Genomic DNA, 115,069 nt, shown 5'->3' with positions numbered 1-115,069 from the left:
CGGCCGCGTCCAGCGGGTGCATGTCCAGTTCGGCGATCCGCATGAGGAAGCGCGGGCCCGCGAACGCCGTCTTGTTCTCCTCGTGGTCACGGACGACATGGCAGGTGTCCTGGCACAGGAAGCACTCGATGCACTTGCGGAACTCCTGCGACCGGTCCACGTCCTCCTGGAACATCCGGTACTCGCCGGGACCGACCCCCTCGGGCGGTACGAACGCCGGGACCTCACGTGCCTTGCGGTAGTTGAAGCCGACGTCCGTGACGAGATCGCGGATGACCGGGAAGGCACGCAGCGGTGTGACGGTGATCGTCTCCTCGCGGCCGAACACCGACATGCGGGTCATGCACAGCAGCCGGGGCCGCCCGTTGATCTCCGCGGAACACGAACCGCACTTGCCCGCCTTGCAGTTCCAGCGGACGGCGAGGTCGGGCGCCTGGGTGGCCTGGAGCCGGTGGATGATGTCCAGGACCACCTCGCCGTCGTTGACCTCGACCTCGAAGTCCTTCAGGCCGCCGCCCTCGATGTCGCCCCGCCACACCCGGAAGCGGGCCTCGTAGCTGCTCACTCGTACAGCTCCTCTTCGGTGAGGTACTTGACCAGCTCCTCTTTCTCGAAGAGGGCGAGCAGGTCGGGGCGGATGGGCTCGGTGGTCTCGCGGGTGAGGGTGATCCGGTCGCGGGCGGGGTCCGTCGCCGCCAGGTCGCCGACGGGCTCGGCCGGCGCGCACAGCAGGTTGACGTTGCGCCACGCGCGGTCCATCGACGGGTGGTCCTCGCGGGTGTGCCCGCCGCGCGACTCGGTGCGCTCCAGGGCGGCCCGCGCCACGCACTCGCTGACCAGCAGCATGTTCCGCAGGTCGAGCGCGAGGTGCCACCCGGGGTTGAACTGCCGGTGTCCCTCGACCCCGGCGCGCCACGCCCGCACGCGCAGTTCGGCCAGCTTCTCCAGGGCGTGCTCCATCTCGCCCTCCCGGCGGATGATGCCGACCAGGTCGTTCATGGTCTGCTGGAGTTCCTGGTGGAGGGTGTACGGGTTCTCCGGCGCGCGCCCCTGCGGTTCTCCGGGGCCCTCGGCGGAGAACGGCCGCAGCGCCTCGGCGGCCGCCGCGTCGATCTGCTCCTCGTCCACCGCCGGGCGTCCCTGGGCGAGGTCCGCCGTGTAGCGGGCCGCGTGCAGTCCCGCCCGGCGGCCGAACACCAGGAGGTCGGAGAGGGAGTTGCCGCCGAGCCGGTTGGAGCCGTGCATGCCGCCGGCCACCTCGCCGGCCGCGAACAGCCCCGGCACCCCGCGGGCGGCGGCCGTTTCGGAGTCGACCGCGATGCCGCCCATCACGTAGTGACAGGTCGGTCCGACCTCCATGGCCTCCGCCGTGATGTCGACGTCGGCCAGCTCCTTGAACTGGTGGTACATGGAGGGCAGCCGGCGCTTGATGACCTCGGCGGGCATCCGCGTCGACACGTCCAGGAAGACCCCGCCGTGCGGGGAGCCGCGGCCCGCCTTCACCTCCGAGTTGATCGCGCGGGCCACCTCGTCACGGGGGAGCAGCTCCGGTGGTCGCCGGTTGTGGTCCGGGTCCTCGTACCAGCGGTCGCCCTCCTCCTCCGACTCGGCGTACTTCTCCTTGAAGACGTCGGGCACGTAGTCGAACATGAAGCGTTTTCCGTCGGAGTTCCTGAGCACCCCGCCGTCGCCGCGGACGGATTCCGTGACGAGGATGCCCTTCACCGACGGCGGCCAGACCATGCCCGTCGGGTGGAACTGCACGAACTCCATGTTGAGCAGCGGAGCACCGGCGAGCAGGGCCAGCGCGTGGCCGTCGCCCGTGTACTCCCACGAGTTCGACGTCACCTTGAAGGACTTGCCGATGCCGCCCGTCGCGATCACCACGGCGGGCGCCTGGAGGACGAAGAAGCGGCCGGTCTCGCGCTCGTAGGCGAAGACCCCGCTCACCCTCCCCCGGCCTTCGGCCGGGGAGGCCCCCATCTCGCTTCGCCCGCCGTCCTTGAGGACCCGGGTGACCGTGCACTCCTGGAAGACCTTCAGCCGGGACTCGTAGTCCCCGGTCTCGCGGTGGTCCTCCTGCTGGAGCGAGACGATCTTCTGCTGGAGCGTGCGGATCAGCTCCAGGCCCGTACGGTCGCCGACGTGCGCGAGACGTGGGTACTCGTGACCGCCGAAGTTGCGCTGGGAGATCCGGCCGTCCTTGGTGCGGTCGAAGAGGGCGCCCCAGGTCTCCAGCTCCCACACCCGGTCCGGGGCCTCCTGTGCGTGCAGCTCGGCCATCCGCCACTGGTTGAGGAACTTGCCGCCGCGCAGGGTGTCGCGGAAGTGGACCTGCCAGTTGTCGTGCTCGTTGGCGTTGGCCATCGCCGCCGCGATGCCGCCCTCGGCCATCACCGTGTGCGCCTTGCCGAACAGCGATTTGCAGATGACGGCGGTGCGGGCGCCGCGCTCGCGGGCCTCGATGGCGGCACGCAGCCCGGCGCCTCCCGCGCCGACCACGACTACGTCCCACTCCTGGCGGTCGACCACGGACATCAGCAGGCCCCACTCATCTAGAAAAACCTCGGATCGTCGAAGACACCGGACGCGACGAGATAGACGTAGAAGTCGGCGAGCGCGACGCTCACCAGCGACGCCCACGCCAGCAGCATGTGACGGGCGTTCAGTTTCCCCACGAACCGCCAGGCCCGGTAGCGCACGGGGTGCTTGGAGAAGTGCTTCAGCTGGCCGCCCACGATGTGCCGGCAGGAGTGGCAGGAGATCGTGTATGCCCAGATCAGCGCGATGTTGAGCAGGAAGACCAGGGTCCCGAGGCCCATGTGGCCCCACGCGTAGTGCTCGTCGCGGAAGGCGAGCACGGTGTCGTACGTCAGGATCCCGGCGACGACGAGCGCCGCGTAGAAGAAGTACCGGTGGATGTTCTGGAGGATCAGCGGGAAGCGGGTCTCGCCGGTGTACTTCCGGTGCGGCTCGGCCACCGCGCAGGCCGGCGGCGACGCCCAGAAGCCGCGGTAGTAGGCCTTGCGGTAGTAGTAGCAGGTCAGGCGGAAGCCGAGCGGGAAGATCAGGATGAGGATCGCGGGGGAGAGGCCCCACCAGGCGCCGAAGATCTCCGCGTTGGGGCCGTGCCGCATCGGGGCGCAGTTCTCCGCCAGGCACGGGGAGTAGAACGGCGAGACGTACGGCGCCGCGTAGTAGTCCGCGTTCGCGAAGGCCCGCCAGGTCGAGTAGGCGATGAACGCGAGCAGGCCGGCGGCGGTGGCGGCGGGGGCCAGCCACCAGCGGTCGGTCCGCAGATGGGGAGCGGCGATGGCGGCGCGTCCGGCGCCGCGTACGCCGCTCGGGGGTTGGTGGTCCGTAGGTGAGGTTTCCGTACCAGTGGCCAAGTCAGGACTCCGGTCGGGTCAGGGGGCGTGCCGGCCCCGGGCGCCGAGTCCCTCGTCGTCCGTGTCGATCCACAGGGAGTCGTCGTACGGGGTGTCGGGGATGGTGACGAGCTCGGGCCCGCGCGACGAGCCGGGGTGGGAGGCGGCCTCGCGCAGCAGCGCGACGCTCTCCCTCAGGTGATCGGCGTCGGTACGGACCCGGCGCATCTCCAGGCCTGAGCTGCCGAGCTGCTGCTCCAGGCGGGCGACGGACCGGGAGAGGTCGTCGAGACAGCGCTGGGCCGTTGTCAGGTCGTCGTGCACGGACATGAGAAGTCCTCGCTTCCGTGGGGGCTGAGCCCTGGACGGCAACGTTCATGCGCCTGCGAGTGTTGCGCGTCACACCGGTGGATGTGAAGGCGTGTGCAGCGATTGGCGGGTGCGTTGCTCCGCACGAGTGGCCTTGGGCGGCCCCGCCGCCGTGTCGCCCACGGCAGGCGAACCCTTTCCTCTTCAGTGAGCCATAGATCTGATCAACACCAAAATACCGCCAAACGTGATCAAAACGCACCCGAGTCGGCGCATTCGCGTCCCGGTGCCCGGATCACCGGCGGCAGCGGCTCACCGGAGGTACCAGAGATGTCACACGACGGCGTCGGCCCGCGCGCGGTGATGCGCTCGGTCGCCTTCCTCACCGCGGGCGCGCTCGCGGTGCCCCTGCTCTCCGGCTGCGGGTCCGCGGACGAGGCGGGCAAGCCCCTGGCCCGCCAGGACATCGCCCCGGCCGCCCGCGCCCGGGTCGCCGAGGGCGGCACGCTGCGCTGGGCCGTCGACACGGTGCCGGACACCTTCAACGCCTTCCAGTCGGACGCCGACGCCACCACCACCCGGGTCGCCCAGGCCGTTCTGCCCTCGATGTACCGGCTCGACGCGACCGGGCGTCCGCAGCGCGACGCCGACTACCTGGAGTCCGCGAAGGTCGTCGACACCGAGCCCAGGCAGGTCGTCCTGTACAAGCTGAACCAGCAGGCCGTGTGGAGCGACGGCCGGGAGATCGGCGCCGCCGACTTCGCGGCCCAGTGGCGTGCGCTGTCGGGCAAGGACAGCGCCTACTGGACGGCCCGCAACGCCGGCTACGACCGCATCGAGAAGATCGAGCGCGGGGCCAACGACCTGGAGGTCCGGGTCACCTTCAAGCGGACCTACGCCGACTGGCGGTCGCTGTTCTCCCCGCTGTACCCGAAGGACGTCATGGGCACGCCCGACGCCTTCAACGACGCGGCCCGCCGCAAGCTGAAGGTGACCGCCGGGCCGTTCGTGGTGAAGAAGGTCGACCGCAAGAAGAACCAGGTACGCCTCACCCGCAACGCTCGCTGGTGGGGCCGGACGGCCAAGCTCTCCGAGATCGTTCTGACGGCCGTCCCGAGGAAGGAGCGGGCGTCCGCACTGGCCGCCGGGAAGATCGATCTGGCCGAGGTCGACCCGGCCGCCGCGCAGCGCGTCGACGGTGCGGCGAACGGCACGGCCGGACCGCTCGCCGGCCCCGGCTCCGGACGCACCGCCGCCGAGGCGCTGCGTTCCTGGGCCCTCGCCCACGGCTCGGACGACGACACGGCCGAGGACGAGGTCGAGGCCCGCTCGAAGCTGCGCAAGGCGATCGCGAAGTGGGAACAGCAGCAGAAGGCGTTGCGCGACTTCGAGGTCCGCAGATCGCTGGAGCCGGCGTACACCCAGCTCGCGCTGAACGGCGCGGACGGGCCGCTGGCGGACGAGCGGGTGCGCCGGGCCGTGGCCCGGGCGCTGGACCGCAGGGAACTGGCCAAGGTCGTGCTGAAGCCGCTGGGTCTGCCCGCGGAGCCCGTGGGCAGCCACCTGGCCCTGGCCGGGCAGGACGCGTACGCGGACAACAGCGGGGCGCTGGGCGGCCAGGACACCGCCGAGGCGCAGGCGCTGCTCGCGGACGCCGGGTGGGTGCCCGGAGGGCCGGTCAAGAAGCAGGAGAAGGGCGAGAAGGCGGCCGGGTCGGCGGGGAAGAAGGCCGGCAAGGACGACGACTCCGCGGACGGCGACGGCACCTACGTCGTGGGCGAGGACGACAAGGCGCCGGCCGCGACGAGCCGCGAGGAGAAGCTGCAGGTCACCCAGGGCGAGAGCGCGCGCGGGAGCGGCGAGGGCGGACAGCAGCTCGCCCAGGACGGCAAGCAGTACAAGCAGATGCACCAGGGCGGCGCCCCCGGCGCCTACGCCCCCGAGGGCACCGCCGCGCCGAAGGGCACCGCCGCCCCGGCCGGTGTCGCCGCCAAGGCGCTGGCCAAGGACGGCAAGGCGCTCACCCTGCGGTTCGTGCTGCCGTCCGGCCCGGGGTCCGAGCCGCTGGCGGCGGTCGCCGAGCGGATCACCAGGATGCTGGCGAAGGTCGGCATCGGCACGGACATCACCAAGGTCTCGGACGAGAGCTACTTCAAGGACCACATCGCCTCCGGCCAGTACGACCTCGCCCTGTACTCCTGGCCGGCGTCCGCCTTCCCCGCCACCGACGCCCGGCCGATCTACGCGAAGCCGGTGCCGGCCGCCGACGGCTCGCTGAGCGTCCAGCAGAACTACACCCGGATCGGGACCGACCAGGTCGATCAGTTGTTCGAACGGGCCGTCTCGACCCTCGACGAGGACGAGCAGCGGTCCCTGATCCGCAAGGCCGATTCCCGGATCTGGGCAGCTGCCGGATCGATTCCTCTCTATCAGCGCCCGCAGCTCACCGCGGTACGGAAGACCGTGGTCAACGCGGGTGCCTTCGGCTTCCAGACCCCCGTCTACGAGGACATGGGCTTCCTGAAGAAGGGCGCGAAGGCCTCCGCGAGCCCGTCCGAGAAGTGAGCGCGGGGCACGTGTGAAGTGAGCCGAGTGGCCCTGCGGGGGCCGTCCCCCGCCGGGCCACGTACCATGGGGTGAGGCCGTGGCGTGTCAAGCCCGGCAGGGCCCGCGTAACACAGACGTACGCAGCAGGGTCGCCCTCACACTCCGGGAGAACGCCGCTTTATGGCCACGCGCCACGACATTCGCAACGTAGCCATCGTCGCCCACGTCGACCACGGCAAGACGACCCTGGTCGATGCCATGCTCAAGCAGGCCGGTGCCTTCGCCGCGCACGCTGCCGAGTCGCTCGACGACCGCATGATGGACTCGAACGACCTGGAGCGTGAGAAGGGCATCACGATCCTCGCCAAGAACACGGCGGTGAAGTACCACCCCAAGGACGGGGGGGACGTCATCACCATCAACATCATCGACACCCCCGGTCACGCCGACTTCGGTGGCGAGGTGGAGCGCGGCCTGTCCATGGTCGACGCCGTCGTGCTGCTGGTGGACGCCTCCGAGGGCCCGCTGCCGCAGACCCGCTTCGTGCTCCGCAAGGCGCTCCAGGCCCGCCTGCCCGTCATCCTGTGCATCAACAAGACGGACCGGCCGGACTCGCGCATCGACGAGGTCGTGAACGAGGCGTACGACCTCTTCCTCGACCTCGACGCCGACGAGGAGCAGATCGAGTTCCCGATCGTCTACGCGTGTGCGCGTGACGGTGTCGCCTCGCTGACCAAGCCGGAGAACGGCACGGTCCCGCAGGACAGCGACAGCCTGGAGCCGTTCTTTTCCACGATCCTGTCCCACGTCCCTGCTCCGGAGTTCGACACCGAGGCCCCGCTCCAGGCGCACGTCACCAACCTGGACGCCGACAACTTCCTCGGTCGTATCGCGTTGCTGCGCGTCGAGCAGGGCGAGCTGCGCAAGGGCCAGACCGTCACGTGGATCAAGCGCGACGGCACGATGTCCAACGTGCGCATCACCGAGCTGCTGATGACCGAGGCGCTCACCCGCAAGCCCGCCGAGATGGCCGGCCCCGGTGACATCTGCGCCGTCGCCGGTATCCCGGACATCATGATCGGCGAGACCCTCGCCGACCCCGAGAACCCGATCGCGCTGCCGCTCATCACGGTCGACGAGCCGGCGATCTCGATGACCATCGGCACGAACACCTCGCCGATGGTCGGCCGCGGCGCCACCGGCAAGGGCGCGGACAACAAGGCCGCGGTCAAGGACCGCAAGGTGACGGCCCGTCAGGTCAAGGACCGCCTCGACCGCGAGCTGGTCGGTAACGTCTCGCTGCGCGTCCTGGACACCGAGCGTCCCGACGCCTGGGAGGTGCAGGGCCGCGGTGAGCTGGCGCTGGCCATCCTGGTCGAACAGATGCGCCGTGAGGGCTTCGAGCTGACGATCGGCAAGCCGCAGGTCGTCACGAAGGACGTCGACGGCAAGGTCTACGAGCCGGTCGAGCGCATGACGATCGACGTGCCCGAGGAGCACATGGGCCCGGTGACGCAGCTCATGGGCGTCCGCAAGGGCCGCATGGACAACATGTCCAACCACGGTTCGGGCTGGGTCCGCATGGAGTTCGTCGTTCCGTCCCGCGGTCTCATCGGCTTCCGTACCGAGTTCCTGACCGGTACGCGCGGCACGGGCATCGCCCACTCCATCCACGAGGGCCACGAGCCGTGGTTCGGCACGCTGACGACCCGTAACAACGGTTCGCTGGTCGCCGACCGCTCCGGCGCCGTCACCGCGTTCGCGATGACGAACCTCCAGGAACGCGGTGTGCTGTTCACCGACCCCGGCACCGAGGTGTACGAGGGCATGATCGTCGGCGAGAACTCGCGCTCCGACGACATGGACGTGAACATCACCAAGGAGAAGAAGCTCACGAACATGCGGTCGTCCTCGGCCGACTCGTTCGAGGCGATCGTGCCGCCGCGCAAGCTGTCGCTCGAGCAGTCGCTGGAGTTCTGCCGCGACGACGAGTGCGTCGAGGTGACCCCGGAAGCGGTTCGCATCCGCAAGGTCGTGCTCGACCAGCGCGACCGCGCCCGCACCGCCAGCCGCGCCAAGCACGGCTGATCCGCGGGTAGTTCACCGCCGCAGCACACTCCGGAGCCCGGGTGTCCCCATCGTGGGGGCGCCCGGGCTTTTCGCAACCCGTTTTTCGGTACCCGCACAGCAGCATCTGTCCGAAATACGGAGATCCTCGCCCGATAGCCATGTAACAAGTCCGTTTCGCGGCCTTCTCGCGCCAGAGACTTTGTCCGGATTTTGGAAGATCTAGGCATCAGCTGTGACTGAATTGAGATTTAAAGACGGTGGTCGGCACCTGACGCATGCCAGATAGTTAGCCGCGTAACGCTCGGGTCAATGGGTCTCGCGCTGTGGGGACAGCGCCGACTCGCGAGCACCAGGGGGTGTCTGACCCTCCGTCAGGGGTGTCGGAGGTCGGACGAGCGCCCCCTCCTGTCGGTGAGCACGTGGAGTCACAAGGAGGATCCCCATGCCACTCAAGCGGCCCAAGCGGTCCCTCGCCGGTATGCCCGCCCCCGCCCGCGGCGAGTGTCACTGACCTAGGGCCTCCTGTTTTCCGGCCGCCTTCCGCGGCCGTCCGGCTACGCGCGTCCGGCTGCGGGTTCTTCCGTGCTGTCCGTCCGGCGCACTCCGGCGTCCCTTCATGAACCGACCGGCGACCGCGCGCAGTTCGCGCCCGCCGCCGGCTCGGCACACCCACATCCGTGAAGTGAAATGGGCGAACTGTGACAAGTCCTACCGACATCGAGGACGGCGGCACGGCGGTCGTGGTCGACGGCGACCACGAGCCGGCGGCGTCGACCGAGGCCAAGGTGCCCGTGGGCCGGTCTCCCGGTCAGCTCATGTGGCTCCGCTTCAAGCGCGACCGCACGGGGGTGATCTCGGCCTACGTCGTGTTGTTCTTCTTCCTGATCGGCATTCTCGCCCCGCTGATCTCGAAGCTCTACGGCCACAACCCGTACACCGTGTACGCGGACGAACGGCCGGAGTTGTTCGACAGCGCGGGTGTGCCGGTGCAGCCGAACGGCGGGATCAGCGGCGAGTTCTGGTTCGGCCTCGAACCCGGCAACGGCTACGACGTCTTCACCAAGCTGCTCTACGGCATCCGCAACTCCCTGGGCATCTCCCTCGCGGTCACCGTGGCCACCGTGCTGACCGGCATCGTCCTCGGGGTCGCGGCCGGCTATCTCGGCGGCCGCACGGACTTCCTGATCAGCCGGGTGATCGACTTCCTGCTCGCCATTCCGGCCCAGCTGTTCTTCATCGCGAGCATGCCGGTCGTGGTCTCCCTGTTCGTCAGCCCACGCGACGAGACACCCGTCTACGTCCGGGTCGTCGCGCTGATCTCGGTGCAGTGGGTCCTCGGTTGGATGAGCCTCGGCCGCATCCTGCGCGGCACCAGCCTCGCCCTGAGGGAACGGGAGTTCATCGAGGCCGCCAAGGTGAGCGGGGCGCCACCGGGGCGGATCATCCGCAAGGAGATCCTGCCCAACGTGGTCACGCCGATCCTGGTGCAGGCCACCTACATGCTGCCCAACTTCGTGACCGCCGAGGCCGGTCTGTCCTTCCTCGGCGTGGGACTGGTCGAACCGACGCCGGACTGGGGCCAGATGTTCTCCAAGGCGGCGACCGAACTCGTGATGCAGAACGACATCACCTACATGTTCTTCCCCGGTGTCTCGATGATCATCTTCATCGTGGCGTTCAACCTGCTCGGGGACTCGGTCAGGGACGCCTTCGACCCCAAGACGGCGCGCTGATCCGCACATCACGTCCTTTGGAATCACAGACTGCTGGACTCGAAGAGATGGGTGGGAAACGAGTGATGGGTAAGGGTGGACGCCGCGCGTACGCCGCGCTCTCGCTGGTCGCCGCGGGAGCGCTCGTGCTCTCCGGCTGCAGCGAGGGCGGCAGCAAGGAAGGCAGCAACAAGGACGACAAGGAGAACGCCCAACGGCAGCAGTCCTCCATCGACTTCGGAGACGCGAAGGCCTCGACCGGCCCGGCCGCCGAGGTTCCCGGAGCGAAGCCCGGAGGCGCGGTCTCCGTTCTCCAGAGAGACAGCTACGCGCACCTCGACCCCGCACAGATCTACGTCTCCGACGAGATGGCGCTGTCGCAGCTCATCCACCGCGGTCTGACCGGCTACAAGGCGACCTCCGAGGACGGCAAGAAGCACGAGGTCGTCGGCGACCTGGCCACCGACAGCGGAACCACCACCGACGGCGGCAAGACCTGGAAGTACACGCTGAAGGACGGGGTCAAGTGGGCCGACGGCTCCGCGATCACCGCCACCGACGTGCGGCACACCTTCGAGCGGCTGTTCGCGCCGTTCGTCGCCAACGGCCCGACCTTCATCCAGCAGTGGCTCGCCGACACACCGGGCACCGGGTACCGCGACCTGCTGAAGGGCGGCCCGTACGGCGGCAAGCACCTGCCGGACACCGTCCTGGAGACGCCGGACGCGAAGACGGTCGTCTTCAAGTTCAAGAAGGCCAAGCCGGACCTGCCGTACGCGCTGGCCATGGCCGGCTACTCGCTCGTCTCGAAGGCGAAGGACACCAAGGAGAAGTACGACAAGGCCCCGATGACCTCGGGCCCGTACAAGATCCAGGACTTCAAGTCCGGCAAGTCGATGGTCCTGGTCAAGAACACCGACTGGGACCCGAAGACCGACCCGATCCGGCACCAGTACATCGACCGGTTCACCTTCGCGTTCAACAAGCAGTTCGAGGACTCCACCAAGGCCATCCTCGACGACTCCGGGGCCAACGCCACCGCGGTCAGTTTCAACAACGAGGTCGACGCGGGCAACCTGTCCAAGGTCCTCGCCGACGCGACGCTGAAGCCCCGCACCGTCTCCGGCTACCAGCCGTACGTGGGCCAGATCGACATCAACCTGTCCCAGAAGGAGATGCAGGACAAGACGGTCCGCGAGGCCATCGCCTACGCCCTGCCGATCACCCCGTTCGTGCGCGCCTTCGGCGGCGCCGCGGCCCGCGAGGTCGCCGGCGGTCTGATCAGCCCGACCGTCTCCGGCTACAACCCGAACTTCGACCCGTTCGGCAAGAAGAAGAAGCCGGCCGGTGACCCGGTCAAGGCCAAGGAGCTCCTGGAGAAGGCCGGCAAGGTGGGCCTGAAGCTGACCTTCGGCTACATCAACACCCCCGAGGGCCAGCAGTACTCCACCGCCATGGCGGCCGGTCTGGAGAAGGCCGGCTTCGACGTCCAGCGCCAGGAGATCCCGGCCGAGACGTACTACGACCAGGTCGGCAAGGTCAGCAACAACTTCGACATCTACCACACCGCCTGGGGCGCCGACTGGCCGAGCGCCTCCACGGTCATCCCGCCGCTCTACGACGGACGCCAGATCCAGGACGGCGCCGCGAACTACTCGCACGTCAACGACCCGAAGGTCAACGCCGACATCGACAAGGCGAGCACCATCACCGACCCGATCAAGGCCGCGGAGGCCTGGAACAAGATCAACGAGTACATCGTGAAGGACGTCGTCTCCAACATCCCGACGGCGTACTACAAGCAGACCCAGATCGCCGGTTCGAAGATCGGTGGCCTCGTGTACGACGACGTCATCGGCGGCATCGACCCGCGCAGGCTGTTCGTGAAGTAACCCCTTCCCGAGCACGGCGCCCGGTGCGTCCCGTCCCGCTTCCGCGACGGGGCGCACCGGCCCGCACGGCCCTCCGAGACGGCCCTCCGAGCCGGCCTTACGAGCCCGAAAGCTGCCACTGAGATGCTGCGCTTCCTTCTTCGCCGGACCCTCGGCTCGCTGGTGATCCTGGTCCTGCTGACCGTCGTCGCCTTCCTGCTGTTCTTCGGCATGCCCCGGGATCCGGCGCTGCTGATGTGCGGCAAGACGTGCACCCCCGACGCGCTGGAGAACATCCACCGCACGCTCGGCATCGACAAGTCGATCCCCGAGCAGTTCTGGATCTTTCTGCACGGGCTGATCGCGGGCCGGGACGACTTCGCCCAAGGTCCCTGCCCCGCCCCCTGTTTCGGCTACTCGTACCACACCAACGAGCAGGTCTGGTCGACCCTGATGGACCGGCTGCCGCTCACCGTCTCACTCGCGCTCGGCGCCACCGTCGTCTTCCTGTTCGTCGGACTCGGTACCGGCATGCTGGCCGCCTGGCGGCGCGGCACGCTCATCGACAAGTCGTTCACCGCGGGCTCCATGGTGCTCAGTTCGATGCAGATCTACTTCCTGGGACCGCTCGCACTGGCCGTGCTGGTGTACCAGACCCACCTCTTCGACGAGCCCCGGTACACCGAGTTCACCCAGGACCCCGTCGCCTGGTTCTCCGGGCTGATGATCCCCTGGGTGGTGCTGTCCACGATCTTCGCCGCGCAGTACACCCGTATGGCGCGCTCGTCGATGATCGAACAGCTCCAGGAGGAACACATCCGCACCGCGCGGGCCAAGGGGATGAGTCAGCGGTACGTCTTCTTCCGGTACGCCTGGCGCGGCTCCCTCATCCCGATCGTCACCATCCTCGGCATCGACCTCTCCTCGATGCTCGGCGGCGCGATCATCACCGAGTACACCTTCGGACTGCCCGGACTGGGGCATCTCGCGGTGGAGTCCGTGCAGTTCAGCGACCTTCCGCTGCTGCTGGGCGTGATGCTCTTCGCCGCCGCGGTGATCCTGCTGTGCAACATCGTCGTAGACGCCTGCTACGCCTTCATCGACCCGCGCGTGCGGCTGTCCTAGGCCGTTTCCCGGACTGTCGTCAGGAGCTTTGTCGTGACCACTGTGACCAAGAAGGCCGGGGCGCCCGTCCCGGCCGGCGCGGGCGCGTTCCTCTCGGTGCGGGACCTGCACGTCAGTTTCGCCACGGAGGACGGTGTCGTCCGGGCCGTCGACGGGCTCTCCTTCGACCTCGAACGCGGCCGCACCCTCGGCATCGTCGGCGAGTCGGGATCGGGGAAGTCCGTCACCAATCTGACCGTCCTCGGGCTGCACAACCCGATGTTCACCACCGTCGAGGGCGAGATCCTGCTGGAGGGTCAGGAGCTGACCACGGCCCGGGAGTCGGAACTGGAGAAACTGCGCGGCAACAAGATCGCGATGATCTTCCAGGACCCGCTCACCGCGCTCTCCCCGTACTACACCGTCGGCCGGCAGATCGCCGAGCCGTACATGAAGCACCGGGGCGCCTCCAAGAAGGCGGCCTGGGAGCGCACGGTGGAGATGCTGGGCAAGGTGGGCATCCCCAACCCCGGGGAACGGGCGAAGGACTACCCCCACCAGTTCTCCGGCGGTATGCGGCAGCGGGCGATGATCGCGATGGCGCTGGTCTGCGACCCCGACCTGCTGATCGCCGACGAGCCGACCACCGCGCTGGACGTCACCGTGCAGGCGCAGATCCTCGACCTGCTCAAGGACCTTCAGCGGGAGTTCGGCACGGCGATCATCTTCATCACGCACGACCTCGGGGTCATCGCCGACATGGCCGACGACATCATGGTGATGTACGCGGGCGGCGCGGTCGAGCGCGGGACCACCGAGCAGGTGCTGCGCTCACCACAACACCCGTACACCTGGGGCCTGTTGAACTCCATGCCCCGGCTGGACTCGGACCTGGGCACCCCGCTCGCCCCCATTCCCGGCACCCCGCCCTCGCTGCTGAACCCGCCCTCCGGCTGCCGTTTCCACCCCCGCTGCACCTTCCAGGACCGGGTGGGCGGCAACCGCTGTGTCACCGAACGTCCCCTGCTGGCCCCGGACCGCGCCTCCGCCTGTCACCTCACGGCGGAGCGGAAGCGGACCATCTTCGTGGACGAGATCAAGCCCCGACTGGGGTAGGGGCAGGCCGTAAGGAGCAAATCCGTGAAGAAGGCAAGGAGGAGCACGTGAAGAAAGAGGAACTCGTTCTCCCCGCCCCGCGCGAGGCGGGCGCCGACGGCGAGGGGGAGCAGCTGCTGGTCGTGGAGGGGCTCACCAAGCACTTCCCGGTCAAGGGCGGCTTCCCGATCCGGCGTACGGTCGGTCAGGTGCAGGCCGTGGACGGCATCGACCTGAGCGTGCGGGCCGGCGAGAGCTTCGGCCTGGTGGGGGAGTCGGGCTGCGGCAAGTCCACGACCGGCCGGCTGATCACCCGGCTCATGGAACCCACGGCCGGGACGATCACGTACCGCGGGCAGGACATCTCGCACGCCTCGCGACGGCAGCTGGCGCCGGTCCGGTCCGAGATCCAGATGATCTTCCAGGACCCCTACTCCTCCCTGAACCCCCGTCAGACGGTCGGCAAGATCATCTCCGGGCCGATGGAGGTCAACGGGATCGAGCCCGAGGGCGGTCGCGAGGCGCGGGTGCGCGAGCTGCTGGAGATCGTGGGTCTCAACCCCGAGCACTACAACCGCTTCCCGCACGAGTTCTCCGGCGGCCAGCGCCAGCGCATCGGCGTCGCCCGGGCGCTGGCCCTGGAACCGAAGCTGATCGTGGCCGACGAGCCGGTCTCCGCGCTCGACGTGTCGATCCAGGCCCAGGTCGTCAACCTGCTCCAGAAGGTCCAGCAGGAGCTCGGTATCGCGTTCCTCTTCATCGCCCACGACCTGGCCGTCGTACGGCACTTCTCGCAGCGGGTGGCCGTCATGTACCTCGGGAAGATCATCGAGGTCGGCGACCGCGACTCCATCTACACGCGGCCGCGCCATCCGTACACCCACGCGCTGCTCTCCGCGGTCCCCGAGGTGAACGTGGCCGGCGGGGAGACGGCCACCCGTGAGCGGATCCGGCTCGCCGGTGACGTGCCGTCGCCCATCGCCCCGCCCTCGGGCTGCCGGTTCCGGACCCGGTGCTGGAAGGCGCAGGACAAGTGCGCGGCCGAGGAGCCACCGCTGATCCGGATCGCCGACAACCACGAGGGCCACCTGACGGCCTGCCACTTCCCGGAGGAGCCGACGATCGAGGCCCGCGAGGAGGACATCGTGCTGGACCCGGCGCTGGCGGCGCTGGAGGAGGGGAGCGGGTGACTCCGGCGGGCCGGCGCCTGATTTCCGGTGCGGGCCCGCCGGGTACGTGTTTTCCGGTGTCGTCCCGCCGGGTGCGGGTGCGGGTGCGGGTGCGCATTCGGGTGCGTCGTGGCTGGTCGCGCAGTTCCCCGCGCCCCTGATGGGCCCTGCGGGCCCCCGGGTTTCCGCTCGGCGTCACCTCGCAGTTCCCCGTGCTTCTGGTGGGGCCTGCGGGTCCGTGGGTTTCCGCTCGGCGTCACCCCGCAGTTCCCCGCGCCCCTGATGGGCCCTGCGGGCCCCCGGGTTTCCGCTCGGCGTCACCTCGCAGTTCCCCGTGCTTCTGGTGGGGCCTGCGGGTCCGTGGGCTTCCGCTCGGCGTCACCCCGCAGTTCCCCGTGTTCCTGGTGGGGCCTGCGGGTCCGCAGGGTCCCGCTCCGTGTCACCTGGCCGGTGTCGCCACCGTGATGATCTCCGGGCTCGTCCGGGTCAGTGGGCCCCGGTCCCAGTTCCCGTACTGTTCCTCCACCTGCAGCCCCGCCTCCGTGAGGAAACCGGTGAGGTGGCTCGGGGTGAGGAAGCGGAGGGTGGCGCGGCTGGTGTGGCGGTGGGGCCAGTCGGGGCAGTCGAAGGTCTCGGTGAACGTGACGCGGTCGCCGGACGGTTCGCCCTCGACCTCGTGCCAGACGCGTACGGCCCGGCCGTCGGCGTCGGTGACCTCGCGGACGTGGTCCGGGGTCCATGCGTCCCAGGCCCGCGCGGCCGGGTTGCGGGTCTCGAACACGAACCGTCCGCCGTCGCGCAGGGCCGAGCGTACGGCCCGCAGCGCGGTGCGCAGTTCCTCGTCGCCGAGGAGCACCTGGAAGGCGTGGCCCGTCATCACGACGAGGTCGAAGTCGCCGTGCCACAGGCGGGCGTTGAGGTCTCCCAGCAGCCACTCCACGCCGGGCGCCCGGTGCCGGGCCTGGACGAGCATGGCGGCCGCCGGGTCGAGTCCCACGAGCCGCCCCGGGTGGGCGTCCCTCGCGGCCCGTGCGAGGAGCCGGCCCGTGCCGCAGCCGACGTCGAGCACCGAGTCCGCGGATCTCGCCAGGTTCAGGTAGAAGTCGTCGTCCGGCCCCCACGGATTGATGCTGTCGTACAGCGCGGCGAGTGTCAGATCCGCGAACGAATGATCGACCACCGCGGCAGTCTGCCACACGCCGGAGCGGCACAGGACAAGATCCACAACATCCGTATTCCCCTCGACAAGCGGGCCGGCGGCCGGACATGCTCGTCCGCGATGACGAGAACAGACGACATGCCCTCCACGTGGGACGAACGCACTCAGCTCACCACCTTCCTCGACTACGCCCGCGACACCGCGCGCGCCAAGTGCGAGGACCTCACCGACGAGGACGCCCGCAAGGCACCCCTGCCGGGTTCGCCGCTGATGACCCCGAGCGGTCTGGTCAACCATCTGCGCTGGGTCGAGTACTACTGGTTCCGGGTCGTGTTCCTCGGCGAGGAGGACGAGGGACCCTGGACCGACGAGGACCCCGACCGCGAGATGCGCATCGCCGTCGACCTCCCGCTCGCGCAGGTGCTCGACGAGTACGCCGAACACGCCGCGCTCCACCGCGAGCTGGTGGCCGGGCGGGATCTCGACACCGAGGCACAGCGGGCGACCCGCGACGGCCGTCATGTGGACCTGCGCTGGATCCTGCTGCACCTGATCGAGGAGACGGCCCGGCACAACGGCCACCTCGACATCCTGCGCGAACTGATCGACGGCCGCACCGGCGTCTGACCGCGCGTTCTCCCTCCGCGTGAAGAGTGTTTCCGCTGGTGGGCGCGGATGAAAGACCAATGAAAGATCGCCGAAAGGGTCCGGAAAGGCGGCTCGGCGAGACTCTTGTACGGGGCGGGCGACCGACGGGGGACACGCGGCGCCCGCCCCGCCCCGGCCGCCCTGCCTCGTACGGCACCCGGCCGCGGCGCACCGCCACGGGGTTGGCCGGATCTCTGCGTCCGGGCCTCGGGCGGTTGCCGTTCGTTCAGGTCGGCGTTGCCCGGCCGTCGGCCCTGGACTACGTTCTGTGAATGCTCACCCCACGGCCCCGGTTCCGCCTGCTCGGACCGCTGGACGTCGAGATCGACGGACGGGCCGTCGTACTCACCGGCCGGCAACGCGCGCTGTGTGCCGTGCTCCTGCTGCACGCCAACCACGTCGTCTCCGTCGACCGGCTGATTCAGTGCCTCTGGGACGACCGGCCACCGAGCGCGGGCGCGGCACGTGTACGGGCCCTGGTCGCGGAGGTGCGTCGCGCGCTCGGCCCGGCGGGGACGGAACTACTGACCACCCGGCGGCCCGGCTACGTGATGCACGCCGGTCCGGAGGAACTCGACCTGCTGGCCTTCGAGAACCTCATCAGGGACGCCTCGCGGGCCGCCGCCGACGGCGCCTGGCGTACGGCCCGGCGCTGCGGCGAACAGGCCCTCGCGCTGTGGCGGGACGAGCCGCTGGCCGACCTGTCGGACGTCGCGGCGCGCGAGGCCGAGCGCCAACGCCTCGCCGAACTGCACCTGGTGGCCCGGGAGGGCCTGGCCGAGGCGGGGATCGAGACCGGCCGGCACCGGGAGGCCATCGCGGAACTCCTCAGGGTGGCCGCCACCCACCCGCTGCGCGAACGCCCGCACGGCCTGCTGATGCGCGCCCTGCACCAGGACGGCCGCAGCGCCGAGGCCCTGGAGCTGTACACCGCGCTGCGCAGGCGCATGGTGGACGAACTCGGCATGGAGCCCTCGGCCGACCTCAGGGATCTGCACCGGCGGCTGCTGGGAGGCGGCGGCCCATCCGGCGGCGCCCCGCCCGGGCGGCCGACGCCCGCGGCCGTGCCCGAGCGCCCCGTGCCGCGCCAACTCCCGCCCACTCCACGCCGTTTCGTCGGCCGGGAACGTGACCTCGACCGTCTCGACTCCTGTCTGCGCACCGGCGAACCGCTCGCCCTGATCGTGGGACCGGCGGGCGTGGGCAAGAGCGCCCTGGCGCTGAACTGGGCCCACCGGGTGGCCGACCGCTTCCCCGACGGCCAGCTCTTCCTCGACATGCGGGGTTTCGACAACGCCGAGCCGATGACCCCCGGGGAGGCCCTGCCGCTGCTCCTCCAGGGACTGGGCTGCGCCCCGCGCGACATCCCGCTGGGCGCCGAGGCGCAGACCGCGCTGTACCGGACGCTACTCGCGGACCGCAGGGTGCTGGTCGTCCTCGACGACGTGGCCGACGCCTCGTACGTACGGCGGCTGCTGCCCGCCTCGGCGGGCTCGCTGACGCTGGTGACGAGCCGCGACAAGCTCAGCGGCCTGGTCACCCTGGACGGCGCCCACCGGGTGTCCTGCGACGTCCTCGACAGCGCCGCCGCTCTGGAGCTGATCAGCGGCGCGGTCGGCGCGGAGGCCGTCGCCGCCGATCCGGAGGCCGCGGCACGGCTCGTCGAACTCTGCGACCACCTGCCGCTCGCCCTGTGCGTCGCGGGCTCCTGGATCGGCGACCGGCCAGGCAGTATCCGGGCATACATCCGTGACCTCGCGGACCGGGGGCGACTGGCCCGGCTGCATGTCGAGGGCGAAGAGTCCGTCGCCGTACGGGCCGCGCTCGACCTGTCGTACGGGGTGCTGCCCGAGGAGGCCCGGCACGCGTTCCGGTCGCTGGGCGTACTGCCGGGCACCGGCCGGTCGGTCCCGGCGGCCGCCGCTGCCGCCGGGACCGACGAACGCCGGCTGGCCGACCTGCTGCGGCTGGCCCAGCGGGTCCATCTGCTGCGCGACGTCGAGCACGGCCGCCCGGCCTGGCACGACCTCGTGCACGAGTACGCCCGCGACCGGACGGCCACCGAGGACGCCCCCGAGGAGCGGGCCGCCGCCGTCACCCGCGTCCTCGACCACTACCTCCAGAGCGTCGTCAACGCGGCCGCCACGGCCGGCCTGTACGTCATGCGCACCCGCCCCGGAGCCGTCGAGGGATCCCTGCCGCGGGAGTTCGCCACCACCGAGGAGGCGTACGCCTGGTTCGACGGCGAGTGGGACGACATCGCGGCCGCGATCGGGCATGCCGCCGAGCACGGACCGGCGCCGTACGTGTGGTGGCTGGTGGACGCGCTCCAGGACCTCTTCCACCACCGCCGTCCGCTCTCCGACTGGATGCGGCTGGCCACCCTCGCCCGGGAGGTGGCCGCACGCGACGGGGACGCGGTCGGCCAGGCCTCCATGAGCCTGTCCCTGGGCAGTGCCCGCTGGCGCAACGGGGACCTGCGGGGCGCCCTGGCGGAGTACGAGGAGGCGGAGGAGCTGGCGCGCCGGGCGGGCTGGACGTACGGCGAGGCCGGCAGCCTCCAGGGCAAGGGCGTCACCCTCAAGCTCCTGGGCGAGCTGCGTCGCGCACTGCCCTGCTACGACCGCGCCCTCGCGCTCTATCGCACCCTGGACAATGTCAAGAACGTCGAGATCATGCTGATCAACACGGCGTCCCTGAACCTCGCCCTGGGCCGCCTGGACGCGGCCGAGGAGGCGGCGTGCACGGCCCTCGAACTGATCGGTGACACGGTCCACCACAATCGCGCGATGGCCCTCGTCAACCTCGCCCTGGTCCGGCAGAAGCAGGCCCGGTTCGACGAGGCGACGGCCGCGCTGCGCACCTGCTTCCTGGTCTCCCGCGACTCCGGCTCCCCCTACACGGAGGCCGTGGCCCTGGAGGCGCTGGGCCGGGTCCGCGCCGACGCCGGCCAGGACGACCGCGCGCTCCTTGCCTACGAGGACGCCCTCGCCGTGTCCCGACGCGTGGAGAACCGCAACTGCCAGGTCGACAGCCTGGTCGGGGTCGCCTCGGTGAAGCTGCGCGCGGGCCGCGCCGACGAGACGGCCGAACACCTGGACGCCGCCTTCGAGATCGCCGAGCGCACCGGCCACCGGGCGGGCCTCGTCGAGGTGCTGCTGGCCCGCGCCGACCTGGCCCGCGGCCGGGGCCGCCCGGCCGACGCCCTGGACCACCTGGAGCGCGCCGAACGCCTCGCGGCCGACGGCAACCCCCTCACCCTCCCGCGCGTTCACCTGACCACCGCCCTGACGCTCCTCGACGCCGGTGCCGACGCCAGTGCCAGCACCGACGCCGCCCCCACCCGGGCCCGCGACGCGGCGACCCTGGCCGCCGCCCTCGCCCGGGACTCCGGCCAGCGCCTCCTGCACGCCCGTGCCACGGCGGCCCTCGCCTCCGCCCACGAGGCGCACGGTGACACCGGCCCGGCGCACGAGACCAGGACGGAGGCGACCGCCCTGTACGCGGCGCTGGGCGTCCGGCATCCCCCCGCGACGCCCTCCCCGTCCCGCCCGCTGCCCCACCACCGTCACCGTGAGCTCCCTCCGGACGCCGAGTCCCGCCTCACCCTCTACCTGACCGAGCACTTCGACGGCTGAGCCGGGCTAGACGGACGTGGCGTACGCGTTCCCGAGCCGCAGCCGCGGGTCGCGGGCGAGGATGCGTTCGTGCAGGGACCGCAGATCCGGGCCGGGTTCGCAGCCCAGGAGGTCGGTCATCCGCAGACGCAGCGTCCGGAAGCAGTGCAGCGCGTCCGCCTGCCGTCCCCCGCGGTGCAGGGCGAGCATCAGCAGGCCCGTGACCTTCTCGTCGAAGGGATGCATCTCGGCCAGCCAGTGCAGCTGCGGCAGGCACTCCTCGTGCCGCCCCGCGCGCAGATACAGCTCGGTGCTGCCGATCAGCGCCTCCCGGTGCTCGCGCCGCAGCGTCACCCGCGCCGTCTCCGCCCAGGCCGTGCGCACGTCGGACAACGGCTCGCCCCGCCAGAGCTCCAGGGCCCGCCCGTAGAGGCCGAGAGCCGTCTCGGTGTCGCCGGCGCGGGCCTCCTGCTGCGCCTGCCGGACCAGGGCGCGGAACCGCGCGGTGTCGACACAGCGCTCGTCGATCGCGAGGACGTACCCGCCCCGCTTGCGGACCAGTTCGAATCCCTCGGTCCGCTGTCCGTCGGCCCGCAGCGCCTTCCGCAGCCGGGTGGCCTGGATGTACAGGGCGTCGCGCGGATGCTGGGGCCGGCGCTCCTGCCAGACCCGCTCGATCAGGACCTCGTCGGCCACGAAGGCGCCGGGGGTCCAGGCCAGCGCCGCCAGCAGCAGCTTGGTGCCGTGCGGGAGCGGCAGTTTGTCGCCGGAGCGGGCGCGTGCCTCGACGCATCCCAGCAGCTGAATCTCCATGTGCCCCCCGTACCTCGAACCACTCGAGTCACCACTGTGCAGGCCGGGTGTTCGGCTGGCGCATGGATGCTGCACGGCTGCCGCCGGCTGGGCGGGGAGCGGGGGTGCGGGGGTGCGGGGGAGCGGGGTTGCGGGGGTGCGGGGGTGCGGGCGGGTTGCGGTCCGTCTTGTCAGGTGCGGGTTCGTCGTGGCTGGTCGCGCAGTTCCCCGCGCCCCTGAGGGGGTGGGCGCCGTCCGTGTTCTCAGGTGCGGGTTCGTCGTGGCTGGTCGCGTGGTTTTCCGTGGTCCTGGAAGAGCTGGTCCCGGAACGAGTGAAGGCCCGCGCCGGGTGAGCGCGGGCCTTCGTCCCCTGGACCGGACGTTCATGGGCTCGGGTCAATGGGCCGAGAAAGTCCGCTCCGGAAGGGGGCGGCTGACGAAAAGGGGTGTGTCAGGCCGCCGCCTCGGGGTCCTTGGCGAGACGCGGAGCCGGCACGGTGGCCGGGGCTTCCGCGGTCTCGGGGTAGTGGCACGCCGTCAGGTGGCCGGGCTTGTTGCCCTCGACCTGCACCAGCGGCGGAGCCTCGCTCGCGCACTTCTCCGTCGCCTTCCAGCAGCGGGTGCGGAAGCGGCAGCCGGAGGGCGGGTTGATGGGCGAGGGCACGTCACCGACGAGGCGGATGCGCTCGCGAGCCGCGGTTCCCTCGTCCTGCACGGTGGCCTCGGGTACGGCGGACAGCAGCGCCCGGGTGTAGGGGTGGCGCGGGTTGCCGTACAGGTCCTCGCGGTCGGCGATCTCGACGATGCGGCCGAGGTACATGACGGCCACCCGCTGCGAGAAGTGCCGTACGACGGCCAGGTCGTGGGCGATGAAGAGGAACGCGATACCGAGCTCCTGCTGGACCTTCTGGAGCAGGTTGACGACCTGGGCCTGGATCGACACGTCGAGCGCGGAGACCGGCTCGTCGGCCACGATCAGCTTCGGTTCCAGGGCCAGCGCCCGGGCGACGCCGATGCGCTGGCGCTGGCCGCCGGAGAACTCGTGCGGGAAGCGGTTGTAGTGCTCGGGGTTGAGACCCACGATCTCCAGCAGCTCGCGCACCCGCGCCTCGCGACCGCCGGCCGGGTGGATGTCGTTGATCTCCATCGGTCCGGAGATGATCTTGCCGACCGTCTGACGCGGGTTCAGCGACGCGTACGGGTCCTGGAAGATCATCTGGATCTCGGAGCGGATCGGCGCCAGCTGCTTACGGCCCGCGTGCGTGATGTCCTCGCCGCGGTAGGAGATCCGGCCGCCCGTCGGCTCCAGCAGCCGGGTGATCAGCCGGCCCGTCGTCGACTTGCCGCAGCCGGACTCGCCGACCAGGCCCAGGCTCTCGCCCTCGGCGACCTGGAAGTCCAGCCCGTCGACGGCCTGCACGGCGCCGACCGTACGCCGGATCGGGAAGCCGCCCTTGATCGGAAAGTGCTTGGTGAGCCCGGAGACGTCCAGGAGGGGAGTGGTGCTGCTCATGGTGGTGAAATCCCGTCTCTTGTACGTCAGTTCGCGGCGCTGCCGGCGAGGTCTGTGAAGAACTCGGCGCGCTGGTCGGCGGTCAGGTGGCAGGCGGAACCCCGGCCGTTCGTGACCTCCAGCGGCGGCTGTTCCTTGGAGCACAGGCCCCCTTCGACCTTCTCGGCGAAGGTGCACCGGGGGTGGAAGCGGCAGCCCGTGGGCGGGTTCAGCAGCGAGGGCGGCGAACCGGGGATCGGGTTGAGCGGGATGTCCACCGGGTGTTCCAGGTTCGGCATCGAGCTCAGCAGGCCCAGCGTGTAGGGGTGCTGCGGACTCCGCAGGACCTCCCTCTTGGTGCCGCGCTCCACACACCGGCCGCCGTACATCACCAGTACGTCGTCGGCGATGTCGGCGATGACGCCCAGGTCGTGCGTGATGAAGACGATCGAGGTGCCGAACTCCTGCTGGAGGTCCTTGAGCAGGTCCATGATCTGCGCCTGCACGGTCACGTCGAGAGCCGTGGTCGGCTCGTCGGCGATCAGCAGCTCCGGGTCGCACACCAGCGCCATGGCGATCATCGCGCGCTGGCGCATACCGCCGGAGAAGAGGTGCGGGTAGTCGTCCACCCGGACCTCCGCCTGCGGGATCCCGACCCGCTTCAGCATCTCGATCGCCCGGGCCCGCGACTCCCTCTTGGAGGCGCCGGTGTGCTTGCGGTACACCTCACTGATCTGCTTGCCGACCGTGTGGTACGGCGACAGCGAGGCCAGCGCGTCCTGGAAGATCATCGACATCTTGTTGCCGCGCAGCCGCTCGAGCTCCTTCTCGGAGGCGGTCAGCAGCTCCTTGCCGTCCAGCAGGATTTCGCCCTCGATCGCCGTGCGGTCGCGGTCGTGCAGACCCAGGACGGCCAGGTTGGTGACCGACTTGCCGGAGCCCGACTCGCCCACGATGCCGAGCGTCTTGCCCTTCAACAGGTCGAAGGAGAGCCCGTCGACGGCCTTGACGATGCCGTCCTCGGTGGAGAAATGGACTTTCAGGTCCCTGACGGAGAGGAAGGGCTGCTGATCGGTGCTCGTCACGGGGACGCTCCTGGGGGGTGATGCGAGAGGTCGGGGGCGGGGCGGAGGTCAGGCGAGCCGGATCCGCGGGTCGATGAGGGCGTAGACGGCGTCCACGATGATGTTGAAGAAGACGATCGCGCCGGCCGCCAGGAGGGTCACGCCGAGCAGCATCGGCAGGTCGCTCTGGTCCACGGACTTCACCGCGAGCCGGCCGATGCCCGGGAGGCTGAAGGTCTGCTCGGTGATGATGGCGCCGCCGATCAGCGTGCCGAGGTCGATGCCGAACACCGTGACGATGGGGCCCATCGCGCCGCGCCAGGCGAACCGGAAGAACACGTTCGCCCGGGACAGGCCCTTGGCGCGGGCGGTACGGACGTAGTCCTCGGTCAGTTGCTCCACGAGCTGCGAGCGGGTCATACGGGTGTAGTTGGCGGTGAAGATGATCGCCAGGACCAGCCAGGGCAGCAGCAGTCCGGAGAACCAGGAGACCGGGTCGTCGCTGAAGGGGGTCCACGACGGCTGGTCGAGCCATCCCAGCTTTGCGACGAAGTAGTACATCGCGATGTAGCCGACGAAGTAGATCTGCAGCGACGAGCCGAGCAGCGACGCCGAACTGGCGAACTTGTCCAGGAACCTGCCCTGCTTGAGGGCCGCGAGCATGCCCGCGCCGACACCGAGGACCAGGAAGACGACGGCCGCGCCGAAGGCGAGCGAGAGGGTCGTCGGCAGGCGGTCCATGATCGTGTCGAAGACCGGCACGTTGTTGGCGAAGGAGTAACCGAAGCAGGGCGCGTCGCAGTACCCGTAACCGGCGTAGTCGCGACCGGCGAAGACGCCCTTCAGCCAGTACCAGTACTGCACCGGGATGGAGTGGTCGATGCCCAGGTTCTTCCGGATCTGCGCGAGGTTCTCAGGCGTGCAGTTCTTGCCGCAGGACATCATGGCGGGGTCACGCGGCACGGCGTAGAAGAGCCAGAAGGTGATGGCGCTGATGATCAACAGAATGACCATCGCGCCGATGACTCGGCGGACAAGGAAGCGGAACATGAGGCGTGACTTTCCGGACGGGGCGCCGTCGCCGCGGTAAGGAGAGGGGGGTGGGCCGCAGGGGGGGTGGCCATGGTGACGGCCACCCCCGGGGGGCGTGCGCTTACTTCTTGGCGTAGAGCTTGGAGAGCGCGACGCAGGTGTTGGCGCTGTCCCAGATGACGTTGCCGACCTTGGAGCCGTACAGGTAGTTGCGGATCTTGTGGTAGTCCGGCACCACCGCGGCCAGCTCCATGATCATCTTGTCGATGTTGCCCCAGGCCTTGTTGGCAGCCTTCGGGTCCGCGATCTGAGAAGCCGCGTCGATGGCCTTGTTGACGCTCGGGTCGTTCAGCTGGGCGTAGTTGCTGCGGCCGTCGCCGATGTTCTTGCCGCTCCAGCAGGGGTAGAACTGCGAGTAACCGCCCGGCCAGTCCGGGCTCCAGCCGGCCGCGAACAGGTCGAAGTCGTTGTCGATCTTTCCGATCTGGGTGTAGAAGGTCGACTTGTCGACCTGCTTGTTGACGACCGTGAAGCCGGCCGCTTCCAGCGCGTTCTTGATGGCGACGGCGGTCTTCACCGCGGTGTCCGACTGCTGGTAGGCGATGACCAGCTTCTGGCCGACCTTGCCGGCCTCCTTCAGCAGGGCCTTGGCCTTCGCCGGGTCGCCGCCCGGCTTCTTGTCCACGCCGTACAGGTCGAACTTGGTGTAGCCGGGCGTCACCGGGGCGAAGATCGTGGTGGCGATCTCCTGGCTGTAGGCGCCGCCGCCGATGGTCTGCAGCTGCTGGTGCGGCCAGGCGTAGTTGATGGCCTGGCGGACCTTGAGGTCCTTGACGCGGGTCATGTTGATCGGCCAGTAGTAGGTGACCGTGTCGACCGCGGTGAGGACACGCTTCTTCAGATCGGCGTTGGTGAGGACCTGGGCGATGCGCTCGGGCGCGACCTCGTTGAAGATCGGCACCGCGTACTGGTCGGTGCCCTTGTCCGCGATCCAGCGGTCGGTGGACGCCACCAGCTCGTAGCCCATCTGGAAGATGTACTTGTCCGGGTAGGCGTTGCGGATCGAGTCCGTCTTCGGGTCCCAGTGCTCGTTGCGCACGAAGGTCATCGACTTGCCGATGTTTCGGTTGTCGACCTTGTACGGGCCGCAGGAGATCGGCTGCTTGTCGTACTTCTCCTTGGTGTCGTGCTTCTTCGGCACCAGGGAGTAAGCGCGCATCGCGAGCGTGAAGTTGAAGTCGGCGCGGGCTTCCTTGAGACGGAAGGTGATGGTCTTGCCGTCGACCTCGATGGAGGCGAGGCTCTTGCCCTCGTACGGGCCCTTGTACTTGTCGCCGCCCACCAGGAAGTCCTGGACGTAGCGCGGACCCTCGGTGACGAAGGTGGCGAAGAGACGCTCGAAGGTGTGGCGGAGGTCGTCCGAGGAGATCTCGGCGCCGTCCTCCCACTTCAGACCGTCCTTCAGCGTGAAGGTCCAGGTCTTGCCGCCGTCCTTCATGGTGCCGGCGTCGGTCGCGGCGTCGCCGACCAGGGTGGCGTTGCCCTTGGCGTCCAGCTTGTAGCCGGTCAGACCGCGCATGATCGGCACGGTGATGGCGCCCTCGGTCGAGACGTAGATCTGCGCCGGGTCCATGTGGTCCATGTCGAACTGCTGGAGCGAGTAGATCGTCCCGCCCGTGACCGCGCCCGTCACCTCGGGGGCCGGACCGGTGGAGTCGGCCTTGGTGCCGACCGGGATCTCGACGGTCTTGGCCCCGGTGACTTTGGGGGCCTTGTCCTGCGAGGAGCCCCCCTCGTCGCCGCTGCTGCAGGCGCTCAGCACCGACGTCGACGCCGCGGCAACGCCGGTGGCGATGAGGAAGTTTCTGCGCGAGAAGGACATGCTGCCTGCCTTGAAGTGGGAGTGATGAGAGAGATCCGGCACCCCGGCGTCCTTGCCGTGGTCCTGAAGAGGGCCGGAGCTAGCGCTTGGACTTGGGGTCGAGTGCGTCACGCACCGAGTCGCCGAGCAGGTTGAACGCGAGGACGAAGATCACCATGGACAGGCCCGGGAAGAGCATGAAGGTGAGGTCCTCGGTGTAGAAACTTGCACCCCGCGCGATCATGACGCCCCAGTCCGGGGTCGGGTCGATCATGCCGACTCCGAGGAAGGCGAGACCCGCCTCAGCGGTGACGTACGCCGGGAGCATCAGCGTGGTCTGGATGATGATCGGCGTCCACAGGTTGGGCAGCAGCTCCTTGAAGACGATACGCCCCGGTGATGCACCCGTGACCTTCGCGGCCTCGACGAACTCCCGTTCACGCAGGCCCAGTACCTGGCCGCGCAGCAGTCGGGCGATGGACGCCCAGCCGAAGGCGGAGAGGACGATGATCAGAGCTGTGGCCCGCAGCCAGGTCGGGATCTCCTCGTCGGGGGCGACGAAGAGCCCGAACACGACCGGCATGAAGGCGATGAAGAAGAGCGTGGACGGGAACGACAGCAGGATGTCGATGACCCGACCCACGAGATAGTCCGTCTTTCCGCCGAGGTAGCCCGCGGTGGTGCCGATGACCACACCGAGGACCACGGTGAGCACGGTGGCGGCGAGCGCGATGCCCAGCGAGTTGCGGATCGCGTAGAGCAGGAAGGTGAAGACGTCGCGCCCCAGCTGGGGCTCGATGCCGAACCAGAACTCGGAGCTCATTCCGCCGTTCGGGCCTGACGGGTAGGCGAAGGGGTTCAGCAGCTCGGGGCGCTGGCTGGCGTACGTGGTGTATGGGTCCTTGCCGTACAGCTTGGCTATCAACGGAGCGGCGATGGCGATCACGAAGAAGAAGCCCACGGTGCACGCGGACATGACGCCCGTGCGGTCCCGCTTGAAGCGGTTCCACGCCAGCCGTCCGGGAGAGCGGCCCTCGCTGCCCTTGTGGGTGGAGGGCGTGGGCGACTTCTCGACGCTCTCGTCGGTCACCTCGAGCGGGGCAGCCGCTGATGGAGTTGGGGGGGTCATGGTGCTCCTGGCCCACGGGAGGGTCTGATGACTCCGCAGGGCACTCCCTACGGGCTACGCCGGACTTTTTCAACGCAATTCGTTCACGGTCAATAAATTCTGGACTCCCTTGGTCTTCTCTTTACTCTCTTTACCTGAGCTTGACCGTATCGTAGCTACGCGTGTAGCGCGCCGTGATCGTTCCGTGTCTGAATTCGGGCCAACTGCGCGAAACGGGCAAGGGGTTCGATATTCGGTCGCCTGGGTGTCGGAATGCGTACATCTCGGGGTCGCAATCCAACGGTTCGGCATCGGATGGTGAAGATCCGTTGCGCACTACACAGAAGATCCATTGTGACCTGCGAAGAAGATCCTTTTCGACCCCCCGGCAGGATCCTGCTGCCGGCGTCCGGCGCACTTGTGCCGTCCCCCGAATAGCCCCCCGATGGCCCCCTGTTGGCCGCGGCCCGTGTGCGTTATGCACCTTTATAAGTTGGTATTGGCCGGTAATGGTTCAGTGCTTCGGTGCTGACGGCACAGCGCTCAGGTAAAGCGCGGTCAATGAGGAGGCATCCCATGCGTGGAGCCACGCACGCCAAGTGGGCCGCATGCGCGGCGGCGGCAGCACTCGCGGCGACGGCCTGCGGGGGCGGGGGGAGCGACAGCGGCCAGGGCGGCGGTGGCGCCGCGCTCAGCTCCTCCTGGGGAGACCCGCAGAACCCGCTGGAGCCCGCCAACACCAACGAGGTGCAGGGCGGCAAGGTCCTCGACATGATCTTCCGGAGCCTGAAGAAGTACAACCCGGAGACCGGCGAGGCCGAGGACATGCTGGCCGAGAAGATCGAGACCACGGACTCCCAGAACTTCACCATCACCGTCAAGGACGGCTGGACGTTCAGCAATGGCGAAAAAGTGACGTCGAAATCATTCGTCGACGCCTGGAACTACGGTGCGAGTCTGAAGAACAACCAGAAGAACGCGTACTTTTTCGAGTACATCGACGGCTACACCGCGGTCCACCCCGCCGACGGCAGCGCGCAGAGCGCAGGTGCCCTCGCCGGGCTCAAGGTCGTCGACGACAAGACCTTCACCGTCAAGCTCAAGCAGAAGTTCTCCACCTTCCCCGACACCCTGGGCTACCCCGCCTACGCCCCGCTGCCCCAGGCCTTCTTCACCGACCACGCGGGCTGGCTGGAGAAACCGATCGGAAACGGGCCGTACACGATCGACTCCTACACCAAGGGCTCCCAGATGGCCCTGAAGAAGTGGGACGACTACCCCGGGGACGACAAGGCGCAGAACGGTGGCGTGACCCTGAAGGTCTACACCGACAACAACACCGCCTACACCGATCTGCTGGCCGGCAACCTCGACCTCGTCGACGACGTGCCCGCGGCCCAACTCAAGAACGTCAAGAACGACCTCGGCGACCGCTATCTGAACACCCCCGCCGGCATCATCCAGACCCTGGCCTTCCCCTTCTACGACAAGAAGTGGAACACCTCCGGCTCGGACAAGGTCCGCACCGGCCTGTCCCGGGCGATCGACCGCAAGCAGATCACGGAGACGATCTTCCAGAACACCCGCACCCCCGCCACCGACTGGACCTCCCCGGTGCTCGGCGAGGAGGGCGGCTTCAAGGAAGGCCTGTGCGGGGACGCCTGCGAGTACGACCCCGACGCGGCGAAGAAGCTCATCCAGGAGGGCGGCGGCCTGCCCGGCGGCCAGGTCAAGATCACATACAACGCGGACACCGGATCGCACAAACAGTGGGTCGACGCGGTCTGCAACTCGATCAACAACGCCCTCGACAACGACAAGGCCTGCGTCGGCAACCCGGTCGGCACGTTCGCGGACTTCCGCACCCAGATCGGCGACCGGAAGATGACCGGACCCTTCCGGGCGGGGTGGCAGATGGACTACCCCCTCATCCAGAACTTCCTCCAGCCGCTCTACTACACGAACGCCTCCTCCAACGACGGCAAGTGGTCCAACAAGGACTTCGACAAGCTCGTCGATGAGGCCAACGCCGAGACCGACACCGCCAAGGCCGTGGAGACCTTCCAGCAGGCCGAGGAGGTCGTCCGCGACAACATGGCCGCCATCCCGCTCTGGTACCAGAACGGCAGCGCCGGTTACTCGGATCGGCTCTCGAACGTCAAGCTCAACCCGTTCTCCGTCCCGGTGTACAACGAGATCAAGGTCAGCTGACCCGCCATGGGCCGGTACGTGATCCGGCGTCTGCTCCAGATGATCCCGGTGTTCATCGGCGCCACGCTGTTGATCTTCTTGATGGTGAACGTGATGGGCGACCCCATCGCGGGCCTGTGCGGTGACCGGCAGTGCGACCCGGCCACCGCCGCCCAGCTGAAGAAGGAGTTCGGTCTCGACAAGCCGGTCTGGCAGCAGTACCTGACCTACATGGGGAACGTCTTCACCGGAGACTTCGGTACGGCGTTCAACGGCCAGCCGGTCACCGAGTTGATGGCCACGGCGTTCCCGGTCACCATCCGGCTGACGATCGTCGCGATCGTCTTCGAGATCGTCATCGGCATCACCCTCGGCGTCGTGACGGGTCTGCGCCGGGGCCGGCCCGTCGACACCGGGGTCCTGCTCCTGACCCTCGTCGTGATCTCCGTCCCCACCTTCGTCACCGGCCTGCTGCTCCAGCTGCTGCTCGGCGTCGAATGGGGCTGGATCAAACCGTCGGTCTCCACCGAGGCCACCTTCGGCGAACTGATCGTGCCGGGCCTGGTGCTGGCCTCCGTCTCGCTGGCGTACGTCACCCGACTGACCCGTACCTCCATCGCGGAGAACCGACGGTCCGACTACGTACGGACGGCCGTCGCCAAGGGGCTGCCCCGCCGCCGGGTCGTCACCCGGCACCTGCTGCGCAACTCCCTCATCCCCGTGGTCACGTTCATCGGCACCGACATCGGCGCCCTGATGGGCGGCGCGATCGTCACCGAGCGCATCTTCAACATCCACGGCGTCGGCTTCCAGCTCTACCAGGGGATCCTCCGCCAGAACACCCAGACCGTCGTCGGCTTCGTGACCGTCCTCGTCCTGGTCTTCCTGGTGGCCAACCTGCTCGTCGACCTCCTGTACGCCGTACTCGACCCGAGGATCCGCTATGCCTGAGCCGACGCCGCCGGAGCACCACCTGCCGGGCGCGGGCCGCACCCCGGAGGACGGCGCCATCGCCGACACCGGCATGGGCGGTGCGATGGACCTGGCCACGGCGGAGGGGGAGACCTTGGAGGAGACGCCGGGCGGACCACCGAACGCGGGACCGTCGGAGCGGGAGGCGGCGGCCGTCTCGGGCGAACGGGCCCGGTCCCTCTGGTCCGACGCCTGGCGGGACCTGCGCCGCAACCCGGTCTTCATCATCGCCGGCCTGGTCATCGTCTTCCTGGTCTTCATCTCCCTGTGGCCCGGGGCCATCACCTGGCTGAGCCCCCTCAAGTGCGACCTCGCCAAGGCCCAGGAGGGCTCCCAGCCAGGCCATCCCTTCGGCTTCGACGGCCAGGGCTGCGACGTCTACACGCGCGTCGTCTACGGCGCCCGTACGTCCGTCACGGTCGGTGTCCTGGCCACCCTCGGCGTCGCCCTGCTCGGCAGCGTGCTGGGCGGGCTGGCCGGGTTCTTCGGCGGGGCGGGGGACTCGATCCTGTCCCGGATCACCGACATCTTCTTCGCCATTCCGGTCGTCCTCGGCGGCCTGGTCCTCCTCTCCGTGGTGACCAGCAACACGGTCTGGCCGGTGATCGGGTTCATGGTGCTGCTCGGCTGGCCCCAGATCTCCCGGATCGCCCGCGGCTCGGTGATCACCGCCAAACAGAACGACTACGTCCAGGCGGCCCGGGCCCTGGGCGCCTCCCCCTCCCGGCTGCTGCTGCGGCACATCGCGCCGAACGCGGTCGCCCCGGTGATCGTCGTGGCGACCATCGCGCTCGGCACGTTCATCGCACTGGAGGCGACCCTGTCCTACCTCGGCGTCGGACTGAAACCGCCGACCGTCTCCTGGGGCATCGACATCTCCGCCGCCTCGCCCTACATCCGCAACGCCCCGCACGCCCTGCTGTGGCCCTCGGGCGCCCTGGCCCTCACGGTCCTGGCGTTCATCATGCTCGGCGACGCGGTGCGCGACGCCCTCGACCCGAAGCTGAGGTGACGGGCGGATGCTGCTCGAAGTACGCGACCTGCACGTGGAGTTCCGCACCCGGGACGGGATCGCCAGGGCCGTCAACGGCGTCAGCTACGGCGTGGACGCGGGCGAGACCCTCGCCGTGCTCGGCGAGTCCGGCTCCGGCAAGTCCGTCACCGCCCAGGCGATCATGGGCATCCTCGACATGCCGCCCGGCCGGATCACCGGCGGCGAGATCCTGTTCCGGGGCGACGACCTGCTGCGGCTCAAGGAGGAGGAGCGCCGGAAGGTCCGCGGCGCCGAGATGGCCATGATCTTCCAGGACGCCCTGTCCTCGCTGAACCCCGTGCTGTCGGTCGGCGACCAGCTCGGCGAGATGTTCGTCGTGCACCGGGGGCTGTCGAGGAAGGACGCGCGGGCCAAGGCCGTGGAGCTGATGGACCGCGTCCGCATCCCGGGCGCCCGGGAACGGGTCAGGGACTACCCGCACCAGTTCTCCGGCGGTATGCGCCAGCGCATCATGATCGCGATGGCGATGGCCCTGGAACCGGCGCTCATCATCGCCGACGAACCCACCACCGCCCTCGACGTCACCGTCCAGGCCCAGGTCATGGACCTGCTGGCGGAGCTCCAGCGCGAGTACCACATGGGCCTGATCCTCATCACCCACGACCTGGGCGTGGTCGCGGACGTGGCCGACCGGATCGCGGTCATGTACGCCGGCCGGATCGTCGAGTCGGCGCCGGTGCACGACATCTACAAGGCGCCGGCCCACCCCTACACCCGCGGCCTGCTCGACTCCATCCCGCGCCTGGACCAGAAGGGCCAGGAGCTCTACGCCATCAAGGGTCTGCCGCCGAACCTCATGCACATCCCGCCCGGCTGCGCCTTCAACCCCCGTTGTCCGATGGCCCAGGACGTGTGCCGTACGGACGTACCCCCGCTGTACGAGGTCGACGAGGGCGACGGGTCCGACGCCGACCGCACGAGCGCGTGTCACTTCTGGAGGGAGTGCCTGCATGGCTAGTTCCTCGTCGGCCGAGCCGATCCTCGAAGTGAACGGGCTGGTCAAGCACTACCCGCTCACGCAGGGCATCCTCTTCAGGAAGCAGGTCGGCGCGGTGAAGGCCGTCGACGGCGTCGACTTCACCCTCCATCGCGGCGAGACCCTGGGCATCGTCGGGGAGTCCGGCTGCGGCAAGTCCACGGTCGCCAAGATGCTGGTCAACCTGGAGAAGCCGACGGCGGGGGAGATCCGCTACAAGGGCGAGAACATCACCGGCCTGTCGGGCAAGGCGATGCGGGCGGTCCGGCGCAACATCCAGATGGTCTTCCAGGACCCGTACACCTCCCTCAACCCGCGCATGACGGTGGGCGACATCATCGGGGAGCCGTATGAGATCCACCCCGAGGTGGCGCCCAAGGGCGACCGGCGCAGACAGGTCCAGGACCTGCTGGACGTCGTCGGGCTCAACCCCGAGTACATCAACCGCTACCCGCACCAGTTCTCCGGCGGCCAGCGGCAGCGCATCGGCATCGCGCGGGGACTGGCGCTGCGCCCGGAGGTGATCGTCGCCGACGAACCGGTGTCCGCGCTGGACGTGTCGGTCCAGGCGCAGGTGATCAACCTGCTGGACCGGTTGCAGAGCGAGTTCGACCTCTCCTACCTCTTCATCGCCCACGACCTCTCGATCGTGCGCCACATCTCGGACCGGGTGGGGGTGATGTACCTCGGCCGGATCGTGGAGATCGGCCGCGACGCCGAGATCTACGACCATCCGACGCACCCGTACACCCAGGCCCTGCTGTCCGCGGTCCCCGTTCCCGACCCGGAGGCGCGGGAGCACCGGGAGCGGATCATCCTGGCGGGCGACGTCCCGTCCCCGACGAACATCCCCTCCGGCTGCCGCTTCCGCACCCGCTGCTGGAAGGCGCGGGAGCGGTGCGCGCTGGAGGTGCCGGTGCTGGCGGTGCCGGCGGAGTTCCGGCTCGCGACCGGCCCCGCGGCCCACGACTCGGCATGTCACTTCGCGGAGGAGAAACAGGTGGTCCCGCCGGAGGAACCACCGGGTGATCACGTCGCCGACGGCGCATAGCGCCGCATATGCGCAGCAACCGCGTTAACACGCAGGCAACTTGACCGACCCGATTCCGATATACGGACGCGTCAGGGTGAACAGCGTACGGCCGTGCGGGTGCCGTAAACGGGCCGGGAGCGCCATGTCTCCCGGCCCGTTTTTTTTCGCCTAGCCGAGGCCCAGGGCGCGCCTGAGGAAGTCCACCTGGAGCAGCAGCAGGTTCTCCGCGACCTGTTCCTGCGGGGTCATGTGGGTGACGCCGGACAGGGGCAGCACCTCGTGCGGGCGGCCGGCGGCCAGCAGGGCCGAGGACAGCCGCAGGGCGTGGGCGACGACCACGTTGTCGTCGGCCAGGCCGTGGACGATCATCAGCGGGCGATGGGGGTCGGCGGGCGAGGAGAGCCCCTCGTCGGTGACGAGCGAGCTCTTCGCGTACGCCTCCGGGGACGTGGCCGGGTCGCCCAGGTACCGCTCGGTGTAGTGGGTGTCGTAGAGCCGCCAGTCGGTCACCGGGGCGCCCGCGATGCCCGCGTGGAAGACGTCGGGCCGGCGCAGCACCGCGAGGGCCGCGAGCCAGCCGCCGTAGGACCAGCCCCGGATGGCCACGCGGGAGAGGTCGAGGGGATGGCGCTCGGCCAGATCCCGCAGTGCCTCGATCTGGTCGTCGAGGCTGACCGTGAGGTCCCGGTGGATCGCCTTCTCCCACCCGGGGGAGCGGCCCGGGGTGCCCCGTCCGTCGGCGACGACCACCGCGAAACCCTGGTCGGCGAACCACTGCGAGGTCAGGTGCGCGTTGTGCGCGGCGAGGACCCGGGGGCCGTGCGGGCCGCCGTAGGGATCCATGAGGACGGGCAGGGGGGTGTCACCGACGTAGTCCGTAGGCATGAGCACGGCGCACGGGATGCGTCGTGCGCCCCCCTGGGTGAGGAGCACGCGGGGGGTCAGGCCGGGATCCGCCGCGTGGGAACGGACGGTCGCCGCGGGCTTCCCGTCGCGCAGTACCCGCGCCACGCCGCCCGGCCGGTCGAGCACCGCCGACACCAGGACGGTCACGTTCCCCGCGCGCACCGCCGAGTGCACCCCCGGCTCCTGCGAAAGGCGCTCGACGCCGAGTTCGTTGACCCGGTAGACGTGCACCTCACCGGTTTCCGGCGCTGCCGCGTCCACCCCCGCCGAGGCGGCGACCAGCACGTCGTCGGCCGTCACGTCCAGCACCGCCCGCACGTGCAACTGGGCTCCCGTCAGCGGGCGTTCGCCGACCGCGAGGACCCGGGCGCCGCCCTCGTCGGCGATCCTGACGAGTTGTCCCGACGGACTCCAGCACGGCACGCCAGGGAAAAGTTCCAGCCAAATCCGATCTTCGTCGGCGTGCACCATCCGGGTCGCCCCCGAGTCGGTGTCCACCGCCAGGAACAGCTGACTGCGCTGGTCGCGCGCCTGTACGAGCAGCAGCGGCGCTCCTGCCCCTGACCAGTGCACTCGCGCCAGATACGGATAGCGCGCCCGGTCCCAGACGACCTCCGTACGCACCCCGTCGAGCCCGAACACGAACAGCCGCACCTCGGCGTTGGCCGTCCCGGCAGCCGGATAGGGCACGTGTTGTGGGTCACGTTTCGGCTGGGCCGGATCGGAGATCCACCACCGCTCCACCGGCGTGTCGTCCACGCGTGTGACCAGCAGCCGGTCCGATTCCGGAGACCACCAGAACCCGCGCGAACGGTCCATCTCCTCGGCCGCGATGAACTCGGCCAATCCATAGGAAACCGTGTCCGATTCCGGCTCCGCGACCGCCCGGTCGTCCTCACCCTCGGCGCCCACCACCCGCAGAGCGCCCCCGACGACATAGGCGACGAGCCGCCCGTCGGGGGACGGCCGGGGGTCGATCACCGGCCCGGGAACCGCGAGTTCGGCCGCCGTCCCGGCCCGCAGTTCCGCCGTGAAAAGCCGCCCTGACAAGGCGAAAGACGCCAGCTCGACCGCGCCGTCGGTGGCATAGCCGACGATCCCGGCACCGCCCTCACGGCTGCGCTCGCGGCGGGCGCGCTCCTCGGGGGAGAGGTCCTCCGAGGTGCCGCCGAGGAGGGCGTGCGGGTCGGCGGCCGGACGCTCCGTACCGTCCGCCGGATCCAGGACCCACAGCGCGCCCGCGCGGTCCGTGCCGGAGCCGGAGCGCAGGAACACGACCCGGGAGCTGTCGGGAGCCACCGTGAACGAACGCGGCGCGCCGAGGGTGAAACGCTGGGTGCGGGCGTGCCTGCGGGGAAAGGAGTCGGACTCGGTCGTCATCCCCCGACCATATTGGCCATGCGACCCCCTTGTGCGGCTGTGCGCCGAGAGATGCGCGCCCACACATAGTTATGATCACTAGCGCTGTGTGGGTATGAACCTGCTGGCTGATGTATGGATTTACGAGTCCCCTTGTTCTGCTTCTGCCCCCATGTTCCCGGGTCCTTGGAGGTGAACCGCCGTGGCACTCTCGATTTCGGCGGTGGTGCTGCTGGCGATCGTCGTCTTCTTGCTGGTCAAGAAGTCGGGACTGAAGGGCGGTCACGCGGTTGTCTGCATCCTGCTCGGCTTCTACCTCGCGTCCTCGACGATCGCGCCGACGATCAGCGACCTGACGACGAGCGTGGCGAGCATGATCGGCAGCATCAAGTTCTGACGCGTGCCGACCCTGCGTCTGCCCCTGCGCGGGAGATGTAATCCCGCCTCGTAGGGTTGGCACCATGACGGAACTCCCCTCCCCCAACCTCCGGCCGGGGGGACCCCCATCTCGCGCCGCCCGGCGTCTGCTGCTGGTGCACGCGCACCCGGACGACGAGTCGATCAACAACGGCGCGACCATGGCCCGGTACGCGGCCGAGGGGGCCCGGGTGACCCTGGTCACCTGCACCCTCGGTGAACGCGGTGAGGTCATCCCGCCCGAGCTGAGGCACCTGACCGGCGCCGCCCTCGGGGAGCACCGGCGGCGTGAACTGGCGGCGGCCATGGCCGAACTCGGCGTCGACGACTTCCGCCAGCTCGGCGGCGTCGGCCGCTACGGCGACTCCGGGATGATGGGCCTCTCCGACAACGACGACCCCACCTGCTTCTGGCAGGCCGACGTCGACGAGGCCGCCGGGTTCCTCGTCCAGGTCATTCTCGAGGTGCGCCCCCAGGTCCTCGTCACCTACGACGACGACGGCGGTTACGGCCACCCCGACCACATCCAGGCCCATCGCGTCGCCATGCGGGCGGCGGAGCTGGCCGAGGGCGCCGGGTGGCGCATCCCCAAGGTGTACTGGAACCGCGTCCCGCGCTCCGTGGCCGAGGTGGCCTTCGCCCGGCTCCAGGAGGAGCTGCCGGGGCTGCCCTTCGCCAAGAGCGCCGGCGTCCCCGACGTGCCGGGTGTGGTGGACGACGACCGGGTCACCGCCGAGATCGACGGCGGCCGCGCGTACGCCGCCGCCAAGGCCGCCGCGATGCGCGCGCACGCCACCCAGGTCGAAGTCGCGCCCGGTGAGCGGTACTTCGCCCTCTCCAACGAGCTCGCGCAGCCCCTGTTCCCGACCGAGTACTACGAACTCGTACGCGGGGAGCCCGCTCAGGAGAGCCAGGGAGGCCGCGGGAGACGGAAGAGGGAGACCGACCTGTTCGCCGGTACCGGCGACGCGGCGGGGGTGGCGTGATGTCCGACCGTGGTTCCATGCTCGCCCAGCCCCTGCGGATGCCTCCCGCCGGACGGATCGCCGCCCATGTGGGGCTCCTGCTGCTCGGCGCGGTCGCCGGTCTCGCCGGGGCGCTCGTCCAGGCCGGCTGGTTCCCGGGCGGACTGCTCCTCGCGCTCGCCGGCGCCGCCGGGCTGTTCCTCGGCGGGGCGCGGGCGCTCGGCAGCCGTGCCGGGGCCGTCGCACCCGCCGCCGGCTGGATGATCTCCGTCATCCTGTGCACCGCGGGCCGTCCCGAAGGTGACTTCCTGTTCGGCGCGGGAGGCGGTTCCTACCTCTTCCTGCTCGGCGGCATGGCACTTGCTGTGATCTGCGCCACCATTGGTTCGGGGCGGCAACCGGTCGGTCGCGACGTCCGACTTGGCAAGTGACGTACCACTTCACCGTGGCGTGCCGGTGGGAGTCCCGTGCGGGTTTCCCCGGCGGTCGTGGGATACGGGCCAGAAGTGGCCAGTATGGTGGTGCGCGCCGCCGAGCTGCCCGTGAGGCCGTGCGGGCGGCGGAGCCAACCTGGAGAACCTGCCTTGAGTCGTGAAACTGACAGTCCGTCCTCCGGGCCCAACGGGCGCGGCGGAGCCGCATACCCCTCGGGCACGCCGCCGTACGGCACCCCCGTGGTGTCCGACGGCGGCGCGGACGCGGGCCGTTCGTCCGCGCAGCCGGAGGAACGCAAGACCGAGACCACGCTGACGACCCGGATCCGCATCAACATCCCCGGTTCGCGGCCCATTCCGCCGGTCGTGATGCGCACGCCCGTCGCGGACGCGGAGGGCAAGGGCGGTGACAGCCCCGAAGGCAACGCCCAGGCCGGTGCCGACGCGCAGTCGGCGCCGTCCGCGCCCGCCGTCGGCCACTCCTCGTCCGACACGGGCTCGTTCGAGCTGCCCGCCGAACCCGCGCCCGCCGCGGAGACGAGCAACTGGTTCGCGCCCCGCAAGTCCGGGCCTGCCAAGGGCGGTCAGGGCGGCGGCGCCAGCAACGGCGCGGGTCTGCCGGGCGGTTCGGCCGCCGGGACCGCCGCACCCGCGGGTCCCTCCGCTCCCCCCGCCGGCGCGGCGGGACCGGGTGCCGGGAGCGGTGCCGGTGCCGGGGCCGGTGCGCCAGGTGGCGCGCGGCCGGGCAACGGGCGTCCCGGCGGTGTGGTCGGTTCCATGAGCGTGCCGGGCGGTGCCCGCCCCGGCGGCACCAACGGCGCCGGTATCCCCGGTGGCGCCACCGGCGGTCCCGTGGCTCCGGGGCACGGCGGTGGAACGGGCTCCTTCGACGTGACCGAGGCGCTCGCCGCTGGCCCGCTCGGCAACACCTCACGACCGAGCCAGGGTCAGGGGCCAGGTCAGGGCCAGGGACCGGCGCAGAACCAGGGACCGGCGCAGGGCGCGGGCGGTGCCGAGCCGCGTCGCGACAACCTGCCGTACTTCTCCGACAACGGCCAGAACGGCTTCGGCGTGCCGAACGGCACGCCCGGCCAGGGTGATCAGGGCGGCCTCCCGGCCGGCCCGGGGGGCCCCGGTGGCTCCTACGACTTCAACGGCCCGGACGGACCCGGTGGTCCCGGCGGCCGGGGCGGCCCGCAGGGCGGCCCCGCGGGCCCGACCGGCGGTCCGGTCACGGGCGACGGCCCGATGGTGCCCCCGGTGGGCGGCAACCCGCACGGCGCGGCCGGTGCCCCCGGCGTGACCCGGCCTCCCGGCGCTCCGGGTGCGACTCGCGCCCCCGGCATCACCGGCGGACCCGGCATCACCGGCGCCCCCGGCATCACCGGCGCCCCCGGCATCACCGGCGCCCCCGGCGCGCCTTCCGGTCCTGGTGGCCCCGGCGGTCCGAACGGCCGTGGCGGTCCGGGTGGTCCGGCAGGTCCCGGCGGTCCGCGTGCCGCCGGCCCCGGTACCGGTCGCCTGCCCGGCGGTGGCCTGAGCGACGACACCGCGATCCTCACCCCGCAGAAGCCCGCCCCCGAACCGGGCGCGGGCGGCTACGGCGGACGTCCCGTCGACAACGTCTCCGGGCACACCGTCACCAGCGGCATCCCCGTCGTGCCCGGCGGCCAGGGCGGTACGCGCACCGACGGGCCGCTGCCGCACACCCCGCCGAAGGGGCCGGAGCCGGCCACGCGGAGCACGCCCGCCGGCGACTCCCGGAACGCCAAGAAGAAAAAGAAGAAGGGCCGCAGCAAGCTGCCGCTGCTCGGCGGACTGGTGGTCGTCGCGGGGATCGGCGTCTACGGCGCCGGCCTGCTGATGAACCACTCCGACGTGCCCAAGGGCACCACCGTGCTCGGCGTCGACATCGGCGGCGGCACCAGCGACGACGCCGTCAAGAAGCTCGACGACGCCTTCGGCAAGCGGGACACCCAGGCGCTGAAGCTGTCCGTGGGCGGCGACACCGTCACCCTCAAGCCGGACCAGGCGGGCCTCCAGTTCGACATGCAGGCCACGGTCGACGACGCGGCCAAGAGCGACTACAACCCGGTCTCCGTCATCGGCTCGCTGTTCGGGCAGCACCGTGAGGTCGAACCCGCGATGCCGGTCGACGAGGAGAAGCTCCAGGCGGCCCTCGCGTCCGCCGCGGGCGGCTCCGGCTCGGCCACCGACGGCACGATCAAGTTCCAGTCCGGCAAGGCCGTCGCCGTCTACGGCAAGGCCGGCAAGGGCGTCGACGCGGCGAAGGCCCAGGATGCCGTCGTCGAGGCCTATCGCACCCAGGTGGAGACCGGCAAGGCCACCGCGGTGAAGGTCCCGACGACCGACAAGCAGCCGACGATCTCCGATGCCGAGGTCGACCGGATGATGAAGGAGTTCGCCGAACCGGCGATGTCCGGCAAGGTCACCGTCATGACCGACGCGGCGCACTCGGTCTCCTTCACCCCGAAGAACACACTGTGGAAGTTCCTCCAGGTCAAGGCGGTCAACGGCAAGCTCGTCGAGAGCTACGACCAGGCCGCGCTGACCGAGCTCTACGGCGGCACCTTCAACGGTGTGCTGATCACCCGCGGCACCGGCCAGAAGACGGCCGTCACGGTCCAGGACGTCATCGGCGCCCTGCGCCCGGCCCTGAAGAGCGAGACGGACCGGACCGGCGTCATCGACACCGACCCGAGCTGACCCCAGGGCAGTACCGCATGACATCTGTCATGCGGTACTGGGGACGGCGGACACTGTCGGCCACCCGGCCTCCGGAGCGACGATCGCTGTCATGACGACGACAGCACCGGTGGTCGGGTTCGACCAGGTGAGCAAGAGTTTCGGCGACGTACGGGCCGTGGACGGCCTGACGCTCGCGCTGCGCCCGGGGGAGACCGTGGCGCTGCTGGGGCCCAACGGGGCGGGCAAGTCGACCACCCTCGACCTGCTCCTCGGCCTCAAGCAGCCCGACAGCGGCACGGTCCGCGTCCTCGGCACCGGCCCGCGCGAGGCGATCGTCGCCGGCCGGGTCGGCGCGATGCTGCAGTCCGGCGGCCTGATGGACGAGGTCACGGTCGCCGAACTGGTCAGGCTGGCCTGCGGACTGCACCCGAAGCCGTACCGGGCCGCCGACGTGCTGGCCCGCGCGGGCATCACGCAGATCGCCGACCGCAAGGTCGACAAGCTCTCCGGCGGCCAGGCCCAGCGGGTCCGGTTCGCCCTCGCCACCGCCGGCGACAGCGACCTCATCGTCCTGGACGAGCCCACCACCGGCATGGACGTCACCACCCGGCAGGCGTTCTGGGCCACCATGCGCGAGCAGGCCGACCAGGGCCGCACCGTCCTGTTCGCCACCCACTACCTCGAAGAGGCGGACGCGATCGCCGACCGGGTGCTGGTCCTGCACCGTGGCCGGCTGCTGGCCGACGGCACGGCGGCCGAGATCAAGGCGAAGGCGGGGGCACGCAGGATCGCCTTCGACCTGGAGGACGGGATCGACGAGGCAGCCCTGCGCGCCCTGCCCTTCCTCACCACCCTGGACGTTTCCGGCCGGACCGTGCGCATCCAGTCCACCGACGCCGACGCCACCGTCCACGCGGTCTACGGCCTCGGCCTCTACCCCCGCAACCTCGAGGTCGCCGGGCTCGGCCTGGAACAGGCCTTCGTCGCCCTCACCACCGCCGAGGAGGCGAAGACCAGGTGAACGGCCTGATCAAGCTGGAACTCACCCGCGCCCTGCGCAACCGCAAGTTCCTGTTCTTCTCGGTGATCTACCCGTCCGTCCTGTTCCTGCTCATCGCGGGCAGCGCCGACAGCACGGAGAAGGTCGACGGCACGGGCCTGACCCTGCCGACCTACATGATGGTCTCGATGGCCTCCTTCGGCGCCCTCACGGCCGTCCTGATGGGCAACAGCGAACGCATCGCCAAGGAGCGCCAGAGCGGCTGGGTACGGCAGCTGCGCCTGACCACGCTCCCGGGCCGTGGCTACGTCCTCGCGAAGACGGCGAGCGCGGCCGTGGTCAGCCTGCCCTCCATCGTCGTCGTCTTCGCCGTGGCCGCGGCCGTGAAGGGCGTACGGCTGGACGCCTGGCAGTGGTGCGCCCTCACCGGAGCGATCTGGGCCGGCAGCCTCGTCTTCGCCGCCCTGGGCGTGGCGATCGGCTACCTCGCGAACGGGGACGCGGTCCGCCCGATCACGATGATCACCTACTTCGGACTGTCGATCCTCGGCGGCCTGTGGATGCCGACGACGACCTTCCCGACCTGGTTGCAGGACATAGCCAAGTGGGTGCCGACGCACGCGTACGCTGCCCTGGGGCAGTCCATCGAACAGAGTCAGGCCCCGCACGCCAAGGACATCGTCATCCTGGCCGTCTTCTTCGCCCTGTTCACGGGCGGCGCGGCCTGGCTGTACCGGAAGGACACGCTGAAGGCGTGAGCGCCATGACGGACGACCTGCTGTCTGAGAAGGCCCGGCGGGAGTCGCCGGTCGCGCTGGGCCGGACCGCCCGCACCACGCGCGAGCTGTGGCGGCGCAAGCTGCTGTGGATCGGCGTCTGGCTGGTCTTCCTCAGCTCGCCGGTGCACGACCTCGTCGCCGGTGACCACAGTACCGGCGGCACGGTGGCCGGCTGGCTGGGCCTGGCGGTCTTCGTCACCGTCTACCTGTCGCTGCTCTTCCGGGACATGGGAGCCGAGCCCTACCCCGACAAGCTCGTCGCCGCCCTGATCGGCTCCATGGCGGTGCTCGCCACCGTCCTCTGTCTCACCCTCGGCTCCGCCTGGCTCGGCCTGTACTGCTATGTCTCCGTGGCGTGCGGGATGGTGCTCCCGCTGCGGGTGGCGTTCTGGACGATCCCGGGCACGGCCGCGGTGATGCTCCTCGTCGGCCTGCGCACCGACGAGGAGGAGGCGCTGAACCTTCTCCTCCTGGTCCTGCTCATCGGCTTCGCGATGACAGGGGTGAGCCAACTGGTCCGCACGACGGTGGAGTTGCGCAAGGCCCGCGCCACGGTCGCCCAGCTCGCCGCCAACGAGGAACGGCTGCGCCTGGCCAGGGACCTGCACGACCTGCTGGGCCACTCGCTCTCCCTGATCACCCTCAAGAGCGAGCTGGCCGGCCGTATGCTCCCCGGCCACCCCGACAAGGCCGCCCAGCAGGTCGCCGACATCGAACAGGTCAGCCGTCAGGCCCTGGTGGACGTCCGCGAGGCCGTCACCGGCTACCGGCGCCCCCGCCTGGCCGCCGAACTGGCGGGCACCCAGGTCGCGTTGACGGCGGCCGGCATCACCGCCGCGATCCCCGCCGAACCCGACCTCGACGGCGTCACCGAGGAGAGCGAGTCCGCTCTCGCCTGGACCCTGCGCGAGGCGGTCACCAACGTCGTACGGCACAGCGGCGGCACCCGCTGCACGGTGGACCTCGTGCGACGCCAGACCCTGGACGGCCCCGTCCTCGAACTCACCGTCGAGGACGACGGATCCGGCGGCTCGGGCAAGGGCCCCGGCAACGGCCTCACCGGCCTCACCGAGCGCCTGACGAAGGCCGGCGGCACCCTTGAGGCGGGGCGCGTCAAGCGCGGCTTCCGACTGACCGCCCGGGTCCCGACGGGGCAGCTGCCGGACGTAGGATCCCGCTCATGACTCGTGGCACGATCAAGGTCCTGCTGGCCGAGGACCAGTCGATGGTCCGCGAGGCCCTGGCGGCCCTGCTCGGCCTGGAGGACGACATCGAGGTGGTCGCCCAGGTGGCGCGCGGCGACGAGGTCCTCGCGGCCGCCCGGGCCCACGACGTCGACGTGGCCCTCCTCGACATCGAGATGCCGGGCGCGACGGGCATCGAGGCCGCGGCGCAACTCCACAAGGAACTCCCGCGGTTGAAGCTGGTCGTCCTCACGACCTTCGGCCGCCCCGGCTATCTGCGCAGCGCGATGGAGGCCGGCGCCGACGCCTTCCTCGTCAAGGACGCCCCCGCGGCCCAACTCGCGGCGGCGGTCCGCAAGGTCCTGGCGGGCGAGCGGGTCATCGACCCCACGCTCGCGGCAGCCGCCCTGGCGGGCGGCGCCAACCCCCTCACCGATCGCGAACGCGAGGTGCTGCGCGCGGCGGCCGACGGTTCGACCAACGCGGAACTGGCAGCGGCCCTGCACCTGTCCCAGGGCACGGTCCGCAACTACCTCTCCACGGCGATACAGAAACTGGCGGTACGCAACAGGGCGGAGGCGGTGCGGACCGCGAGGGACAAGGGCTGGCTGTGAGGGGCGGCCGGACGCGGCGGGTTCCCGCCGACGGTTCGCCACCGAGGGCCGCGCCGAGGCCGCCGGGAGACGGCCCGGGGCAGCGCCCCGAAAGCCTCTGGTGGAACCTCGTCGTCGGACCTCAGTTCAACATGGCCCGCGCGGCGAACGCCTCCTTGCGCACCCGCTCGGCGGCCCCCTCGTCCACGACCTCCACCAGCCCCGCGTACTCCTCCAGTTCGGCCGCCCCGCCGACGAAGTCCCCGCGCTGAACCAGCAACTGCCCCTTCTCGTACCGCAACCGAGCCGGATGCGAGGGCACGGCCAACGCCAACTCCACGGCCCACAGGGCGACATCCGACCGTTCCGGCCGGGCCGTGGCCCACGAGCGGATGTTGTTCAGGATCCGCATCACGACCTCCAACGGCTCCGCCGGGGTCAGCATCGACGGCTCGAGACGCGCCCCCGTCGCCCCGGTGACCAGCGACTCCGCGTCCTCGCCGGACAGGATCCGGCCCCCGTCGAAGGGATCGACGAGCACCTGCCGCCCGAGGTCCGCGGGCGGTCCGAACCCCACCACGAAGTGCCCGGGCAACGCGACCCCGTACACCGGCGCCCCGGCCCGCCGCGCCACCTCCACCCACACCACGGACAGCAGGATCGGCAAGCCCCGCCGTCGTACCAGCACCTGATGCAGCAGCGAGGACTCCAGCCGCTCGTAGTCCGCGGCCGAGCCGCGGAACCCGTACCGTTCGCCGAGCAGCTCCCGCAGCGCCTCCGCCCACGCCCGCGGCCCGCCGGGCCGGTACGGCAGCTGTCCGGCCAGCCGGTCCAGCTCGATCTGCGCGGCGTCCAGCGCGGCCTCGTCCAGCTCCGGGTCCGGCTGCGCGCCGATCAACAGGCACAGCAGCGCCAGATCGGGCCGCTCGGCCCGGGCCTCCTCGGCGAACCGCCTCCGCGCCTCCCCCATACCGAACCCGCTCACGGAAGCTCCGCCGAGGACCCCGCCGATGATTCCGGCGAGGGGCCGGACGAAGGCTCGGACGCGGATTCCGGGGAAGTTCCTGGCGTGAGTCGCGGTGGGGGCTTCGACGCGGATTTCGGGGAAGTTCCTGGCGTGAGTCCCGGTGGGGGTTCGGACGCGGATTCCGGCGAAGCCCCCCGCGCCACTCCCGGCAGGGGCTCCGACGCGGACTCGGGCGAGGTTTCCGGAGTGTCCGGAGTTTCCGGCGACGGCTCTCGATAGTGGTGGTACGCGTGATGCGCGGCGAAGCCCATACCGGCGTACAGCGCCCGTGCCCCGGCGTTGTCCTCCTCCACCTGCAGCCAGGCCGCCGACGCCCCCTCGTCCAGCGCCCGCCGGGCGAGCGCGGTCATCACGACGGTGGCCAGCCCCCGCCGCCGCTGCGCCGGATCGACCTCGACCGCCGCGAACCCGGCCCACCGCCCGTCCACGACACACCTGCCGATGGCGGCGGGAGCCCCGCCGGACACCCCGGGCACGGACGCGAACCACACCGACGGCCCGCCGCCACTCTCGGCTTCGCCCGGGCGGGGGGACCCCCCTCCCAGCACCTTCAGGGCCACCTCGCTCACCCCCTTCCGCTGATACCGGGCCAGCCACGCCTCGTCGGCCTCCCTGGCCAGGACCACACCCTCAGGCTCCGCCCGGTCGGCAAGGGGCGCCAGTGCCCCGACCCACAACTCGGCGGTCACCTCACGCACCCACCCGCGCCGCTCCAGCTCCGCGCACAGCAGCTCCTGGGTGCCCTCGGCTCCCGTCGCGGTCTGCACATAGGCGGGCAGCCCACGCTCGCCGTACCACCGCCGTACGACGTCCAGGGCCTCGTCGAGCGGGACGCCCGGGTCGCCGAGCGGCAGCACCGAGTTGGCCCGGCGAGTGAAACCGGCGGCGGCCCGCAGCTCCCACCCGCCGAGCCGCGCGCTCTCCTGCGGAGGCCAGGCCCGGGCGGCGACCTGGGCGAGCTCCTCGTAGCCGGCGGACGGGCCCCGGCGGCGGGCCGGGGCGGCCGGCACGACCTTCCCGGCGACCAGCGAGGACGCGTCAACGCGGACGCTCTCCCCGCTCTTCCGTGTGATCACCAGCACATCGTCGTTCCATGATGTGAGAACACCGACCGTGTCGGTGAATTTCCCCCCGGGGGGCCCACCGTCGACCAAGCATCGTACGGAGACACGTTTTCCCACGTCAGCAGTGGTGATGCGGACCTCGAGGCGTCCGGCGGCCGAGATTTCCACAGGTCAGTTCACCCCTCCTGTTCGGATCTTGCCCAGGAACGGAGATACTAGAGGCGGGCATCGACGACGCCGCGCTCCCGCGCGCCAGGCGGCGGAGCCTGAGGAGGCCCGCCGGCGCCCTACCGAGGAGGAACGACAGCGTGACTTACGTCATCGCGCAGCCTTGTGTCGACGTCAAGGACAAGGCGTGCATCGAGGAGTGCCCGGTCGACTGCATCTACGAGGGCCAGCGGTCCTTGTACATCCACCCGGACGAATGCGTCGACTGCGGTGCCTGTGAGCCGGTCTGCCCGGTCGAGGCGATCTTCTACGAGGACGACACTCCGGAGGAGTGGAAGGACTACTACAAGGCGAACGTCGAGTTCTTCGACGAGCTCGGCTCGCCCGGCGGTGCAAGCAAGCTGGGTCTGATCGAGCGCGACCACCCCTTCGTCGCCGCGCTCCCGCCGCAGAACCAGTAGAGCGGCCCGCACCCTCCCCCAGTTCTCGGACGCGTTCGGACCGGGGGACCCCCGTCGCCCCGGTCCCGTACGGCCTGATCACCTCAGACCGCCGTGCGGGGCCGAGGCGTTTGCCGGAGGGCCCGCTGCCGTACAGAAAGTGAGCCAGAAGCCGTGTCCGCAGTCTCCGACCGTCTCCCCACCTTCCCCTGGGACAAGCTGGCGCCGTACAAGGCGACGGCCGCCGCCCACCCGGACGGCATCGTCGACCTGTCCGTCGGCACCCCGGTCGACCCGGTCCCCGAGCTGATCCAGAAGGCCCTGATCGACGCGGCCGACTCACCCGGCTACCCGACGGTCTGGGGCACGCCCGAACTGCGCGACGCGATCACCGGCTGGGTGGAGCGCCGGCTCGGCGCCCGTGGCGTGACCCACCGGCACGTACTGCCGATCGTCGGCTCCAAGGAACTGGTCGCGTGGCTCCCCACCCAGCTGGGCCTCGGCCCCGGCGACCGGGTCGCCCACCCGCGCCTGGCCTACCCGACCTACGAGGTCGGCGCCCGGCTGGCCCGCGCCGCGTACGAGGTCTACGACGACCCCACGGACCTGGACCCCGAGGGTCTGAAGCTGCTCTGGCTCAACTCGCCGTCCAACCCCACGGGCCGGGTGCTCTCCAAGGACGAGCTGACCCGGATCGTGGCCTGGGCCCGCGAGCACGGCGTCCTGCTCTTCTCCGACGAGTGCTACCTCGAGCTGGGCTGGGAGGCCGACCCGGTCTCGGTCCTGCACCCGGACGTCAACGGCGGCTCGTACGAAGGCATCGTCTCGGTGCACTCGTTGTCCAAGCGCTCGAACCTGGCGGGCTACCGGGCGGCCTTCCTGGCGGGCGACCCGGCCGTCCTGGCACCGCTGCTGGAGATCCGCAAGCACGGCGGCATGATGACGTCGGCGACCACGCAGGCGGCGGCCGTGGCGGCCCTCGGTGACGACGCCCACGTCCGTGAGCAGCGCGAACGCTACGCGGCCCGCCGTACCGCGCTGCGCGAGGCGCTGCTCTCCCACGGCTTCCGCATCGAACACAGCGAGGCCAGCCTGTACCTCTGGGCCACCCGGAACGAGTCCTGCTGGACCACCGTCGCCCACCTGGCGGACCGGGGCATCCTGGTGGCGCCGGGCGACTTCTACGGCGAGGCGGGCGAGAACTTCGTCCGCGTGGCCCTTACGGCGACGGACGAGCGGATCGCGGCGGCCGTCGCGAGGCTCGCGCGCTAGGACGGTCACCGGGCTGCGGGGTGCCCTGGGCGTCCCGGGCGGCCCGGGCGTGCGCCTGGCTCGAACACAGCGAGACGGGGCCCAGGGAAGACCCTGGACCCCGTCACCGGCTCGAGGGCCGTCCGCGTCAGCCGAGCGGCAGGCTCTTCACCGGCAGGGTCTCGGCGCCGGGCAGCCCGCCCTTGGCGAGCGAGTCGGTCGGCAGTCCGCCCTTCGTGGCGGTCGACGCGGTGTCCCCGAGGAGGGTCCCGGCGGAGCCCGCCGCCTCGCCGGCCGTCTTCTGCGCCGCCGGGGCCGCCTTCTTCACGGCCTTGCCGCCGGTCTTGCCCGCGGCCGGCACCGCCTGCTTGACGGCCTTGCCGCCGGTCTCACCCGCGAGTCCGGTGACGTTCTGCGTCGCGCCGTCGACGGTGTTGCCGACGCCCGCCGCGTCCAGGGCGGTCAGTCCGCCGAGGTTCGGAGCGGCCGGAAGGCCGGTGGCCGCGCCGGCGGAGCCGGCCGCACCGACCCCGGCGGCCGCTCCTGCTGCGACGAGCAGCGCGGCACGGGCGATCCGGCGGGTCAGGGGGAGGGTCATGATGCTCCTTCGACGGGAGAGAACAAGGACTGTCTGTGACTGCTGTGACTGTCTGTCTGTCCGGGCCCGGACGGAGTGACTACCGCTCGAAGCCCGCGAAGGTTGCGCACGGCCGACGTAAAGAGTTGGCAATGCGTCGCATTATCGGCTGCGGATAAAAACGGGCAAAAACCGCCCGATGTGAAAGTCCGTCAAACCCTCGCAGCCCTTTGTTCGCAAGGGTTTCGCCGGTCACGGGGGTGACGGCGCGAAAACCTGAGCACTCGGCCGCCGGAGCGACCCGTACATGACCCGACCGAGTGAGGACCCGTACTACTGCGCGGTGACGATCCGTACGCTGCCGGTGCCGCCGCCGGCCCCTGTGGACCCGGCGGCCTCCGTACTGGTGCCGGTCGCCCGCCACCGGCTGTCGGTGTTCCCGGCGACCCACTCCCGGCCCGCGTACGAGACCCGCTCGATGCGCAGCGCCGAGGCGTTGGCCACCGCCCAGTGCGCCAGCTGCCAGCCGCGCTCGCTCACGCTGCGCCCACCGGCGGTGGTGTCCTGGGTCACGGGCAGCGTCACGGTCCGCCCGCCGCTCCCGACGTCCGGTGCGTCGGTGTCCGTGCCGGTGCCGCCCGAGGGCGGGGAAGAAGGCGAAGCGTCCTCCGTTCGGACCTCCGCGCCCGCCTGCCGGAGCGCGTCCTGCCCGAAGTCGCGGACCAGCGCCGCCCGCACCGCGTCCGGGCCGGTGGCCGTCGTCATGACGGCCGAGCGGCCGTTGCAGGTCAGCGTGGCCGGCGACGTCCCGGTCAACGCGGCGGCCAGCACCGTGGCGTCCGGCTCGTGCTTGGCGTACGCCTCCGGGTAGCCGCTGCGCTGCACCCGCTGCGCGGCGACGGTGAGCGGGAGGTCGGTGTAGTCGCGGACCTTCGCGAGGTGCTCGTAGAAGATGTTCGCCGCGTACGCCGGGTCCGTGACCTGCTTCTCGGTGCCCCAGCCCTGCGAGGGCCGCTGCTGGAACAGACCGAGCGAATCCCGGTCGCCATGGGTGAGGTTGCGCAGCCCCGACTCCTGGAGGGCGGTCGCGAGCGCGATCGCCACGGCCCGCTCGGGCATCGCCCGGTCGGTGCCGACGGCGGCGATCGTGGCCGCGTTCACCGCCTGCTCCGGCGTGAACTCGTACGTCGCCCCGGTCCCGCCGCCGGAGATGACTCTGCACCCCGGATCCCCCGTGCCGCCGGTGACGTACTGCACCACGACATAACCGGCGACACCGGACAGGACCATGCAGGCCGCCCCGAACCGGAGGAGGCGGCCGCGGCGCTTGGGGGAGGGGGACGGCTCTGGCACGGGTACAAGGTACTGGAGAGTACTGAGGAGTAGGAGGCCCGTGCGCTGAGCGCGGAAAAGCTGGACGCTCAGTCGGCGCGTTAGGGTCGACGGCATGGCCGACACCCCGCTTGACCTCACTCTGGACGCCGCCGCACTCACCGCGCGGCTCGTCGACTTCCGTTCGGAGAGCGGCACCGAGAAGCCGCTCGCGGACGCGATCGAGACCGTCCTGCGCGAGCTGCCCCACCTGACGGTGGACCGTTACGGCAACAACGTGATCGCGCGCACGAACCTGGGCCGCGCGGAGCGTGTGGTCCTCGCCGGCCACATCGACACGGTTCCGATCGCCGGCAACGTCCCCTCGCGGCTCGACGAGGACGGGGTCCTGTGGGGCTGCGGCACCTGTGACATGAAGTCTGGGGTGGCGGTCCAGCTGCGCATCGCGGCGACGGTCCCGGCGCCCAACCGCGACCTGACCTTCGTCTTCTACGACAACGAGGAGGTCGCCGCCGACCTCAACGGCCTCAAGCACGTGGCCGAGCAGCGTCCGGAGTGGCTGGCGGGAGACTTCGCGGTGCTGCTCGAGCCCTCCGACGGCCAGGTGGAGGGCGGCTGCCAGGGCACCCTGCGGGTCCTGCTGAGGGCGAAGGGCGAGCGGTCCCACTCGGCGCGCAGCTGGATGGGGTCCAACGCCATCCACGCGGCGGCCCCGATCCTCGCCCGGCTGGCCTCCTACGAGCCGCGCTACCCCGTCATCGACGGCCTGGAGTACCGGGAGGGCCTCAACGCGGTCGGCATCACGGGCGGGGTGGCGGGCAACGTCATCCCTGACGAGTGCGTCGTCACCGTCAACTTCCGCTACGCGCCGGACCGGAGCGAGGAGGAGGCCGTCGCCCACGTCCGTGAGGTGTTCGCCGACTGCGGGGTGGCGGAGTTCGTGGTCGACGACCACAGTCCCGCCGCCCTCCCCGGTCTCTCCCACCCGGCCGCCGCGGCCTTCATCAAGGCGGTCGGCGGCACCCCGATGCCCAAGTACGGCTGGACGGACGTGAGTCGCTTCTCCTCGCTGGGCGTCCCCGCGGTCAACTACGGCCCCGGCAACCCGCACTTGGCGCACAAGCGGGACGAACGCGTGGAGACGGCCAAGGTCCTGGCGGGCGAGGAGCGGCTGAGGACCTGGCTCACCGCCTGAGGGGACGTCCGGACCGGTGGCTCCGCACGGCGGACACGCCGACGTCCCCCGTCCGTAACCCGCGTAGATCTACGCTGAGGTGGAACAACCTTCCCCAGCTCTCGGCTTCGCTCGAGCCGGGGAGACCCAATCTCGGAGGGAGCTCACCATGGCCACAGGGAACCCCGAGGGCAAGAAGCAGCCACCGGACGAACAGCGCCTGGGACCGGTTCTCCGCAGGCGGGATCAGGTGCAGACGAGCACGACGGACCAGCGGCTGCTGGACGAACGGGCACCCTCGGACTGGGTGCACACGGACCCCTGGCGGGTCCTGCGCATCCAGTCGGAGTTCATCGAGGGTTTCGGCACCCTCGCCGAACTCCCCCCGGCGATCAGCGTCTTCGGATCGGCCCGCACACCGGTGGGCTCCCCGGAGTACGAGGCGGGCGTACGGCTGGGCAGCGCGCTCGTCGACGCCGGGTGGGCCGTGATCACGGGCGGGGGCCCGGGCGCGATGGAGGCGGCCAACAAGGGGGCGTCCGACGCGGGCGGTGTCTCGGTGGGGCTGGGTATCGAGCTCCCCTTCGAGCAGGGCCTCAACCCGTACGTCGACATCGGTCTGAACTTCCGCTACTTCTTCGTGCGGAAGATGATGTTCGTGAAGTACGCGCAGGGCTTTGTGGTCCTGCCCGGCGGCCTCGGCACCCTGGACGAACTCTTCGAGGCCCTCACCCTCGTCCAGACCCAGAAGGTGACCCGCTTCCCGATCGTCCTCTTCGGCACGGAGTACTGGGGCGGGCTGATCGACTGGCTGAAGAACACCCTGATCGCCCAGGGCAAGGCCTCCGAGAAGGACCTCCTGCTCTTCCACGTCACGGACGACGTGGAAGAGGCGGTGGCCCTGGTGTCGAAGGAGGCGGGCCGCTAGGGGCGCCTCCTGACGCCGGGCGGGGCAGTCCAGCCCGTCCGGCGTTCGAGGACGAGGCCTCAGGGCCGACCGGTCGGCCAGGGGGGCAGAGCCCCCTGGTACGGCACAGCCCCCTGGTACGGCACCCGCGGCCTACGCGAGCCCCCGCCGCGCTACGGTCGGCGCCCGATGCCCCGCGATGGCGCCGACCATGTCCAGCACCTGCCGGGTCTCCGCCACCTCGTGCACCCGGTACACCTGCGCGCCCAGCCACGCCGACACGGCGGTGGTCGCCAGGGTCCCCACCACCCGTTCCTTCACCGGCCGGTCCAGTGTCTCCCCCACGAAGTCCTTGTTGGACAGGGACACCAGCACCGGCCATCCCGTCCCGACCATCTCCCCGAGCCGCCGGGTCGCCTCCAGACTGTGCCGGGTGTTCTTCCCGAAGTCGTGCCCGGGATCGATCATGATCGACTCCCTCGGCACCCCCAGTCCCGCCGCCCGCTCCGCCAGCCCCACGGTCACCCGCAGGATGTCGGCCATGACGTCGTCGTACGTCACCCGGTGCGGACGCGTCCGCGGCTCCGCACCTCCCGCGTGCGTGCACACCAGCCCGGCCCCGTACCGCGCGGCGACCTCCGCCAGCCGGGGATCCACGCCGCCCCAGGCGTCGTTGAGCACGTCGGCCCCGGCCTCGCAGACCGCCTCCCCGACGTCGGCCCGCCAGGTGTCCACGCTGATGATCACGTCCGGGAAGCGCCGCCGCACCTCGGCCACGAAGCCGACGGTCCGCCGGGCCTCCTCCTGCGCCGTGACCTCTTCACCCGGCCCGGCCTTGACGCCGCCGATGTCGATGATGGCCGCCCCCTCCGCCACCGCCTGCTCCACGCGCGCGAGGGCCGGCTCGTCGCGGAAGGTCGCCCCCTGGTCGTAGAAGGAGTCGGGAGTCCGGTTCACGATCGCCATGATCACCGGCTCGTGCGCGCCGAATTCACGCCTGCCCAGCCTGAGCATGCCCTGTGACCTCTCCTAGTACGTTCCGCACATCCACCGCCTGCGACCCTAACCGTCGGACCCGCATGGCACGATCGGACCCAAGCACATCCACTCCGAGCACACCGAGCGTGGGGACCCACCGATGGTTATGTTCTTGTTCCTGGTCATCGCGCTCGCCGTCGTGGTCGCCGCGGTGACACTCGCCGTGGTGGGCGGCGGTGAAGGCACCGGCCCGCTGCCGGAGGTCGCCCCCGAGCGGCTGCACGACCCGCTGCCCGCGGACCGCCCGGTCGACCGGTCCGACATCGACCACCTCCGCTTCCCGCTGGCCGTCCGCGGCTACCGGATGGCCGACGTGGACGACGCCCTCAACCGCGTCGCCGCCGAACTCGCCGAGCGCGACGCCCGCATCGCCGACCTGGAGTCCGCCCTGGCTGGCGCCCGGACCCCGGCCGGCGGGGGCCACGTCTCCATGGAGAAGCCGGCCCCGGAGGACCACCAGTGAGCGAGGGGACTGCCCTGGCCGGCGCGGACGGCGCGCTGCGGTGCCCCTGGGCCCTGTCCACGCCGGACTACGTGACGTACCACGACGAGGAGTGGGGCCGCCCCGTCCGCGGCGACGACGCGCTGTTCGAACGACTCAGCCTGGAGGCCTTCCAGTCCGGCCTGTCCTGGATCACGATCCTGCGCCGCCGCCCCGGTTTCCGCACCGCCTTCGCCGACTTCGAGATCGCCTCGGTCGCCGACTTCACGGACGAGGACCGCGAACGGCTCCTCGCCGACCCGGGCATCATCCGCAACCGCGCCAAGGTCGACGCCACCCTCGCCAACGCGCGCGTGCTGGCCGGCTGGGCGCCGGGCGACCTGGACGAGCTGATCTGGTCGCACGCCCCCGACCCTGCGGTCCGCCAGGTCCCCAAGACCCTGGCCGACGTCCCGGCCGTGACGGAGGAGTCGACGGCCCTGTCGAAGGCCCTGAAGAAGCGCGGCCTGCGCTTCGTGGGGCCGACGACGGCGTACGCGCTGATGCAGGCGTGCGGACTGGTGGACGATCACCTGGAAGCCTGCGTAAGCAGACTTGCCTGAGGACGCGGGGCCGGGCCCCCGGGCTCACCGGCCCAGGTACTTGGGCGTCCCCTTCTCGACGAACGCCCGCACCGCGATCGTGTGGTCCTGCGACGCCCCCGCCCGGGTCTGCAGCTCGTCCTCCTTCTCCAGCGTCTCGGAGAGCGAGTGCGAGAACCCGTACGCGACGGCCTCCTTGAGCGCCGCGTACGCCACCGTGGGCCCCTCGGCCAGCATCCGCGCCAGCTGCTCGGCCGCGGTGCGCAGCGAGTCCGCCGGGACGATCCGGTTGGCGATGCCCAGCTCGTAGGCCTCCTTGGCCGTGATGCTGCGCGGGAAGAGCAGCAGGTCGGCGGCCCGGCCGGGACCGATCACCCGGGGCAGCGTCCACGAGACGCCGGAGTCGGCGGTGAGCGCCACCCCCGCGAACGAGGTGTTGAAGGACGCCGTGTCGGCCACGAGGCGGTAGTCCGCGGCCAGCGCGAAACCGAAGCCCGCTCCGGCGGCGACCCCGTTCACGGCGGCGACCACGGGCTTCGGCGCCTCGGTCAACGCCCGCACGATCGGGTTGTAGTGCTCCGCGACCGTGCTCATGACCTGCTGCGAGCCTTCGGCCAACAGCCCGATGTGCTCCTTGAGGTCCTGTCCCACGCAGAACGCCCGCTCGCCGGCGGCGGTCAACAGCACGGCCCGTACGGCGTCGTCGGCGGCCGCGGACTGGACCGCGTCCCGCAGGGCGACCTTGGCCGCGACGTTCAGCGCGTTCATCGCCTCGGGGCGGTTCAGCGTGATCGTCGCGAGCCCGTCGCTCACCTCGTAGAGCACGGTGTCGGCCATGGCGTTTCCCCTCCGTGTCGCGGCTCCGACGTACTACTGGTCAGTACGTCCGGTGTACGAGGACAGCATGTCGGAGATCGCCGTCCGAGTACCGGACCCGACGTGTGACCTGCGTCAAAGAATTGGGGAGGGTTTCCGGTGCGCGGAAGTCCGTGCGGCGGTGCAGTATCGCAGTCACATCGCCGAATTGAGTGGTTTTGCTCGCGCGCGTTGCCCAAGCGATGCCGACTGATGTTGGTCATCGGGTCCTGAGATGCGGGATAATGGCCTGGAAGCAATGTGTTCGATGCCGGTGTCGCGTGTCCCACGCTGGATCGCGGCTGCCCTCCACGGGCCGTCGGCTTTGGCGATGAGCTGGTTTCAGGAAGGGGAACGAGCATGGCGGCCATGAAGCCGCGAACGGGTGATGGCCCGCTCGAGGTGACCAAGGAGGGGCGGGGCATCGTCATGCGCGTTCCGCTCGAAGGCGGCGGTCGACTCGTCGTCGAGCTGACCCCCGACGAGGCCGACGCGCTCGGCGACGCCCTCAAGAAGGTCGTCGGCTGACGCGCGAGCGACCCTACTCTTGCAACCGCTCCGGCATCCTCCTGGGTGCCGGAGCGGTTGTTTTGCGGGTACTCCCGGGGTTTGCCGCGGCCGCCTAGCCCGAAAGGCCCAAGGGCCACCCACGGGATGCCCGTACGACAGGTCCTCGACGCGACCTCGGACTCAGCGCTTGACCGCGCACAGCAGTCCGTCGCCCACCGGCAACAGCGACGGCACCAGTTCCTGGCTCTCGCGCACCGCCCGCAGCAGCTCCCGGATTCTTATGACCTCCGTGGGCTGCGGGCCGGAGTCGACCGTGCGCCCGTTGGCGAAGACGCCCTCGAAGACGACGAGGCCACCGTGACGCAACAGGCGCAACGATTCAGCGAGGTACTCCATGAGCTCCAGCCGGTCACCGTCGCAGAAGACCAGGTCGTAGCCGGCGTCCGCGAGGCGGGGCAGGACGTCCAGGGCGCGGCCGGGGATGAACCGGGCCCGGTTGCTGGCGAAGCCGCAGGCACGAAAGGCCTGCCGGGCGAACTGTTGGTGCTCCGGCTCGGGGTCGACGGTCGTCAGGACGCCGTCCGGGCGCATCCCGTGCAGCAGGTGGATCCCGGAGACACCGGTACCGGTACCGATCTCCGCGACCGCCTTCGCGTCCACGGTGGCGGCGAGCATCCGCAGGGCTGCGCCCGTGCTGGGCGACACCGAGCGCAGCCCTGCCTCACGTGCCCGGTCACGGGCCCAGTGCAGCGCTTCGTCCTCGGCGGCATAGGCGTCGGCGAACGCCCAGCTTGCCTGCCGGTTGCCGGTAATGACCCTCTCCTGTCCCCGTGGTTGCCTGGGCGTGACTGTATCCGTTGCCGCCGGGAACCCGCAGATGGGACCGCGCGTTTGAAGGGGTGGGAAAGACAACGGGGGGACACGGTTGGATCACGACGAGGGACCGCGTGCCGAGCAAGTGCTGACGCAGCCGCATGAGCCGTGTCAGCACAGATCAATTTCTCGTAAAACCGCTTATCCGGAGCTAACGGGCGAGGTGGCTATGGTAGGGGCTCCACTGGACATCACCACCAGAGCCGACAGGGGAGGTGCGGCCGCGCCTGTGGATCGGGGAGGAGTGCTGCGGCGCTTTCTCGGGTCGGCGGGCAGGCCGAAATCCGTGAACGACACCGCTGCTGACCACAGCCAGGCCGCCGGCATCGCCGCCGGCCCCGCCCAGACCGCGACCTTCTCCACCGACGCGGACGGGCAGGCGTGGACTCCGCCCACGTGGGAGGAGATCGTCAGCATGCACAGCGGCCGGGTCTACCGGCTCGCCTACCGTCTCACCGGCAACCAGCACGACGCCGAGGACCTCACCCAGGAGGTCTTCGTACGCGTCTTCCGCTCCCTGTCGACCTACACCCCGGGCACCTTCGAGGGCTGGCTGCACCGCATCACCACCAACCTCTTCCTGGACATGGTGCGCCGCAAGCAGCGCATCCGCTTCGACGCGCTCGGCGACGACGCGGCCGAGCGGCTGCCCAGCAAGGAGCCCACCCCGCAGCAGATCTTCAACGACGCCCACTTCGACGCGGACGTCCAGCAGGCCCTCGACACGCTCGCGCCGGAGTTCCGCGCGGCGGTCGTCCTCTGCGACATCGAAGGTCTGTCCTACGAGGAGATCGCCGCGACCCTGGGCGTCAAGCTGGGCACGGTCCGCTCGCGTATCCACCGCGGCCGTTCGCAGCTGCGCAAGGCCCTCGCGCACCGCTCACCCGAAGCCCGTGCCGAGCGCCGCTCCTTCGTACCCCGCGTTCCCGCTCTGGGAGGAGGAAGGGGCGCGACCGCGTGAGTGGATCCCGACACAACGCCGCCGAGAGGCTCCTCGCGGAGCAGCACCTCGGAGACCGGCTCTCCGCCCTGGTGGACGGCGAGCTCGGTCATGACACCCGCGAGCGCGTACTGGCGCACGTGGCGACCTGCCCCAAGTGCAAGTCGGAGGTCGACGCGCAGCGCCGGCTGAAGAACGTCTTCGCGGAGGTCGCCCCGCCCGCCCCCTCCGAGAGTTTCCTGGCCCGCCTCCAGGGGCTCCCCGGAGGAGGTGACCCGGACGGCGGTGGTACGCCGCTGGGCGGGGGAGGCTTCGCCGACGGAGTCTTCGGAGTGAGAGGAACGAGACGGGACGAGCCGTTCGAGTTCGGCTACGTACCCGCCCACGACCACGGCTCCGTCCTGTCACCCGCCTCGGACCGGGGCTTCCGCATCCACCCCGTCGGCCGTGGCGACCGTCATGACACGGAGCGGTCGCGCGGTATGCGGTTCGCGTTCGTCGCCGCCGGCGCCGTGTCGCTGGCCGCGATCGCGCTGGGCGGCATCACGACCGTCGCTCCGATCGACACCACCGCGGACAGCCGCGGGGGCTCGGGCTCCGGGAGCAACGTGACACCGGCCCGCACCCCGGGCACGGGCTCGGCGACGACACCGGAGAACCAGCGTCGCCGGTCCGCCGGCCCCCTGCTCTCCCAGGGCGGCCAGCTCGGCGACACCCCGCTCGCCCCGACCGAGGTGTCGGCACCGCTGCTCCCGGGCGTGCCCTCACCGGCCGGCGGTCCGGTCGAACAGGCCCTGCACCGCCTCGCCTCGCCCATGGTGGTCGGCGCCGCGGTGATGTCCCCGCTGATACGTCCGCTCGGCACGACCCCGCCGATCACCCTGACCGCCCTGACCACCGCCCCGGCGTCCACCGGGGCGGGTCTGCCCGCCGCACCCGTCCCCGCCACCACCACCTCGCCTTCCTCGCAGAGCACCCGCTGACGCGGGCCCTGCGCCGCTCCGCCGCGAACCTGGTTGAATCCTGGGAGGACCGCGCCCGGCCCGGCAGCCGGACGCGACGGCGGAGTTCGCCGGGGCCGGGGGCGGAGTGCCCGTCGCCGGTTCGGCGCTCCGGCCCGGGGTGAGGGGCTCGAGTGGGGGAGAGCATGGACGAGGGGAAGCCCGCGAGGGCGAAGTGGTGGAGCCGGCCTCGACCGCAGGCGTCCCCGGGGCCACAGAGTCCCGCGGACCCGGCGGTGGACGACACCCCGGCGGAGCCGGCCTCCGAAGAGACCACGAGCCGTGCGCCGTCGGCCGGGACCGAAGCCGAGGGCGACTTCGAACTGGCCCGGCCCTCACGTCCGGCGCCCAGCAACACCGCCAACGGCACCGAAGCCGACGCCGAAGCGGCGAGCACCCGCGCCCATGGCGCCGACAGTGCCCACGGCAACGACGGTGTTCACAGCGCTGGGAGCGACGACAGGGCCCGCCGTGCCCACGGCGACGAGGGTGCCGAGACCGCCCACGGCGACGACGACGCCCACATCTCCGAGAGCGCCGACAAGGCCCGCCGTGCCCACGGCGACGAGGGTGCCGAGACCGCCCACGGCGACGACGGCGCCCACATCTCCGGCAGTGCCGACAGTGGCGGCAGCGCCCACAGCGCCCACAGCGCCCACAGCGCCGACAGTTCCGGCAGCGCCCATGGTGCCCACGGCGACGAGGGTGCCGAGACCGCCCACGGCGACGACGACGCCCACATCTCCGGCAGCGCCGGCAGCGACGACGGCGACTACGAGCTGAGCCGACCCGCCGGGGAAGCAGCACCGCTCTCACCTCTGGTGCCCTCGGCGGCGCTGGTGCACCAGGTGGATCAGGCGGACGAGGCGGGTTCGGCGTCTGCGGCTCATGAGGATCCATCGGCCAGTCGGGCCGAGGCGGCCGGCCCCTTCGGCGAGGCGGCTTCCGCAGGGCCGACTTCGGTGGCTGACGAGCGGCCCAGGCCGCTGCACGACCCCGATCCCTACAGCACCCCGCCGTACGGCGAACCGGGCCCCTGGGCGCCCGCGCCACCCGTCCAGCACCCGGCGGCGACGCCCCCGGCCGTCCCGGCCGCACACGGCGCCGCGCCGACCAGGCCCGGGCCCGTCACGGCGCCGCCGACGGTGGAGTCCGCGGGTCCCGGTACGTCAGCAGCGTCTGCCACGTCCGCTCTCTCCGCCTCTGCCCCTGCCTCTGCCGTCGGGCAGGAGTCCGCGGCCGCTCCCGCCCCGGCGCTCCCCGTCGATCCCTGGCACCGCTACGACCCCTGGTCCGCCGCCTCTGTCGCCGGAGACACGGCCCCCCGGGGCCCGGGCCCCGGGGCGCCCGTCGGCGGCCCCCTCCAGTACCCCGGTGCGGGCGTGCTCACCCAGCACCCCGGCACGGCAACGCTCACGCAGGCTCAGCGGCGTCGGCAGGTGCGCAACAGGCTGGTCGGGGGAGCCCTGGCCGTCGCGCTCGTCTCCGGCGGGCTCGGCGGAGCCGTGGGCGCCTATCTGGAGCGCAACGGCGGGCTCGACCCCGTAGAGCTGCCGCAGGCCTCCGCCGAGCCCACCGGGCGGCCCGCGGACAGCGTGGCGGGGATCGCCTCGCGCGCGCTGCCCGGTGTCGTCACGCTGCATGTCAGCGGCAGCGAGGAGTCCGGCACCGGCACCGGCTTCGTGCTCGACTCGCTCGGCTACATCCTCACCAACAACCACGTCGTGGAGCCCGCCGGAGGCGACGGCGGGATAACCGTCGTCTTCAACGGGGGCCAGACCGCCCAGGCCGAGGTCGTCGGCCGGGACAGCGGCTACGACCTCGCCGTGGTGAGGGTGACCGGCGTGAAGGGGCTGAAGCCCCTCCACCTCGGCAACTCCGACAACGTGCGGGTGGGGGACCCGGTCGTCGCCATCGGCGCGCCCTTCGATCTCGAGGGCACCGTCACCTCCGGCATCATCAGCGCCAAGGAACGCCCGATCACCGCCGGCGGCGACAGCGGGGACGGGAGCGACGTGTCGTACGTCGATGCCCTGCAGACCGACGCGCCGATCAACCCGGGGAACTCCGGCGGGCCCCTCCTCGACACGCAGGGACGCGTCATCGGCATCAACTCCGCCATCCGTTCCGCCGACGACGGCGCCGACTCCGGCAGCGCCCGGGCCGGTTCGATCGGCCTGGGTTTCGCCATTCCGATCAACCAGGGCAAGCGCGTCGCCGAGGAGCTGATCAACACCGGCCGGGCGACCCATCCGGTCATCGGGGTCATGCTCGACATGGACTACGCGGGTGACGGCGCCCGGGTCGGTACCGCGGAGGGCGCCGCCGGGGCCCCGGTCACCGCGGGCGGGCCCGCCGCCCGGGCCGGCATCCGGGCGGGGGACGTCATCACGGAGGTCGACGGCCGGCCTGTCCACTCCGGCGAGGAGCTGATCGTCAAGACCCGCGCCCACCGCCCCGGCGACCGACTGGCGCTGACGATCGAGCGGGACGGACGGGAACGTACCCTCACCCTGGTGCTCGGCTCGTCCGGCGGCGGCTGACGCGGCGAGGCCGCGTCGCGTGTCGCGAACGGCGCGCTTCCGCCCCTCCCCGCCCGTTCCCGACGATTGACAGAAACGTCACAGGTCGGACCCCGAAACCCGGTGCCACAAGGCAAACAACGCGGAAAACCGGCCGCATACACCTACTCGGACGCCTCCGGACGGTACCGGTCGGACAGGTGCGACAGGTACCGTGGACCCGGCCCGGACCACGGAAGACCCGAACTTGACCACTGAGGGCCGAGGGCCGAGGGCCGCGGACATCGCAAGGAGCTTCAGGTGTTCAATGACATAGGACCGCTCGAGCTGGTGACGATCGTCGTCCTGGCCGTGCTCGTCTTCGGTCCTGACAAGCTCCCGAAGGTCATCCAGGACGTGATGCGCACCGTCCGGAAGATCCGTGAGTTCTCGGAGAGCGCCAAGGCGGACATCCGCAGCGAACTGGGGCCGGAGTTCAAGGACTTCGAGTTCGAGGACCTCAACCCCAAGACATTCATCCGCAAGCAGCTGGACAACGACGAGCTGGGGCTGAAGGAGATCCGCAACGGCTTCGACCTGAAGAAGGAGATGGCCGAGGTCACCGACGCGGTGCACAGCCGCGACACGGACACCTCCGCCTCGGGCTCCTCCTCGTCGGGCTCGGCAGCGTCTTCGGGGGACGGTCGTATCGACATGACCAAGAAGCCCGAGGAGCCCGGCAAGGACGACCGCCCGCCCTTCGACGCGGACGCCACCTGAGCCACCCGCGCCCCCCGGTGTGAGGGGACGCACGCCGCCCGCGCCGGGCGGCTGCCCGGCAGCCCGGAGCGGGGTGGCTATGCTGCCTGGTTGTTGTGCGGAGCGGACGAGTACGCCCGAAGGGGGGCGGGCCGGTCGTTCCGTCGAGAACGAGGAGGCGTCCGGGCACATGGAGACGACGAGTCGGGCAGTCGCGCAGACGCCGGCCGCGGAGGGCGGACAACAGGTCCCCTCCGTGCGGCGTACGGTCGACGGCTACGTGGAGGCACCCTTCCCCTGGTACGGCCTCGACGAGGCCTTCACGGGGCCGCGCTGGCTGATGCAGGTGGGCACGGCGGCCGACGGGGCCGTCGAGCACGGTTCCATCGGACACGGCGACGAACCCTCCGTACGGCACGAGACGGCCGGTGAGGACCGCGGGAAGTTCGCGGTCGTCGTGACCGTCGCCGGGAACCCCGTACGGCGCAGCCCGGACGGCACGGGCCTGCTGGAGGCCACCTCGGTGTCCTCGGCCGCCTGGCTCGCGGGAGTGGGGCTGCTGTCGTTCACCTGGCCGGGCCAGATGGACCACAGCCTGCGCGACGACTGGCTGGACCAGCAGACCGAGACGGCGTGGGTCCTCGCCGACGACCTCGCGGGGTCGGACTGGTCGACGCTGTCCCTGCCGGTCGACGGCGTGCCGACCCCCTTCCACTACCGCGAGTCCGAGTTCGGCTGGGTACTGGCCGGCTCGACCTCGCAAGGGGTGCACGTGGGGGCGTACGGGAGGGGCATGAGTGCGTACGGCCTCGGGTTCAGCGTGATCAAGGACATCGAGACGTACGCCTGAGCCGTACCCGATCCGTACGACAGCGGGGGGGGGGGGGGGGGGGGGGGGCGGGCCCCCCGGGGGGGGGGGGGGGGGGGGGGGGGGGGCCCCCGCGCGCCCCCCCCCCCCCCCCCCCCCCCCCGCCCCCCCCGCGCGGGGGGCGGCCCGCGGCGCCCGCCCCCCCCCCCCGCTGTCGTACCGGGGAAAGAAGGAAATCCGGGACCCGCGACCGGGCTAGAACTTGTTGCGCGGGGTGATCCCCAGCGACAGCCCCGACAGGCCGCGCTGCCTGCCGCCCAGCTTGCCCGCGATGGCCCGCAGCGCGGAACCCGCCGGGGACTCGGGGTCGGTCAGGACGACCGGCTTGCCCTCGTCGCCGCCCTCGCGCAGCCGGACGTCGATCGGGATGGAGCCGAGCACCGGGACGGTCGCGCCCGTCGTGCGGGTCAGTCCCTCGGCCACCGACTGTCCGCCGCCCGTGCCGAACACGTCGACCATCTCCCCGCAGTGCGGACAGGGCAGGCCGGACATGTTCTCCACCACGCCGACGATCTTCTGGTGGGTCTGGACGGCGATGGACCCCGCCCGCTCGGCGACCTCGGCGGCCGCCTGCTGAGGGGTCGTCACGACCAGGATCTCGGCGTTCGGGACCAGCTGGGCCACGGAGATGGCGATGTCGCCGGTGCCCGGCGGGAGGTCGAGCAGCAGCACGTCCAGGTCGCCCCAGTACACGTCCGCCAGGAACTGCTGGAGCGCGCGGTGGAGCATCGGGCCGCGCCAGACGACCGGGGCGTTGCCCGGGGTGAACATGCCGATGGAGATGACCTTCACGCCGTGCGCGGACGGCGGCATGATCATGTTCTCGACCTGGGTCGGACGACCGTCCGCGCCCAGCATGCGCGGCACGCTGTGGCCGTAGATGTCGGCGTCGACCACGCCCACCTTCAGGCCGTCGGCCGCCATCGCCGCCGCCAGGTTCACCGTCACCGACGACTTGCCGACGCCGCCCTTGCCGGACGCCACCGCGTACACCCGGGTGAGCGAGCCCGGCTTGGCGAACGGGACCTCGCGCTCGGTCTGGCCGCCGCGCAGGGCGTTCGCCAGCTCCTTGCGCTGCTCGTCGCTCATGACGTCGAGAGTGACGTCGACCCGGGTGACGCCGTCGACCCCGGAGACCGCGTCGGTCACCCGCTGGGTGATCGTCTCGCGCATCGGGCAGCCGGAGACCGTCAGGTACACGGTGACCGCGACCGCCCCGTCGCCACCGATCTCGACCGACTTCACCATCCCGAGCTCGGTGATGGGTCGGTTGATCTCGGGGTCGTTCACCGTCGCCAGTGCCTCGCGCACCGCGTCTTCGCTAGCCATAAGGACGATGGTACGGCGAGCCGCGGGGGCGCAGGTAAGCCGGTCACCGGTCGTCTACGTCACGTCCCCGCGACCGTTCTGCCGGGAATACGGCATGTTCGCGATGCCCGTCCAGTCGCTCTTCCAGCTCCTTGACCATGTCCTGCAGTTCGGAACGGATCCAGTCCCGGGTGGCGACCTCGCCGAGACCGATCCGCAGGGCCGCGATCTCCCGGGTCAGATACTCGGTGTCGGCGATGGACCGCTCGTTCTGCTTGCGGTCCTGCTCCAGGTTGACCCGGTCACGGTCGTCCTGCCGGTTCTGCGCGAGCAGGATCAGCGGGGCCGCGTAGGAGGCCTGGAGCGACAGCATCAGGGTCAGGAAGATGAAGGGGTAGTTGTCGAAGCGCAGGTCGCGCGGGGCGAAGATGTTCCACAGGACCCAGACGATGATGACGACCGTCATCCAGACGATGAACCGGCCGGTGCCCAGGAAGCGCGCGATGCGCTCCGACAGCCGCCCGAAGGCCTCCGGGTCCCACTCGGGCAGGATCCGGTGCCGGGGCTGCCGCGGCTGGTCGAGGCGGGCCCTGGGACGGCTGGTCGCCGTGGCTCCGGCCGGGGTGCGCTCGACGCGCCCCGTCTCGCGCTCAGGAGTCATGCGTGCCCACCTCCTCGGTCGTGCCCTCGTCGAGGTGGAACTCCGTCTCCCGCCAGTCCTCCGGCAGCATGTGGTCCAGGACGTCGTCCACGGTCACCGCGCCCAGCAGGGAGCCCGCCTCGTCGACGACGGGCGCCGCGACCATGTCGTACGTCGCGAAGAACCCGGCGACGACCGGCAGTGCCGCGTCCGGTGCCAGGGCCTGGAGATCGTCGTCGAGCATCGAGCTGACCAGCGTGTACGGGGGGTCGCGCAGCAGGCGCTGGAAGTGGACCGTGCCGAGGTACTTGCCGGTCGGGGTCTCGTCGGGCGGACGGCAGACGTAGACCTGGGCGGCGAGGGCGGGGGACAGATCGCGGTTGCGCACCCGCGCGAGGGCGTCGGCGACGGTGGCGTCGGGGCGCAGGATGATCGGCTCGGTGGTCATCAGCCCGCCCGCGGTGTGCTCCTCGTACGACATCAGGCGCCGCATGTCCGCCGCGTCGTCGGGCTGCATCAGGCTCAGCAGCCGCTCCTTGTCCTCCTCCGGGAGTTCGGAGAGCAGGTCGGCCGCGTCGTCGGGGTCCATGGCCTCCAGGACGTCCGCCGCGCGCTCCTCCTTCAGCTTGCCGAGGATCTCGATCTGGTCGTCCTCCGGGAGCTCTTCGAGGACGTCGGCGAGCCGGTCGTCGTCGAGCGCGGCGGCGACCTCGGCGCGGCGCTTCGGAGACAGATGGTGCAGGACGTTGGCGAGGTCGGCGGGGCGCAGCTGCTCGAAGGTGGCGAGGAGGCTCTCCGCGCCCTGTCCGTGCTCCTCCAGCGAGAACCCGGTGACCGCCGACCACTCGACGGTCAGCGTCTCGCCCTTCGCCCGCCGGAAGGCGGTCGCCTTCTTCCCCTTGCGCACGAAGACCCGGTCGATCTCCCAGTCCCGGCGGGCCGGCAGTTGCTGCACCGACACGTCGAGGACGCTGACCTCCTCGCCGGTCTCGACGAGCGTCACGCGCCGGTCGAGCAGTTCCCCGAAGACGAGGCGCTCGGTGGGCCGCTGCTCGAAGCGGCGGACGTTGAGCACGCCGGTGGTGATGACCTGGCCGGACTCGATGCCGGTCACCCGGGTCATGGGCAGGAAGATACGGCGCCGGGTGGACAGTTCGACGACCAGCCCGAGCACCCTCGGCGGCCGCCGCCGGACCCGCAGCACGACGACCAAGTCGCGCACGCGCCCCACCTGCTCGCCGTTCGGGTCGAAGACGGGAACGCCGGAGAGGTGCGACACGAAGATCCGCGGAACGCCCGCTGCCATGACCGCACCTCCCTCTCCGTCAGTGGTGTTGCCGGTGATGTTCTTTTCCCAATTGCCCGCTCGTGCGGGCTTCAGGCTAGCCCGTCCCGATCGGATCCGCCCTGGTGGGCGGTCCGGACGGACTGGCTCCGCCCGCCGTCCGCGGCCCCGGTACGCTGCCGTACGCCGCTCAGCACACCCCCGCAGAAAGGCGGCCTTCTCTGTGACTGCGATTCCCCCGCTCCGAACCCGCCGGGCCTCGCTGGTGAGCGCGCTGTGCGCACTGGTCGTGGGCATGGGACTGACGGGGTGTGGTGAGGATCCGGACGCGGGCACGAACGGGGTGGGCAAGCTGCCCCCCGCGCAGATCCAGGCGAAGACGAAGTCGGCCGCCGGTGCCGTGGACACGGTGCGGCTGTCCGGCAGCGTGGTCACCAGCGGGCGCACGTACAGGCTCGACATGCGACTGAAGGCGGACGGCGGCACCGGGTCGGTCACCGCCGAAGGGGCCACCTTCCACCTGCTGCGGGTCGGTGAGCAGCTGTTCCTGAAGGCCGACGCGGCGTTCTGGAACAAGGAGGACGGCGAGTCCGGCGCCGACGGTTCGGACACGGCGGCCGCCGACAAGCTCGACGGCAAGTACGTGAAGGTGCCGACGGGCGACCCCTCGTACAAGAAGTTCAGCGGCTTCACGGACAAGGACCTCCTCCTCGACGGTCTGCTGACGCTGCACGGTTCGCTGGCCACCGACGGCCACCACGAGCAGTCCGGCGTCCGTACGATCCGCATCACCGGCGACGGCGGCTCCGGCGGCAAGCTGGACGTGTCGCTGGAGGGCAAGCCCTACCCGTTGCGCCTGGAGCGCGCCGGAGGGGCCGGAACGCTGAGCTTCTCCTCCTGGGGCAAGGACTTCGCCCTGAAGGAGCCGGCGACGGACGAGACGGTGGACTACGGCAAGCAGCTCCCGACGTCCTGACCGGCCGGCCGGACGCTCGTGGCAGCGGCTAGGCGCGTCCGCGCTTCCTCAGCAGCAGCTTGGGCAGCCCCGCCGGCGCCGGGTTCCGGGTGGTGGCGGGCGAGGGCACCGGACGTGCCGCCAGATCCCCGTCGGGCAGGGGCAGCGTGGCCCCCGTCGGCTCCAGGCGGAGCACCCGGCACTCACGGGCCCAGCGCTCGGTCATCGCCTCACCGTCGGGCGCGTTCAGCCGCTTGCCCTTGAGCTCGGCGACGGCCGCCTCCCACGCCTCGGAGCCGGGCGCGAGCGCTACGATCCGCGCCGTCCAGGAGACCAGCCTGCCCCCGTTGTCCTTGCTGCGGACGGTGACCTCGGCCGAGCCGCCGTCGGCCAGCCCGGCCAGCGGCTGCTCCCCGGGCCCGTCGCCGACCAGACAGACCGCGCCCTCGTGCCACACGTGCCACAGGGCACGCGCGGCCGGTTCGCCGTCGCCCCGGACCCAGACGAGGCCGGACTTCTTGGTGGCCTCCTCGACGAGGGCCCGGTCGAGCGGCAGCTCTCTTGTCATGGGCTCACCCTAGCGAGGCGGCAGCGGGGTCCTCACAGCCAGCCGTTGCGCTTCAGCGTGCGGTGGATGCCGACACAGAGCGCCACCATCGCCGACATGACCACCGGATAGCCGAACTTCCAGTGCAGTTCCGGCATGTAGTCGAAGTTCATGCCGTACACCCCGCACACCATCGTCGGCACGGCGATGATGGCGGCCCAGGACGTGATCTTCCGCATGTCCTCGTTCTGCGCGACGGACGCCTGCGCGAGGTTGGCCTGGAGGATCGAGTTGAGCAGCTCGTCGAAGCCGATGACCTGCTCCTGGACCCGGGCGAGGTGGTCGGCGACATCCCGGAAGTACTTCTGGATGTCGGGGTCGACCAGCCGCATCGGCCGCTCGCTCAGCAGCTGCATCGGCCGCAGCAGCGGTGACACCGCGCGCTTGAACTCCAGTACCTCACGCTTGAGTTGGTAGATCCGGCCGGCGTCCGTGCCGCGCGGGGTGCCCTTGCGGCCCGGTGAGAACACCTCCGTCTCGACCTCGTCGATGTCGTCCTGCACGGCGTCCGCGACCGCGATGTAGCCGTCCACGACGTGGTCGGCGATGGCGTGCAGCACCGCCGAGGGGCCCTTGGCGAGCAGCTCGGGGTCGTCCTGGAGGCGGTGGCGCAGTGCGCGCAGCGAGCCCTGGCCGCCGTGCCGGACGGTGATGAAGAAGTCCTTGCCGGTGAAGCACATGACCTCACCGGTCTCGACGACCTCGCTGTTGGCCGTGAGCCGGTCGTGCTCGATGTAGTGGATGGTCTTGAAGACGGTGAAGAGGGAGTCGTCGTAGCGCTCCAGCTTGGGCCGCTGGTGCGCCTGCACGGCGTCCTCCACGGCCAGCGGGTGCAGCCCGAACTCGCTGGCGATACCGGCGAATTCGGCCTCGGTCGGCTCGTGCAGACCGATCCACACGAAGCCTCCGTCGCGCCGCACCTGGCGCATGGCCTCCTGCGGGGTCGGCGGCTGTGTGTACACGACACGCGCCCCGTCGCGGTAGACCGCGCAGTCGACGACGGCCGACGGCGTGGCGGGGTCGCGGGTGGTGTCGTAGGCGCCGGTGTCCGTACGCCCGCCCCCCTTGCGCAGGGAGGGGCGGGCCGGGCGGACGACGGCACGGAGGTCGCGGATCATCGACATGGCAGGCTCCTTCGCGACGAGCAAAGAAAGACCGCCACGACGGGTGGAACTGCCCGGAATGGGGACGTCCTGACTGGGGATGTTTGGCACGTCCGCAAAGCGGGGAGCACCGCTCCGTCGCGGTGGCGAGCTTCGCTGCTGAATCAGACCGGAGTGATCTGGCAGATCGAACGGATCGGGCAGATCAGGTAGAACAAAACGAAGTGCTCTTCCGCATGAAGATGAGCGCGAGAGGTGGCGACCAGCCGGAGGCCAAGAAGCCGTAGCAGCTGCGTCAGCGGCCGGAAGAGCGAGTGGTACTGCACGGGTGACTTCGATCCATGACAGCCCCACCTCCTCCAGCCGGTCCCTCGTAAGGGAGTCTCGTCTGCGTCGGGGCAAGATCGCGACGCTTCTGCGTGCTGCCCCGAACCACCGGGCAAGAGTAGCAGTCGACTGAAGTGTCAAGGTGCTGCTTTGCCCTGCGCGGAGGAGTTCTATGCTCGCCGCATGGCAGAAGTTCTTCCTCTGGTCGAGGCCCGTTTGCGCAGCGCGCTGGGCGAGCCGGACGCCCGCGCGGCGGTCACCTTCCTCGGTACGGACCGCCTCGAGGTGCTGCGTTTCCACGAGGGGGACCTCGTCCGCTACGCCACGCTCGGCATGTCCGCGCAGCCGATGAGCGATCCCACGGCGGTGCTCGCCGACCCGGTCAAGGGTCCACGAGCCGAGCTGGTGCTGTCGGTCCGGCCGGGTGCCGCCGACACCGACAAGGTGCTCCGTCCGCTCGCCGTGCTCGCCGCGTCCCCGCAGGTCGAGGGCGTGGTCGTGGCCCCCGGCAGCTCCCTCGACGTGGGCGAACCGCTGTGGCCCGGCGCCCCGTTCACCTCGGTGCTGGTCGCCGAGCCGGGCGGTCTGGTCGAGGACCTCGACCTCGACGAGCCCCTCGACCCGGTCCGCTTCCTGCCCCTGCTTCCCATGACCCCCAACGAGGCCGCCTGGAAGCGGGTGCACGGCGCCCAGGCCCTCCAGGAGCGCTGGCTGACGAACGGGACGGACCTCCGGGATCCGTCCCGTAAATCCGTCCCGCTCGACTGACGCCTCGTGAGGAAGATCACCAACACGCGGCCGGAGAGCATCAGTTGACGCGCCGACGGCTCGCTCGGCGCCGTCGGCCTCCTGGGCCCGGCTCCTGGATCCGGTTCGCCTTCCCGGCCCGGTTCGCCTTCTCGGCTCAGCCGGCGAAGACCGACACCCCGTCCTGTGCCGCGTGCCGCGGCTCCAGCTCCTCGGCCTCGCGGGTCAGCGCCTTCCGCCGGACGACGACCACGACCGCGCCGAGGACCGCCGTGACCGCGGCGACGACGAACGGGACATGGATGTCGGTCCACTCCTCGATCTTCGGCGCGAAGTAGGGCGCGGCCGCGGCCGCGAACCACCGCACGAAGTTGTAGCCCGCGCTGGCCACCGGGCGCGGAGCGTCCGAGACGCCGAGCGCCAACTCGGTGTAGACGGTGTTGTTCACGCCGATGAACGCGCCCGACAGGATCGTGCACACGATCGCCGTGGTGTGGTCGCCGTACCCGAGGGCGAACACGTCGACGGCGAGCAGCACCAGCGAGCCGCCGAGCACCTTCAGCGAGCCGAACCGCTCCTGCAGCCGCGGCGCCACGAGGACGGAGAAGACCGCGAGCAGCACACCCCAGGCGAAGAACACCGCTCCCGACTTGTACGGGGTCATGTTCAGCACGAACGGGGTGAAGGCCAGCACGGTGAAGAACGTGTAGTTGTAGAAGAACGCCGAGGCCGCGGCGGAGGCGAGACCGCCGTGACCGAGTGCCTTGATCGGGTCCAGGAGCGAGATCTTCCGGGCCGGCTTCGGCTGCTCCTTCAGGAACACCGTGATGCACAGGAAGCCGACCGCCATCAGGAACGCGGTGCCGTAGAAGGGGTAGCGCCAGCTGGCGTCGCCGAGCACCGCGCCCAGCAGGGGCCCACAGGCCATGCCGAGGCCGAGGGCGGACTCGTAGAGCAGGATCGCGGCCGCGCTGCCGCCGGCCGCCGCGCCGACGATCACCGCGAGGGCGGTCGACACGAACAGCGCGTTGCCGAGGCCCCAGCCCGCCCGGAAGCCGACGAGTTCGCCGACCGAGCCCGAGGTGCCCGAGAGGCCCGCGAAGACGACGACGACGGCGAGGCCGAGCAGCAGCGTCCGGCGGCCGCCGATGCGGCTGGAGACGAAGCCGGTGACGAGCATCGCGAACGCGGTGATCAGGAAGTACGAGGTGAAGAGCAGGGAGACCTGGCCGGCGGTGGCGTCCAGCCCCTGGGCGATGGACGGCAGGATCGGGTCGACGAGACCGATGCCCATGAAGGCCACGACGGACGCGCCTGCCGTCGCCCACACCGCCTTCGGCTGCCGCAGGATGCTTCCGGCTCCCGCATCGAATGGGTCCATGGTTCCGTTCACCCCTCAGGAAGATGGTTGGTATATACACAGTAAGTTAGAGTGCCTAATAAATGCAAGCTACACGTAAAAGTTCCGGGTGGTCTCTTCCGTCCGGACGGGTGATCGTCCTTGACGTGGGCGGGCTCGGGTAGGACCGTGGGGCTCTATGAGGGGCGAACCCAGTTGCCCGAAGTGTGGTGGCCGGGTCAGGGCTCCCGGACTCTTCGCCGATTCCTGGCAGTGCGACGCGCACGGGACGGTGTATCCGCTTCAGCCCGTGATCCCGCCCAGCGTCGAGGCCCTCAGCGTCGTCGTGCACCGCACGCAGGTACCGGTGTGGATGCCGTGGCCGCTGCCGGTCGGCTGGCTCTTCACGGGCGTGACGTACGCAGGCGACGACCGCAGCGGAGGTCGCGCCACCGCGGTGGCCTGCTCCGGGCCCGGTCCGCTCGGCGGCATGGGCGAGCTGATCCTGGTCGCCGAGGAGCTGGGCGTCGGACTCGGTGCGTGGTACGCCGGTGTCGACGGGCCGGATCCGGGTCCGTACATGAGCGTCGAGAAACCCCCGCAGGCCAAGGTCCTGGCCGCCGGCCGCCCTACCCCGCTGTGGCATGTCTCCGCCACCCCGGACGACCGGGCCGTCTTCGCGGGCGAGGCGCGGGGGCTGTGGCTGTGGGCGGTGGTGTGGCCCGAGCAGTCCGGACTGCTGATGTACGACGAACTGGTGCTCACGGACCTGCGGGACGCGGGGGCCGAGGTGGAACTGGTGCCGTGCGGGGCGCTGTCGCCGCGCCTGCTCAAGCCTTAGCGCTCCGTCGCCGGGCGGCTGGGGGTGCGTTGCGCTTCCGGGTGGCCGGGGTGCGTTGTGCTTCCGGTCCTGGTCGTCTGCCGCGCCGTCGCGGCTGGTCGCGAACGTGTCTGCCGTGCCGTCGTGGCTGGTCGCGCAGTTCCCCGTCCCCCAGGGGTGGTCGGTGCCGTACGTGTGTCGTGGCCGGGGGTTTCGGTGTTGTGTGTAGGGGGCGCTCGGTGCTTTTGGGTGTGACATGGGTGGTGTGATTACCGGCTATGCTGGAGCGTCCCCTTCCGCCCGTCACCGCCTGGAGCCCGCGTCGTGCGCATCGATCTGCACTGCCACTCCACGGCCTCCGACGGTACGGACACCCCGGCCGAGTTGGTCCGCAACGCCGGTGCCGCCGGTCTGGACGTCGTCGCGCTGACCGATCACGACACCACCCGCGGCCACGCCGAGGCCATCGCCGCGCTGCCGTCGGGGCTCACGCTCGTGACCGGTGCCGAGCTGTCCTGCCGTATCGACGGTGTCAGCATGCACATGCTGGCCTATCTGTTCGACCCCGAGGAGCCCGCCCTGCTCGCCGAGCGCGAACTGGTGCGGGACGACCGGGTGCCACGGGCGCGGGCCATGGTCGCCAGGCTCAACGAGCTGGGCGTGCCCGTCAGCTGGGAGCAGGTCGCGCGGATCGCGGGGGAGGGGTCCGTCGGGCGGCCGCATGTCGCCACCGCCCTGGTCGAGCTCGGCGTCGTGCCGACCGTGAACGACGCCTTCACCGGGGATTGGCTGGCCGACGGCGGCCGGGCCCACGTCGAGAAGCACGAGACCGACCCCTTCGAGGCGATCCGGCTGGTCAAGGGTGCGGGCGGGGTCACCGTCTTCGCGCACCCGGGCGCGAACAAGCGCGGTCGTACGGTGCCGGAGTCCGCGATCGCCGAGCTGGCCGCCGCCGGCCTCGACGGCATCGAGGTCGACCACATGGACCACGACGCGGACACGCGCGCGCGGCTGCGCGGGCTGGCCGCCGATCTGGGGCTGCTGGTCACCGGCTCGTCGGACTACCACGGCAGCCGCAAGACCTGTGTGCTCGGCGAGTACACGACCGACCCCGAGGTGTACGGGGAGATCACCCGGCGTGCCACCGGGGCGTTCCCGGTGCCGGGGACCGGCGGAGCCTGAGGCTCACCTCCGCGCCCACCGGTCCACCCCCTTTCCCGCAAGGCTTCCGTACTGATGTTCGATGTCGCCGTCTTCGGCTCCCTGTTCCTCACCCTTTTCGTCATCATGGATCCCCCCGGGATCACCCCGATCTTCCTCGCGCTGACCGCCGGACGCCCCGCCAAGGTGCAGCGGCGGATGGCCTTCCAGGCGGTCTGCGTGGCAGGTGGTGTGATCACCGTCTTCGGGCTCCTCGGGCACCAGATCCTCGACTACCTGCATGTCTCCGTACCCGCCCTGATGATCGCGGGCGGGCTGCTGCTCCTGCTGATCGCGCTCGACCTGCTCACCGGCAAGACCGACGAGCCGAAGCAGACCAAGGACGTCAACGTCGCCCTTGTCCCGCTGGGCATGCCGCTGCTGGCCGGACCGGGTGCGATCGTGTCCGTCATCCTCGCCGTGCAGAAGGCGGACAGCGTGACGACCCAGGTGTCGCTCTGGGCGGCCATCCTCGCCATCCACGTCGTGCTGTGGCTGGTGATGCGCTACTCGCTGCTGATCATCCGGGTCATCAAGGACGGCGGCGTGGTCCTGGTGACACGGCTCGCGGGCATGATGCTCTCGGCCATCGCCGTACAGCAGATCATCAACGGCGTCACACAGGTGATCCGCGCCGGCTGACCGGGTCCCGGCACGCGCAGAGCCCCCTACGGCATCGCCGTAGGGGGCTCTGAAACCTGTAAGGGACCCGCGTTACGAGGCCGAGGTGTCGGCCGGACGGATCCACAGCCGCTGCCCGATGGCGGCGGCCTGCTGAACGATCCGGTTGACGGAGGCGGCGTCCACGACGGTGCTGTCGACGGGCGTGCCGTCGACGTCGTCGAGTCGCATGATTTCGAAGCGCATGGCTTCTCCCTTCGTCTGGTCATCCTCCTGAGGAGAACTACTTGGTTACGTAGGGAGTCAACGGGATGCGTGTTACAAACATTCCCTACGCTAAAGAAATTTTTCGAACGACTAACTACTAACGGGTAAGGGTGTTCGCGAGGACTGAACGGGACCGGTTGTGTTCGCAGCGTGACCACCGGGACAATGGAGGCGATGAACGACGACCTCCCGGCCCTCGCCGCCCGCATCGACCGCACGAACGAGCTGCTGACCCGCATGCTCGCCGAGGTGGCCAAGACACCCTCGACCCACGCCATCTTCGTCGACGCGGGGTATCTGTACGCGGCCGCGGGGCGCCTGGTGGCCGGGACCGAGGACCGCCGGGCCTTCGACCTCGACGCCGAGGGCCTGATCGAGGCGCTGATCGACCGCGCCCGCTCGATCTTCGCCGACAGCCGGCTGCTGCGCGTCTACTGGTACGACGGCGCCCGGCGCCGTATCCACACCTCCGAGCAGCAGTCCATCGCCGAACTGCCGGACGTGAAGGTGCGGTTGGGCAATCTGAACGCCAACAACCAGCAGAAGGGCGTCGATTCGCTGATCCGGACCGACCTCGAATCGCTGGCCCGGCACCGGGCCATCAGCGACGCGGCCCTGCTGGGCGGTGACGAGGACCTGGTCTCGGCGGTGGAGGCCGCGCAGGGGTACGGCGCCCGCGTGCACCTGTGGGGCATCGAGGCGCCGGAAGGCCGCAACCAGGCCGAGCCGCTGCTCTGGGAGGTCGACAGCCAGCGCACCCTCGACCTCGACTTCTTCAAGCCGTACGTCTCACGGCGCACCGCCGCGGCCTACGATCCGTCCGGCGCGAACCGGCCCACCCGCGAGGCCGTCCGTTTCGTCGGTGCGCAGGTCGCGGCGAAATGGCTGGCGGCGCGGGGCAGGGACGCGCTGGCCGAGCTGCTGCCGGGCCACCCCTACCTCCCCGGCTCCGTCGACCAGGACCTTCTCGTGGAGGCGGAGGGCATTCTCCAGTACTCCCTGCGCGGCCAGGCGGACCTGAGGCGCGCGCTACGGGACGGCTTCTGGGAGCACGTGCAGACGCAGTACTAGGACAGGTCCTGACGTCCGGGGTGACGGTCCCAGAAGTCGGCGAGCGCGTGGGCCGTCGGCAGCGGCTGGTCCTGGTTCGGCGAGTGCTCGGCGCCCGGCACGATCGTCCGGTGCGCGCCCAGCCGCACGGCCATGTCGTCGAGGAGGGGCACCGGCCAGGTGTCGTCCAGCGCACCCGACAGAACATGGAACGGGAGCGGAACGGCGGCGAGTTCGTCGACCCGGTCCGGCTCGACACACAACTGGCTCCCGGTCACCAGGAGTTGAGCGGGCTTGTGGTTCAGCCAGCGCAGCCGCAGTAGCTCCGGCTCGCCGAAGCCGCTGGCCGGACCGCCGACCTCCTCCGGCGGCCCCATCGCCAGAATCGCCTCCCACACCTGCGGCATCGTCATCACCGCGAGTGCGTCGTGCAGCAGTTTCACGCGCTGCTTCTGGGAGTCCGAGATCTCCGCCGGACCGGAGGCGACGAGCGTGAACGAGACGAAGGGGGAATGGTCGAGAATGACGCCGGCACGGGCGATCTGACCGCCCAGGGAGTGCCCGACGAGGTGCAGGGGAGTGCCGAGGGCCGCCGCCTGCGCCAGCACGTCCCGGGCCAACTCCTCACGCGCATAGGCGGATTCGTCCTCGGCCGGTCCGTCGGACTCGTTCTGTCCCCGACCGTCCACGGCGACGGTCCGGTAGCCGCGGGCCGCGAGCGGCTCGTGCAGCCGATGGAAGTCCTCCTTGCTCCCGGTGAAACCGGGCAGCAGCAGCGCGACACCTCGCTGCTCGACCCCGCTGGGCACGGGCGCGTCCACCACGGCGAAGTCACCGCGCTCGGTCCGCAGGTGATACGAACGCGCGCCGGGGGGCGGCGGAAAGGGGCTGGTGGAGCTCGACCTGGTCACGTCCCGAGGCTACCGGCAGGGCACTCCACGCGCCGTTGGCGGGACCCTTTCCGGGGAACGCCGACGGCCCGGCCCCTCGTCGAGGAGGGACCGGGCCGTCGGACGTCATGCCATGCGGTTCGATCAGCCGTCCGCGGGCTCCGCGGCGGCCGTCGCCTTGCGGGTGCGGCGCACCCTCGGCTTGGCCTCGGCCGCTTCGGCCGTGTCGACCGCGGTCTCGGCCTCGGTGGCGGCCGGGGCGGTGGCGGCGGTCTTGCGGGTGCGGCGCGGCTTGGTGGCTTCCGCTTCCTGGGTGGCCTGGGCCGGGATGTCGGCCGTGGTGGCCGTCGTCTCGGGCTGGGCGGTCTTGCGGGTGGTGCGGCGGCGCGGCTTGGCCTCGGTCGCCTCGGCCGTGTCGACAGCGGCCTCGGCAGGGGCCGCCTCGGCCGGAGCGGTGGCTGCCGTCTTGCGGGCGCGACGCGGCTTGACCGCGGCCGCGGCGGCCGCGGCAGCCTCCGCGATCGGCTCCGAAGCCGTGGTCGCGGTCTTGCGGGTGCGGCGCGGCTTGGCCTCCGTGGCCTCGGCCGTGTCGACCGCGACCTCGGCCGGAGCCGCCGCCTTACGGGTGCGACGCGGCTTGGCCTCGGGCTCGACGGTCGCCGGAGCCTCGACGGTCGCCGTGGCCGTAGCAGCCGTCTTGCGCGTGCGGCGGGGCTTGGCCTCGGCGGCCTCGACCGTGTCCGTGGCGGCTTCGGCCGGGGCCGTCGCCTTGCGGGTGCGGCGCACCCTCGGCTTGGCCTCGGCCGCTTCGGCCGTGTCGACCGCGGTCTCGGCCTCGGTGGCGGCCGGGGCGGTGGCGGCGGTCTTGCGGGTGCGGCGCGGCTTGGTGGCTTCCGCTTCCTGGGTGGCCTGGGCCGGGATGTCGGCCGTGGTGGCCGTCGTCTCGGGCTGGGCGGTCTTGCGGGTGGTGCGGCGGCGCGGCTTGGCCTCGGTCGCCTCGGCCGTGTCGACAGCGGCCTCGGCAGGGGCCGCCTCGGCCGGAGCGGTGGCTGCCGTCTTGCGGGCGCGGCGCGGCCTGACCACCGTCTCGGCGGCCGCGGTGGCCTCCGGGGACTCGACGGTTTCGGCGGTCTCGACCAGGGCTTCGGCCGGAGCCGTCGCCTTGCGGGTGCGGCGGCGCGGCTTCGTCTCGGTCGCCTCCGCCGTGTCGACGGCGGCCTCGGCGGCCGGCGCCTCCGTCACCGTGGCCGGTGCGGTCGCCTCGGTCCGGACGGTCTGCACGGGCACGGTCTCCGCAGCCTTGCGGGTGCGGCGGCGGCGCGGCTTCGCCAGGGCCTCCGGAGCGGTCTCCGGGGTGTCCAGGGCGATGCCCTCCGCGGTCGCCACGGCCGCTTCCGCGGTCTCGGCGACGGGCTCGACCGTCACGGCGGCGACCGGCACGGCCGTCGCGACGGTGGCCTCCTGCGCGGGCACGTTACGGGTCCGGCGGCGACGGCGCGGAGTACGCGGGCCGGCGGCCTCCTCCGTCACGGACGTCGGCTCGGCCACGGGCGCCTGCTCCGGGGCCGTGATCCCGGCGGGCGCCGAGGTCGCGTCCATCGGGGTGCCGTTGCGCGTACGGCGACGGCGACGCGGCGTACGGGCCGCCGGCTCACGCTCGTCGGGCTGCTCGCCGGAACGGGACTCGCCCCGGCCACCACGGTCACCGCGACCGCCCCGGTCACGGCCGCCCCGGTCGCCGCGATCACCGCGATCATTGCGACCGCGCCCACCGCGACCACCCGGCTCGCCCAGGTCCTCGAGCTCTTCGGCGTCGAGCCCGGCGCGGGTGCGCTCCGAGCGCGGCAGGACACCCTTGGTGCCCACGGGAATGGCGAGTTCCTCGAAGAAGTGCGGAGAGGTGGAGTAGGTCTCCGGCGGGTTGCTGAAGTCGAGCTCCAGCGCCTTGTTGATGAGCTGCCAGCGCGGGATGTCGTCCCAGTCGACGAGCGTGATCGCGATGCCCTTGGCGCCCGCGCGGCCGGTACGGCCGATGCGGTGCAGGTACGTCTTCTCGTCCTCGGGGGACTGGTAGTTGATGACGTGCGTGACGCCTTCGACGTCGATGCCGCGGGCGGCGACGTCGGTGCAGACGAGGACGTCGACCTTCCCGTTGCGGAAGGCGCGCAGCGCCTGCTCGCGGGCGCCCTGGCCGAGGTCGCCGTGGACCGCGCCGGAGGCGAAGCCGCGCTGCTGCAGCTGGTCGGCCAGGTCGGCCGCCGTGCGCTTGGTACGGCAGAACACCATGACCAGGCCGCGGCCGTCGGCCTGCAGGATGCGGGCGACCATCTCGGGCTTGTCCATGTTGTGCGCGCGGTACACGTGCTGCTTGGTGTTCGCGACGGTCCGGCCCGCGTCGTCCGGCGAGGTCGCGTTGATGTGCGTGGGCTGCGACATGTAGCGGCGCGCGAGGCCGATGACCGCGCCCGGCATGGTCGCCGAGAACAGCATGGTCTGACGCTTCGCCGGAAGCATGTTGATGATCTTCTCGACGTCGGGCAGGAAGCCGAGGTCGAGCATCTCGTCGGCCTCGTCCAGCACGAGCGACCTGATGTGCTTGAGGTCGAGCTTCTTCTGGCCCGCGAGGTCCAACAGGCGGCCCGGGGTGCCGACGACGACGTCGACGCCCTTCTTCAGGGCCTCGACCTGGGGCTCGTAGGCGCGGCCGCCGTAGATGGCGAGCACGCGCACGTTGCGTACCTTGCCCGCGGTCAGCAGGTCGTTGGTGACCTGCGTGCAGAGCTCACGCGTGGGGACGACGATGAGCGCCTGCGGGGCGTCGGTGAGGTCCTCGGGCCGGGCGCGGCCGGCCTCGACGTCGGCGGGGACCGTCACGCGCTCGAGGAGCGGGAGGCCGAAGCCGAGCGTCTTGCCGGTGCCGGTCTTGGCCTGGCCGATGACGTCCGTGCCCGTGAGGGCCACGGGCAGCGTCATCTCCTGGATGGGGAAGGGACTGATGATGCCGACGGCCTCAAGGGCCTCGGCGGTCTCGGAAAGGATGCCGAGCTCTCGGAACGTAGTCAGGGTGCTGCCTCTTCTGTGTGCGCGGTGCGAGGCGAGCGCGGGGGTCGTGTCAGGACCGTGCCGGGGGACGTCGGCTGCCTCACGGGCCAGCCGTCAAGACACGGGACCTCTGCCGACGCTCTAGCGCTCGTACCGCTGAGGGGTTCCCTCCGGGTTCCGTACGCACAGTGCCGTACGGGCGAGGAGGGCTGTCGGGTCGGAGCCGATCGGGCCACCGACCGGGCATCCTCATACGTGCGGCCCGTCGAATATTCGGCAGGCGCATTACCACCATACCCCGGAATCGTGCACACGTGATGGCCGATTCGGTCACGTTGTGGTTGTCACAGTGCCGGAGGTGGTCCCCTACGTCCTCGGCGTCACACTGATTGACCAGGGCCTTACACCGCGCGACGGGCGAGCTATTGTGCGCTTCATGACGACCTCTGACAAGCCCGAGAACACCGCCACCGGCATCGCCGCCCAGGACTGGGCAACCGCCTCCGCCGACCCGCAGTACCGGGCGGCGGTCGTGGATCTGCTGGGTGCGTTGGCGTACGGCGAGCTGGCGGCGTTCGAGCGGCTCGCGGAGGACGCCAAGCTGGCGCCCACGCTGGAGGACAAGGCGGAGCTGGCGAAGATGGCGTCGGCGGAGTTCCACCACTTCGAGCGGCTGCGCGACCGGCTCACGGAGATCGGTGAGGAGCCCACGATGGCGATGGAACCGTTCGTCGCCGCGCTTGACGGCTTCCATAAGCAGACGGCCCCTTCGGACTGGCTGGAGGGTCTTGTCAAGGCGTACGTCGGCGACTCGATCGCGAGCGACTTCTACCGCGAGGTCGCGGTGCGCCTGGACACCGACAGCCGGGCCCTGGTGCTGGCCGTGCTCGACGACACCGGCCACGCCGGCTTCGCCGTCGACCGGGTGCGCGCCGCGATCGACGCGGAGCCGAGGGTGGGCGGGCGGCTCGCGCTGTGGGCGCGGCGGTTGATGGGCGAGGCCCTGTCACAGTCCCAGCGGGTGGTCGCGGACCGCGACGCGCTCTCGACGATGCTCGTGGGCGGCGTCGCGGACGGCTTCGACCTCGCCGAGGTCGGCCGGATGTTCTCGCGTATCACCGAGGCGCACACCAAGCGGATGGCGGCACTGGGGCTCGCGGCCTAGGCCTGTCCGGCGGATCAGGCCGGAGGAAAGCAGCGGTGCCTCACCGGCACACGTGAGCGGGGCGCGGTGCGGTCGACTGCAAGGCGCAGGAGAGCGTCGACGCGATGGGGCTCCGCCGTGGGGGAGCCGGCAACCGACGGCAACGCCGCAGGTGGCCGGGGAGTGCCCCGTGTCTCCGGCGTGATCCGCCCGAGAGGCCCCAGCCCCTCGGGGGAGGCGGCGGCCGGACCTACGCCGGGACCGATCGTCGCCTGAGCCGGCCGGCCGGGCGCAGCAGCAGGGAGACCGAGGCGGCGGAGACGATCGCCGCGCCGAGCAGACTCGCCAGGACGGTGCCGGGACCCAGCGCGCTGTGGGTGACGAAGTCACCGAACAGGGCTCCGGCGACGCCCGTCGCGAAGACGAGGGTGCGGACCGGCAGGCGGTGGGAGAAGCGGTGGACCGCCGCCCACGCGAGCACGAGACCGAGCACAGCGGAGCCGAGCGCTTCCAAGATCATGTGGTTCCCTCCCGGACGGTGGGGCTGCGCACCAAGGTCGTAGCCGGTCATACCCGTGACCTGCGGAATGCAATCCTCCTCTGTGGTCGGCTTGTGCTCCACCTGTGAAGAAAACGCCGACAGCGAAAACCGGCCCGGATTTCGGCGGCACGAACGGCGGCCGGAACCAGGCAGCACGGACAGCGGCCCAGAGAGCGACGGCGCGGGCAGCGGGCCAGAGAGCGACGCCCACGGGCACCGGCCGAGGGCCGGCGGCGTGGACGCGAGAGGGGCCCGGCGACCAGATGGTCGCCGGGCCCCTCTCGCTTTGCTTCGCCTACAGTGCGCCGAAGCCCACCTTGCGCGGGGCGGGCTCGCCCAGCTCGACGTAGGCCAGACGGTCGGCCGGAACCAGGACCTTGCGGCCGTGCTGGTCCACGAGGCTGAGCAGCTGCGACTTCCCGGCCAGGGCCTCGGCCACCACGCGCTCGACCTCCTCGGGAGTCTGACCGCTCTCCAGAACGATCTCGCGAGGCGCGTGCAGCACGCCGATCTTGACCTCCACGGCTATGTCCCTCCGACGGTCACGAGGTGCGCGGGCGTCCGCGCCGTACGCTGCACACATTAGCCCGGTGAGGGGACGTACACGGCGCGGCCGTCCACGCCAGGAGCGAACAGCGGGCGGGAACAAACGGCCGAGGGCCCTCGCGGTCAGTGCTGATCGATGCCGTGCAGGGGGAAACCGGCGATGCCACGCCAGGCCAGCGAGGCCAGCAACTGCACCGCCTGGTCGCGCGGAACGCTGCGGTCGCTGTGGAGCCAGGACCGCGCCACGACCTGGGCGAGGCCGCCCAGACCCGAGGCGAGCAGCATGGACTCCGCGCGCGAGAGACCGGTGTCCTCCGCGATGACCTCGCAGATCGCCTCGGCGCACTCGTTGGTGACCTTGTCGACGCGCTCGCGCACGGCGGGTTCGTTCGTCAGGTCCGACTCGAACACCAGACGGAAGGCGCCGCCGTCGTCCTCGACGTACGCGAAGTACGCGTCCATCGTGGCGCGGACGCGCTGCTTGTTGTCGGTCGTCGAGGCGAGCGCGCCGCGCACGGCCTGGATGAGCGCCTCGCAGTGCTGGTCCAGGAGGGCCAGGTACAGGTCGAGCTTGCCGGGAAAGTGCTGGTAGAGCACCGGCTTGCTGACACCGGCCCGCTCCGCGATGTCGTCCATGGCGGCCGAGTGGTAGCCCTGCGCCACGAAGACTTCCTGGGCGGCGCCCAGCAGCTGGTTCCGTCGGGCACGGCGCGGCAGGCGCGTGCCTCGCGGGCGCGCCGCCTCTGTCTGCTCGATGGCTGTCACGCCGCCTCCCAAAGTGGTCCTCTTGCGGTGAGCGCCGCGCCGCCATCGTACTTTTCGGTAACCGTGGTGTGCGCGGTGCGAACGCAGAATTTCACGGACTGGACGACGACAAAAGCGGTAGAAACAGTTTTGGATCGGGATGTTACGGGCATACTCCGCCCCGCTCCAGCTCGGGCCGGTCAGCGATAGTCGTCCTCGTCGAGCGAGACGACGCGGGCCTGTTCGACGAGATCGGCCTCGTTGCCACGGGCGGGATCCACGTCCTCCAGGGGGTCGTCGCGCTTCGGGATGACGTCCGTGTACTGCTCGGCGGCGTCGTTCTCCGGCGCCTCGACGTCGATCTCCCCGAAGTCGTCGTCCTCTTCGAACGTCTCCGGGTCGGTGGGGTCAACGGCCATGGTGGGCTCCCTTCCTACGAACGTCCCTGCGAGTTGCAGGGGCCACAAGCGGGTGCCCTCGGTACGAGCCTAGGAGACACCCGTTTCGGACGCTATGCGATCGCTGGGGGGAGTGCCCCCGATTCGCGTCGTTATGGCGTCGGGGCGGTGCCGATGCGGCGTCGACGCGGTACCCGTCCCGTGCGCGCGCAACTCGCGCGTGTGATGGCGAACACACAAAGTCGTGCGTGATCGTCTCGTAACATTGCCGCATGTCTTCGACCGAGCTGCCCTCCGTGCCGCCCACCAGCGTGCTGCCGAAGGCGATCGCCGTCCGGGTCGCCGAGGGCGAGCGGCTCCGGTCGGTCGGGCTGCCGGGCGTCACGCTCACCATCCGCTCCAGGCCCCCCGCGCGCGAGGGGCTCCCGCCCGCGCTGTACGTGCACGGCCTGGGCGGTTCCTCGCAGAACTGGTCCGCGCTGATGGCCCTGCTGGACGGAGTGGTGGCGAGCGAGGCCGTGGATCTGCCCGGCTTCGGCGACTCCCCGCCACCGGACGACGGCAACTACTCCATCACGGCACACGCGCGTGCCGTCATCCGCTACCTCGACGCCGTCGACCGCGGGCCCGTGCACCTCTTCGGCAACTCCCTGGGCGGCGCCGTGTCCACGCGCGTCGCCGCGGTCCGGCCCGACCTCGTACGGACGCTGACGCTGGTGTCACCCGCGCTGCCCGAGCTGCGGGTGCAGCGGACCGCGGTGCCCACGGGCCTGGTCGGGCTGCCCGGTGTCGCCGCGCTGTTCACCCGGTTCACCCGGGAGTGGACGGCCGAGCAGCGCGTCCGCGGGGTCACGGCGCTCTGTTACGGCGATCCGGGGAGGGTCAGCCCGGACGCGTTCCGCCACGCGGTGGACGAACTGGAGCGGCGCCTTCAGCTGCCGTACTTCTGGGACGCGCTGACCCGCTCCACGCGCGGGCTGCTCAGCGCGTACACGCTGGGCGGTCAGCACGGGCTCTGGCGCCAGGCCGAGCGCGTCCTCGCCCCGACCCTCCTCGTCTACGGCGGTCGCGACCAGCTCGTCGGTTTCCGCATGGCGCAGCGGGCCGCCCGCGCCTTCCGCGACTCCCGCCTGCTCACGCTGCCCGACGCCGGACACGTGGCGATGATGGAGTATCCCGACACGGTGGCGACGGCCTTCCGGGAACTTCTCGAGGACACCGCACCCGCGACCGAGATCGCGGGGGGCTGAGGCCGACGTGGGACGCCACAGCAGGCGGGGGCCCGCGCCCAAGAGCGCCGCCAAAGGCGCCGCCAAGGGTGCGTCGCGAGGAGCTGACCCGGAGCCGCCTGGCCAGGATGACCCGCGCGCCGCTCGGGTCCAGGCGCCGCCCCCGGTGCACGACGGCACCCCCTCGCACGGAGTGCCCCGCTTCCTCCTTCCCGACGGGACTCCGGCCCATGGGTTCCCGCAGGTGCGGGGCGGTCACCCCGAGCAGCTCGAAGACGGGGGCGGCTGGGGTGACTTGAGGGGACGATCGGCGGGTACCGGGCAGCCCGTGATACCGCGTCAGAGAACCATGCCGCAGGACGGCCCGCGCCAGGGCCCCCGCCCGGGGTCCCGTCAGGGCCCTCGTCAGGACTACCTCGACGCTTTCGGTGAGGACGACGAGGACGTCTTCACGCGCGCGAGGGCGCCGTTTGCGCGCACGCGCGAGCGGGATCCCCACTCCGCCGTCACGGACCGGGACGCCGCCTCGCGTGCGACCGCCCCGGCCGACGTCGACGGCGGCGACGACGCACCGCCCACGGGCGGGTCCGTGGCCGCCCGGGGTGTCAAGGGGCGGGCGTTCACCGGCATCGCGGCCGCCGCCGTCACCACGGTGCTGGCCGTCGTGGTGGCCGGACAGGTCGCCGCCGGAGGGGACGACGACTCCGTCCGGTCGCAGTCCGCTGCAGGCCGGACCCGTGACGCCGTCACCGACGCCGCGCGCGGGGACGACCGGCCGACCCCGTCCGCGTCGCCCGGAGCGTCCGCCGGTGCGGTCGCTCCGACGTACGCGCAGCGGATGAGCACGAAGTACCCGCTCAGCGCCAAGCTCAAGGGGTCGGGGAAGTTCGACGCGATCGCCGGCGTCGACAAGGCGCCCGGCAAGGGGCGGAAGTACACCTACCGCGTGGACGTGGAACAGGGTCTGGGGCTCGACGGCGAACTCTTCGCGCAGGCCGTGCAGAAGACGCTCAACGACGCCCGCAGCTGGGCCCACGACGGCGCCCGCACCTTCGAGCGGATCCACTCGGGCAAGGCCGACTTCGTCATCACGCTCGCCAGCCCTGGAACCACCGCCGTGTGGTGCGCCAAGTCCGGTCTGGACACCACGGAGGACAACGTCTCCTGCGACTCGGCGGCCACCGAGCGCGTGATGATCAACGCCTACCGCTGGGCGCAGGGGTCGGAGACCTTCGGCGACAAGATGTACGCCTACCGGCAGATGCTGATCAACCACGAGGTCGGACACCGCCTCGGCTACAGCCATGTCACGTGCGACAAGGACGGCGAGCTGGCGCCGGTCATGCAGCAGCAGACGAAGTTCCTCGACCACGACGGGATTCACTGCCTGCCCAACGCCTGGCCGTTTCCCAGCAGTTGATCCGCGGGCCGGCCGGACGACGCCGTGGGCCGTCGAACGTCTCCGGCCCCTGCGCCCGGACCACCCCGCCGGACGGCGGCAGCTCCTGCTCGCGCGGTACCCGCGTGACGGGCGCGGCGTAACGTTTCGCGGTCGGGTGATCTCTTAGCGCGACCGAACGCGACCCGCACGGGAAAGTTACGACCGTTCACCCCTTTTGGTGGTGCGACGGACAACCGTCCATCGCGCCACCACCTTGTCCGCATACGTTCGTCCCGCTGCGAGCCGCCGGGTCAACGGCGGCTCCCCCAACGGGAGATCGGGAGTGTGCGTGCGCATCGGACTGCTGACGGAGGGCGGCTATCCGTATCTGAGCGGTGACGCCGCGCTCTGGTGCGACCGGCTCGTGCGCGGGCTCGGGCAGCACGAGTTCGACGTCTACGCGCTCAGTCGTGCCGAACAGCAGGAGGAGGCGGGCTGGGTCGATCTTCCGCCGCAGGTCAGCCGGGTCCATACGGCGCCGCTGTGGAAGGCCGAGGACGACGGAGTCACCTACGGCCGGCGCGCGCGCAGGCGCTTCGCGGAGTCCTACGGCGAGTTGGCCGCCGCGCTGTGCGAAGGGGACTCCTCGGACTCGGCCGGTTCCCCGGGGGCCGCTGCGACCGCTCAGGCGGACCGTTTCGCCAATGCGCTGTACGGCCTCGCCGAACTCGCCCGGGACGAGGGCGGACTGGTGGGAGCGCTCCGCTCGGAGGGCGCCGTGCGCGCCCTGGAACGTGCCTGTCGCGCGCCGGGCGCGCTGCGTACGGCGCGCGAGGCGCGCGTACCCGATCTGCTCGCCGTCGCCGCACACCTCGAACGCGCCCTGCGCCCCCTCTCGCTCCACTGGTACGAGGACGAGGGGGTCGACGGAGGAGAGGGCCTCGGCGCCGTCGACCTGTGCCATGCCACGTCCGGCGGTGCCGCGGCGCTGCCCGGGCTGCTCGCACGGCACTTCTTCGAGGTGCCGCTGCTGGTGACCGAGTACGGGGTACGGCTGCGGACGCACTATCTGAGCTCGGGGACCGCTCCCGCGCCGGCGGCCGCCGGGAGCGCGCCGTCCGGTGGAGCCGCTTCCGCCGCCCCCGCCGTACGGGCCCTGGTCGCCGCCTTCCACAATCGGCTCGCCGCCGAGGTGTACCGGCAGGCGGCGTGCGTCACCCCCGGGAACACGCACGCACGCCGCTGGCAGGAGCGGTGCGGTGCCGACCGCGCCAAGCTGCGTACCGTCTACCCGGGCATGGAGGCGTCCCGCTTCGCCGAGGTGGGCGACTCCTGCGACACCGCCGATCCGCACACCCTGGTATGGGTGGGCCGGGTGGAACCGGCGAAGGACCTCGTGTCCCTGCTGCACGCCTTCGCGGAGCTCCGCAAGGAGGAACCCCGCACCCGCCTGCGGATCGTCGGCGCTGCTGCCGGGGCCGAGGGACAGGCCTACCTCGGGCACTGCAAGGTGCTGGCCGCGCAGCTCTTCCCCGACGAGGCGGACGGACCGCACGCCGTCGGCGACAACCCCGTGTCCTTCGAGGAGATCGGCGGCCCTGAGGCGCCCACTCTCGCCGAGGCGTACGCGGCCGGTGCGGTGGTCGTCCTGTCCAGCGTCGTCGAGGGGTTCCCGGTCGGCCTGGTCGAGGCGATGTTCTGCGGCCGGGCGACCGTGTCCACCGACGTCGGCGCGGTGGTCGAGGTCATCGGCGGCACGGGACTGGTCGTTCCGCCGCGCAATCCTCGGGCGCTCGCGGAGGCGTGCGTGGCGCTGCTTCGCGACCCCGAGAGGCGTGCGCGCCTGGGCGCGGCCGCCCGCGCCCGCGCCCTCGAACTCTTCACGGTCGAGCAGAACGTCACGGCATTTCACGGCATTTACCTGGAGCTCGTCTCGCAGGCCCCGGTGCGTCGGTTCGTCTTCGACGACGACGGCGAACCCCGTCCCTTCGCCGTCCCGGCCGAGGCGTGTCTGGCGGGCCACTGGACCGGCCCGGACGCCCGTGTCACCGCCCGGCGCGGCCCGGGCTGGGCGGCGGGACCACCGGTTCGGGGCACCTCGCCCATCGCCGCGACGGAGGGGGCACGATGAGCGGGCTCGACGAACTGGACCGGCCGGGAGCAGCGGGATCACCGGGATCATCGGGATCAGTGTCGCCGGGCGCGCCAGGGTCACCGGGGTCACTGGGCGCGCCGGGGTCACCGGGGTCACCAGGAACTCTGGGAGCGCCGGGGTCACCGGCGATGGCGGAAGCGCTGGGATCCGTGGGGGTGCCGGGGTTACCGAGAACACCGAGAACACCGGGATCACCGGGCGGACCCGGGGCCGCCGAGGCACCGGGCGGGAGTTCTGCGGCGCCCGCCGATGCCGTCGCCGACGGGCGTGGGCCGGCCGCTCCGCGCCGCGGCGCCGCGGATCCGGTGAAGGCCCTCATGCACCGTCACCGCGAGCTGTGCGATCGGGCCGTCGACCCGCTGGAGATCGCGGCGGGCCTGGAGGCCCACGGGGTCACCGACCGCACCGCCGCACGCTTCCGGCACCGGGACGTGTTCTCCCTCGCGGAGGAGATGTACGCCCGCGTGCCCCGCGACGGCGACGCGCCCGCGCTCACCGCGGCCGCCACGGCCACCACGATCCCGAGGCCCCGGCTGGACCGGGCGCTGCTCACCCTCCTGCCGGGCGTCCTGTGCGCCGCGACCGTGACCGGCGTGCGCCTCACCCAGGGGCGCACATGTCTGCTCGTATCCGCCGGGGGCATCCTCGCCGTGGCCCTCGCGCTGCGGGCGGTGCTGCGCCGGGGTCCGTTGAGCCCGCGCAGCGGAGCCCACGTCGGCCCGCACCGGACGGGCGCCTGGACCTGCTGGCTCCTCGGTTACGCGGCCCTCGGCGACAGCCTCCTGCGTGTCGCCGTCGCCGGAGGCCCCGACGGCCTGCCCGACGGGACGGCGGACGGTCCCTGGCCCTTCGCCGCCGCCCCGCTGCTGACCCTCGCCCTGGCCTGCGCGCCCGCCGCTTGGAGCGCCCACCTTCTCGCCGTACGTGCCCGGCGCCGACTGGAAACCAGCCGTGGCCTGGAGGAGTTCGCCGCCTCCGTGCAACCGCTGCTGCTCGGCACCTGCGCCCTGTTCCTGTGCGCGCTGACCGCCCTGGCTCCCCTGTGCGCCGCCGCCCTGGGCGAGCCGGTCGACTACGGACACACCCTCACGCTGGGCGCGCTTCTCTTCCTCGCCCGCCTTCTCGTCGTGCACGGCTTCACCCACGCCCCGGCGGTCGTCCTCGCAGCCGTCGGCACGGCGGAGGTGCTCGCCCCGGCCTCCGTCTTCGCGGGCCGGCTGCCCGGCTGCGGCTTCCTGGCCACCCCCGTGGAGACCCTGGTGGCCGCCTGGGGTCCGTCCGGTGTCCCGTCCCTCGTCTGCGGAGCCGCCGCCCTGATCCTCCTGTTCCACGCGACCCGCATGCTGTCCAGGGCCTCGGCCCACGCGCGAACGGACCAGCCGTGCTGACGCGAGCCCGCCTTCGCCCGCCCCTCCCGCAGCCGCCGGGAACCGGCTCAACGGGCAGAAGCTTGAGCCCGGTCCAGGGCCTGAGCCCGGTTGGGAGCCTCAGCCCGGTCCAGAGCCTCAGCCAGGGCCGGAGCATGAGCCCGGTTCAGAGTCTCAGCCGGGTCCAGAGTCTCAGTCCGGTTCAGGGCCTCAGCCCAGGCCAGGACCTCAGCCCGGTTCAGAGCATGAGCCCGGGCCGGAGTGCGGGCCCGGGCCGGAGTGCGGGCCCGAGCCTGTGTCTGAGCCCAAGTCCGGGTCCAAGTCCGGGTCCGGATCCAAGTCCGGGTCCGGGTCCGGGCCCAAGTCCGAGTCCCGGCCCGGGTCCAAGTCCGTTTCCCGGCCCGGGCCCAAGTCCCGACCCCGGCCCGGGCCCAAGTCCCGACCCCGGCCCGGGCCCAAGTCCGAGTCCCGGCCCGGGTCCGGACGCGGGCCCCGGTCCCGGCGAGGACTGGTCGGTTCCGCAGCGCGGCTGTTCGGTTCCCGGCCGACGCCGGCGGACCACGCCCGCCCGGAACCTGTCGTCGGTGCCTCGGTCACCGCGCGCGGCACACCCGCCGCCGCCCCCTGACCGCACCCCGCACGCGTTCCTCCACCCAGCCGCAGCCCATCGCCACACCCTTGAAGGAGAGACCAGATGACCACCTCCCGATCCGGAGCGACCGGAGCCGCCGGGGCACCCGCGGTCGCAGGAGCCCCCGCGGTCGCAGGAGCAACCGGAGGACACGGGGCGACCCAAGCCCACGCGGCCCCGGCGGCAGCCACGGCGCACACCACGGGAGCCGCACGATGAGGGTTCTGCTGATCGGAGCCAACGGCTACCTCGGCCGTTTCGTCGCCGACCGTCTGCTCGCCGACCCGGCCGTCCAGCTCACCGCGCTCGGCCGCGGCGACGACGCCGATGTCCGCTTCGACCTCGCGTCCGGCAGCCCCGGCGCACTCACCCGCTTCCTCGACGCGGTCCACCCCCAGGTCGTCGTCAACTGCGCGGGCACCACCCGGGGCGGCGCCCGCGAACTCACCCGGCACAACACCGTCGCCGTCGCCACCGTCTGCGAGGCTCTGCGCCGCAGCGGCTGCGGCGCACGGCTGGTGCAGATCGGCTGCGGCGCCGAGTACGGCCCGAGCCAGCCCGGTTCCTCGACGGCCGAGGACGCCGTGCCCCGCCCCGGTGGCCCGTACGGGGTCAGCAAACTCGCCGCCACCGAACTCGTCCTCGGCTCCGGTCTGGACGCCGTCGTGCTCCGGATCTTCTCGCCCGCCGGTCCCGGCACGCCCGCCGGCTCCCCGCTGGGCCGGCTCGCCGAGGCCATGCGCCGCGCCATGCAGTCCGGCGACGGCGAGCTCAAGCTCGGCGGCCTCGGTGTGCAGCGCGACTTCATCGACGTCCGGGACGTCGCCCGCGCCGTGCACGCGGCCTCGCTCTCCGCCGCGCAGGGCGTCATCAACATCGGCTCGGGACGCGCCGTCCGCCTGCGTGACGCCGCATCGGTCCTCGCGCGGGTGGCCGGGTACGGCGGCGCCCTGCACGAACTCGACGCCCCGCCCGGCGCCCACCTCAGGCCCGCCATCGGCCACCCCCGCTCCGAACAGGACCACGCGGGTCCCGTCGCGTACCCGTATCCGGACGGCTGCGGCAGCTGGCAGCAGGCCGATGTGCGCACCGCCCGCGACCGGCTCGGCTGGCGGCCCCGCATCAACCTCGAGGAGTCCCTCGCCGACATCTGGATGGAGGCGGCATGTCGTATCTGACCGGAACCCCGGCAGGCACGGCGAGAGCCGGCACCACCGACGTCCGCACCGGCTTCGGCGCGCCCGGTCTCGCGCACCCCCTTCTCGCACCGACCGAGTGGAACGAACTCGCCCGCTCCGGCAGACCCCTGCACTGGGTCGTCCTCGACGTCGCCGACGGCCCCGGCGTCCGCCCCGACCCGCGCTGCCTGGAAGCCGCGGGCCGGCTGCGCAACGTCGGCGTCCGCGTGCTCGGGCACCTGGACCTCCGCTACGGCGCCCGCACCTTCGCCGAGGTGATCGCCGACGCGCAGCGCCACCTCGACTGGTACCAGGTCGACGGCTTCTTCCTGGACCGGTGCCCGGCCGGGCGCACGGCCCTCCCCGAGCTGCGCCGGACGGCCGGCGCCCTGCGCACCCTGCGTGACTCGCCCCACATCGTCCTCGGCCACGGCACGCACCCGTACCCCGGCTACGCCGAGTACGCCGACCAGCTGGTCACCTTCTCCGGTGCCTGGAGCGACTACCGCTGGTCGCAGGTCGCCGAGTGGACCGCGGAGCACCCGCCCGACCGCTTCTGCCACTTCGTGCACGGCGTACCGCGCGGCCACCTCGAGGAGGCGCTGCGCATCGCCCGCTGGCAGGGCGCCGCGACGATCTGGTTCACCGACGCCACCGACCGCGGCGGCCTCGTCGACCCCTGGGAGACCATGCCCGGCCACTGGGACGAAATCGTCTCGCGCATCGGAACGGGTGTCTCGGAATGAAGAAGGCCATGGCAGTGTTACAGGGAGAACAATTGTAGTGATCGACCGACCAACGGAGTCCCCGTGTCGCTGCCACCCCTGGTCGAGCCAGCCTCTGAGCTCACCGTAGACGAGGTTCGCAGGTACTCCCGCCACCTGATCATTCCCGATGTGGGGATGGACGGGCAGAAGCGGCTGAAGAACGCCAAGGTGCTCTGTGTGGGCGCCGGCGGCCTGGGCTCGCCGGCGCTGATGTACCTGGCCGCGGCGGGGGTGGGCACGCTCGGCATCGTGGAGTTCGACGAGGTCGACGAGTCGAACCTGCAGCGGCAGATCATCCACAGCCAGGCCGACATCGGCCGCTCCAAGGCCGCGTCCGCCCGTGACTCCGTCCTCGGCATCAACCCGTACGTGAATGTGGTCCTCCACGAAGAGCGGCTCGAGGCCGAGAACGTGATGGACATCTTCAGCCAGTACGACCTGATCGTCGACGGCACGGACAACTTCGCGACCCGCTACCTGGTCAACGACGCGTGCGTGCTGCTGAACAAGCCGTACGTGTGGGGCTCGATCTACCGCTTCGACGGCCAGGCGTCCGTCTTCTGGTCCGAGCACGGCCCCTGCTACCGCTGCCTCTACCCGGAGCCCCCGCCGCCGGGCATGGTCCCCTCCTGCGCCGAGGGCGGCGTCCTGGGCGTGCTGTGCGCGTCCATCGGCTCCATCCAGGTCAACGAGGCGATCAAGCTCCTCGCGGGCATCGGTGAGCCGCTGGTCGGCCGCCTGATGATCTACGACGCCCTGGAGATGCAGTACCGCCAGGTCAAGGTCCGTAAGGACCCCGACTGCGCGATCTGCGGCGAGAACCCGACCGTCACCGAGCTCATCGACTACGAGGCCTTCTGCGGCGTCGTCTCCGAGGAGGCCCAGGCGGCGGCGGCCGGCTCGACGATCACTCCCAAGCAGCTCAAGGAGTGGATCGACGACGGCGAGAACATCGAGATCATCGACGTCCGCGAGCAGAACGAGTACGAGATCGTCTCCATCCCGGGCGCCAGGCTGATCCCGAAGAACGAGTTCCTCCTGGGCACCGCCCTGGAGAGCCTGCCCCAGGACAAGAAGATCGTCCTGCACTGCAAGACGGGTGTCCGCAGTGCGGAAGTCCTCGCGGTGCTGAAGTCCGCGGGCTTCGCGGACGCCGTGCACGTCGGCGGCGGTGTGATCGGCTGGGTCAACCAGATCGAACCGAGCAAGCCGATCTACTGATCCGGCTGTTCCCTTCGCGCACCGGGGTACCCGGTCCGATCGGCGGGGGCTTCGCGTACCACGAGTGCGCGAAGCCCCCGCCGTCGTCATGAGCAGACCTTGCCGTCCTTCGGCACCGTCCCCTTCAACAGATAGGCGTCCACCGCCGAGTCGACGCAGTCGCTCCCGCTGCCGTACGCACCGTGCCCCTCGCCCTTCCAGGTGAGCAGCACACCGACGTCCTTGCCGAGTTCGTCCGCCATCTTCCGCGCGCCCTCGTACGGCGTCGCCGGGTCGCCGGTGTTGCCGACCAGCAGGACCGGCGCCGCACCCGCCGCGCTCACCTCCGGGGTGTCGTACTGCCCGGCCACCGGCCAGTCGTGGCACCAGCCGGCCGTGTCCCAGCCCAGGAAGTCCCCGAACACGGGCGAGATCCTCTCGAACTCCGGCAGCAGCTTCTTCGTCTCCTCGGCGGTCGGCCGCTGCTTGTCGTCCAGGCACGATATGACCCGTTGCGAGTGGGTCGTCGTGCCGTAGTGCCCCGAGGTGCCCCGCTCGTTGTAGCCGTCGGCGAGCGTCAGCAGTTCGGAGCCGTCCCCCTCCTCCGCCGACTTCAGGGCGCTGGTCAGGCTCGGCCAGCCCTGCTCGCTGTACAGCGGCAGGACGATGCCGGTGACCGCGAGCGTCTGTGTCAGCTTCCGCCCGTCCGACGTGGGCAGCGGGTCGCTGTCGATCCGGTCCAGCAGGTTCGCGATCTTCTCGCTGCCCTTCGCCGGGTCCTGGCCCGTCGACTTGAGGTAGTCGTCGAGTGCCCGCTGGAAGCCGCGTGCCTGGTTCTGCGCGTGGCCCATCGCGTCGGCGCTCGGGTCGACGACCGCGTCGAGGATCAGCCGTCCCACGTGCTTCGGGAACAGGTGGGCGTACACACCGCCCAGTTCGGTGCCGTAGGAGATGCCGAAGTAGTGCATCTGCGCGTCGCCGAGGACCTGGCGCATCAGGTCCATGTCGCGGGCGGTGTCGGTCGTCGACACATGGGCCATCAGCTTGCCCGCGGCCTTCTCACAGCCGTTGCCGAAGTCGACGGCGTCCTTGAAGTACGCCTGTTCCTCGGCCGGGGTGTCCGGGGTGGAGTCGAGGGACTCGGCGGCCTGTATGTCCTTGTCGTCGCGGCAGCGGACGCCTTCGCTGGCGCCCACTCCGCGCGGGTCCCAGCTCACCAGGTCGTAGCGCTCACGGAGCGAGGAGAAGGTGGAACCGTAGGAGGGGAGTGTCGACACTCCCGAGCCGCCGGGCCCGCCGAAGTTGAACAGCAGCGAGCCGGTCCGGTCGCTGCCGTCGGCACGGGACTTGGTGCGGACCAGGGCGAGGCCGATCGTGTTGCCGTCCGGCTTCGACCAGTCCAGTGGTGCCTTCAGCGTCGCGCACTGCCACTCGCTGCCGGGCGCGGCGGAGTCCGCGGTGGCCCTGCAGCGTCCCCAGTCGAGCTTCTGCCCGGTCAGCGAGGCGGGCAGCGCGGCCGTCGTACCGGTCGCCGCGGAGGAGGCGGCCGAGGGCCGCGCGTCGGCCGTACCGCCCTTGTCGTCCCCGCCCCCGTCCGACGCGCCGCCGCTGCAGCCCGCGACCAGCAGCGCGGCGGCGGCTCCCAGCGCCGTCCACCGTACGAATCGCGCCATGCGCACATCCCCCCTCGCAGGCCGTCCGCGCTCGGCGGCGCACGGCAGTCAGGCCATATTAGGCGGCGCACGGCCCACCCGTCGGGGCCTGTGGATAACCTATTGACCTGCGAGTTTGTCAGGAATTCGCGTCGGCGTCAGGAGCAGACGGTTCCCGCGGCCGGCACCTTGCCGTTCAGCAGATATCCGTTCACCGCCGTCTGTACGCACTTGTTCTTGCTGCCGTAAGCGCCATGCCCCTGCCCCTTGTACGTCAGCTCGACCCCGACCCCGGGGCCCAGCGCGTCCACCATCTTCCGGGCCCCCTCGTACGGGGTCGCCGGGTCGCCGGTGTTGCCGACCACGAGGATCGGCGCCGACCCGGGCGCACTCACGTCGGGATGGTCGGCGGCGCCGGGCACGGGCCAGTCGGTGCAACCGACCATGCCCCAGGCCAGGAAGTCTCCGAACACGCTGGAGGCGGCCCGGAACTCCGGCAGTCTCCGCTGTACCTGGGCGGTGGAGTAGCGCGGCTTGTCGTCGGCGCAGTTGATGGAGATGTTGGCGGCCGTGATGTTGCTGTACTCACCGTTCTCGTTGCGGCCGTTCAGCAGGTCGGACAGCAGCATGAGGATCTTGCCGTCCCCGGCGTAGGCCTGTTCCAGGCCCTCGGTGAGGTACTCCCAGAAGTCCTTCGAGTACAGCGCCTGCGCGATGCCGTTGGTCGCGGCGCTCTGGGTCAGCTCGCGCGGGAAGATGCCCGGGATCGGCCTGCCGTCGAGGTTCTTCAGGAGCTGTGTGATCCGGTCCTCGACGTCCTGCGCGGTCTCCCCGACGGGGCACTCCTCCGTCCTGGGCGCGCAGTCCTCGGCGAAGTTGTCGAGCGCGAGCTGGAAGCCCCTGGCCTGTCCGAGCGAGCCCTGCTCGGACGTCTGCGTCGGGTCGACGACCGCGTCGAAGACGGCGCGTCCCACGTGCTTCGGGAACAGGTGGGCGTACACACCGCCCAGTTCGGTGCCGTAGGAGATGCCGAAGTAGTACAGCCTGTCGTCGCCGAGGACCTTGCGCATCAGGTCCATGTCGCGGGCGGCGTCCGTGGTCCGCACGTTCGGCAGCGTCTTCCCGGAGTTCTTCTCGCAGGCCGCGTTGAAGGCCTTGGTGCTGTCCAGCAGCGCGGTGCGCTCGGCGGTGTCGTCGGGCGTGCTGTCCTGCTGGAAGTACGCGTCGAGCTGCTGGTCGTTCTCGCACCGCACACCGGCGCTGCGGCCGACCCCGCGCGGATCGAAGCTGACCAGGTCATAGCGGGTGCGCAAGGCCGCGTACTCCTCACCGAAGGCGGGGAGGGTCCTGACGCCCGAGCCGCCGGGACCGCCGAAGTTGAAGATCAGCGAACCGATCCGGCCGCTCTCGTCGCCGCTCGCAGCGGCCCGGATCAGCGCGATGCCGATCGTGTCGCCCCTGGGATCGTCCCAGTCGAGGGGCGCCTTCATCGTGGCGCACTGCCACTGGTCGCCGTCGGGCAGCGGAGACGGGGCGCTTCCGCCGCCCTCCGCCCGGGACGGGGCCGGGCAGTCCTTCCAGCTCAGCTTCTGTGCCGTCAGATCCTCGGCCTGTGTGTCGTCGCCGCAGCCCGCCACCATGGAGGACAGCAGCAGGGCGGTGGCGGTCACGGCGGCGGCGCGCAGACCAGAGGGGTTAGGCATGGTCCCATCCTGCGGTCGCGCCCGGGCACGCGCGCTGGGCCGCGGGCCGTACGAGGTACGGGCGCCGGCGGCCTCCTAGAGGGCGCCCTTGCGGGTCAGGTGGTTGAAGGCCAGCCAGCCCGGCAGCACCGGCAGCCACAGCGTCAGCAGGCGGAAGAGGAGCACCGCGGGAGCGGCGACCTCCTTGGGCAGGCCCACCGCGATCAGACCGACCGTCAGGGTCGCCTCGACGGCGCCGACTCCGCCCGGCGTCGGGGCGGCCGAGCCGAGCGCGTTTCCCGCGAGGAAGACGACGGCGACGCTGGCGATGCTGAGGGAGGTCGACTCGTCGCCGAACGCGCGGATCGAGGCGTCCAGGCACATCACGAAGCAGGCGGTGAGGAGGAGCATGCCGCCGATGCCGGTGACCAGCTTCTGCGGCCGCTGGAGCACGTCCAGCATGCGCGGCACGACACCGGCGAACAGCGACCTCACGCGCGTGGAGACGAATTTGCGCAGGAACGGCACCGAGGTCACGACGAGCACGAGCACCGCCACCGTGAGCAGACCCGCGATGACCGTGCGGGACGGCGACAGCGACGGTGTCTTCTCGGTGCCGGTCAGATAGCCGAACGACAGCAGCATCAGGATGTGGCAGCCGAGCCCGAACAGCTGCGAGGCGCCGACGCTGGCCACGGCGAGGCCGGGCCGTACCCCCGCCCGCTGCAGGAAGCGCGTGTTGAGGGCGACTCCGCCGACCGCGGCCGGCGCCACGATCTTCACGAACGATCCGGCGACCTGCGCGGCCACGGTCCGCGGGAACGGCACCCGCTCCGGCACGAATCCCAGCAGGCTCATCGCCGCGGCGACGTAGCTCACCGCGGAGAACAGCACGGCGGCGGCGACCCAGCCCCACTCGGCGTGGGCGACGAGCGGACCGAACTCGATGTGGGTGAGCTGCGTCAGGAGGAAGTACGCGCCGATGGCACCGGCGATGAAGCTCATCAGGGTGCGCGGCCGCACCCGCTCCAGCCGGGCCGGCTCGACCGGTGCCTGGGGCCGGATCAGCAGTACCTCGTGCCGGATCTGCGTCAGCAGATCCTCCTCGCGGGCCTCCTCCAGGGCGTCGTCGATGGCCCGTTTCTCGGCCCGAGCCTCCGCGCGGACGGCCTTCTTGTCCGGCTTCTCCAGGACGACGGGTCCGGAGTCGTGCCCCGCCGCCTCCAGGCGGGCCTGCTTGGCCTGCTGGGAGGCCTCCAGGACCGCCTCGCGCTCGCGCTGTGCACGCTCGCGTGCCAGCCGGCGCAGCGTCGCGCGCGTGGTGCGGGTCAGCGCGATGGGCTGGAGCATCGGCAGACAGTCGGCGACCGCGTCCGGCCCGAGCACGCCCACCGCGGAGGCCACCGCCCGTTCGGCGCCCACCCGCAGGCCGAGCGTCGTCACCAGCTGGGCGACGTCCATGCGCAGCAGCAGGTCGCCGGCCGCGATCTCGCCGCCGCGCAGATCGGTGAGGATCACCGTGCCGGAACGATCCACCAGAATCGCGTCACCCGCGAGCCGGCGGTGCGCGATGCGCCGCGACTGGAGCGCCTGCACCTGGTGCCAGGTGTTGCGCAGCAGGTCGTCCGTGATCTCGTCGTCGGCCAGCGAGTCGAGGGTGCGGCCCCCGGTGTGCTCGTAGACGAGCATGACCGCGTCGGGACCCAGCTCGGAGGTCGCGATCAGCTTCGGCGCGTTGGCGCCGGCCGCGATGGCCGCGTAGGCGAGCAGCGCCTCCTGCTCGAGCGCCTGGCGCAGCGACTGGAGACTGCTGCGGGTGGCGAAGCCTCGCAGGGTCAGATTGCGCCACGCGCGGTAGAAGAACCCCTGGGCCTGCTGTTCCCGGTCGACGACCGTGACGTCGAGTGGTGGTCCGTCCTCCAGGGTGACGAAGTAGCGTCTGCCCCGGTCGCTCTCCGCCGCTTCCGGCGCCTCCTCGCGGGCCGCGCTCACCGGGCGGAAGCCGACGTGCCGCAGGCCCGCCATCAGCGTCCGTCCCGTGGGTCGCACGTTCGGGGAGCCGACCGCGTACAGCGTCCCGTACGCCACGGTCCAGCCGATCAGCACCGTGAGGATGATCGAGAACGGTGTCGTGTAGCCGGTGACGAGCATCGAGAAGGCGTCGAGGAGCAGCACGATCCACAGCACCGAGCGCCAGCGCGGCCGACGGGACATGCCGACGGCCGTCATATAGGCGATGACGGGCGCCAGGTAGCCGTGCACGGGGTCGGTGAGGGCGTGGATGTCACCGGGGGAGGGCTGGGTGAGCGCTTCCTGGATCGAGTTCGGGGCGGCCTTGGCCACCCACAGGTCGGTGGCGAGAGTCACACCGTGCGCGAGGACCGCGGCGAGCACGCCGTCGGCGATGCGCAGTCCGTCCCGCTTGATCAACCGCTCGATCGCGAACGCGACCGGCACCAGCAGGATCGCGATGCTCGACGCCAGACCCGCGATCTTGATGAGGAGATCGGGCGCCTGTCCGGTGCCCTTGTTGATGTCCTGTTCGAGGCCCGAGGTCGTCCCGTGGGCGAAGGCGGCGATGCCCAGAAGCAGGATGACGGCGAGCACGCCGACCAGCAGTCGCATCAGGTCGGAGGGGCGGTGCACGCGCGCGGGGAGCAGCGGTTCGTCGCCCTCGACCTCGTCGATGTGCACCTCTTCCCGTGCCTCGTCGGTGACGTCCGGGCGCGACGCTGCGTCAGAGGTGCCTTCCGCTCCCTCAGGATGCACGCCCTGCTGCTTCATCGTCTCTTCTTGATCTCGTATCACCGGTCACCGCCCGCACGATGGTGGCATGCCGCACTGACACACGGGGGCATCAGGGTGCGGACGCGGGGGCGCACAGTCTGCCTGAAGCCCCGCCCCGGGGCGAGAGTCACACAGGGTCGCGGGCCCGTCGCATTGTCGGTGCCGTGGGGCAGGATGGGGCGGATGAGCGAGCAGAGCCTTCCGGACGACGCCCGCCCGGAGTACACGGACGCGCTGCCGGAGTACGCCGAGCGGGTCCTCGAGGTCGCGGAGCTGATCCCGCCCGGGCGGGTCATGACGTACGGGGACGTGGCGGAGTGGCTGGAGGAGGGCGGGCCCAGACAGGTCGGCCGGGTGATGGCTCTCTACGGCGGTGCCGTCCCGTGGTGGCGTGTGGTGCGCGCGGACGGGGTGCTGCTCCCGGGGCACGAGTTGCGGGCGCTGGACCGCTACCGGGTCGAGGGCACGCCCCTGAAGGAGGCGAGCAGGGCCGCCGAGGGGCACCTGCCGCGCCTCGACATGAAGCGGGCGCGGTGGGACGGCGGCGAACGCGCGGAAAGTCACACCTGACAGCTTCCGCCATCGGACGGGGTCGAGGGGAGCTTGTGGCCCGTACGGGGGAAACGGCGCAAAGGGGGCACGTCCGCGGGATGGCGTACGTTCGAGGGGCGAGGGAGGCGCGTGGCATGCGGGCCGAGAGGGGCGTGAGGGCCATGAGTGTCCTGCGGGCCGTGAGGGAAGAATCGGAAGCAGTCCTTCCGGACCGCTCCTCGGCGTAGCGTCGGCTGCACGCGCCCCGCTCATCCCGTGATCACCGCTCTCCCCGAGTGGCGCTCCGTCAACCAGCACACCCACCAGGACCGGCGAACCACGTGAGCTCCTCTTCCTCCACCAGGCGCCTGTCGCACCCCCAGGGGCGACAGGGGAACCGTGGCGCTTACCGACTGGTACGTACCCCGCCGGCTCAGACGGATCCCCCTCGTCTGGACGCCACGCAGCGCTCCGTGGTTGACCACAGGGCCGGTCCGCTGCTCGTCCTCGCAGGTCCGGGCACCGGGAAGACCACCACGCTCGTCGAGTCCGTGGCGGCCCGGGTCGCCCGCGGTGGCGACCCCGCGCGCATCCTGGTGCTCACGTTCAGCCGCAAGGCCGCCGTGGAGCTGCGGGACCGCATGGCGCACCGCATGGGCGCCGCCCGCGCGCCCCAGGCGACCACCTTCCACTCGTACTGCTACGCCCTGGTCCGCGCCCATCAGGACGCCGACCTGTTCGTGGAGCCGCTGCGGCTGCTGTCCGGGCCCGAACAGGACGTGGCCGTCCGTGAGCTGCTCGCCGGCCAGCTCGACCTGCAACGGCTCGGCCTCGCGCATGTGCGCTGGCCGGACGAACTGCGCGCGTGCCTCACCACGCGCGGCTTCGCCGACGAGGTCCGAGCGGTCCTCGCCCGCAGCCGCGAACTGGGCCTCGACCCCGCGGCCCTGGACGCCTTCGCGCACCGCATCGGCCGCCCCGACTGGCGCGCCGCAGCCGCCTTCCTGGCCGAGTACCTCGACGTGCTCGATCTGCACGGTGTGATCGACTACGCGGAACTCGTCCACCGCGCGGTCCTCCTCGCGCACCGCCCCGAGACGGCCGGGCGGCTCGCCGGACAGTACGACGCCGTGTTCGTCGACGAGTACCAGGACACCGACCCGGCCCAGGTGCGGCTGCTGCACGCCCTCGCCGGCGGCGGCCGCGGCCTCGTCGCCTTCGGCGACCCCGACCAGTCGATCTACACCTTCCGGGGCGCCGACGTGAACGGCATCCTCGACTTCCCCGAGGACTTCCCCCGCCTCGACGGCCGTCCGGCCCCCGTCGAGGTCCTGCGCACCTCCCGCCGCTCCGGCGCCGCCCTGCTGGCGTCCACCCGGCTGGTCACCCAGCGGATGCCCCTGACCCGCCTCCCGGCCGAGAAGGTCCGCGCCCATCGCGAACTGACCGCAGCGCGCGACGGCGGCCGCGTCGAGGTCTACACGTACCCGACCGCCGGCACCGAGCTGGACAACGTCGCCGACATCCTGCGCCGCGCACACCTCGAGGACGGCGTGCCCTGGAACGAGATGGCCGTCCTGGTGCGCGCCGGCTCCCGCACGATCCCGACGGTCCGCCGCGCCCTCACCGCCGCCGGCGTCCCCCTCGACATCGACGGCGACGACCTCCCCCTGCGCCACGAACCGGCCGTGGCGCCCCTGCTGACGGCCCTGCGGGCGGTGGCGACAGCCGAGGCCTCCGCACCACCCGCGGGAGGCGAGGACACCGAGGCCGACACGGGCGACTGCTGGCTCGACACCGAGACCGCCCTCACTCTCCTCGCCTCCCCGCTCGCCGGCATGGACGCCGCCGATCTGCGCCGCCTCGGACGGGCCCTGCGCGAGGAGGAGCGCGCCGGGGGCAACGCGCTGCCCCCGCCCTCCGACGAACTCCTCGCGCGTGCCCTGGCCGAGCCGGAGCGACTGGTCGCCCACGACCCGACGTACGCGCGCGGTGCCCAGCGCCTCGGCGCGCTGCTGGCGACGGCCCGTGCGGGTCTCGCCCGTGGCGGTACGGCCGAGGAGGCGCTGTGGGACCTCTGGGACGGCACACCCTGGCCCGGGCGACTGGAGCGGGCCGCCCGGCGCGGCGGCGCGGCCGGCCGCAACGCCGACCGCGACCTCGACGCCATCTGCGCCCTGTTCGCCACGGCCGCGCGCGCGGAGGAGCGCACCGGCGGGAGGGGCGCCCTGAACTTCCTGGCCGAGATCGAGGCCGAGGACATCGCCGCCGACACCCTCACCCGGCGTGCCGTGCGCCCCGACGCCGTCCGTCTGATGACCGCCCACCGGGCCAAGGGCCTGGAATGGAGCCTGGTCGTCGTGGCCGGCGTCCAGGAGGGCCTGTGGCCGGACCTGCGCCGCCGGGGCTCCCTCCTGGAGGCGGACCGCATCGGCCGGGACGGACTCGCCGAGCCGCTCACCCCGGGCGCGCTGCTCGCCGAGGAGCGCCGGCTGTTCTACGTCGCCGCCACACGCGCACGTGCGCGTCTGGTCGTCACCGCCGTGAAGGCGCCCGCCGACGACGGCGACCAGCCCTCGCGCTTCCTGACCGAACTCGGTGTCGAGCCCAAGGACGTCACGGGCCGTCCGCGCCGGCCCCTGGCGGTCGCCCCGCTGGTGGCCGAACTACGCGCCACGACGGTCGACCCCCACGCCTCCGCCACCCTCCGGGAGGCCGCCGCCCGCCGCCTGGCCCGGCTGGCCGCGCTCGCCGACGAGGACGGCAGGCCCCTGGTGCCGTCCGCCCACCCGTACCGCTGGTGGGGCATGTTCGAGCCGACGGAGAGCAAGGTGCCGCTGCGCGACCGCGACCAGCCCGTCGTGCTCTCCGGCAGCGCCCTCGACCAGCTCGCCAACACCTGTGCCCTCCAGTGGTTCCTGGGCCGCGAGGTGAAGGCCGACGCCCCCGCCACCGTCGCCCAGGGCTTCGGCAACGTCGTGCACGTGCTCGCCGACGAGGTCGCCTCCGGACACACCCCGGCCGACCTCGACGTCCTCATGGAGCGCCTCGACTCCGTGTGGAACGCCCTCGCCTTCGACGCGCCGTGGAAGTCCGCGCAGGAGAAGACGCACGCGCGTGTGGCGCTCGAACGCTTCCTGAAGTGGCATGTGATGGACCGCGCGGGCCGCACGCCGGTCGCCAGCGAGCACGACTTCGACGTCACCCTGGAAGCAGGCGAGTACGAGGTGCGCATCCGCGGCCAGATGGACCGTGTCGAGGCCGACGGGGAAGGCCGCGCCTACGTCGTCGACTTCAAGACCGGCAAACACGCGCCGACCGCCCGCGAGGTGGAGCGCCACCCCCAGCTCGCCGTCTATCAGCTGGCCGTCCGCGAAGGCGCCGTCGACGAGGCCTTCGACGGCGTACGGCCCGCACCGGGCGGTGCCGAACTCGTCCAGCTGCGGCAGAGCGCCGCCAAGCGGGACGGCGGCGAGAGCCTGCCCAAGGTGCAGGCGCAGGAAGCCCTTGAGGGCGCGGCGGGGGAGTGGGTCGGTGACCTGCTCGCCACGGCGGCCGGCAAGGTCCTCGACGAGCGGTTCACCCCGACCGCCGGCCAGCAGTGCACCCACTGCGCGTTCCGTGCCTCGTGCAGCGCCCGGCCCGAGGGACGGCACGTGGTCGAGTGACGGACGCGGGTGGCGGACGCGGGTGACGGACGGGCGTGGCGGACGCGGGTGACCGGTGCGTGCCGCAGACCTGTGTGACGGACCGCACCACCTGTGCTGACCTGCGCTTCTCCGAGGCGCGGCGGACGATTTGTCATCGACTGTCAGTGCCCGCCGCTAGCCTCTCCCCATGCCCGCCCGTATCAGCGATCCCGAGCAGCTCAAGGAGCTCCTCGGGATCCCCTTCACTCCGGAGCAGACGGCCTGCATCATCGCGCCGCCCGCCCCGCAGGTGATCGTGGCCGGAGCCGGGTCGGGCAAGACGACGGTGATGGCCGCGCGCGTGGTGTGGCTCGTCGGCACCGGCCAGGTCGCTCCCGACCAGGTCCTCGGCCTGACCTTTACCAACAAGGCCGCCGGAGAACTCGCCGAGCGCGTCCGCAAGGCACTGGTCAGGGCAGGCGTCACCGACCCCGACCTCATCGACCCGGACAACCCGCCGGGCGAGCCGGTGATCTCGACCTACCACGCTTTCGCGGGCCGCCTCCTGACCGATCACGGTCTGCGCATCGGCCTGGAACCGACGTCCCGCCTGCTCGCCGACGCCACCCGCTACCAGCTCGCCGCGCGCGTGCTGCGCGAGGCCCCCGGACCCTACCCGTCGCTCACCCGCTCCTTCGCCGACCTGATCAGCGATCTCCTGGCGCTCGACGCCGAACTCGCCGAGCACCTCGTCCGGCCCGAGGACCTGCGCGCGTGGGACGCCGGACTGCTGAGCGGCCTGGAAGGCGCCAGGCTCACCAACGCCGACCTGCGCAAGGTGCCCGAGACGGCCGCGGCCCGCCGCGAACTGGCCGACCTGGTGCTGCGCTACCGGGCGGCCAAGCGCGAGCGCGACCTGCTCGACTTCGGCGACCAGATCGCCCTGGCGGCCCGGCTCGCCCAGGTTCCCGAGGTGGGCCCGATCCTGCGCGAGGAGTTCCGGGTGGTCCTCCTCGACGAGTACCAGGACACGTCGGTGGCCCAGCGCATCCTCCTGGCCGGCCTCTTCGGCGGCGGCACGGGGCACCCCGTCACCGCCGTCGGCGACCCCTGCCAGGCCATCTACGGCTGGCGCGGCGCCTCCGTGGCCAACCTCGACGACTTCCCCGAGCACTTCGCGCACGCCGACGGAAGCAGGGCACGACGCCAGTCGCTCAGCGAGAACCGCCGCAGCGGCGGCCGCCTCCTGGACCTCGCCAACGGGCTCGCCGAGCCCCTGCGCGCCATGCACGCGGGCGTGGAGGCCCTGCGCCCCGCACCCGGCGCCGAACGCGACGGAGTCGTCCGCTGCGCCCTGCTGAACACCCACGCCGAGGAGATGGACTGGATCGCCGACTCCGTCGCCCACCTCGTGCGCACCGGCAAGGCGCCCGGTGAGATCGCCGTCCTGTGCCGCACGGCCACCGACTTCGCGGAGATCCAGGGCGCGCTGGTCGCCCGGGACATCCCCGTCGAGGTCGTGGGCCTTTCCGGCCTGCTGCACCTGCCCGAGGTCGCCGACCTCGTCGCCGTCTGCGAGGTTCTCCAGGATCCCGGCGCGAACGCCTCCCTGGTCCGTCTGCTCACCGGCCCGCGCTGGCGCATCGGCCCCCGTGACCTCGCCCTCCTGGGCCGACGGGCCCGGCTGCTCGTGAGCCACGCGCGCGGGGGCGGCGACGACGACCCGGACCGTCGGCTCGCCGCGGCCGTCGAGGGGGTCGACCCGTCCGAGGTGATATCGCTCGCGGACGCCCTCGACACGTTCCTGGAAACGCCCCTCTACCGCGACGGCGGTAACGGGGACGACGACGGGCTGCCCTTCTCGCCGGACGCACGCGTGCGGTTCGCGCGACTCGCCGCCGAACTCCGCGACCTGCGCCGGTCATTGGCCGACCCCCTGATGGACGTCCTGCACCGCGTCCTCGCCGTCACCGGCCTCGAGGTCGAGCTGTCGGCGTCGCCGCACGCCCTGGCCGCCCGGCGCCGCGAGACCCTGTCCAACTTCCTCGACATCGCCGCCTCCTTCGCCGCGAGCGAGAGCCAGGCCGGCCTGCTGGCCTTCCTCGGCTTCCTGCGCACCGCCGCCCAGTACGAGAAGGGCCTCGACAACGCCCTCCCCGGCGGCGAGAACACCGTCAAGGTCCTCACCGCGCACAAGTCCAAGGGCCTGGAGTGGGACGTCGTCGCCGTCCCCGGTCTGGTCACCGGAACCTTCCCCAGCGGCCAGGGCCGCGAGAAGTGGACCGCCCAGGCCAAGGTGCTGCCGCACGAACTGCGCGGCGACGCCGCCACGCTCCCCGACCTCGACTCCTGGGACGCACGGGGCATGAAGGCCTTCCACGAGGCCATGAAGGACCATCAGCACACCGAGGAACTCCGCCTCGGCTACGTCACCTTCACCCGCCCCCGCTCCCTGCTCCTGGGGTCCGGCCACTGGTGGGGCCCGACCCAGAAGAAGCCCCGCGGCCCGTCCGACTTCCTCCAGGAGCTGTACGACCACTGCGCGGCCGGACACGGCGAGATCGAGGTCTGGGCGGACGAACCGGAGGAGGACGAGGAGAACCCCGTCCTGCACCGGGCGACGGCCGACCAGGTCTGGCCGCTCCCTCTGGACGACGACGCGCTCGCCCGCCGCCGCGCCGCCGCCGAAACCGTCCTCGCCCATCTCGAGGACCTCGCCTCGCACCCGGACGGCCATCCCGGCGCCACCCACGACCCGGACGCCTACGACGACCCGGACTGGCCCCCGCCACCGGACGAGGACGAGTTCCCCCACGAGCCTCACGACGACGGCCCCGCATACGAAGGCCCCGAGTACGAGGACCCCGAGTACGGCGACCCTCTGTACGACGAGCCGCCTTACGGAGAGTCCGATCCGTTCCAGGACGCGTCCTTCGAGGACGCGCCGGTCGAGGACACGCCCCTCGACCTTCCCCCGCACGGAGAGGACTCCGCAGGCCGGCACCGGTTTGTCTCCGGCCGCCCCGCCGTGCCCCACCAGGCGACAGCTCCCGAGCTTCCGGCGACCCGCCCGCGCCGGACCTCCCTCACCCCCGAGGAAGCCCGCGCCGTCGCCTCCTGGGACCGTGACCTGGACGCGCTCGCCGGAGAGCTGCTGCGCGCCCGCCGGAGCGTCACGGACGTACCTCTGCCCAGGACGCTGACCGCCTCGCAGGTGCTGCGGCTGGCCGCCGATCCCGACGGCCTCGCCCAGGAACTCGCGCGCCCCATGCCGCGCCCCCCGCAACCGGCCGCGCGCCGGGGCACCCGGTTCCACGCCTGGGTGGAGGCCCGCTTCGAGGAGTTGACGCTCCCCCTGCTGGAGCCGGACGAGCTGCCCGGCGGCGACGCCGAGATCGCCGACGAACGCGACCTGGAGGCCCTCAAGGAGGCCTTCGAGCGCACCGAGTACGCCCACCGCACGCCCTACAGGGTCGAGGCCCCCTTCCAGCTCGCCCTGGCCGGCCGTGTCGTACGGGGCCGTATCGACGCCGTCTACAAGGAGGGCGACGGAGCTTCGGCCACCTACGACATCGTCGACTGGAAGACCCATCGCGCCCGCACCGCCGACCCCCTCCAGCTCGCCCTCTACCGGCTCGCCTGGGCCGAGCAGCAGGGTGTGCCCGTGGAATCCGTCACAGCGGCGTTCCTCTACGTACGCGGCGGCGAGGTCGTACGACCGGAGGGTCTGCCCGATCGTGCCGCGCTGGAGCGCCTGTTGACCGGGGAAGAGGGCGCCGAGGACGACCGCGGCGGACCGGTCGCGCGAGCAGACCCGGCGCAAGGGCCCGGCGAGGACGCCGGTGGGGGCCGATAGGCTCGTGACCATGAGCCATACCGTTGACAGTGCCGTCAGCGCCGTCCGCACGTACATCGAGCAGCACCGCGCCGCCTTCCTCGACGACCTCGCCGAGTGGCTGCGCATCCCGTCGGTGTCGGCGCAGCCCGACCACGCCCCCGACGTACGGCGCAGCGCGGACTGGCTCGCAGCCAAGCTGAAGGAAACCGGCTTCCCGACCGTCGAGGTCTGGCAGACGCCGGGCGCCCCGGCCGTCTACGCGGAGTGGCCCTCCGGCGATCCGCAGGCCCCCACCGTCCTGGTCTACGGCCATCACGACGTACAGCCCGCCGCCCGCGAGGACGGCTGGGACACCGACCCGTTCGAGCCCGTCGTCCGCGGCGGCCGCCTCCACGCGCGGGGAGCGGCCGACGACAAGGGCCAGGTCTTCTTCCACACCCTCGGTGTCCGCGCCCACCTCGCCGCCACCGGCCGCCGGGCCCCTGCCGTCGGACTCAAGCTGCTGATCGAGGGCGAGGAGGAGTCCAGCTCCCCGAACTTCCGCGCCCTGGTCGAGGAGCAGGCGGGACGGCTCGCCGCGGACGCCGTGATCGTCTCCGACACCGGGATGTGGTCCGAGGACACCCCGACGGTGTGCACCGGCATGCGCGGCCTCGCCGAGTGCGAGATCCGGCTGTTCGGCCCCGACCAGGACATCCACTCGGGCTCCTTCGGCGGGGCCGTGCCCAACCCGGCCACCGCGGCCGCCCGTCTCGTCGCGGCCCTGCACGACGAGCACGCGCGCGTGGCCGTCCCCGGCTTCTACGACGGCATCGTCGAGCTCACCGACCGCGAGCGCGAGCTCTTCGCCGAGCTGCCGTTCGACGAGGACCAGTGGCTGCGCACCGCCAGGTCGCACGCCACGCACGGCGAGGCCGGACACAGCACCCTGGAGCGCATCTGGGCCCGCCCGACCGCCGAGGTCAACGGCATCGGCGGCGGCTATCAGGGCCCGGGCAGCAAGACGATCATCCCGTCCTCGGCCTTCGTGAAGCTGTCGTTCCGGCTGGTAGCCGGCCAGGATCCCGAGCACGTGGAGAAGGCCGTCCGCGGCTGGGCCGCCGAGCAGCTGCCCGCCGGGATCCGGCACGAGATCCAGTTCAGCCCGGCCACGCGCCCGTGCCTGACCCCGCTGGACCACCCGGCCCTCCAGTCCGTGGTCCGCGCCATGGGCCGCGCCTTCGAAGGCCCTGTCCGCTTCACGCGGGAGGGCGGCTCGGGACCGGCCGCCGACCTGCAGGAGGTCCTCGGTGCTCCCGTGCTCTTCCTGGGCATCTCCGTCCCCTCGGACGGCTGGCACGCGCCGAACGAGAAGGTCGAGCTGGATCTTCTACTGAAGGGCGTCGAGACCACCGCGTACCTCTGGGGCGACCTGGCCGACAACTGGCGTCGTGCGCCCTGACGCCCCCGCTCGGTCCGGAGGGGACACGCGCGCGGGGCACACTGGAAAGGCCGCCCCGCACCGCGACATCGCACCGGAACCGGTCCTCTGCCGTACGTCCCGCTGAACCGCCCGCCGAAACAACCGTTCCACCGGGGGAGTTGGAAGTACCCGTGACCACCTGGACCGACCAGAACGCCGATCGACCCATCTCGCTCACCGCGCCGAGCGGTGTCGACCGGGCCGCCCACCACCGGCTCGACGAGGCGTGGCTCGCCGCGGCGTGGAGCCACCCCACTACGCGTTGCTTCGTCGTCTCCGGCGGCCAGGTCCTCATCGACGAGACGTCCGGCGGCCACACCGAGCTCGTCATGACCCCGTCGTTCGAGGCGCCCCTCACCGAGGCGCACCGCTACTTCCTGGGCACCGACGAGGAGGGCGTCAGCTACTTCGCCCTCCAGAAGGACGCGCTGCCCGGCCGTATCGACCAGTCCGCCCGCCCGGCGGGCCTGCGCGAGGCCGGCCTGCTGCTGTCGCCGCGCGACACGGGACTGATGGTCCACGCGGTGGCCCTGGAGAACTGGCAGCGACTGCACCGATTCTGCTCCCGCTGCGGCGAGCGCACGGTGATCGCCGCGGCCGGCCACATCCGCCGCTGCCCCGCCTGCGGTGCCGAGCACTACCCGCGCACCGACCCCGCGGTGATCATGGCGGTCACGGACGAGGAGGACCGCATCCTCCTCGGCCGACAGGTCCACTGGCCCGAGGGCCGCTTCTCGACCCTCGCCGGCTTCGTCGAGCCCGGTGAGTCCATCGAGCAGTCCGTGCGCCGCGAGGTCTTCGAGGAGGCCGGCATCACGGTCGGCCAGGTCGACTACATCGCCAGCCAGCCCTGGCCCTTCCCGTCCAGCCTCATGCTGGGTTTCATGGCCCGCGCCACGTCCACCGACATCGAGGTGGACGGTGACGAGATCCACGAGGCCCGCTGGTTCTCCCGCGACGAACTCGGTGCCGCCTTCGAGTCCGGCGAGGTGCTTCCCCCCTACGGCATCTCCATCGCGGCCCGGCTGATCGAGCTCTGGTACGGCAAGCCGCTGCCGACCCGCAGTTTCATCTGACCCCACGGCGCGAAAAAGGGCGGCCCCCGACACCTCCGGGGCCGCCCTTGCCTCCGCTGCTGCGGTCAGGCGCCGATCCTCTGCTTCACCTGCGCCAGCGACGGGTTCGTCAGCGTGGAGCCGTCGGGGAACAGCACGGTCGGAACCGTCTGGTTTCCGCCATTGGCCTTCTCCACGAACGCCGCGGACGCCGGGTCCTGCTCGATGTTGATCTCGGTGTATCCGATGCCCTCGCGGTCGAGCTGCTTCTTCAGCCGCTGGCAGTAGCCGCACCACGTGGTGCTGTACATCGTCACAGTGCCCAGCATGTCTTCTCGTGCTCCTTCGGCGGGTCGGGGAACAGGTGGTCGCAGGGGGAGAACGTACTTGAAAGGGCCACCATTCCCGCAGGGCGCTGTGCGGCGCGGGCTGCCGGGAGTGACACGCGCCGCATTAGTACGACCGCAGGGGCCCGCCTGTGGACAACCGGCCCGTCCGGCTCCGCCGACCTGGCAGCATGGCCATGTGACAGCAGCAACGCACTCCACCCTCTTCCCGCAGGTACCGGACTCGGCCGACGCGGTGCTCGAAGGGCTCGACCCCGAGCAGCGCGAGGTGGCCACCGCCCTGCACGGTCCGGTGTGTGTGCTGGCCGGAGCAGGTACGGGCAAGACCCGGGCGATCACCCACCGCATCGCCTACGGTGTGCGCGCCGGCATCCTGCACCCCTCCAGCGTGCTGGCGGTCACCTTCACCAACCGGGCCGCCGGAGAGATGCGGGGCCGGCTGCGCCAGCTCGGCGCCCAGGGTGTCCAGGCCCGCACCTTCCACTCCGCGGCCCTGCGTCAGCTGCAGTACTTCTGGCCGAAAGCGATCGGTGGCTCCCTGCCCCGGCTCGTCGACCGCAAGATCCAGCTCGTCGCCGATGCGGCGGCCGCCTGCCGTATCCGTCTCGACCGGGGCGAGCTGCGGGACGTCACCGCGGAGATCGAGTGGTCCAAGGTCACCCAGACCGTTCCCGCCGACTACGCACCGGCCGCCGTCAAGGCGGGCCGCGAGATCCCCCGGGACCCCGCCGAGATCGCCCAGCTCTACGCGGCCTACGAGGACCTCAAGCGGCAGCGTGGCGTCATCGACTTCGAGGACGTGCTGCTGCTGACCGTCGCCGTCCTCCAGGACCGGCACGACATCGCCGAGCAGGTCCGCGCCCAGTACCAGCACTTCGTGGTCGACGAGTACCAGGACGTCAGCCCCCTCCAGCAGCGGCTGCTCGAGCTGTGGCTCGGCGAGCGGGACAACCTGTGCGTGGTCGGGGACGCCAGCCAGACGATCTACTCCTTCACCGGAGCCACCCCCGACCACCTCCTCGACTTCCGCACCCGCCACCCCGGCGCCACCGTCGTCAAGCTGGTCCGCGACTACCGCTCCACCCCCCAGGTCGTCCACCTCGCCAACGGTCTGCTCTCCCAGGCCAGCGGCCGCGCCGCCGACCACCGCCTGGAGCTGGTCTCCCAGCGCGCCCCGGGACCCGAGCCCGGCTACGCCGAGTACCCCGACGAGCCCGCCGAGGCCGAGGGCGCGGCCCGCCGGATCCGCGAGCTTCTCGACGCCGGTGTCCCGGCCGCGGAGATCGCCATCCTGTTCCGTACCAACGCGCAGTCGGAGACCTACGAGCAGGCACTCGCCGACCTGGGCGTCCCCTACCAGCTGCGCGGGGCCGAGCGCTTCTTCGACCGCCCCGAGGTACGCAAGGCGGGAATCGCCCTGCGCGGCGCGGCCCGCTTCGGCGGCAACGACGCCCTGCTGGAGGACGCCGTCGACCTGCCCTCCCAGGTGCGTGCCGTCCTCTCGGGGGAGGGCTGGACCCCACAGCCGCCGGCCGGTTCCGGAGCCGTCAGGGAACGCTGGGAGTCCCTGGCCGCGCTGGTCGGCCTCGCGCAGGACTTCGCCGCCGCCCAGTCCGGTGCCACACTCGCCGACCTGGTCGCCGAGCTCGACGAACGGGCGAACGCCCAGCACGCCCCGACCGTCCAGGGCGTCACCCTGGCCTCCCTGCACTCGGCCAAGGGCCTCGAGTGGGACGTCGTCTTCCTGGTCGGCGTCGCCGAGGGCATGATGCCGATCACCTACGCCAGGACCGACGAGCAGATCGAGGAGGAGCGCCGCCTCCTCTACGTCGGGGTCACCCGGGCCCGTGAGCGCCTTCACGTCTCCTGGGCGCTCTCCCGCTCGCCCGGCGGCCGCCCGAGCCGCCGGCCCAGCCGCTTCCTCGACGGTCTGCGTCCCGGTTCGGGCGCCGCCGCCGGTCGCGCGGGCGGCGGAGGAGCCGGTGGCATCGAGCGCGGCTTCACCGGTGCCGTGGCGGGCGCCCCCGTCGTGCGGCGCCGCACCCAGCGGGCCCCGGCCCGCTGCCGGGTCTGCGGGCGCACCCTGACCGACGCCGGCGAGATGAAGCTGATGCGCTGCGAGGAGTGCCCCTCCGACATGGACGAGGGGCTGTACGAACGCCTGCGCGACTGGCGAGCGGTCCAGGCACAGCGGGCGGGACAGCCCGCGTTCTGCGTCTTCACCGACAAGACCCTGATGGCGATCGCCGAGACCGTCCCCGAGGAGGAGGGCGAGCTCGCGCGGATCCCGGGGGTCGGAGTACGCAAGTTCAACCGCTATGGAGCCGATGTCCTGGCCATCTGCGCAGGCCAAGACGTGGGAGGGGACGAGAAGCGGGACTGAGGTCGGGCGGTTCGGCAACTGATCCGAACTCGTCGGAAAAATAGTTTGCGCATGCCCCGGCAATCCCCATAGGTTCTTAGACACGGGAACGGCGGCCTTCTCCAAGGCCCTGATTCCGTGCTGTACTTGCATACCCGCCGGACCGGATTCACCCCCGGTCCCCCGAGACGCCGAGAGGAGGCGATTCCAGTGATCATCATCAACCGCAACTCCACCGCGAAACTGACCGATCCCTCGGTCGTCTCCACGTGCATTCTCGACGCCTCGATCCTGGGCACCGGTCTGTCCGGCATCCGTGCCGACCGGCCGGCGTCCTCCTCCGTTGCCTCCGTGGGCCTTCCCAGCCGCGAGCGCAATGAGCGACCGACCGAGGCACTGGAAGCAGTAGGGGCACAGGCGCAGGCCTATGCCTTTGCGGCAGCCGGTGCCGGAGCCCGGAAGCAGACGACGCAGCACCACCTGATGTGGGCCTTCCGTGGGCCAGAACCCTGGAGTGATCCAGTCTGATCTTCGATCAGGCCGGCGCCTTCAGGGCCGCGGAACCCCACCCGGGATCCGCGGCCCTTCTGTTTTCCCCGAAACAACGGGGACGGCGGAGCGAAGGGGCCTCGGGACAAGAAAAGAACCCGGTACCCAGCCGACACCCGGTCCCACAGGACCGGACCGACCAGACGAGGAAGACGAACCGTGCAACTCGAAGCGCACGCCCCGTCAGTACCGCCTTCCGAAACGATCCCCCCGCCCGGCCTCACGGAGGACTCCACCTTGACCCCGCTCACGGCGCTCACCGCGCTCGACGACGCCATCGAGAACCTCGGCGTACCCGTCCCCTGCCGCTCCTACGACCCGGAGGTCTTCTTCGCCGAGTCGCCGGCCGACGTCGAGTACGCCAAGTCCCTCTGCCGCACCTGCCCGCTGATGGAGGCCTGCCTCGCCGGCGCCAAGGAGCGGCGTGAGCCCTGGGGCGTCTGGGGTGGCGAGCTGTTCGTCCAGGGTGTCGTCGTCGCCCGGAAGCGGCCGCGTGGCCGCCCGCGCAAGAACCCGGTCACGGTATGAACACCGCAGGAACGATCGACCGCCCCCTCACGCAAGACCCCAAGAAGCAGGCCCCGATGAAGCCGTTCCCCAGCGAGCCCGCAGGCTCCGCGACCGAAGACATCACCACCACCGGCGCGTACGACTCGCGTCAGAACAGGACACGCGAGATGCAACTCATCCCAGAAGCCCTGGCTCGTGCGCATATGCACGACCGGCTGCACGAGGCCGAGCGGGAACGCCGGGCCCTGCGCCTGGCGACCGCTCGCCGGATGCAGCGTCGGGCCGAGCGCGCCTCGATGCGCGCCCGGCGGGCGCTGGCCATGGCCGTGATGCAGTAATCACACCCACCTGAAGCGGTGCCTCCCCACAGGGGAGGCGAAGCTCTCCCCAGCGGGGGCCGGTCCGTCCGAACGGACCGGCCCCCGCGGTGCGTTGTACGGGCGATCCATCGTCGCGGCGTTATCGTCCCGAAGGTGACCAGTCCTCCCGGAGACAGCGACCAAGCCGGTTCCAACGGTGACCAGGACGGTTCGCACGACGGCCAGGGCGGCGCCGCTGCGGAGCCCCGCACCCTCATGTGTGCCCGGTGCGGCGCCCGAGCCGAGGCGCCGCCGCCCGTCACCTGGACGTGTTCCGTGCAGAACGGCGTCCGGTCCTACTTCTGCGAAGCCTGCGCCCGCGAGAACCTCAGGGCGATCGAAGGACGACTGGATCCCGAGTGGTGGTGAAGTGCGTCACACGCCACTCAGGACGTCCACCGGCAGCGCGACGCTCAGAACTCACGCCTCCGCAGCCGACCCCTCCGCCTCGAAGGCCTCCAGCGCGTCCGCCGCGAGGAATCCGGGCAGCCACTCCTCCAGTTCCTCGCGCAGCCGAACCGTCGCGCCGAGCTGGCACAGCACACCGATGGTGCTGAGCGTCACCCGGTGTATCAGCAGGTAGGCCGGGGGAAGGTTGAGCTGCTTGCCCAGCTGATGTGCGGGGGAGCGGGGGTCGGCGATCCGCGCCGCCTGGCTGCGCATCCAGCCGCGGGTGAACGTGAACTCCTCCACCTGGGCCGGCTCGATGATCGGCAGGAGGTAGTCGAGGACCGCGTCCGGATCCAGCTCGATGGAGTCCTTGACGAAACCCTCCGTACGGAGCAGTTCGTAGACCGCCTCCGCCTCACCGTCCAGGGTCATGCGCAGGGACTCGCCGATCGGGTCCGGCAGGCCGCCGGGGAGCCGGTCCACCGTGCCGAAGTCCAGGACGCCCAGTCGCCAGTCGTCGGCGCCGTCCGGCCCGCCCGGCAGAAGCCGGAAGTTGCCGGGGTGCGGGTCGGCGTGGAGCAGGCCGGTGCGGGCCGGTCCGGAGAAGAGGAAACGGGACAGCAGCTGGCCGGCCCGGTCGCGCTGCTCCGGGGTGCCGTCGGTGATCACCTCCGACAGCGGCACGCCGTCGATCCACTCGGTGACCAGGACCTGGTCGCACTGGTGGACCACCGCCGGGACCACCACGTCGGGATCGCCCGCGAACTCGTCCGCATGCGCCTGCTGGGCCTGCGCCTCCAAGCCGTAGTCGAGCTCCTCGGAGACCCGGTCCTTGAGCTCGGAGATCAGTGGCTTGACGTCCATACCCGGGATGAGGGGGCCCAACAGGCGTGCGAAGCGGCTGAGTTGGTTCAGATCGGACAGCAGTGCCTCACCGGCACCGGGGTACTGGACCTTGACCGCGACCTCCCGGCCGTCGTGCCACACCGCGCGGTGCACCTGGCCGATCGAGGCTGCCGCGGCCGGCTTGTCGTCGAACTCCAGGAACAGCTCGGACCAGTCCTCGCCGAGCCGCTCCGCGAGCACGGAGTGCATCGTGCGGGTCGGCATCGGCGGCGCCGCGTCCTGGAGTTTGGTGAGGGCCGCCCGGTAGGGACCGGCGACCTCCTCGGGCAGGGCGGACTCGAAGACGGACATGGCCTGCCCGAACTTCATCGCGCCCCCCTTCAGCTCGCCCAGCACCTTGAAGAGCTGCTCGGCGGTGCGTTGCTGGAGCTCGCGGCCGACGATCTCCGCGGACTCGCCCACGATCCGCTTGCCCAGACCCCAGGTCGCCCGCCCGGCGAAGCCGAGCGGGAGCGCGGCGAGCCTGGCGGTCCGGGTGACCGCCTTCCGGGGAAGATCAGACATGCGCCCTCCAAGTCCCAGACAGCCGCGGCGCGTCCGCCGTACGGCGGTACTCCGTCGAATGCTGCACTGCCATTGTCGCGTGTGCTCCCCGGTCCTCGGGGGTGTGTTCTCGCTTACCTTTCTCTGC

General features: G+C 71.2%; 95 protein-coding genes and 1 pseudogene (2 of these 96 only partly in view). 58 read left to right on the top strand and 38 right to left on the bottom strand.

Annotation, left to right across the window (positions count from 1 at the left end):
* The 4 genes in view from ACIPFH_RS09515 to ACIPFH_RS09500 are tightly spaced (at most 18 nt apart) and all read right to left on the bottom strand, a layout consistent with a single transcriptional unit that may run on beyond the window.
* Positions 1–565, bottom strand: partial view of a succinate dehydrogenase/fumarate reductase iron-sulfur subunit gene (locus ACIPFH_RS09515; RefSeq protein ID WP_401824618.1) — the 5' portion only. It extends 206 nt beyond the left edge of the window; the window shows 565 of its 771 coding nt (coding positions 1–565); its start codon is at positions 563–565; the stop codon falls past the left edge of the window.
* Positions 562–2,538, bottom strand: coding sequence for a fumarate reductase/succinate dehydrogenase flavoprotein subunit (locus ACIPFH_RS09510; RefSeq protein ID WP_401824616.1), 1,977 nt, complete (start codon positions 2,536–2,538; stop codon positions 562–564). Before ACIPFH_RS09510 ends, ACIPFH_RS09515 begins: the two co-directional genes overlap by 4 nt.
* A 17-nt stretch (positions 2,539–2,555) precedes the next feature.
* Positions 2,556–3,389, bottom strand: coding sequence for a hypothetical protein (locus tag ACIPFH_RS09505; protein ID WP_401824614.1), 834 nt, complete (start codon positions 3,387–3,389; stop codon positions 2,556–2,558).
* A gap of 18 nt (positions 3,390–3,407) precedes the next feature.
* Complete coding sequence (locus ACIPFH_RS09500) at positions 3,408–3,698, bottom strand: hypothetical protein (RefSeq protein ID WP_356256012.1); 291 nt, start codon at positions 3,696–3,698, stop codon at positions 3,408–3,410.
* A 309-nt stretch (positions 3,699–4,007) separates the two neighbouring features.
* Between ACIPFH_RS09500 and ACIPFH_RS09495 the strand changes: the two genes are divergently transcribed.
* The 7 genes from ACIPFH_RS09495 (at position 4,008) to ACIPFH_RS09465 (ending at position 15,266) form a co-directional block, all read left to right on the top strand.
* Positions 4,008–6,242 (top strand): ABC transporter family substrate-binding protein, encoded by a 2,235-nt coding sequence (locus tag ACIPFH_RS09495; protein ID WP_401824612.1) that lies wholly within the window; start codon positions 4,008–4,010, stop codon positions 6,240–6,242.
* Positions 6,243–6,404: 162 nt separating this feature from the next.
* Positions 6,405–8,312, top strand: coding sequence for a translational GTPase TypA (gene typA, locus ACIPFH_RS09490; protein WP_401824610.1), 1,908 nt, complete (start codon positions 6,405–6,407; stop codon positions 8,310–8,312).
* Between the two features lie 680 nt (positions 8,313–8,992).
* Positions 8,993–10,027: an ABC transporter permease gene (locus ACIPFH_RS09485; RefSeq protein WP_401824608.1), complete on the top strand. Its 1,035-nt coding sequence runs from the start codon at positions 8,993–8,995 to the stop codon at positions 10,025–10,027.
* 65 nt (positions 10,028–10,092) lie between these two features.
* Positions 10,093–11,898 (top strand): ABC transporter substrate-binding protein, encoded by a 1,806-nt coding sequence (locus tag ACIPFH_RS09480; protein WP_356256001.1) that lies wholly within the window; start codon positions 10,093–10,095, stop codon positions 11,896–11,898.
* Positions 11,899–12,021: 123 nt separating this feature from the next.
* Positions 12,022–13,002, top strand: coding sequence for an ABC transporter permease (locus tag ACIPFH_RS09475; protein ID WP_356255998.1), 981 nt, complete (start codon positions 12,022–12,024; stop codon positions 13,000–13,002).
* Positions 13,003–13,035: 33 nt separating this feature from the next.
* Positions 13,036–14,097, top strand: coding sequence for an ABC transporter ATP-binding protein (locus ACIPFH_RS09470; protein WP_401824605.1), 1,062 nt, complete (start codon positions 13,036–13,038; stop codon positions 14,095–14,097).
* A 47-nt stretch (positions 14,098–14,144) separates the two neighbouring features.
* Complete coding sequence (locus ACIPFH_RS09465; protein ID WP_401824604.1) at positions 14,145–15,266, top strand: ABC transporter ATP-binding protein; 1,122 nt, start codon at positions 14,145–14,147, stop codon at positions 15,264–15,266.
* 418 nt (positions 15,267–15,684) lie between these two features.
* Here ACIPFH_RS09465 and ACIPFH_RS09460 read toward each other — a convergent pair whose 3' ends face one another.
* Positions 15,685–16,425: a methyltransferase domain-containing protein gene (locus tag ACIPFH_RS09460; protein ID WP_401824602.1), complete on the bottom strand. Its 741-nt coding sequence runs from the start codon at positions 16,423–16,425 to the stop codon at positions 15,685–15,687.
* A gap of 99 nt (positions 16,426–16,524) precedes the next feature.
* Here ACIPFH_RS09460 and ACIPFH_RS09455 point away from each other — a divergent pair, with 99 nt between their 5' ends.
* Together ACIPFH_RS09455 and ACIPFH_RS09450 are read left to right on the top strand one after the other, a co-directional pair.
* Positions 16,525–17,031, top strand: a complete 507-nt coding sequence (locus ACIPFH_RS09455) for a DinB family protein (RefSeq protein ID WP_401824600.1) — start codon at positions 16,525–16,527, stop codon at positions 17,029–17,031.
* Positions 17,032–17,324: 293 nt separating this feature from the next.
* Positions 17,325–20,690, top strand: a complete 3,366-nt coding sequence (locus ACIPFH_RS09450) for a BTAD domain-containing putative transcriptional regulator (RefSeq protein ID WP_401824598.1) — start codon at positions 17,325–17,327, stop codon at positions 20,688–20,690.
* A 6-nt stretch (positions 20,691–20,696) separates the two neighbouring features.
* Here the strand turns inward: ACIPFH_RS09450 and ACIPFH_RS09445 are convergent, their stop codons facing one another.
* The 6 genes from ACIPFH_RS09445 to ACIPFH_RS09420 all read right to left on the bottom strand — a co-directional run bounded on the left by ACIPFH_RS09445 (position 20,697) and on the right by ACIPFH_RS09420 (position 28,039).
* Complete coding sequence (locus tag ACIPFH_RS09445; RefSeq protein WP_401824597.1) at positions 20,697–21,482, bottom strand: BTAD domain-containing putative transcriptional regulator; 786 nt, start codon at positions 21,480–21,482, stop codon at positions 20,697–20,699.
* Between the two features lie 430 nt (positions 21,483–21,912).
* Positions 21,913–22,974 (bottom strand): ABC transporter ATP-binding protein, encoded by a 1,062-nt coding sequence (locus ACIPFH_RS09440; protein WP_401824595.1) that lies wholly within the window; start codon positions 22,972–22,974, stop codon positions 21,913–21,915.
* Positions 22,975–23,000: 26 nt separating this feature from the next.
* Positions 23,001–24,038, bottom strand: a complete 1,038-nt coding sequence (locus ACIPFH_RS09435) for an ABC transporter ATP-binding protein (RefSeq protein WP_401824594.1) — start codon at positions 24,036–24,038, stop codon at positions 23,001–23,003.
* Between the two features lie 48 nt (positions 24,039–24,086).
* Positions 24,087–25,067 carry an ABC transporter permease gene (locus ACIPFH_RS09430; protein WP_401824592.1) on the bottom strand — a complete coding sequence of 327 codons (981 nt, stop codon included), beginning with the start codon at positions 25,065–25,067 and terminating at the stop codon, positions 24,087–24,089.
* A 103-nt stretch (positions 25,068–25,170) separates the two neighbouring features.
* A complete protein-coding gene (locus ACIPFH_RS09425; RefSeq protein WP_401825126.1) occupies positions 25,171–26,931 on the bottom strand; it encodes an ABC transporter substrate-binding protein in 1,761 nt (586 codons plus the stop codon).
* Between the two features lie 79 nt (positions 26,932–27,010).
* Positions 27,011–28,039, bottom strand: coding sequence for an ABC transporter permease (locus ACIPFH_RS09420; protein ID WP_401824590.1), 1,029 nt, complete (start codon positions 28,037–28,039; stop codon positions 27,011–27,013).
* Positions 28,040–28,594: 555 nt separating this feature from the next.
* On the opposite strand from ACIPFH_RS09420, the gene ACIPFH_RS09415 reads away from it, so the two are divergent.
* The 5 genes from ACIPFH_RS09415 to ACIPFH_RS09395 are packed head-to-tail and all read left to right on the top strand — an operon-like array spanning position 28,595 to position 34,261.
* A complete protein-coding gene (locus ACIPFH_RS09415; RefSeq protein WP_401824588.1) occupies positions 28,595–30,229 on the top strand; it encodes an ABC transporter substrate-binding protein in 1,635 nt (544 codons plus the stop codon).
* Positions 30,230–30,235: 6 nt separating this feature from the next.
* Positions 30,236–31,159 carry an ABC transporter permease gene (locus ACIPFH_RS09410; protein WP_356248759.1) on the top strand — a complete coding sequence of 308 codons (924 nt, stop codon included), beginning with the start codon at positions 30,236–30,238 and terminating at the stop codon, positions 31,157–31,159.
* Complete coding sequence (locus tag ACIPFH_RS09405; RefSeq protein ID WP_401824586.1) at positions 31,152–32,192, top strand: ABC transporter permease; 1,041 nt, start codon at positions 31,152–31,154, stop codon at positions 32,190–32,192. The genes ACIPFH_RS09410 and ACIPFH_RS09405 overlap by 8 nt, the downstream gene beginning before the upstream one ends.
* Before the next feature lie 7 nt (positions 32,193–32,199).
* Positions 32,200–33,192, top strand: a complete 993-nt coding sequence (locus ACIPFH_RS09400) for an ABC transporter ATP-binding protein (protein WP_401824584.1) — start codon at positions 32,200–32,202, stop codon at positions 33,190–33,192.
* The gene (locus ACIPFH_RS09395; protein WP_401824582.1) at positions 33,185–34,261 is read left to right on the top strand and encodes an ABC transporter ATP-binding protein; all 1,077 of its coding nucleotides are present in this window, start codon (positions 33,185–33,187) and stop codon (positions 34,259–34,261) included. Before ACIPFH_RS09400 ends, ACIPFH_RS09395 begins: the two co-directional genes overlap by 8 nt.
* A 150-nt stretch (positions 34,262–34,411) precedes the next feature.
* Here the strand turns inward: ACIPFH_RS09395 and ACIPFH_RS09390 are convergent, their stop codons facing one another.
* Positions 34,412–36,529: a prolyl oligopeptidase family serine peptidase gene (locus ACIPFH_RS09390; protein ID WP_401824580.1), complete on the bottom strand. Its 2,118-nt coding sequence runs from the start codon at positions 36,527–36,529 to the stop codon at positions 34,412–34,414.
* A gap of 181 nt (positions 36,530–36,710) precedes the next feature.
* Between ACIPFH_RS09390 and ACIPFH_RS09385 the strand changes: the two genes are divergently transcribed.
* The 8 genes from ACIPFH_RS09385 (at position 36,711) to ACIPFH_RS09350 (ending at position 44,610) form a co-directional block, all read left to right on the top strand.
* Positions 36,711–36,905: a hypothetical protein gene (locus ACIPFH_RS09385; protein ID WP_062641281.1), complete on the top strand. Its 195-nt coding sequence runs from the start codon at positions 36,711–36,713 to the stop codon at positions 36,903–36,905.
* A gap of 64 nt (positions 36,906–36,969) precedes the next feature.
* Positions 36,970–37,911: an N-acetyl-1-D-myo-inositol-2-amino-2-deoxy-alpha-D-glucopyranoside deacetylase gene (mshB, locus tag ACIPFH_RS09380; RefSeq protein ID WP_401824578.1), complete on the top strand. Its 942-nt coding sequence runs from the start codon at positions 36,970–36,972 to the stop codon at positions 37,909–37,911.
* Complete coding sequence (locus ACIPFH_RS09375; protein WP_401824576.1) at positions 37,911–38,321, top strand: DUF6113 family protein; 411 nt, start codon at positions 37,911–37,913, stop codon at positions 38,319–38,321. The genes mshB and ACIPFH_RS09375 overlap by 1 nt, the downstream gene beginning before the upstream one ends.
* Before the next feature lie 153 nt (positions 38,322–38,474).
* Entirely contained in the window at positions 38,475–41,051 is a 2,577-nt protein-coding gene (locus ACIPFH_RS09370; RefSeq protein ID WP_401824574.1) for a hypothetical protein, read from the top strand.
* 91 nt (positions 41,052–41,142) lie between these two features.
* Positions 41,143–42,054: an ABC transporter ATP-binding protein gene (locus tag ACIPFH_RS09365; RefSeq protein WP_401824573.1), complete on the top strand. Its 912-nt coding sequence runs from the start codon at positions 41,143–41,145 to the stop codon at positions 42,052–42,054.
* Positions 42,051–42,791 (top strand): ABC transporter permease, encoded by a 741-nt coding sequence (locus ACIPFH_RS09360; RefSeq protein WP_356248786.1) that lies wholly within the window; start codon positions 42,051–42,053, stop codon positions 42,789–42,791. Before ACIPFH_RS09365 ends, ACIPFH_RS09360 begins: the two co-directional genes overlap by 4 nt.
* A 5-nt stretch (positions 42,792–42,796) precedes the next feature.
* Positions 42,797–43,996 (top strand): sensor histidine kinase, encoded by a 1,200-nt coding sequence (locus tag ACIPFH_RS09355; RefSeq protein ID WP_401825125.1) that lies wholly within the window; start codon positions 42,797–42,799, stop codon positions 43,994–43,996.
* Entirely contained in the window at positions 43,993–44,610 is a 618-nt protein-coding gene (locus tag ACIPFH_RS09350) for a response regulator transcription factor (RefSeq protein ID WP_356248788.1), read from the top strand. Before ACIPFH_RS09355 ends, ACIPFH_RS09350 begins: the two co-directional genes overlap by 4 nt.
* Positions 44,611–44,731: 121 nt before the next feature.
* Here ACIPFH_RS09350 and ACIPFH_RS09345 read toward each other — a convergent pair whose 3' ends face one another.
* Together ACIPFH_RS09345 and ACIPFH_RS09340 are read right to left on the bottom strand one after the other, a co-directional pair.
* Positions 44,732–45,559 carry a tetratricopeptide repeat protein gene (locus ACIPFH_RS09345; RefSeq protein WP_401825123.1) on the bottom strand — a complete coding sequence of 276 codons (828 nt, stop codon included), beginning with the start codon at positions 45,557–45,559 and terminating at the stop codon, positions 44,732–44,734.
* A gap of 260 nt (positions 45,560–45,819) precedes the next feature.
* Positions 45,820–46,848, bottom strand: a pseudogene (locus ACIPFH_RS09340) (GNAT family N-acetyltransferase); the annotation flags it as partial.
* 140 nt (positions 46,849–46,988) lie between these two features.
* Between ACIPFH_RS09340 and fdxA the strand changes: the two are divergent.
* A complete protein-coding gene (gene fdxA / locus ACIPFH_RS09335; protein WP_003973842.1) occupies positions 46,989–47,309 on the top strand; it encodes a ferredoxin in 321 nt (106 codons plus the stop codon).
* Between the two features lie 153 nt (positions 47,310–47,462).
* Entirely contained in the window at positions 47,463–48,560 is a 1,098-nt protein-coding gene (locus tag ACIPFH_RS09330) for a bifunctional succinyldiaminopimelate transaminase/glutamate-prephenate aminotransferase (RefSeq protein WP_356248791.1), read from the top strand.
* Positions 48,561–48,687: 127 nt separating this feature from the next.
* On the opposite strand, the gene ACIPFH_RS09325 is transcribed toward ACIPFH_RS09330, so the two are convergent.
* Complete coding sequence (locus ACIPFH_RS09325) at positions 48,688–49,137, bottom strand: ATP-binding protein (RefSeq protein ID WP_401824571.1); 450 nt, start codon at positions 49,135–49,137, stop codon at positions 48,688–48,690.
* A gap of 312 nt (positions 49,138–49,449) precedes the next feature.
* Entirely contained in the window at positions 49,450–50,469 is a 1,020-nt protein-coding gene (locus ACIPFH_RS09320; protein ID WP_401824569.1) for a heavy metal transporter, read from the bottom strand.
* Between the two features lie 94 nt (positions 50,470–50,563).
* Here ACIPFH_RS09320 and dapE point away from each other — a divergent pair, with 94 nt between their 5' ends.
* Together dapE and ACIPFH_RS09310 are read left to right on the top strand one after the other, a co-directional pair.
* Entirely contained in the window at positions 50,564–51,643 is a 1,080-nt protein-coding gene (gene dapE / locus ACIPFH_RS09315) for a succinyl-diaminopimelate desuccinylase (RefSeq protein ID WP_401824567.1), read from the top strand.
* Between the two features lie 148 nt (positions 51,644–51,791).
* A complete protein-coding gene (locus tag ACIPFH_RS09310; protein WP_356248799.1) occupies positions 51,792–52,550 on the top strand; it encodes a TIGR00730 family Rossman fold protein in 759 nt (252 codons plus the stop codon).
* A gap of 132 nt (positions 52,551–52,682) precedes the next feature.
* Here ACIPFH_RS09310 and folP read toward each other — a convergent pair whose 3' ends face one another.
* Entirely contained in the window at positions 52,683–53,543 is an 861-nt protein-coding gene (gene folP / locus ACIPFH_RS09305) for a dihydropteroate synthase (protein WP_356248801.1), read from the bottom strand.
* A gap of 130 nt (positions 53,544–53,673) precedes the next feature.
* Between folP and ACIPFH_RS09300 the strand changes: the two genes are divergently transcribed.
* Positions 53,674–54,030, top strand: coding sequence for a DivIVA domain-containing protein (locus tag ACIPFH_RS09300; RefSeq protein WP_401825121.1), 357 nt, complete (start codon positions 53,674–53,676; stop codon positions 54,028–54,030).
* Positions 54,027–54,611 (top strand): DNA-3-methyladenine glycosylase I, encoded by a 585-nt coding sequence (locus ACIPFH_RS09295; RefSeq protein ID WP_401824564.1) that lies wholly within the window; start codon positions 54,027–54,029, stop codon positions 54,609–54,611. The genes ACIPFH_RS09300 and ACIPFH_RS09295 overlap by 4 nt, the downstream gene beginning before the upstream one ends.
* Positions 54,612–54,635: 24 nt before the next feature.
* Here ACIPFH_RS09295 and ACIPFH_RS09290 read toward each other — a convergent pair whose 3' ends face one another.
* Positions 54,636–55,427, bottom strand: a complete 792-nt coding sequence (locus ACIPFH_RS09290) for an enoyl-CoA hydratase/isomerase family protein (protein WP_401824563.1) — start codon at positions 55,425–55,427, stop codon at positions 54,636–54,638.
* Between the two features lie 378 nt (positions 55,428–55,805).
* Here ACIPFH_RS09290 and ACIPFH_RS09285 point away from each other — a divergent pair, with 378 nt between their 5' ends.
* A complete protein-coding gene (locus tag ACIPFH_RS09285) occupies positions 55,806–55,973 on the top strand; it encodes a DUF3117 domain-containing protein (RefSeq protein ID WP_003966491.1) in 168 nt (55 codons plus the stop codon).
* A gap of 162 nt (positions 55,974–56,135) precedes the next feature.
* Here the strand turns inward: ACIPFH_RS09285 and ACIPFH_RS09280 are convergent, their stop codons facing one another.
* The gene (locus ACIPFH_RS09280) at positions 56,136–56,834 is read right to left on the bottom strand and encodes an O-methyltransferase (protein WP_356248851.1); all 699 of its coding nucleotides are present in this window, start codon (positions 56,832–56,834) and stop codon (positions 56,136–56,138) included.
* A gap of 238 nt (positions 56,835–57,072) precedes the next feature.
* Between ACIPFH_RS09280 and sigE the strand changes: the two genes are divergently transcribed.
* From sigE to ACIPFH_RS09255, 5 genes are all read left to right on the top strand, one after another.
* The gene (gene sigE / locus ACIPFH_RS09275; RefSeq protein ID WP_359128255.1) at positions 57,073–57,789 is read left to right on the top strand and encodes an RNA polymerase sigma factor SigE; all 717 of its coding nucleotides are present in this window, start codon (positions 57,073–57,075) and stop codon (positions 57,787–57,789) included.
* A complete protein-coding gene (locus ACIPFH_RS09270) occupies positions 57,786–58,751 on the top strand; it encodes an anti-sigma factor family protein (protein ID WP_401824561.1) in 966 nt (321 codons plus the stop codon). The genes sigE and ACIPFH_RS09270 overlap by 4 nt, the downstream gene beginning before the upstream one ends.
* Positions 58,752–59,509: 758 nt before the next feature.
* The gene (locus tag ACIPFH_RS09265) at positions 59,510–61,312 is read left to right on the top strand and encodes a trypsin-like peptidase domain-containing protein (protein WP_401825119.1); all 1,803 of its coding nucleotides are present in this window, start codon (positions 59,510–59,512) and stop codon (positions 61,310–61,312) included.
* Between the two features lie 279 nt (positions 61,313–61,591).
* Positions 61,592–62,050, top strand: a complete 459-nt coding sequence (locus tag ACIPFH_RS09260) for a sec-independent translocase (RefSeq protein WP_401824559.1) — start codon at positions 61,592–61,594, stop codon at positions 62,048–62,050.
* Between the two features lie 169 nt (positions 62,051–62,219).
* Positions 62,220–62,879 carry a hypothetical protein gene (locus tag ACIPFH_RS09255; RefSeq protein ID WP_401824557.1) on the top strand — a complete coding sequence of 220 codons (660 nt, stop codon included), beginning with the start codon at positions 62,220–62,222 and terminating at the stop codon, positions 62,877–62,879.
* Positions 62,880–63,092: 213 nt separating this feature from the next.
* Here the strand turns inward: ACIPFH_RS09255 and ACIPFH_RS09250 are convergent, their stop codons facing one another.
* The 3 genes from ACIPFH_RS09250 to ACIPFH_RS09240 are packed head-to-tail and all read right to left on the bottom strand — an operon-like array spanning position 63,093 to position 66,151.
* Entirely contained in the window at positions 63,093–64,226 is a 1,134-nt protein-coding gene (locus ACIPFH_RS09250) for an Mrp/NBP35 family ATP-binding protein (RefSeq protein ID WP_356248815.1), read from the bottom strand.
* Positions 64,227–64,269: 43 nt separating this feature from the next.
* The gene (locus ACIPFH_RS09245; RefSeq protein WP_356248817.1) at positions 64,270–64,866 is read right to left on the bottom strand and encodes a DUF1003 domain-containing protein; all 597 of its coding nucleotides are present in this window, start codon (positions 64,864–64,866) and stop codon (positions 64,270–64,272) included.
* Complete coding sequence (locus ACIPFH_RS09240) at positions 64,856–66,151, bottom strand: magnesium transporter MgtE N-terminal domain-containing protein (RefSeq protein WP_401824554.1); 1,296 nt, start codon at positions 66,149–66,151, stop codon at positions 64,856–64,858. The genes ACIPFH_RS09245 and ACIPFH_RS09240 overlap by 11 nt, the downstream gene beginning before the upstream one ends.
* A 202-nt stretch (positions 66,152–66,353) precedes the next feature.
* On the opposite strand from ACIPFH_RS09240, the gene ACIPFH_RS09235 reads away from it, so the two are divergent.
* Positions 66,354–67,106: a hypothetical protein gene (locus ACIPFH_RS09235; protein WP_401824553.1), complete on the top strand. Its 753-nt coding sequence runs from the start codon at positions 66,354–66,356 to the stop codon at positions 67,104–67,106.
* Between the two features lie 28 nt (positions 67,107–67,134).
* Here ACIPFH_RS09235 and ACIPFH_RS09230 read toward each other — a convergent pair whose 3' ends face one another.
* Both ACIPFH_RS09230 and ACIPFH_RS09225 read right to left on the bottom strand, forming a co-directional pair.
* Complete coding sequence (locus ACIPFH_RS09230; RefSeq protein ID WP_401824551.1) at positions 67,135–67,653, bottom strand: hypothetical protein; 519 nt, start codon at positions 67,651–67,653, stop codon at positions 67,135–67,137.
* Positions 67,654–67,685: 32 nt separating this feature from the next.
* On the bottom strand, positions 67,686–68,816 hold the full coding sequence (locus ACIPFH_RS09225; protein WP_356248825.1) for a magnesium and cobalt transport protein CorA: 1,131 nt from the start codon (positions 68,814–68,816) through the stop codon (positions 67,686–67,688).
* A gap of 489 nt (positions 68,817–69,305) precedes the next feature.
* Between ACIPFH_RS09225 and ACIPFH_RS09220 the strand changes: the two genes are divergently transcribed.
* A complete protein-coding gene (locus tag ACIPFH_RS09220) occupies positions 69,306–69,890 on the top strand; it encodes a suppressor of fused domain protein (RefSeq protein ID WP_356248827.1) in 585 nt (194 codons plus the stop codon).
* A gap of 136 nt (positions 69,891–70,026) precedes the next feature.
* Here the strand turns inward: ACIPFH_RS09220 and ACIPFH_RS09215 are convergent, their stop codons facing one another.
* Positions 70,027–71,250, bottom strand: coding sequence for an MFS transporter (locus ACIPFH_RS09215; protein WP_401824549.1), 1,224 nt, complete (start codon positions 71,248–71,250; stop codon positions 70,027–70,029).
* Positions 71,251–71,407: 157 nt separating this feature from the next.
* On the opposite strand from ACIPFH_RS09215, the gene ACIPFH_RS09210 reads away from it, so the two are divergent.
* From ACIPFH_RS09210 to ACIPFH_RS09200, 3 genes are all read left to right on the top strand, one after another.
* A complete protein-coding gene (locus ACIPFH_RS09210; RefSeq protein WP_401824547.1) occupies positions 71,408–72,049 on the top strand; it encodes a DUF6758 family protein in 642 nt (213 codons plus the stop codon).
* 303 nt (positions 72,050–72,352) lie between these two features.
* Positions 72,353–73,210 carry a PHP domain-containing protein gene (locus ACIPFH_RS09205; RefSeq protein WP_401824545.1) on the top strand — a complete coding sequence of 286 codons (858 nt, stop codon included), beginning with the start codon at positions 72,353–72,355 and terminating at the stop codon, positions 73,208–73,210.
* Positions 73,211–73,264: 54 nt separating this feature from the next.
* Positions 73,265–73,870 (top strand): MarC family protein, encoded by a 606-nt coding sequence (locus tag ACIPFH_RS09200; RefSeq protein ID WP_401824544.1) that lies wholly within the window; start codon positions 73,265–73,267, stop codon positions 73,868–73,870.
* 72 nt (positions 73,871–73,942) lie between these two features.
* On the opposite strand, the gene ACIPFH_RS09195 is transcribed toward ACIPFH_RS09200, so the two are convergent.
* Positions 73,943–74,095 (bottom strand): hypothetical protein, encoded by a 153-nt coding sequence (locus ACIPFH_RS09195; protein WP_007384531.1) that lies wholly within the window; start codon positions 74,093–74,095, stop codon positions 73,943–73,945.
* 186 nt (positions 74,096–74,281) lie between these two features.
* Between ACIPFH_RS09195 and ACIPFH_RS09190 the strand changes: the two genes are divergently transcribed.
* A complete protein-coding gene (locus ACIPFH_RS09190) occupies positions 74,282–75,187 on the top strand; it encodes an NYN domain-containing protein (protein WP_356248855.1) in 906 nt (301 codons plus the stop codon).
* Here the strand turns inward: ACIPFH_RS09190 and ACIPFH_RS09185 are convergent.
* Both ACIPFH_RS09185 and ACIPFH_RS09180 read right to left on the bottom strand, forming a co-directional pair.
* On the bottom strand, positions 75,184–76,077 hold the full coding sequence (locus ACIPFH_RS09185; protein ID WP_401824542.1) for an alpha/beta fold hydrolase: 894 nt from the start codon (positions 76,075–76,077) through the stop codon (positions 75,184–75,186). The genes ACIPFH_RS09190 and ACIPFH_RS09185 overlap by 4 nt on opposite strands.
* Positions 76,078–76,200: 123 nt before the next feature.
* Positions 76,201–79,029, bottom strand: coding sequence for a DEAD/DEAH box helicase (locus ACIPFH_RS09180; RefSeq protein ID WP_401824541.1), 2,829 nt, complete (start codon positions 79,027–79,029; stop codon positions 76,201–76,203).
* 496 nt (positions 79,030–79,525) lie between these two features.
* Here ACIPFH_RS09180 and ACIPFH_RS09175 point away from each other — a divergent pair, with 496 nt between their 5' ends.
* Complete coding sequence (locus ACIPFH_RS09175; protein ID WP_401825117.1) at positions 79,526–80,263, top strand: ferritin-like fold-containing protein; 738 nt, start codon at positions 79,526–79,528, stop codon at positions 80,261–80,263.
* A 229-nt stretch (positions 80,264–80,492) separates the two neighbouring features.
* Here the strand turns inward: ACIPFH_RS09175 and ACIPFH_RS09170 are convergent, their stop codons facing one another.
* The 4 genes from ACIPFH_RS09170 to ACIPFH_RS09155 all read right to left on the bottom strand — a co-directional run bounded on the left by ACIPFH_RS09170 (position 80,493) and on the right by ACIPFH_RS09155 (position 82,492).
* The gene (locus tag ACIPFH_RS09170) at positions 80,493–80,762 is read right to left on the bottom strand and encodes a hypothetical protein (RefSeq protein ID WP_356248839.1); all 270 of its coding nucleotides are present in this window, start codon (positions 80,760–80,762) and stop codon (positions 80,493–80,495) included.
* Between the two features lie 316 nt (positions 80,763–81,078).
* On the bottom strand, positions 81,079–81,306 hold the full coding sequence (locus ACIPFH_RS09165) for a DUF3107 domain-containing protein (protein ID WP_020130831.1): 228 nt from the start codon (positions 81,304–81,306) through the stop codon (positions 81,079–81,081).
* Positions 81,307–81,452: 146 nt separating this feature from the next.
* The gene (locus ACIPFH_RS09160; protein WP_356262352.1) at positions 81,453–82,094 is read right to left on the bottom strand and encodes a TetR/AcrR family transcriptional regulator; all 642 of its coding nucleotides are present in this window, start codon (positions 82,092–82,094) and stop codon (positions 81,453–81,455) included.
* A gap of 179 nt (positions 82,095–82,273) precedes the next feature.
* Positions 82,274–82,492: a hypothetical protein gene (locus ACIPFH_RS09155; protein ID WP_401824538.1), complete on the bottom strand. Its 219-nt coding sequence runs from the start codon at positions 82,490–82,492 to the stop codon at positions 82,274–82,276.
* A gap of 251 nt (positions 82,493–82,743) precedes the next feature.
* Between ACIPFH_RS09155 and ACIPFH_RS09150 the strand changes: the two genes are divergently transcribed.
* The 7 genes from ACIPFH_RS09150 to moeZ all read left to right on the top strand — a co-directional run bounded on the left by ACIPFH_RS09150 (position 82,744) and on the right by moeZ (position 92,400).
* Positions 82,744–83,721: an alpha/beta fold hydrolase gene (locus ACIPFH_RS09150; protein WP_401824536.1), complete on the top strand. Its 978-nt coding sequence runs from the start codon at positions 82,744–82,746 to the stop codon at positions 83,719–83,721.
* Between the two features lie 328 nt (positions 83,722–84,049).
* The gene (locus tag ACIPFH_RS09145; protein ID WP_401824534.1) at positions 84,050–85,120 is read left to right on the top strand and encodes a DUF3152 domain-containing protein; all 1,071 of its coding nucleotides are present in this window, start codon (positions 84,050–84,052) and stop codon (positions 85,118–85,120) included.
* Positions 85,121–85,430: 310 nt separating this feature from the next.
* Positions 85,431–87,212, top strand: a complete 1,782-nt coding sequence (locus tag ACIPFH_RS09140) for a DUF3492 domain-containing protein (RefSeq protein WP_401824533.1) — start codon at positions 85,431–85,433, stop codon at positions 87,210–87,212.
* A 341-nt stretch (positions 87,213–87,553) separates the two neighbouring features.
* A complete protein-coding gene (locus ACIPFH_RS09135; protein WP_401824531.1) occupies positions 87,554–88,624 on the top strand; it encodes a hypothetical protein in 1,071 nt (356 codons plus the stop codon).
* An 825-nt stretch (positions 88,625–89,449) separates the two neighbouring features.
* On the top strand, positions 89,450–90,412 hold the full coding sequence (locus tag ACIPFH_RS09130) for an NAD-dependent epimerase/dehydratase family protein (RefSeq protein WP_401824530.1): 963 nt from the start codon (positions 89,450–89,452) through the stop codon (positions 90,410–90,412).
* Positions 90,400–91,158, top strand: a complete 759-nt coding sequence (locus ACIPFH_RS09125) for a spherulation-specific family 4 protein (RefSeq protein ID WP_401824529.1) — start codon at positions 90,400–90,402, stop codon at positions 91,156–91,158. Before ACIPFH_RS09130 ends, ACIPFH_RS09125 begins: the two co-directional genes overlap by 13 nt.
* A gap of 63 nt (positions 91,159–91,221) precedes the next feature.
* Positions 91,222–92,400 (top strand): adenylyltransferase/sulfurtransferase MoeZ, encoded by a 1,179-nt coding sequence (gene moeZ / locus ACIPFH_RS09120; RefSeq protein WP_356262376.1) that lies wholly within the window; start codon positions 91,222–91,224, stop codon positions 92,398–92,400.
* A gap of 86 nt (positions 92,401–92,486) precedes the next feature.
* Here moeZ and ACIPFH_RS09115 read toward each other — a convergent pair whose 3' ends face one another.
* The 3 genes from ACIPFH_RS09115 to ACIPFH_RS09105 form a co-directional block, all read right to left on the bottom strand.
* Entirely contained in the window at positions 92,487–94,052 is a 1,566-nt protein-coding gene (locus tag ACIPFH_RS09115; protein WP_401824527.1) for an alpha/beta fold hydrolase, read from the bottom strand.
* A gap of 137 nt (positions 94,053–94,189) precedes the next feature.
* Positions 94,190–95,734, bottom strand: a complete 1,545-nt coding sequence (locus tag ACIPFH_RS09110) for an alpha/beta hydrolase (RefSeq protein WP_401824525.1) — start codon at positions 95,732–95,734, stop codon at positions 94,190–94,192.
* A gap of 75 nt (positions 95,735–95,809) precedes the next feature.
* A complete protein-coding gene (locus tag ACIPFH_RS09105; RefSeq protein WP_401824524.1) occupies positions 95,810–98,497 on the bottom strand; it encodes a lysylphosphatidylglycerol synthase domain-containing protein in 2,688 nt (895 codons plus the stop codon).
* 186 nt (positions 98,498–98,683) lie between these two features.
* On the opposite strand from ACIPFH_RS09105, the gene ACIPFH_RS09100 reads away from it, so the two are divergent.
* The 5 genes from ACIPFH_RS09100 (at position 98,684) to nudC (ending at position 109,036) form a co-directional block, all read left to right on the top strand.
* Positions 98,684–99,070, top strand: coding sequence for an MGMT family protein (locus ACIPFH_RS09100; protein WP_356258186.1), 387 nt, complete (start codon positions 98,684–98,686; stop codon positions 99,068–99,070).
* A gap of 302 nt (positions 99,071–99,372) precedes the next feature.
* Complete coding sequence (locus ACIPFH_RS09095; RefSeq protein ID WP_401824522.1) at positions 99,373–102,699, top strand: ATP-dependent helicase; 3,327 nt, start codon at positions 99,373–99,375, stop codon at positions 102,697–102,699.
* Positions 102,700–102,868: 169 nt separating this feature from the next.
* Positions 102,869–106,516, top strand: coding sequence for a UvrD-helicase domain-containing protein (locus tag ACIPFH_RS09090; protein WP_401824520.1), 3,648 nt, complete (start codon positions 102,869–102,871; stop codon positions 106,514–106,516).
* A 10-nt stretch (positions 106,517–106,526) separates the two neighbouring features.
* Positions 106,527–107,939 carry a dipeptidase gene (locus tag ACIPFH_RS09085; protein ID WP_401824518.1) on the top strand — a complete coding sequence of 471 codons (1,413 nt, stop codon included), beginning with the start codon at positions 106,527–106,529 and terminating at the stop codon, positions 107,937–107,939.
* A gap of 152 nt (positions 107,940–108,091) precedes the next feature.
* Positions 108,092–109,036: an NAD(+) diphosphatase gene (gene nudC / locus ACIPFH_RS09080; RefSeq protein ID WP_401824516.1), complete on the top strand. Its 945-nt coding sequence runs from the start codon at positions 108,092–108,094 to the stop codon at positions 109,034–109,036.
* Between the two features lie 65 nt (positions 109,037–109,101).
* Here the strand turns inward: nudC and ACIPFH_RS09075 are convergent, their stop codons facing one another.
* Positions 109,102–109,344, bottom strand: a complete 243-nt coding sequence (locus tag ACIPFH_RS09075) for a mycoredoxin (protein WP_327317711.1) — start codon at positions 109,342–109,344, stop codon at positions 109,102–109,104.
* Between the two features lie 109 nt (positions 109,345–109,453).
* Between ACIPFH_RS09075 and ACIPFH_RS09070 the strand changes: the two genes are divergently transcribed.
* The 5 genes from ACIPFH_RS09070 (at position 109,454) to ACIPFH_RS09050 (ending at position 113,511) form a co-directional block, all read left to right on the top strand.
* Complete coding sequence (locus tag ACIPFH_RS09070; protein ID WP_401824514.1) at positions 109,454–111,745, top strand: ATP-dependent DNA helicase UvrD2; 2,292 nt, start codon at positions 109,454–109,456, stop codon at positions 111,743–111,745.
* A gap of 189 nt (positions 111,746–111,934) precedes the next feature.
* Complete coding sequence (locus ACIPFH_RS09065; protein ID WP_401824512.1) at positions 111,935–112,252, top strand: hypothetical protein; 318 nt, start codon at positions 111,935–111,937, stop codon at positions 112,250–112,252.
* A gap of 180 nt (positions 112,253–112,432) precedes the next feature.
* Complete coding sequence (locus tag ACIPFH_RS09060) at positions 112,433–112,801, top strand: WhiB family transcriptional regulator (RefSeq protein WP_356258167.1); 369 nt, start codon at positions 112,433–112,435, stop codon at positions 112,799–112,801.
* Positions 112,798–113,121, top strand: a complete 324-nt coding sequence (locus ACIPFH_RS09055) for a hypothetical protein (RefSeq protein WP_328479820.1) — start codon at positions 112,798–112,800, stop codon at positions 113,119–113,121. Before ACIPFH_RS09060 ends, ACIPFH_RS09055 begins: the two co-directional genes overlap by 4 nt.
* Positions 113,122–113,256: 135 nt before the next feature.
* Complete coding sequence (locus tag ACIPFH_RS09050; RefSeq protein WP_401824510.1) at positions 113,257–113,511, top strand: hypothetical protein; 255 nt, start codon at positions 113,257–113,259, stop codon at positions 113,509–113,511.
* 51 nt (positions 113,512–113,562) lie between these two features.
* Here the strand turns inward: ACIPFH_RS09050 and ACIPFH_RS09045 are convergent, their stop codons facing one another.
* Together ACIPFH_RS09045 and ACIPFH_RS09040 are read right to left on the bottom strand one after the other, a co-directional pair.
* Positions 113,563–114,942 (bottom strand): ABC1 kinase family protein, encoded by a 1,380-nt coding sequence (locus ACIPFH_RS09045; RefSeq protein ID WP_401824508.1) that lies wholly within the window; start codon positions 114,940–114,942, stop codon positions 113,563–113,565.
* On the bottom strand, positions 114,935–115,069 hold the end of the coding sequence (locus ACIPFH_RS09040) for a TOMM precursor leader peptide-binding protein (protein ID WP_401824506.1). It continues 1,077 nt past the right edge of the window; the window shows 135 of its 1,212 coding nt (coding positions 1,078–1,212); the start codon falls outside the window, past its right edge; it ends in the stop codon at positions 114,935–114,937. Before ACIPFH_RS09040 ends, ACIPFH_RS09045 begins: the two co-directional genes overlap by 8 nt.

The sequence above is a fragment of the Streptomyces sp. NPDC088157 genome, assembly GCF_044741545.1.
In the GTDB taxonomy this organism is placed as follows: domain Bacteria; phylum Actinomycetota; class Actinomycetes; order Streptomycetales; family Streptomycetaceae; genus Streptomyces.
The sequence above is the reverse complement of the archived record's forward strand: the minus strand, read 5'-3'. Positions and strand labels throughout refer to the sequence as shown.

Excerpts from the sequence above, each read along its gene's own strand:
- ACIPFH_RS09510 (WP_401824616.1), bottom strand. The coding sequence starts at position 2,538 with ATGTCCGTGGTCGACCGCCAGGAGTGGGACGTAGTCGTGGTCGGCGCG.
- ACIPFH_RS09500 (WP_356256012.1), bottom strand. The coding sequence starts at position 3,698 with ATGTCCGTGCACGACGACCTGACAACGGCCCAGCGCTGTCTCGACGAC.
- ACIPFH_RS09495 (WP_401824612.1), top strand. The coding sequence starts at position 4,008 with ATGTCACACGACGGCGTCGGCCCGCGCGCGGTGATGCGCTCGGTCGCC.
- typA (WP_401824610.1), top strand. The coding sequence starts at position 6,405 with ATGGCCACGCGCCACGACATTCGCAACGTAGCCATCGTCGCCCACGTC.
- ACIPFH_RS09480 (WP_356256001.1), top strand. The coding sequence starts at position 10,093 with ATGGGTAAGGGTGGACGCCGCGCGTACGCCGCGCTCTCGCTGGTCGCC.
- ACIPFH_RS09475 (WP_356255998.1), top strand. The coding sequence starts at position 12,022 with ATGCTGCGCTTCCTTCTTCGCCGGACCCTCGGCTCGCTGGTGATCCTG.
- ACIPFH_RS09455 (WP_401824600.1), top strand. The coding sequence starts at position 16,525 with ATGACGAGAACAGACGACATGCCCTCCACGTGGGACGAACGCACTCAG.
- ACIPFH_RS09450 (WP_401824598.1), top strand. The coding sequence starts at position 17,325 with ATGCTCACCCCACGGCCCCGGTTCCGCCTGCTCGGACCGCTGGACGTC.
- ACIPFH_RS09445 (WP_401824597.1), bottom strand. The coding sequence starts at position 21,482 with ATGGAGATTCAGCTGCTGGGATGCGTCGAGGCACGCGCCCGCTCCGGC.
- ACIPFH_RS09440 (WP_401824595.1), bottom strand. The coding sequence starts at position 22,974 with ATGAGCAGCACCACTCCCCTCCTGGACGTCTCCGGGCTCACCAAGCAC.
- ACIPFH_RS09430 (WP_401824592.1), bottom strand. The coding sequence starts at position 25,067 with ATGTTCCGCTTCCTTGTCCGCCGAGTCATCGGCGCGATGGTCATTCTG.
- ACIPFH_RS09425 (WP_401825126.1), bottom strand. The coding sequence starts at position 26,931 with ATGTCCTTCTCGCGCAGAAACTTCCTCATCGCCACCGGCGTTGCCGCG.
- ACIPFH_RS09420 (WP_401824590.1), bottom strand. The coding sequence starts at position 28,039 with ATGACCCCCCCAACTCCATCAGCGGCTGCCCCGCTCGAGGTGACCGAC.
- ACIPFH_RS09415 (WP_401824588.1), top strand. The coding sequence starts at position 28,595 with ATGCGTGGAGCCACGCACGCCAAGTGGGCCGCATGCGCGGCGGCGGCA.
- ACIPFH_RS09410 (WP_356248759.1), top strand. The coding sequence starts at position 30,236 with ATGGGCCGGTACGTGATCCGGCGTCTGCTCCAGATGATCCCGGTGTTC.
- ACIPFH_RS09405 (WP_401824586.1), top strand. The coding sequence starts at position 31,152 with ATGCCTGAGCCGACGCCGCCGGAGCACCACCTGCCGGGCGCGGGCCGC.
- ACIPFH_RS09400 (WP_401824584.1), top strand. The coding sequence starts at position 32,200 with ATGCTGCTCGAAGTACGCGACCTGCACGTGGAGTTCCGCACCCGGGAC.
- ACIPFH_RS09395 (WP_401824582.1), top strand. The coding sequence starts at position 33,185 with ATGGCTAGTTCCTCGTCGGCCGAGCCGATCCTCGAAGTGAACGGGCTG.
- ACIPFH_RS09390 (WP_401824580.1), bottom strand. The coding sequence starts at position 36,529 with ATGACGACCGAGTCCGACTCCTTTCCCCGCAGGCACGCCCGCACCCAG.
- mshB (WP_401824578.1), top strand. The coding sequence starts at position 36,970 with ATGACGGAACTCCCCTCCCCCAACCTCCGGCCGGGGGGACCCCCATCT.
- ACIPFH_RS09375 (WP_401824576.1), top strand. The coding sequence starts at position 37,911 with ATGTCCGACCGTGGTTCCATGCTCGCCCAGCCCCTGCGGATGCCTCCC.
- ACIPFH_RS09365 (WP_401824573.1), top strand. The coding sequence starts at position 41,143 with ATGACGACGACAGCACCGGTGGTCGGGTTCGACCAGGTGAGCAAGAGT.
- ACIPFH_RS09355 (WP_401825125.1), top strand. The coding sequence starts at position 42,797 with ATGACGGACGACCTGCTGTCTGAGAAGGCCCGGCGGGAGTCGCCGGTC.
- ACIPFH_RS09350 (WP_356248788.1), top strand. The coding sequence starts at position 43,993 with ATGACTCGTGGCACGATCAAGGTCCTGCTGGCCGAGGACCAGTCGATG.
- ACIPFH_RS09345 (WP_401825123.1), bottom strand. The coding sequence starts at position 45,559 with ATGGGGGAGGCGCGGAGGCGGTTCGCCGAGGAGGCCCGGGCCGAGCGG.
- ACIPFH_RS09325 (WP_401824571.1), bottom strand. The coding sequence starts at position 49,137 with ATGACCCTCCCCCTGACCCGCCGGATCGCCCGTGCCGCGCTGCTCGTC.
- dapE (WP_401824567.1), top strand. The coding sequence starts at position 50,564 with ATGGCCGACACCCCGCTTGACCTCACTCTGGACGCCGCCGCACTCACC.
- ACIPFH_RS09310 (WP_356248799.1), top strand. The coding sequence starts at position 51,792 with ATGGCCACAGGGAACCCCGAGGGCAAGAAGCAGCCACCGGACGAACAG.
- folP (WP_356248801.1), bottom strand. The coding sequence starts at position 53,543 with ATGCTCAGGCTGGGCAGGCGTGAATTCGGCGCGCACGAGCCGGTGATC.
- ACIPFH_RS09300 (WP_401825121.1), top strand. The coding sequence starts at position 53,674 with ATGTTCTTGTTCCTGGTCATCGCGCTCGCCGTCGTGGTCGCCGCGGTG.
- ACIPFH_RS09290 (WP_401824563.1), bottom strand. The coding sequence starts at position 55,427 with ATGGCCGACACCGTGCTCTACGAGGTGAGCGACGGGCTCGCGACGATC.
- ACIPFH_RS09285 (WP_003966491.1), top strand. The coding sequence starts at position 55,806 with ATGGCGGCCATGAAGCCGCGAACGGGTGATGGCCCGCTCGAGGTGACC.
- ACIPFH_RS09255 (WP_401824557.1), top strand. The coding sequence starts at position 62,220 with ATGGAGACGACGAGTCGGGCAGTCGCGCAGACGCCGGCCGCGGAGGGC.
- ACIPFH_RS09250 (WP_356248815.1), bottom strand. The coding sequence starts at position 64,226 with ATGGCTAGCGAAGACGCGGTGCGCGAGGCACTGGCGACGGTGAACGAC.
- ACIPFH_RS09245 (WP_356248817.1), bottom strand. The coding sequence starts at position 64,866 with ATGACTCCTGAGCGCGAGACGGGGCGCGTCGAGCGCACCCCGGCCGGA.
- ACIPFH_RS09240 (WP_401824554.1), bottom strand. The coding sequence starts at position 66,151 with ATGGCAGCGGGCGTTCCGCGGATCTTCGTGTCGCACCTCTCCGGCGTT.
- ACIPFH_RS09230 (WP_401824551.1), bottom strand. The coding sequence starts at position 67,653 with ATGACAAGAGAGCTGCCGCTCGACCGGGCCCTCGTCGAGGAGGCCACC.
- ACIPFH_RS09225 (WP_356248825.1), bottom strand. The coding sequence starts at position 68,816 with ATGTCGATGATCCGCGACCTCCGTGCCGTCGTCCGCCCGGCCCGCCCC.
- ACIPFH_RS09220 (WP_356248827.1), top strand. The coding sequence starts at position 69,306 with ATGGCAGAAGTTCTTCCTCTGGTCGAGGCCCGTTTGCGCAGCGCGCTG.
- ACIPFH_RS09215 (WP_401824549.1), bottom strand. The coding sequence starts at position 71,250 with ATGGACCCATTCGATGCGGGAGCCGGAAGCATCCTGCGGCAGCCGAAG.
- ACIPFH_RS09210 (WP_401824547.1), top strand. The coding sequence starts at position 71,408 with ATGAGGGGCGAACCCAGTTGCCCGAAGTGTGGTGGCCGGGTCAGGGCT.
- ACIPFH_RS09200 (WP_401824544.1), top strand. The coding sequence starts at position 73,265 with ATGTTCGATGTCGCCGTCTTCGGCTCCCTGTTCCTCACCCTTTTCGTC.
- ACIPFH_RS09195 (WP_007384531.1), bottom strand. The coding sequence starts at position 74,095 with ATGCGCTTCGAAATCATGCGACTCGACGACGTCGACGGCACGCCCGTC.
- ACIPFH_RS09190 (WP_356248855.1), top strand. The coding sequence starts at position 74,282 with ATGGAGGCGATGAACGACGACCTCCCGGCCCTCGCCGCCCGCATCGAC.
- ACIPFH_RS09180 (WP_401824541.1), bottom strand. The coding sequence starts at position 79,029 with ATGACGCTGCCCGTGGCCCTCACGGGCACGGACGTCATCGGCCAGGCC.
- ACIPFH_RS09170 (WP_356248839.1), bottom strand. The coding sequence starts at position 80,762 with ATGATCTTGGAAGCGCTCGGCTCCGCTGTGCTCGGTCTCGTGCTCGCG.
- ACIPFH_RS09155 (WP_401824538.1), bottom strand. The coding sequence starts at position 82,492 with ATGGCCGTTGACCCCACCGACCCGGAGACGTTCGAAGAGGACGACGAC.
- ACIPFH_RS09150 (WP_401824536.1), top strand. The coding sequence starts at position 82,744 with ATGTCTTCGACCGAGCTGCCCTCCGTGCCGCCCACCAGCGTGCTGCCG.
- ACIPFH_RS09145 (WP_401824534.1), top strand. The coding sequence starts at position 84,050 with ATGCCGCAGGACGGCCCGCGCCAGGGCCCCCGCCCGGGGTCCCGTCAG.
- ACIPFH_RS09135 (WP_401824531.1), top strand. The coding sequence starts at position 87,554 with ATGCACCGTCACCGCGAGCTGTGCGATCGGGCCGTCGACCCGCTGGAG.
- ACIPFH_RS09130 (WP_401824530.1), top strand. The coding sequence starts at position 89,450 with ATGAGGGTTCTGCTGATCGGAGCCAACGGCTACCTCGGCCGTTTCGTC.
- ACIPFH_RS09125 (WP_401824529.1), top strand. The coding sequence starts at position 90,400 with ATGTCGTATCTGACCGGAACCCCGGCAGGCACGGCGAGAGCCGGCACC.
- ACIPFH_RS09115 (WP_401824527.1), bottom strand. The coding sequence starts at position 94,052 with ATGGCGCGATTCGTACGGTGGACGGCGCTGGGAGCCGCCGCCGCGCTG.
- ACIPFH_RS09110 (WP_401824525.1), bottom strand. The coding sequence starts at position 95,734 with ATGCCTAACCCCTCTGGTCTGCGCGCCGCCGCCGTGACCGCCACCGCC.
- ACIPFH_RS09105 (WP_401824524.1), bottom strand. The coding sequence starts at position 98,497 with ATGAAGCAGCAGGGCGTGCATCCTGAGGGAGCGGAAGGCACCTCTGAC.
- ACIPFH_RS09100 (WP_356258186.1), top strand. The coding sequence starts at position 98,684 with ATGAGCGAGCAGAGCCTTCCGGACGACGCCCGCCCGGAGTACACGGAC.
- ACIPFH_RS09090 (WP_401824520.1), top strand. The coding sequence starts at position 102,869 with ATGCCCGCCCGTATCAGCGATCCCGAGCAGCTCAAGGAGCTCCTCGGG.
- ACIPFH_RS09085 (WP_401824518.1), top strand. The coding sequence starts at position 106,527 with ATGAGCCATACCGTTGACAGTGCCGTCAGCGCCGTCCGCACGTACATC.
- ACIPFH_RS09075 (WP_327317711.1), bottom strand. The coding sequence starts at position 109,344 with ATGCTGGGCACTGTGACGATGTACAGCACCACGTGGTGCGGCTACTGC.
- ACIPFH_RS09055 (WP_328479820.1), top strand. The coding sequence starts at position 112,798 with ATGAACACCGCAGGAACGATCGACCGCCCCCTCACGCAAGACCCCAAG.
- ACIPFH_RS09045 (WP_401824508.1), bottom strand. The coding sequence starts at position 114,942 with ATGTCTGATCTTCCCCGGAAGGCGGTCACCCGGACCGCCAGGCTCGCC.